This window comes from Aridibaculum aurantiacum, from assembly GCF_017355875.1.
GTDB classification, from domain to species: domain Bacteria; phylum Bacteroidota; class Bacteroidia; order Chitinophagales; family Chitinophagaceae; genus Segetibacter; species Segetibacter aurantiacus.
The window spans coordinates 293358-408700 of sequence record NZ_JAFEWC010000003.1 but is presented as its reverse complement, the minus strand read 5'-3'; the positions used below and the strand labels follow the sequence as shown (position 1 = coordinate 408700).

84 protein-coding genes and 2 tRNA genes (1 of these 86 only partly in view) are annotated in these 115343 nt (G+C 43.0%); 27 read left to right on the top strand and 59 right to left on the bottom strand.

Features of this window, described 5'->3' with window-relative positions; translation table 11 throughout:
* A protein-coding gene (locus J4N22_RS15370; protein ID WP_207496029.1) for an alpha-amylase family protein crosses the window boundary here: on the top strand, positions 1-1352 show its 3' portion. The gene continues 307 nt to the left of window position 1, outside the view; only the last 1352 of its 1659 coding nucleotides appear in the window; its start codon lies off the left edge, out of view; its stop codon occupies positions 1350-1352.
* A 4-nt stretch (positions 1353-1356) separates the two neighbouring features.
* Here the strand turns inward: J4N22_RS15370 and J4N22_RS15365 are convergent, their stop codons facing one another.
* Entirely contained in the window at positions 1357-2436 is a 1080-nt protein-coding gene (locus tag J4N22_RS15365; RefSeq protein WP_242692254.1) for a serine hydrolase domain-containing protein, read from the bottom strand.
* A gap of 227 nt (positions 2437-2663) precedes the next feature.
* Between J4N22_RS15365 and J4N22_RS15360 the strand changes: the two genes are divergently transcribed.
* Positions 2664-3116 carry a DUF6799 domain-containing protein gene (locus J4N22_RS15360; RefSeq protein WP_207496027.1) on the top strand — a complete coding sequence of 151 codons (453 nt, stop codon included), beginning with the start codon at positions 2664-2666 and terminating at the stop codon, positions 3114-3116.
* Between the two features lie 98 nt (positions 3117-3214).
* Here J4N22_RS15360 and J4N22_RS15355 read toward each other — a convergent pair whose 3' ends face one another.
* The 4 genes from J4N22_RS15355 to J4N22_RS15340 form a co-directional block, all read right to left on the bottom strand.
* Positions 3215-3691 carry a DUF2628 domain-containing protein gene (locus J4N22_RS15355; protein WP_207496025.1) on the bottom strand — a complete coding sequence of 159 codons (477 nt, stop codon included), beginning with the start codon at positions 3689-3691 and terminating at the stop codon, positions 3215-3217.
* A gap of 45 nt (positions 3692-3736) precedes the next feature.
* A complete protein-coding gene (locus tag J4N22_RS15350) occupies positions 3737-4672 on the bottom strand; it encodes a phospholipase D-like domain-containing protein (RefSeq protein WP_207496023.1) in 936 nt (311 codons plus the stop codon).
* 33 nt (positions 4673-4705) lie between these two features.
* Positions 4706-5134: a hypothetical protein gene (locus tag J4N22_RS15345; protein ID WP_207496021.1), complete on the bottom strand. Its 429-nt coding sequence runs from the start codon at positions 5132-5134 to the stop codon at positions 4706-4708.
* Between the two features lie 230 nt (positions 5135-5364).
* Positions 5365-5823, bottom strand: a complete 459-nt coding sequence (locus J4N22_RS15340; protein WP_207496019.1) for a Gmad2 immunoglobulin-like domain-containing protein — start codon at positions 5821-5823, stop codon at positions 5365-5367.
* A gap of 326 nt (positions 5824-6149) precedes the next feature.
* On the opposite strand from J4N22_RS15340, the gene J4N22_RS15335 reads away from it, so the two are divergent.
* Positions 6150-6611: a YqgE/AlgH family protein gene (locus J4N22_RS15335; RefSeq protein WP_207496017.1), complete on the top strand. Its 462-nt coding sequence runs from the start codon at positions 6150-6152 to the stop codon at positions 6609-6611.
* 511 nt (positions 6612-7122) lie between these two features.
* On the opposite strand, the gene J4N22_RS15330 is transcribed toward J4N22_RS15335, so the two are convergent.
* The 5 genes from J4N22_RS15330 to J4N22_RS15310 form a co-directional block, all read right to left on the bottom strand.
* Complete coding sequence (locus tag J4N22_RS15330; protein ID WP_207496015.1) at positions 7123-9189, bottom strand: alpha-ketoacid dehydrogenase subunit alpha/beta; 2067 nt, start codon at positions 9187-9189, stop codon at positions 7123-7125.
* Between the two features lie 233 nt (positions 9190-9422).
* Positions 9423-10034 carry a fumarylacetoacetate hydrolase family protein gene (locus J4N22_RS15325; protein ID WP_207496013.1) on the bottom strand — a complete coding sequence of 204 codons (612 nt, stop codon included), beginning with the start codon at positions 10032-10034 and terminating at the stop codon, positions 9423-9425.
* Positions 10035-10131: 97 nt separating this feature from the next.
* Complete coding sequence (pth, locus tag J4N22_RS15320) at positions 10132-10713, bottom strand: aminoacyl-tRNA hydrolase (RefSeq protein ID WP_207496011.1); 582 nt, start codon at positions 10711-10713, stop codon at positions 10132-10134.
* Between the two features lie 147 nt (positions 10714-10860).
* Positions 10861-11442 (bottom strand): 50S ribosomal protein L25, encoded by a 582-nt coding sequence (locus J4N22_RS15315; protein WP_207496009.1) that lies wholly within the window; start codon positions 11440-11442, stop codon positions 10861-10863.
* A 28-nt stretch (positions 11443-11470) separates the two neighbouring features.
* On the bottom strand, positions 11471-12436 hold the full coding sequence (locus tag J4N22_RS15310; protein ID WP_207496000.1) for a ribose-phosphate pyrophosphokinase: 966 nt from the start codon (positions 12434-12436) through the stop codon (positions 11471-11473).
* Between the two features lie 161 nt (positions 12437-12597).
* Between J4N22_RS15310 and radC the strand changes: the two genes are divergently transcribed.
* Complete coding sequence (gene radC, locus J4N22_RS15305; RefSeq protein WP_207495998.1) at positions 12598-13284, top strand: RadC family protein; 687 nt, start codon at positions 12598-12600, stop codon at positions 13282-13284.
* Positions 13285-13449: 165 nt separating this feature from the next.
* On the top strand, positions 13450-13824 hold the full coding sequence (locus J4N22_RS15300) for a four helix bundle protein (RefSeq protein WP_207495996.1): 375 nt from the start codon (positions 13450-13452) through the stop codon (positions 13822-13824).
* A 98-nt stretch (positions 13825-13922) separates the two neighbouring features.
* On the opposite strand, the gene J4N22_RS15295 is transcribed toward J4N22_RS15300, so the two are convergent.
* From J4N22_RS15295 to J4N22_RS15270, 6 genes are all read right to left on the bottom strand, one after another.
* Complete coding sequence (locus tag J4N22_RS15295; protein WP_207495994.1) at positions 13923-14237, bottom strand: DUF3467 domain-containing protein; 315 nt, start codon at positions 14235-14237, stop codon at positions 13923-13925.
* A gap of 102 nt (positions 14238-14339) precedes the next feature.
* Positions 14340-15293 (bottom strand): DUF1735 domain-containing protein, encoded by a 954-nt coding sequence (locus tag J4N22_RS15290; RefSeq protein WP_207495992.1) that lies wholly within the window; start codon positions 15291-15293, stop codon positions 14340-14342.
* Between the two features lie 37 nt (positions 15294-15330).
* The gene (locus J4N22_RS15285; RefSeq protein ID WP_207495990.1) at positions 15331-16782 is read right to left on the bottom strand and encodes a SusD/RagB family nutrient-binding outer membrane lipoprotein; all 1452 of its coding nucleotides are present in this window, start codon (positions 16780-16782) and stop codon (positions 15331-15333) included.
* Positions 16783-16805: 23 nt separating this feature from the next.
* Complete coding sequence (locus tag J4N22_RS15280) at positions 16806-20039, bottom strand: SusC/RagA family TonB-linked outer membrane protein (protein ID WP_207495987.1); 3234 nt, start codon at positions 20037-20039, stop codon at positions 16806-16808.
* Positions 20040-20205: 166 nt separating this feature from the next.
* Complete coding sequence (locus J4N22_RS15275) at positions 20206-22266, bottom strand: ComEA family DNA-binding protein (RefSeq protein ID WP_207495984.1); 2061 nt, start codon at positions 22264-22266, stop codon at positions 20206-20208.
* Positions 22263-23090, bottom strand: a complete 828-nt coding sequence (locus tag J4N22_RS15270) for a PorV/PorQ family protein (RefSeq protein ID WP_207495983.1) — start codon at positions 23088-23090, stop codon at positions 22263-22265. The genes J4N22_RS15275 and J4N22_RS15270 overlap by 4 nt, the downstream gene beginning before the upstream one ends.
* Positions 23091-23206: 116 nt before the next feature.
* On the opposite strand from J4N22_RS15270, the gene folD reads away from it, so the two are divergent.
* The 5 genes from folD to dprA all read left to right on the top strand — a co-directional run bounded on the left by folD (position 23207) and on the right by dprA (position 28658).
* Positions 23207-24085: a bifunctional methylenetetrahydrofolate dehydrogenase/methenyltetrahydrofolate cyclohydrolase FolD gene (gene folD / locus J4N22_RS15265; protein ID WP_207495982.1), complete on the top strand. Its 879-nt coding sequence runs from the start codon at positions 23207-23209 to the stop codon at positions 24083-24085.
* Positions 24086-24088: 3 nt separating this feature from the next.
* Positions 24089-24334, top strand: coding sequence for a hypothetical protein (locus J4N22_RS15260; RefSeq protein ID WP_207495980.1), 246 nt, complete (start codon positions 24089-24091; stop codon positions 24332-24334).
* A 169-nt stretch (positions 24335-24503) separates the two neighbouring features.
* Positions 24504-25124: a 7-carboxy-7-deazaguanine synthase QueE gene (locus J4N22_RS15255; RefSeq protein ID WP_242692253.1), complete on the top strand. Its 621-nt coding sequence runs from the start codon at positions 24504-24506 to the stop codon at positions 25122-25124.
* 297 nt (positions 25125-25421) lie between these two features.
* On the top strand, positions 25422-27335 hold the full coding sequence (locus tag J4N22_RS15250; protein ID WP_207495979.1) for an OmpA family protein: 1914 nt from the start codon (positions 25422-25424) through the stop codon (positions 27333-27335).
* A 210-nt stretch (positions 27336-27545) separates the two neighbouring features.
* Positions 27546-28658 (top strand): DNA-processing protein DprA, encoded by a 1113-nt coding sequence (dprA, locus tag J4N22_RS15245; protein WP_242692252.1) that lies wholly within the window; start codon positions 27546-27548, stop codon positions 28656-28658.
* Between the two features lie 91 nt (positions 28659-28749).
* Here the strand turns inward: dprA and hemL are convergent, their stop codons facing one another.
* The 12 genes from hemL to J4N22_RS15185 all read right to left on the bottom strand — a co-directional run bounded on the left by hemL (position 28750) and on the right by J4N22_RS15185 (position 48903).
* Positions 28750-30036 carry a glutamate-1-semialdehyde 2,1-aminomutase gene (hemL, locus tag J4N22_RS15240; protein WP_207495977.1) on the bottom strand — a complete coding sequence of 429 codons (1287 nt, stop codon included), beginning with the start codon at positions 30034-30036 and terminating at the stop codon, positions 28750-28752.
* Positions 30033-30425: a four helix bundle protein gene (locus J4N22_RS15235; protein WP_255551779.1), complete on the bottom strand. Its 393-nt coding sequence runs from the start codon at positions 30423-30425 to the stop codon at positions 30033-30035. Before J4N22_RS15235 ends, hemL begins: the two co-directional genes overlap by 4 nt.
* Positions 30426-30556: 131 nt before the next feature.
* Entirely contained in the window at positions 30557-31528 is a 972-nt protein-coding gene (hemB, locus tag J4N22_RS15230; RefSeq protein WP_207495976.1) for a porphobilinogen synthase, read from the bottom strand.
* Positions 31529-31532: 4 nt separating this feature from the next.
* Positions 31533-31931: a four helix bundle protein gene (locus J4N22_RS15225; RefSeq protein WP_207495975.1), complete on the bottom strand. Its 399-nt coding sequence runs from the start codon at positions 31929-31931 to the stop codon at positions 31533-31535.
* Between the two features lie 55 nt (positions 31932-31986).
* A complete protein-coding gene (hemF, locus tag J4N22_RS15220; protein WP_207495974.1) occupies positions 31987-32955 on the bottom strand; it encodes an oxygen-dependent coproporphyrinogen oxidase in 969 nt (322 codons plus the stop codon).
* Between the two features lie 57 nt (positions 32956-33012).
* Positions 33013-34050, bottom strand: a complete 1038-nt coding sequence (gene hemE / locus J4N22_RS15215) for a uroporphyrinogen decarboxylase (protein WP_207495973.1) — start codon at positions 34048-34050, stop codon at positions 33013-33015.
* A 40-nt stretch (positions 34051-34090) separates the two neighbouring features.
* Positions 34091-34807: a uroporphyrinogen-III synthase gene (locus J4N22_RS15210; RefSeq protein WP_207495972.1), complete on the bottom strand. Its 717-nt coding sequence runs from the start codon at positions 34805-34807 to the stop codon at positions 34091-34093.
* Positions 34794-35717 (bottom strand): hydroxymethylbilane synthase, encoded by a 924-nt coding sequence (gene hemC, locus J4N22_RS15205; RefSeq protein ID WP_207495971.1) that lies wholly within the window; start codon positions 35715-35717, stop codon positions 34794-34796. Before hemC ends, J4N22_RS15210 begins: the two co-directional genes overlap by 14 nt.
* Before the next feature lies 1 nt (position 35718).
* On the bottom strand, positions 35719-36966 hold the full coding sequence (hemA, locus tag J4N22_RS15200; protein ID WP_207495969.1) for a glutamyl-tRNA reductase: 1248 nt from the start codon (positions 36964-36966) through the stop codon (positions 35719-35721).
* Between the two features lie 293 nt (positions 36967-37259).
* Positions 37260-40670, bottom strand: coding sequence for a transcription-repair coupling factor (gene mfd, locus J4N22_RS15195; protein WP_207495968.1), 3411 nt, complete (start codon positions 40668-40670; stop codon positions 37260-37262).
* Positions 40671-40828: 158 nt separating this feature from the next.
* Positions 40829-46129 (bottom strand): S8 family serine peptidase, encoded by a 5301-nt coding sequence (locus J4N22_RS15190; RefSeq protein ID WP_207495966.1) that lies wholly within the window; start codon positions 46127-46129, stop codon positions 40829-40831.
* 89 nt (positions 46130-46218) lie between these two features.
* On the bottom strand, positions 46219-48903 hold the full coding sequence (locus J4N22_RS15185) for a T9SS type A sorting domain-containing protein (protein WP_207495963.1): 2685 nt from the start codon (positions 48901-48903) through the stop codon (positions 46219-46221).
* Positions 48904-49086: 183 nt separating this feature from the next.
* On the opposite strand from J4N22_RS15185, the gene J4N22_RS15180 reads away from it, so the two are divergent.
* Positions 49087-49815, top strand: coding sequence for a ferredoxin--NADP reductase (locus tag J4N22_RS15180; protein ID WP_207495961.1), 729 nt, complete (start codon positions 49087-49089; stop codon positions 49813-49815).
* A gap of 14 nt (positions 49816-49829) precedes the next feature.
* Positions 49830-50234 (top strand): hypothetical protein, encoded by a 405-nt coding sequence (locus J4N22_RS15175; RefSeq protein WP_207495960.1) that lies wholly within the window; start codon positions 49830-49832, stop codon positions 50232-50234.
* 43 nt (positions 50235-50277) lie between these two features.
* On the opposite strand, the gene J4N22_RS15170 is transcribed toward J4N22_RS15175, so the two are convergent.
* From J4N22_RS15170 to dtd, 4 genes are all read right to left on the bottom strand, one after another.
* On the bottom strand, positions 50278-51744 hold the full coding sequence (locus J4N22_RS15170) for a glycine--tRNA ligase (protein ID WP_207495958.1): 1467 nt from the start codon (positions 51742-51744) through the stop codon (positions 50278-50280).
* A gap of 185 nt (positions 51745-51929) precedes the next feature.
* Positions 51930-52175, bottom strand: a complete 246-nt coding sequence (locus J4N22_RS15165; protein ID WP_207495956.1) for a hypothetical protein — start codon at positions 52173-52175, stop codon at positions 51930-51932.
* A 118-nt stretch (positions 52176-52293) separates the two neighbouring features.
* Positions 52294-52656, bottom strand: a complete 363-nt coding sequence (locus tag J4N22_RS15160) for a nucleotide pyrophosphohydrolase (protein ID WP_242692251.1) — start codon at positions 52654-52656, stop codon at positions 52294-52296.
* Between the two features lie 14 nt (positions 52657-52670).
* Positions 52671-53123 (bottom strand): D-aminoacyl-tRNA deacylase, encoded by a 453-nt coding sequence (gene dtd / locus J4N22_RS15155; protein ID WP_207495954.1) that lies wholly within the window; start codon positions 53121-53123, stop codon positions 52671-52673.
* 45 nt (positions 53124-53168) lie between these two features.
* Between dtd and arfB the strand changes: the two genes are divergently transcribed.
* The 4 genes from arfB to J4N22_RS15135 all read left to right on the top strand — a co-directional run bounded on the left by arfB (position 53169) and on the right by J4N22_RS15135 (position 56955).
* On the top strand, positions 53169-53576 hold the full coding sequence (gene arfB, locus J4N22_RS15150) for an alternative ribosome rescue aminoacyl-tRNA hydrolase ArfB (protein ID WP_207495953.1): 408 nt from the start codon (positions 53169-53171) through the stop codon (positions 53574-53576).
* On the top strand, positions 53576-54322 hold the full coding sequence (locus J4N22_RS15145; protein WP_207495952.1) for an MbnP family protein: 747 nt from the start codon (positions 53576-53578) through the stop codon (positions 54320-54322). Before arfB ends, J4N22_RS15145 begins: the two co-directional genes overlap by 1 nt.
* Positions 54322-55359, top strand: coding sequence for a cytochrome-c peroxidase (locus tag J4N22_RS15140; protein ID WP_207495951.1), 1038 nt, complete (start codon positions 54322-54324; stop codon positions 55357-55359). Before J4N22_RS15145 ends, J4N22_RS15140 begins: the two co-directional genes overlap by 1 nt.
* 90 nt (positions 55360-55449) lie before the next feature.
* Positions 55450-56955 carry an oligosaccharide flippase family protein gene (locus J4N22_RS15135; RefSeq protein WP_242692250.1) on the top strand — a complete coding sequence of 502 codons (1506 nt, stop codon included), beginning with the start codon at positions 55450-55452 and terminating at the stop codon, positions 56953-56955.
* A 217-nt stretch (positions 56956-57172) separates the two neighbouring features.
* On the opposite strand, the gene J4N22_RS15130 is transcribed toward J4N22_RS15135, so the two are convergent.
* The gene (locus J4N22_RS15130) at positions 57173-60913 is read right to left on the bottom strand and encodes a S8 family serine peptidase (RefSeq protein WP_207495950.1); all 3741 of its coding nucleotides are present in this window, start codon (positions 60911-60913) and stop codon (positions 57173-57175) included.
* An 82-nt stretch (positions 60914-60995) separates the two neighbouring features.
* Here J4N22_RS15130 and J4N22_RS15125 point away from each other — a divergent pair, with 82 nt between their 5' ends.
* Positions 60996-61439: a hypothetical protein gene (locus tag J4N22_RS15125; protein ID WP_207495949.1), complete on the top strand. Its 444-nt coding sequence runs from the start codon at positions 60996-60998 to the stop codon at positions 61437-61439.
* A 53-nt stretch (positions 61440-61492) separates the two neighbouring features.
* Here J4N22_RS15125 and J4N22_RS15120 read toward each other — a convergent pair whose 3' ends face one another.
* The 4 genes from J4N22_RS15120 to dnaA form a co-directional block, all read right to left on the bottom strand.
* Positions 61493-62173: a hemerythrin domain-containing protein gene (locus tag J4N22_RS15120; protein WP_207495948.1), complete on the bottom strand. Its 681-nt coding sequence runs from the start codon at positions 62171-62173 to the stop codon at positions 61493-61495.
* A gap of 173 nt (positions 62174-62346) precedes the next feature.
* Positions 62347-62421 (bottom strand) — tRNA-Pro (locus J4N22_RS15115).
* A gap of 23 nt (positions 62422-62444) precedes the next feature.
* Positions 62445-62533: transfer RNA gene (locus tag J4N22_RS15110), tRNA-Ser, on the bottom strand.
* 254 nt (positions 62534-62787) lie between these two features.
* Positions 62788-64221 (bottom strand): chromosomal replication initiator protein DnaA, encoded by a 1434-nt coding sequence (gene dnaA, locus J4N22_RS15105; protein WP_207495946.1) that lies wholly within the window; start codon positions 64219-64221, stop codon positions 62788-62790.
* Between the two features lie 694 nt (positions 64222-64915).
* Here dnaA and J4N22_RS15100 point away from each other — a divergent pair.
* Positions 64916-65284, top strand: coding sequence for a DUF3127 domain-containing protein (locus J4N22_RS15100; RefSeq protein ID WP_207495945.1), 369 nt, complete (start codon positions 64916-64918; stop codon positions 65282-65284).
* A gap of 208 nt (positions 65285-65492) precedes the next feature.
* On the top strand, positions 65493-67091 hold the full coding sequence (locus tag J4N22_RS15095) for an NAD(P)/FAD-dependent oxidoreductase (protein ID WP_207495943.1): 1599 nt from the start codon (positions 65493-65495) through the stop codon (positions 67089-67091).
* Here J4N22_RS15095 and J4N22_RS15090 read toward each other — a convergent pair.
* Both J4N22_RS15090 and J4N22_RS15085 read right to left on the bottom strand, forming a co-directional pair.
* Entirely contained in the window at positions 67066-67575 is a 510-nt protein-coding gene (locus J4N22_RS15090; protein ID WP_207495941.1) for a threonine/serine exporter family protein, read from the bottom strand. The genes J4N22_RS15095 and J4N22_RS15090 overlap by 26 nt on opposite strands.
* 9 nt (positions 67576-67584) lie before the next feature.
* Positions 67585-68355, bottom strand: coding sequence for a threonine/serine exporter family protein (locus J4N22_RS15085; RefSeq protein WP_207495939.1), 771 nt, complete (start codon positions 68353-68355; stop codon positions 67585-67587).
* Between the two features lie 298 nt (positions 68356-68653).
* Between J4N22_RS15085 and pflB the strand changes: the two genes are divergently transcribed.
* The 3 genes from pflB to J4N22_RS15070 all read left to right on the top strand — a co-directional run bounded on the left by pflB (position 68654) and on the right by J4N22_RS15070 (position 72582).
* Positions 68654-70894 carry a formate C-acetyltransferase gene (gene pflB, locus J4N22_RS15080; RefSeq protein ID WP_207495937.1) on the top strand — a complete coding sequence of 747 codons (2241 nt, stop codon included), beginning with the start codon at positions 68654-68656 and terminating at the stop codon, positions 70892-70894.
* A 78-nt stretch (positions 70895-70972) separates the two neighbouring features.
* Positions 70973-71755 carry a pyruvate formate-lyase-activating protein gene (gene pflA / locus J4N22_RS15075; RefSeq protein WP_207495936.1) on the top strand — a complete coding sequence of 261 codons (783 nt, stop codon included), beginning with the start codon at positions 70973-70975 and terminating at the stop codon, positions 71753-71755.
* A 62-nt stretch (positions 71756-71817) separates the two neighbouring features.
* Complete coding sequence (locus tag J4N22_RS15070; protein ID WP_207495934.1) at positions 71818-72582, top strand: LuxR C-terminal-related transcriptional regulator; 765 nt, start codon at positions 71818-71820, stop codon at positions 72580-72582.
* Between the two features lie 50 nt (positions 72583-72632).
* On the opposite strand, the gene J4N22_RS15065 is transcribed toward J4N22_RS15070, so the two are convergent.
* Entirely contained in the window at positions 72633-73736 is a 1104-nt protein-coding gene (locus J4N22_RS15065) for an arabinan endo-1,5-alpha-L-arabinosidase (RefSeq protein WP_207495929.1), read from the bottom strand.
* A 436-nt stretch (positions 73737-74172) separates the two neighbouring features.
* On the opposite strand from J4N22_RS15065, the gene J4N22_RS15060 reads away from it, so the two are divergent.
* Positions 74173-75207: a GntR family transcriptional regulator gene (locus tag J4N22_RS15060; protein WP_207495928.1), complete on the top strand. Its 1035-nt coding sequence runs from the start codon at positions 74173-74175 to the stop codon at positions 75205-75207.
* A 216-nt stretch (positions 75208-75423) separates the two neighbouring features.
* Here the strand turns inward: J4N22_RS15060 and J4N22_RS15055 are convergent, their stop codons facing one another.
* Both J4N22_RS15055 and J4N22_RS15050 read right to left on the bottom strand, forming a co-directional pair.
* Complete coding sequence (locus J4N22_RS15055; RefSeq protein WP_207495927.1) at positions 75424-76344, bottom strand: alpha/beta hydrolase; 921 nt, start codon at positions 76342-76344, stop codon at positions 75424-75426.
* Positions 76345-76451: 107 nt separating this feature from the next.
* Entirely contained in the window at positions 76452-79514 is a 3063-nt protein-coding gene (locus J4N22_RS15050; protein ID WP_207495926.1) for a T9SS type A sorting domain-containing protein, read from the bottom strand.
* A gap of 206 nt (positions 79515-79720) precedes the next feature.
* Here J4N22_RS15050 and J4N22_RS15045 point away from each other — a divergent pair, with 206 nt between their 5' ends.
* From J4N22_RS15045 to rhaT, 3 genes are all read left to right on the top strand, one after another.
* Entirely contained in the window at positions 79721-82840 is a 3120-nt protein-coding gene (locus J4N22_RS15045) for a polysaccharide lyase family protein (protein ID WP_207495919.1), read from the top strand.
* Between the two features lie 123 nt (positions 82841-82963).
* Positions 82964-83278: an L-rhamnose mutarotase gene (rhaM, locus tag J4N22_RS15040; RefSeq protein ID WP_207495911.1), complete on the top strand. Its 315-nt coding sequence runs from the start codon at positions 82964-82966 to the stop codon at positions 83276-83278.
* Between the two features lie 98 nt (positions 83279-83376).
* Entirely contained in the window at positions 83377-84471 is a 1095-nt protein-coding gene (rhaT, locus tag J4N22_RS15035) for an L-rhamnose/proton symporter RhaT (RefSeq protein ID WP_207495909.1), read from the top strand.
* A gap of 258 nt (positions 84472-84729) precedes the next feature.
* Here the strand turns inward: rhaT and J4N22_RS15030 are convergent, their stop codons facing one another.
* The 5 genes from J4N22_RS15030 to J4N22_RS15010 all read right to left on the bottom strand — a co-directional run bounded on the left by J4N22_RS15030 (position 84730) and on the right by J4N22_RS15010 (position 93772).
* Positions 84730-87096: a glycoside hydrolase family 127 protein gene (locus J4N22_RS15030; protein WP_207495908.1), complete on the bottom strand. Its 2367-nt coding sequence runs from the start codon at positions 87094-87096 to the stop codon at positions 84730-84732.
* A 196-nt stretch (positions 87097-87292) separates the two neighbouring features.
* Entirely contained in the window at positions 87293-88423 is a 1131-nt protein-coding gene (locus J4N22_RS15025) for a glycoside hydrolase family 88/105 protein (RefSeq protein WP_207495906.1), read from the bottom strand.
* Between the two features lie 229 nt (positions 88424-88652).
* Entirely contained in the window at positions 88653-90827 is a 2175-nt protein-coding gene (locus J4N22_RS15020; RefSeq protein ID WP_207495905.1) for a hypothetical protein, read from the bottom strand.
* Positions 90828-90908: 81 nt separating this feature from the next.
* The gene (locus J4N22_RS15015) at positions 90909-91703 is read right to left on the bottom strand and encodes a rhamnogalacturonan acetylesterase (RefSeq protein WP_207495904.1); all 795 of its coding nucleotides are present in this window, start codon (positions 91701-91703) and stop codon (positions 90909-90911) included.
* A 179-nt stretch (positions 91704-91882) separates the two neighbouring features.
* Positions 91883-93772 carry a rhamnogalacturonan lyase gene (locus tag J4N22_RS15010; RefSeq protein WP_207495903.1) on the bottom strand — a complete coding sequence of 630 codons (1890 nt, stop codon included), beginning with the start codon at positions 93770-93772 and terminating at the stop codon, positions 91883-91885.
* Here J4N22_RS15010 and J4N22_RS15005 point away from each other — a divergent pair.
* Positions 93771-94175, top strand: a complete 405-nt coding sequence (locus tag J4N22_RS15005) for a hypothetical protein (protein ID WP_207495902.1) — start codon at positions 93771-93773, stop codon at positions 94173-94175. The genes J4N22_RS15010 and J4N22_RS15005 overlap by 2 nt on opposite strands.
* 154 nt (positions 94176-94329) lie before the next feature.
* On the opposite strand, the gene tnpA is transcribed toward J4N22_RS15005, so the two are convergent.
* From tnpA to J4N22_RS14945, 12 genes are all read right to left on the bottom strand, one after another.
* On the bottom strand, positions 94330-94770 hold the full coding sequence (tnpA, locus tag J4N22_RS15000) for an IS200/IS605 family transposase (RefSeq protein WP_242692248.1): 441 nt from the start codon (positions 94768-94770) through the stop codon (positions 94330-94332).
* Between the two features lie 320 nt (positions 94771-95090).
* A complete protein-coding gene (locus tag J4N22_RS14995; protein ID WP_342450937.1) occupies positions 95091-96527 on the bottom strand; it encodes a glycoside hydrolase family 28 protein in 1437 nt (478 codons plus the stop codon).
* Between the two features lie 65 nt (positions 96528-96592).
* Positions 96593-98125: a sialate O-acetylesterase gene (locus tag J4N22_RS14990; RefSeq protein WP_242692247.1), complete on the bottom strand. Its 1533-nt coding sequence runs from the start codon at positions 98123-98125 to the stop codon at positions 96593-96595.
* A 112-nt stretch (positions 98126-98237) separates the two neighbouring features.
* Positions 98238-99185, bottom strand: coding sequence for a glycoside hydrolase family 43 protein (locus J4N22_RS14985; RefSeq protein WP_207495901.1), 948 nt, complete (start codon positions 99183-99185; stop codon positions 98238-98240).
* Between the two features lie 189 nt (positions 99186-99374).
* Positions 99375-102221 (bottom strand): glycoside hydrolase family 2 protein, encoded by a 2847-nt coding sequence (locus J4N22_RS14980; RefSeq protein ID WP_242692246.1) that lies wholly within the window; start codon positions 102219-102221, stop codon positions 99375-99377.
* 186 nt (positions 102222-102407) lie between these two features.
* A complete protein-coding gene (locus J4N22_RS14975) occupies positions 102408-106076 on the bottom strand; it encodes a rhamnogalacturonan lyase family protein (protein WP_207495896.1) in 3669 nt (1222 codons plus the stop codon).
* Positions 106077-106305: 229 nt separating this feature from the next.
* Positions 106306-106782 carry a hypothetical protein gene (locus J4N22_RS14970; protein ID WP_207495888.1) on the bottom strand — a complete coding sequence of 159 codons (477 nt, stop codon included), beginning with the start codon at positions 106780-106782 and terminating at the stop codon, positions 106306-106308.
* Between the two features lie 73 nt (positions 106783-106855).
* On the bottom strand, positions 106856-107857 hold the full coding sequence (locus J4N22_RS14965) for a glycoside hydrolase family 43 protein (protein WP_207495886.1): 1002 nt from the start codon (positions 107855-107857) through the stop codon (positions 106856-106858).
* A gap of 9 nt (positions 107858-107866) precedes the next feature.
* Positions 107867-108892 (bottom strand): family 43 glycosylhydrolase, encoded by a 1026-nt coding sequence (locus J4N22_RS14960; protein WP_242692245.1) that lies wholly within the window; start codon positions 108890-108892, stop codon positions 107867-107869.
* A gap of 11 nt (positions 108893-108903) precedes the next feature.
* Positions 108904-110472 (bottom strand): alpha-N-arabinofuranosidase, encoded by a 1569-nt coding sequence (locus J4N22_RS14955; protein WP_207495885.1) that lies wholly within the window; start codon positions 110470-110472, stop codon positions 108904-108906.
* A 41-nt stretch (positions 110473-110513) separates the two neighbouring features.
* Complete coding sequence (locus J4N22_RS14950; RefSeq protein ID WP_207495884.1) at positions 110514-113300, bottom strand: glycosyl hydrolase; 2787 nt, start codon at positions 113298-113300, stop codon at positions 110514-110516.
* 562 nt (positions 113301-113862) lie between these two features.
* Positions 113863-115233 carry a rhamnogalacturonan acetylesterase gene (locus J4N22_RS14945; protein WP_207495883.1) on the bottom strand — a complete coding sequence of 457 codons (1371 nt, stop codon included), beginning with the start codon at positions 115231-115233 and terminating at the stop codon, positions 113863-113865.
* Positions 115234-115343: the final 110 nt, after the last annotated feature.

Sequence of the window (115343 nt, the reverse complement as noted above, 5' to 3'; positions counted from 1 at the left end):
ATCATACGTCGGATAAACATCCATGGTTCATCAATGCGTGCAGAAGCAAGGATGCGCGCTTCCGCAATTGGTATGTATGGTCTGATGAAAAGCCCGCCAATGCCGACGAAGGCATGGTGTTTCCCGGGGTGCAAGAGACGACGTGGACACTGGAGAAAAAAACCAACTCCTATTACTTTCACCGGTTTTTCCACTACCAGCCTGATCTGAATACAGACAATCCTGAAGTGCGTAAAGAAATTGAGCGGATCATGGGATACTGGCTGCAGTTGGGTGTAGATGGCTTCCGGGTAGATGCAGTTCCCTTTATACTGGAAGCACCGGCACCAGGCAAAAAGGCACAGATGCGTTTTGAATACCTGAAACAAATGCGTCGCTTTTTGCAATGGCGAAAAGGAGACGCTGTCTTTTTAGGCGAAGCAAATGTTTTACCTGAAGAAAGCAAGAACTACTTTGGCGAGAATGGTGACGGCATACACCTGATGTTCAATTTTTTTGTGAATCAATATGCTTTTTACACACTGGCAACAGCCGAAGTAAAACCACTGGTGGATGCGCTGATGAGGACAAAGGAGATCTTTCCATATAACCAGTGGGCGCAGTTTCTACGCAACCACGACGAACTGGACCTGGGGCGACTAACAGATGAAGAAAGAGAAAAGGTTTTTCAAAAATTTGGACCTGCTAAAAACATGCAGCTATACGACCGCGGTATTCGCCGAAGACTAGCTCCTATGCTTGGTAACCGTCAGCAGGTAGAGGTAGCTTATAGCCTGATGTTTTCTTTACCAGGTACACCAGTGATCAGGTACGGCGATGAAATAGGTATGGGCGAAAACCTGGAGCTTCCTGAACGGGAGGCCATACGCACACCTATGCAATGGTCTGCTGATGCGGGTGCAGGTTTTTCGAAGGCGTCCAAGCTTGTTCATCCCGTTGTTGAAGAAGGTTACTATTCTTATAAACATGTGAATGTAGAACATCAGCGTCGCGACCCGTCTTCGTTGCTCAACTGGATGACGGCGCTGATAAGGCTACGCAAAGAATGCCCGGAAATTGGACATGGTGATTGGGAAATAGTAGACACCGGTTTTGAACATGTACTGGGGATGAGGTACAACTGGAGGGAGAATTCGTTATTCATATTTCACAACTTTAAAGACGAGCCGCAGGAGATAGTAATAAAGAAGAAACAGTCGGGGCACAAAAAACTGATAGACCTGATGAACAATGAAGAAAGCATCGCATCGGAAAAACAGGAACATGCTATTATACTGGAAGCATACGGCTACCGCTGGTTCCGCGCAGACGATCTTGCCAGCCCTTACGAGCATCACAAGGTGAAGAGATAGCAGATCAATATTTCAGTAGTGTCTTCAATTTGCCCCAAAGCTCATTATCAAAAGTGGATGCTGCCAGCATACTGTTACCAGCACTTTCACCCATACGAATAATTACCAGTTGTTGAGATGGTACTACATAAAGCTTCTGGTCGTTCTTACCCAAAGCTGCATACATATCAGTTGGAGCATTGGGTACTAGATTTCCATTGAATGAGAACTGTAGCGTAGGCATCATATATGAGCCTTTGCCATTCAGCCAGGTGAGGTAACCGTAGGAAGGGTTGAGGGTTTGAGAAGAATTCACCAGGTTATTGAAGTAGGTTGTGTCGGAGAAGATGGAGGTGCTGTTCCACTTTCCTTTGTTGAGCATAAGCAAACCAAAGCGTGCCATGCTTCGTGGTGTACTAAAGTATACATTGTTGTTATCCACTTTTACCCACAGCCCATTCATCCCGATCCTGTCCCTGATCTTCTGTTGAAAGTAAGCGTTGTAAGAAGTTCCAGTGGCAGCCTCTACTACTTTTTCCAGCAAAGTATAAGGTGCATTGTGATAGGACCATCGAGTACCAGCGTCGGCTTTGTACTGCAGGCACGAAGGCAAGGTACAATCAGCACCAGTAGCGGCCATATCATCAAGGCCAGATGTCATAGAAAGCTGGTGCCTTACAGTGATGAGGTTTTCTTTAGCTAAAGGTGCAGCGGTCCAACCTGTACCTAAATATTGTGATGTACGCGCATCAATATTTATTTTTCCTTCCTGCTGGGCAATACCTACCAAAAATGCAGTGAGCGTTTTACCTGCCGAAGCCCAATACCAGCTACTGTCAGTAGTAAAGCTTCCAAAATATTTCTCCGATACAATGCGGCCATTTTTCAGAATGATGAAGGCTTTTGTTTTCTTCTGTTCCAATAAGCTATAGACATCATTAAGTGCTGCTTCACTCCATCCTAATGATGCAGGTGTTGTTGTTTCCCAACCTGCGTTTCCTATTGGAGGAAAATACATAGAAGCTGTACTGACAACTGCTGTTTCTTTTTTGCATTGCACAAACAAAAAAGGCAGCAGCAAAAGAAGGAGATTAAGTGAACGCATGTTAGTTGAGGGTTGTTTCAATTACAAATGTAGGTGCAGCAGCAGAGACAGTAAAAGCTTGATATAGTTTAATATAGAAGCTGCAATAGTTAATGGATTAGTATGCTTTGACTATAAAAACTATCTGCTTGTGCTTTGCCAATGGCATGGAAATTTATATGAATCTTGATCATGTGCAGGTATAAATAAGAACTATCATACCTGGAAAAACACTTGATAATGATCTTATGAAAAAATTATTTGTAATTGCTTTAGCAGCCATCACTTTTACGGCATGCAACACAGGTGAGGATAATACCACCACTACAGAAACAACTACAGAGAATACCACAATGGATCGCACTCCTTCAGATGGTGATGTTACCTACAGGGACAACAGGTTAAGAGTGTACCGCAACGGTAACTGGACAGATGCTGATAATGATGTGACTTTGGAGAATGGTACAGTTGTATCAAGAGATGGCCGCGTAAGAAGGGAAGATCGTGAAGTAAGGCTACAGGATGGAGAAGTAGTAAGCAGAACTGGTGACTTTTTTGACAGAACAGGCCGTGCTATAAATAATGCATGGGATGCCACTAAAGAAGGTGCACGCGATGCTGGTAATGCTGTAGAAAGAGCAGCTGATAAAGTTGGAGAAAAAACAAGAGACGTATTTGATGGCGATAGCACAAGGCGCTAAAAAAAGATGATCAAAGAAAACAAAGTGTCTGCCATTTCAGTGGCAGACACTTTTTTATTTAAAACCTTTGCAGTGAAATGAGCGCTGAATTTGCTAACTCAGTTGTTTAATGAGTAGAAATAAGCTACAACTGCAGCAATGACAACAACGATCAACAGTACGAAAGAATAGCTTGTTCCTCCCTTCTCCTGCAGGTATTGTAGCATGCTTTGCTCATCAGTATTTTCTTCTTTAGCCTTTGCTACTACCCTTTGCGCCTTCTTCATGTAAAGTGAGTTACCTATTACACCAAGTATAGACGCTATAACAATGGTAGATATAACATTCACACCTGATGAACCTGGTACACCTGCCGACTCCAAAAGCACCTCTTCTATTACTCCCTCAACAATGATCAGGAAGAGAATGATGAAGGCCTCTACATACATCTTTCTATACATGAACCATAGAACACCAAAAAAGAAGGCATAGCCGTTAAAGGACATCTTTCGGCCTTCGCGGTATTGCTGTAGCCTTGTAAGGTAGTAGTCGCTATCGCTCTTAAAATAGGCGGAATATAAAGTCGCGTTATCCATAAAAGTTTAGTTGATGAATAAGAAAAGTTTCAATTACTACATGCTCTAAAACCTGAATTCATTTAGTTCTTCCAGGTCTTTTGGAAACAGTATTGAAGTCTCTCCCATTGCTGTTTCTTGTATCAATCCTTTTGAACTACCTAATTGTGTAATATAACCGTTGTGAATTAAGCCGCGCCGCTGCATTAGGTTGTTGATGTCATTTGGTTGTACACCAAATGCTTTGCTCAGTTGCGCTGCTGAAAGATGGTTCTCTGTCCTCACTGGCTCTGCAGCTATTTCCTGCACTGAAGGCTCAGCTGCTACAGGAATTGGTTCAATAACAGGTTCAGCAGTAACAGTTGGTTCAAGATCATTTACCAGCACATCATATCCTTGCAATTTTTTTCCTCCAAACAATCCGTTCAAGCCACCTTTTTCTACCACCAATGGCCTGTTCTTGTATCTTAATTCTGAAGCTTCAAAAACCTGCTGAAACTTCTCTATCGGGCTAATATTTTTTTCCATGCCTATTACATCCTGCTTCACCTTATCTATGCCCTGCCCTATCAGGTCGCCTGTTACATTCAAAGCTTTACCCAGTATACCACGCGATGCATATTCTGATCGTATACCTACTTCTATATTACTTGTAGTAGAGAAGTTGTAGAGGTCCAAACTCGTCATGATATACTCAAAATCGCTGAGGTAAAACTTAGCCTGCAGCCTGCTGTTTACACGTAACTCTACATCAGGAAAATCTTTTAAAACAGTCAAACTTTTTGGTTCAATGTTTAACTGCCTGGTCTCCTGGTTTTGAGTACAAAGAACCAATAATTGGAAATTGTGAAGCGCCTTCTTTTCATATAATGCATCAACTATTCTTCCGTCAAGATCAATGGAAGGTGCTATAAGAAGCAGTTTTGTCTTTGCGCCTCTCACCAATTTTATTAATGCATTTACCAGTTGATCATCAAATAAAAATTCTACTTGTTCTATCATGGCCATTGGTTTAGGTTAGTTTTGTTGGGGAAATCATGAATACACGGGAGTACGTTTTCCTGCTACCAGTTTACCTGCTATATACGCCATAGGGATATAAGCAAACACAAGATCTACCACGATGAACCAGGTTGGTGCAGGTATCATAAATGTGCTTGAGATACCACCCACCAGGAACAGGAAACCTATTCCCAGCGCGATCTTCATTTTGCTGTTTCCAGCCAGTTTACCAGCAACCAATGCACCCACAAAAGTGCCTACTGCATGTGCTAAAAAGGGGAAGATAAAGTGCTTAGGCTCGAACAGGTGAATGGAAGCCTGCAGACCTTCGGTAGTAGTAACATCGGCACCGGCAGGAGGAGGAATAACAGATCCGCTGATCATTATCAGCCCTCCGTTAACAATGCTTCCAACAACAACGCCGGCAATAAAAGCAAGAACGTTCCGTAAAACAGGATTCATATTCAGGGGTTTTGGTGTCAATAATTAAGCAGCTACATCAGCAATCGAAACAACAATATAAGAATGAAAATAATGAGGAAGTGCACCAGCAACATCTTCTGAGACCTTTAGTGCTAAAAAGATTTCTGCACTGTTATCTCAGATAATAAAATGGGGATAACAATAACTACAACAAAGAAATGATGGCACCGTTTCTATAAAGCTAGATGATGATAAATCAGGGGATATTATCAGCGAAGCGGAATAGGCAGTAAATGCTGCCTGCTTCCATCTTTAGCACTTGCTTCATATAATATAAGATGCAGAACAGAATTCGATCTTTCCTTTTTGGCTTGAACTCTAAAAGAAAAATTTCCCCAGGCTGGTGCCCCGGCATCTGTCATTTCATGCCCCTGCTTTAGCTCATTATGGCCATCTTCTATCACCCAACTAAATGAGGCTTCAAATACCTGTGCCTGTCCCTTCACCAGGTATTCGTTCTCTCCTACTTTCTCAACCGTTACGTTCCTGAAGCGCTCGTTGCTGTAAGGCTTAGAAGCAGGTTTATCCACTTCCACTGTATCGCGCAGAGGTTCAGTATCTTTTTTAACGAATGTGTCTCTAGGAGAATTTTCCTGTTTTGGTTCATTGCTGTTGTTGCAACTGGTAAAAAAAACCATCATAAAGAGTAGGAAAAATAACTGCTTCATAGCTGCGCTTTATTTTTGGCTCTTCTACGGTTTCTTATATAATTCACTACAACAACATTCATCACCATAGTAGAAATGATGTTCAAAAAATTAAGGTTGAAAACCGGACCCTTGAAGGGATTTTTTGTGAACAGGTTTGTTTGAGCCAACATGCTACAGGTAATACCAAACAACCAAACAGAAAACACAACTATAGCCTGTTTTTTAGTAGGATTTTGTACAAAATTATTTTGTTCCATGTCCTGGTTTTTGAGTATTGAAAGTAGTGAAAATTTCTACCTTCATCTAAGTCACTGTCACCTTTGATTTCCCCTTATATTGCCAATATGAAACTAAAGGCAGGAACGATCATTAAAAGCACGCAAGCACTTGAAGCAACAGTATTTGAAGATGCTATTATATTAGTTACTGAACTCAATGATGATGGTGCCGTAGGTTTTATGCTAAACAAGCCATTTTCAAGAAACCTGAATGAGCTGGAGGAATATCAACATCTGCCACCTTTTCCATTGTATAGTGGTGGACCTGTAGACCAGGAACACGTGTTTTTTATTCACCAACGGCCAGACCTTGTGGAAGGCGGAGAACCGGTAGCAAATGGTCTCTTCATAGGTGGTAGCTTCAAACAAGTCATTGAAGGAATCAGCAGCAGAAGTATCAGCACAAAAGACATCAAGATCTTTATTGGCTATTGTGGTTGGGATACCGGCGAGCTACAAGCTGAGATAGATGAAGGCAGCTGGACAGTGGTGGAAGATGAAGGCTTTGTGTTCGATTTATTTACGTAGCAGCAAATAAGGAACAGTAAATAACTATGTGCCCTACTGTACCTATGATTCTATGTGTTATAAATCCTCATTCAACACATAGGATCATATAATGATGGATAAAATAGGAAGGATGATGAACGTTAAATGCCTTAAAAGTTTATAAGTATTCTATTTGCCCTACTGTACCTATGACACTATGTGTTACAACTCCTTTTTCAACACATAGGTTCATAGGATGATAGATAACATAGGAATGATGATGAACGTTAAATGCCTCAAAAGTTTATAAGTATCTATGTGCCCTACTGTACCTATGTCTCTATGTGTTATAGATCCTCATTCAACACATAGGATCAAGGATAATAGATAACATAGGAGATGATCAACGTTAACTGCCTCAAAAGATTATTAATACTATTCTATGTGCTCTACTGTACCTATGTCTCTATGTGTTAACAATCCTTATTCAACACATAGGGACATAATGTCATAGATAACATAGTTACGATACCGATCGGCTCTTTGTTTTTCAGGCCTTCAATAGTTCCACCAGCTTTTCATAAACTTTATCAGCAGTAGGCAGCATAGCTGCTTCGAGCACAAGGTTAATAGGTACAGCAGGAAGATCAAGTGCGCCCATGGTTTCGATGGGTGCATCAAGGTATTGCCAGCAGTTTTTTGTAACACGATGTGCAAGCGCTTGTATGAATGAATTTGTCAATTGCTCTTCTGTAAGTAACAAGCATTTGCCATGTCGCTTTACCGCTTCTTCTACCAGCTCTTCATCCAGTGGAGATAAGGTGCGCAGGTCTATTATCTCTACCTGCCCTGGCAGTTTAGCTGCGGCTGCTTTTGCCCAGTAAACACCCATACCGTAAGTAATAACACAAGCTGTTTCACCTGATGCCACCTTCTCTTCACTGGCGTGCAGCACAATATTTCCTTTACCTAATGGCAGCACATAATCGGCAGCAGGCTCTATGGTTTTGGCGTCTTCCGTTCCTGGAACTTTACTCCAATAAAGCCCTTTATGCTCCAGCATTACCACCGGATTAGGATCGTAATAAGCCGCCTTCAACAAACCTTTCATATCAGCAGCATTGGAAGGATAGCACACCTTAATGCCTTTGATGGTAAGCAAGGTGCTCTCTACGCTGCCACTATGATATGGACCACCACCACCATAAGCACCTATTGGCACACGCAGCACCATGCTTATTGGGTACTTGCCATTGCTCAGGTAGTTGGATTTTGATATCTCCGTCACCAGTTGATTGAGGCCGGGATAGATATAGTCAGCAAACTGAACTTCAACAAAAGGTTTTAATCCTAATGCTGATAAACCAATGGTGCTACCAATGATATAAGCCTCTTGAATAGCAGTATTGAATACACGATGATCACCAAATTTTTCAGCAAGTGTAGCAGCTTCCCTGAACACACCACCCAGTCTCCTGCCTACATCCTGGCCGTATAACAAGGCTTCTTCATGTTGCTGCATTAATTCTTCTATAGCATGAAGTGCAGCATCAACCATTATCACTTTTTCACCTTTAGCAGGTGTACGTTCACCACTCTCTTCTGTAACTGGCGTAGGAGCAAAAACATGATCTGAAACGGTAGAAGGTGAAGGATCGGCAGCAGCACATGCATCTTCAAAAGCCTGCTTAACTTCCGCTGCGGCATCTGCTTCAATTTGCTGCAGCTGCTCTTCTTTAATTCCTTCCTGCAATAGCCTATCACGAAGTTTTGGCAGCGGATCGTTTGCTGCATGTTTTTGGAGATCTTCGGAGCTACGGTAAAACTCACGCCGCACCCCACTTGTATGATGACCTAATAAAGGCACTTTAGCATGCACCAGTACCGGCTTTCTCTCAGCACGTACATATTGCACAGCCTCGTGCATCGCCTTGTAGCTGGCAGGAAAATCATTGCCATCGCAGGTGATGCGACCCATTCCTTTAAAACCAGCTGCATATTCATAGGCATCCATGGCACGAGCCTCTGCAGCGCTTACACTTATACCCCAATCATTGTCCTGCACCAGGTAAATGATGGGCAGTTGCTTCAAAACAGCAAATTGAAAAGCTTCACTTACTTCCCCTTCGGTCACGCTATTATCACCCAATGAGCATATAACCACTGGCGCTTCTCCACCACTACCTCGTTTCAGCAGCGGCGACTGCGTCTGCTCCAGGTATTGTATACCTTGTGCTATACCCGTAGTAGGTATAGCCTGCATTCCTGTAGCACTGCTTTGATGAATGATACGTGGCTTGTCATCAGCCTTACTGGATGGATGACAATAATAGGAACGACCACCACTGAAAAGATCATCGGCCTTTGCCAGCAACTGAAGCATTAGTTGATAAGGAGTAAATCCTACAGACAACATAATGCTGTCGTCGCGGTAGTACGGGCTTACAAAATCGCATGGCAGCAGTTGCATACCAGTGGCTATTTGTATTGCCTCGTGCCCGCGAGATGTAGAATGAACATATTTGCAAATGGAGCGGTTGGCTTCGTAAGTGTCTGCCATCGCTTTGGCAGTGACCATTCTTTTATAGGCAAGGAGTAGTATATCGGGAGTTAGCATGTAGTAGTAGTACAGTATTTAAGCAATCGCTGTAAAAATAGCGGTTAAAGAAGTATCTGCATGAAGTTGTACAACATCGCCTTGCATTTTACTGCAGCACTAGCTTTTTCATATTTACATAATTGCTTGGGCTTATTTTTAAACCATATAAGAAATGCTTCAAGTAAAATCTGGTATATAAAAAAAGTATGACCACAATGATGATCATACTTCATGTTATTTATCAAAAGCAATTATTTTATCTCTAGCTCAAACACTTTTTCCTGCTCGAAAAAACCTTCTAATATATCGCCTACTACACACTCGCCTACACCTGGAGGTGTACCGGTAAAAATAAGGTCACCAATATTTAATGAGAAGTAATTTGAGATGTGTGATATGATCTCATCGAACGGGAAGAGCATATCAGAGGAAAGACCTTTCTGAACATATTCACCATTACTCTTCATGCTAAAGTTGATGGGCTTTTTTTGCATGTCTGCAGTTACATCTTTCCATTGTCCTACAACGGCTGAATTGTCCCATGCTTTTGCTTTTTCCCAGGGAAGACCTTTCTTTTTTAGTTCTTGCTGTACATCACGGGCGGTGAAATCTATACCAACCGTTATAGCATTGTAATACTTGCTTGCCTGTCGCTGCGGAATGTATTTTCCATTCTTGCAGATACGTAACACAAGCTCCGCTTCATAATGCAATTCATTGCTAAACTCAGGATAATAGAACGGTGTATGTGATTGAAGCAACGCACTTTTCGGCTTCATAAATATTACAGGTTCTGTGGGTACATCATTACCTAACTCCTTGGCATGATCTACATAGTTTCTACCAACGCAGAAGATTTTCATAGTCTTGAAATTTTAAAACAATACACCAGATAATCATGGGAGGGGGTTGAGCGATTATGTTGATGATATTTTAATGTTGATATATAACGCAGGAATCTCAATTTATTGTGGCCTCCCAGGTATTTATAAGGTTCATTGTACGTGCTATTCCAACTGCTGCAAAACTTTCGATGGCTTCTATACTCTTGTCAATTTTCTTGTTAATGACAGGCAGCTCATCGTCGGACCATCTACCCAATACAAAATCTACCTGTGCTCCTTTCTTGTAATTGCTGCCTATTCCAAACCGCAACTTGGGATATTTATCTGTACCTACAGTAGCCTGTATATCCTTTAATCCATTGTGACCTGCATCGCTGCCACTTCCACGAAGCCTTAGTTTAGTAATAGGTAGCGCAAGGTCATCCACTACCGTAAGCGTTTGCTCAAGGTCTAGCTTTTCTTTATCAAAATGATATTTGAATGCCCGGCCACTCAGGTTCATATAGGTGGTAGGCTTAATGCAAATAAAGATCTTGCCCTTCCAGCGTACTTCTGCTACATGGGCATGGCGACTGTTGGCAAAGCTGCCTCCATGTTTCTGAACAAATGCATCCAGCACATCGAAGCCTATGTTGTGGCGTGTATGCGCGTATTCGCTACCAATATTTCCAAGGCCAACAATCAGGAATTTATTCATAGGTCGACAAAAATAGTTGATTAGCAAAAACTGTGGCATTCGCAAGTTCAACAAAATCAAAAGACTAGCTGAAAATTTACGACCTAAACAGCATATAAAACAAAAAAACCCGGCACTGGCCGGGTTCCTGTATAAGGTATAAAAGAATTATTTCTTCTTTCCTTCGCTGGCTTCTTCTTGCTTCAGCTGACGAGTCATTACTACAGAAGCAATAGGAATACGTGGGCTGTTCAGGATTTCCATGTTACCAGCATTCACGTCTTCTACACGAACGTTACCGTTCAATTCCAGGTTAGAGATATCAAGTGTGATAGCTTCAGTAAGGTCTTTAGGTAAAGCTTTTACTTTCAGCTGCTTCATTTTTACTACCAATCTACCACCAGCTTTAACACCTGTAGGTGTACCTGTAAGGTGAAGAGGCAATGTAGCGATCACTTTCTTATCTTCTACCAGTTCAAGAAAATCTATGTGCAAAAGTTGATCTGTAACCTTATCAAACTGCAGGTCTTTCAAAATGCAGGTATAAGAAGTTCCATCAACATTTACTTCAGCTTTCATGAATTCGCTGGTGTATACGATCGGCTTGAAAGCTTTGGCAGGAGCTGCAAAGCTCACTTCCTGGGCACCCCCGTAAATTACACCAGGCACAAGTTCCTGAGAGCGGAGTTGGCGGGTGTCTTTTTTGCCCTTGCCGGTCCTCAGTTGTCCTTCGATTGTAATTGTCTTCATTATTGTGTGTTTAAAAAAAATGACATTGTTAAATCTTTTCTCCGCGGCGCGCTTTCAGCTGGCTGTGGATGAAAAGACTGGTAATACTCCGGTTTTCGTATGCATTCCTGATTGCTATAGCAAAAAGGTCAGCAACAGAAAGAACTTTGATCTTCTTCGTTTCTCTTTTCACTGGAATGGTATCGCAAACCACGAGTTCTTCCAGTACACTATTCTCTATATTCTCGTAAGCGTTACCACTTAAAACCGGGTGTGTACAAAGTGCTCTTACACTCTTTGCGCCCTTGTCTTTCAACAGACTAGCTGCTTTTGCAAGGGTTCCGCCGGTATCACATATATCGTCTATAAGAATAATATCCTTGCCTGTCACATCACCAATTACCACCATGCTGGCTATCTCGTTGGCGCGTTTGCGATGCTTGTCGCAAATCACCATTTCACAATTGAAATAGCTGGCAATTTCCCTTACACGATTGGTACTACCCACGTCAGGGGCGGCAAAAGTAAGGTTTTGAAGCTTAAGTTTTTCTATATAAGGTATAAAAATGGCTGAAGAGTCAAGATGGTCTACAGGTATGTCGAAGAAGCCCTGTATCTGTGGTGCATGCAGGTCCATGGTTATCACCCTGTCGGCACCGGCGGCAACCAACAGGTTAGCTATCAGTTTGGAACCTATCGCCACACGTGGCCTGTCTTTCCTGTCCTGCCGCGCATAGCCGTAATACGGCATTACCACGATGATCTTGTAAGCACTAGCCCTGCGAGCTGCATCTATCATCAGCAACAACTCCATCAGGTTATCGGTAGGTGCACAGGTGCTTTGAATCAAAAAAACATAATCGCCACGGATGCTTTCCATGAACACCGGTTGAAACTCACCATCGCTGAATTTCTGGATGTTGATTTTTCCAAGAGGAGCCCCGAAGCGTTGCGCAATTTTAGTAGAAACCGATTGTGAACCTGTACCAGAGAAGATTTTTATAGAAGGATTCATAACTGGAAATGTGCCGCGAAGATAGGAAACCCTTTGTTGTTTCGGGGAAGGTTTCTTGAAGATGAGCCAATGTTTGGAGATAGAAATATGATTGGAAGGTATATAGACGCAGGTATAAAAGCATTGATTAATAAGTTCAAATTTCTATCTTAAAAGAAAAAATGTCTTCAACCATTAAGCAATGGGCCGAGGATGACCGGCCAAGAGAAAAACTGTTAGCCAAAGGAGCAGATGCACTCACCAATTCAGAATTGATAGCTATTCTACTTCAAAACGGTACGGTACAAAAAAGCGCAGTGGACCTGGCGAAAGAGTTACTGCAAGCTGCCGGTAATAATCTCCAGCGATTGGGTTCGCTTTCGGTAAAAGACATGGTAAATATGAAGATAAAAGGTCTGGGACCTGCCAAAGCAGTAAGTGTGGCTGCTGCACTTCAATTAGGCATCAGGCGGGCTATGGAAGAAAATAAAAAAGATTGCGTAACCTCCAGCCGCGATGTTGCAAACTTTCTAAAGGCACATATCGAATACAAAAAGCACGAGGTCTTCACGGTTCTGTACCTGAACAAAGCCAGCAAGATCAATCACTACGAAACCATCAGCGAAGGTGGCATCAGCGGCACTATTGCTGATCCGCGTATCATTCTAAAAAAGGCTTTGGAGCACAATGCCACCTCCATTATTCTTTGCCACAATCATCCCAGCGGCAGCCTGCGCCCCAGCCGGCAAGACGAAGAACTTACTTACAAAATAAAAACCGCCGCCACCTACTTCGACATCAAAGTCCTCGACCACATCATCGTAAGCGAAGAAGGATTTTACAGCTTTGCGGATGAGGGGATTCTTTAGGGTGCTGGATGGTGGATGATGGATACTGGATGCTGGATGAGTTAATGCTAGATGGTCCGATGGCGGATGCTGGATTGATGATAGTTAGTGTTGCTGATAAAGTGTCACCAGTTACTTCTATAGGTGCTAACTATTGAAGTTTGATGAACTTAAACCTATTATAAGATGAACTACAAAGATCTTGAAGTTTGGCGGCTGGCGAGGGAGGTTGTGATCGAGGTGCATGCAATGTCTTTGCAGCTTCCCAAGTTTGAACAATTTGAAGAAGCGCAGCAAATCAGAAGATCCAGCAAGACTACCAAGGCCTGTATCGTGGAAGGCTACGGACGAAGAAGGTATAAACAAGACTGGATAAAGTTCCTCGTATATGCAATCTCATCAAATGATGAAACTCTTGACCATCTTGAAAATCTATGGGATACGCATTCTTTGACAGACGAAGCCAAATACACAGCTATAGAACAGAACGTAAAACTGCTAGGAAAGAAACTAAATTCCTTCCTTCAAGCTGTAGAGCTCCAACATCAAAGCATCAAATAATCTCACAATTCATAACCTACGTGCTGAACTAACAGTTTCCGATCTAGTATCTACTATCCAGTATCCTCTTTCCTCAATCTAGCATCAAATCTACCCAACTACGCCTGCGCCGTCGGTCCTCCAAAATTCAGCGGTATCTCTACCTGCTCCAGGTCTTTGATTGGACCATTGGCGGCTTCGTAACGATTTACATTATCTTCTAAAGCTTTTAAAAAACGCTTGGCGTGCATAGGTGTAAAAATGATGCGGCTTTTTACTTTGCTCTTTGGAGTACCAGGCATTACGTTCACGAAGTCCATTACAAATTCTGCATGGCTATGGGTAATAATAGCAAGATTGGCATATGTACCTTCTGCTACTTCTTCTGTGATTTCTATATTCAGTTGGCTATTCGGTGCTTGTTGATCAGACATGTCTTAAAAATTGAGTGGCAAAGGTATAGGTAAATGTTTTTTACCAATAAAAAATGGCTGCAGGTAGCAGCCATTTTCATTATTATTTTCAGCTACAATCTGCTAGCGAGGGCCTAAGTAGGTCCATGTTTCGGTGAAAACAGAACGCACAGTAGTTGGTGTTGGCTGCAGCATGTTATACTTGATGTCGATCTTGGTGGGTGTCCATTTATTTATACCAGTAGGATCGAGTTGTGCATAGCGGTTGTTTGGAGATGGCTGACCGTAATAGTTAGTAACGCTTACAATATTGCCATTACCAGATGGATCAAAATTAACTTCCAGGCCAAAGTTGCCATAGTAGGTAGGCGAACCTGCAGCAAGAAAAACATATCCCGGGAAACCGAGCAGCTCATTGTCGTACACTATCACACTATGTTCACCCGAAGTCACCAGTTCCCACTCTAATGGATAAAAGGCGGTAAAGGTAGCATTGGTGTTGTCAACAAAAGTTCCTGTAACGGAATAACGACCATCATATTTATTTCTTGCACCAAACTCTACTACCAACCTGCTTTCAGGCCCTGCATTTATAGCTGCACCTTCTACCCTGTCTATTGCAATACCAATGGCATTAATAACATTCAGGTTCAGCAAAAGTGCATTCACCATAAATGGAACTGTTGCTTTTCGTTGACCCTTTTTTATGATGACAGGCTCACTAAAATCGAATTTAGCAGCTGCTGAAGAATTAGGCAGCGGCGTAAGCGACGTTCCAAAACGAGTATTGTAATCTGTAACCAGCGCATCTACTTTTTTCAGGTAGATTTTTATATCCTGCGATGCAGGCTCGGTGGTATTGGAAAGTTTGATTTCTATATTGGCACTGATGAAAGTATCCTTCAGTGCTATCTCAGCCTTTTTATATCCTGGCCTTCCTTCATTATCATAATAATTATTGAAGTTAACCATTGGCCCACCTTCGTAGTTTACCTCAGGCACAGTCCTGATGTCTTTTCTGCATGCTGTCATTGACAGCAACATCACTAATAATATGGGCAGCTTATTGAGTTTCATGTCTTGCATTTAGTTTGTAATGAATTTGTAGCTGTTATTATTTGTCCCACCAAACCGGTGTATCAGGCGTATCGCCACCTGGCATGGTAGCTACCTGTGAATTGTAATTAGCTCCGTTCAAAGTAGGCTCATTACCAGGATAACCCATTCTCAATGGTATTCTTCTACCAGATGGAGCATCACGTGCAGGCGATAAAGTAGGTACATGTAGGCGGCGCCATTCGCTCCAGGCTTCCTGGCCATTAGGATAAAGTGCTATCCACTTTTGCAACCCGATCTTGCGGAGTATTTCAGCAAAATTAGTGATACCCATACCGATGTTTACTCGTGGACTGGCTATATAAGCAGTATAAGCAGCCTGGTCAAAAACATTCCATTGCTGCCAGCTTAGTTGTATAGCAGTATAATATGCTGATATTTCACTAGCAGCTATCCAACCTCTTAAGGCAGCTTCAGCTTTTATCAAATGCATTTCTGCCGCCGTTATCATATAACCTGGTGCATCCATATTTGTGATAGCCGCACCAATACGTGAATATTGGTTGTTACTACCCCAGTTGGTAATGGCTGATTGGCTCCAACCATAAGGAGCGCCTACAAAAGTATTTGCTGGCGTAGGGTTAGCATATTTCGTAATGCGGCGATCGCCCATCGTGTTCAATGTATCTACAAAAACATTGCTCATCGCAAGGTCATCACGCTGGTCGATCTTAGCATTCCATGGATTGCGGAAGTTGCGGTTGTTCAAATAAGGGAAAGCAGCATTCTCCGTGTTTTCATCTATCCATCCATTTTGATCATTGTAAGCTGCAAGAAATTCAGTCCTTGCTTTAGCCGGATCTACAAGAGAAATGCGCATGGCCAGCCGCATACGCAGCGAATTGGCAAAGCGCTTCCACTTCACGGGGTCACCGCCAAAAAGCAATTCTCCCTGTATGCCCTGCGTGCCTTCAAACTGCGCTACAGCTTCTGTTAGTTCTTTGAAAAGATCAGCATAGATAGCAGACTGTTTATCATATTTTGGAGTGCTTATTCCTTTCAATGCTTCAAAATAAGGAACATCGCCCCAGCGGTCCGTCACTATAGAAAAAGTGTATGCTTTCATGATACGCGCTACAGCAATCTGCGTAACATTAGGGCCAAACTGGCGTGCAGTTGCTGCAGTATTAGCATTCGTGTTCTGTTCAATAATCTCCTGCATATCCTTTAGAATACCTGTATAGTAGGTGCTCCAGTCGCTACGGCTAAGGCTATACAGTGATGCACCAGGATACTGCGTTTCGGTAAAATACTGTACGTATAAACCTGGTACAGCATCAGAAATGGTAAGATCACCTGCAATCTGCCGGCTTATGTTGGTAAATAATTCAGCTGTGCTAGGCACCGCGTTTACCTGCGGGTTTGGGTTTATATTGATATCGCCAAAATCATATTTCTTACAAGAACCCAGTGCAAGAGTGATGGCTAATATGCTTGTTACTATTCTCATTGTGTCTTATTTGAAGATTAAGATTAGAAGCCCAGCTTCAGGTTGATACCAAGAGAACGAGTTCCTGGTAATTGTCCATTTTCACCATTCCTGTTACTAAGCTCAGATGGATCTACGGCAGGATTGTTCTTGTATATCAGCCATGGGTTACGCGCAACAGCCGAAATGAATGCACGCTTTATATACCTACTGTTACGTATGTTGAAAGTATATCCCAGTGACACCTCACGCAGTTTTACATATGTAGCATCGAACACTGACATATCAGCCACACCAGATGTATTATCTGCAAACTGCTTGAAGTAGGTCTTTCCATCTACATAATAATCTACTGGTTTGCCTTCTTCATTTACACCATATACATGTACACCACCGCCATTGGCTACCGGCTCACGTACGTTCACACCATTATCATTCAATTCTGCAGTACGAGCCATCAACCCGCTATAGGTACCAAACCAATCGCTAAGCGAGAAGAATTTACCACCTTGCTGGTAGTCGATAGAAGCAGTCAAACGCCAGCTCTTATAACTGAACTGATTGAAAATACCACCTGTATAGTTAGGCAGTACAGAACCAAAATTTACATTAGCCTCTTCTACAAACAAACCATTGTTATCCAGAACCGGCATACCGTTGATCTTTTTAATACCGAATCCTCTTAGTTGTCCCCACTCCTCGCCTTCGGTATGAACCACAGAAGGGAGAATAAGCGAAGGAGGATTTCCAAACTGCAGACCTTGTGTACGGAAACCAGGAGCAGTAAGATTGATGGTCTTTGTTTGATCAGAGATACGATCAACAAAAGAACGGATGCGTGAGTAGTTGAAAGAAACATCCCAGCTAAAGTTCCTGTTTTGTACAGGCTTCAGATCAAGAGTAAGTTCAATACCATTACGTGTTACTTGACCTACGTTGAATACTTTTTGCGTAAAACCACTTGCTGTAGAGATATCCGTGGTTACAATATCATCGCGTTTTACTTCATGGAAATATGTAGCGCTAAAACCAACCCTGTCCCTGAAGAAACGAAGGTCCATACCAGCTTCGTAAGCTGAATTGATAGTAGGACGCAGATCAGGGTCAACCAAAACATTTGGTACACCTGTATAATAGAACTGGTCGTTGTAACCAATGTTGCTGGTTGTATAAGCAAAGTTGATCCTGTATGGATCGATGTCGTCTGTACCTATCCTTGCCCAGCTTGCACGTAGCTTACCGAAAGAAAGTTGAGGCAAACGCTCCTTCACAAAATCGGAGAAAACAAAGCTAACACCTACTGAAGGTGTCAGGTAGCCATTGTTATTTGCAGGTAAAACTGAGCTATAATCCTGGCGTAAAGTAAGGTCAGCAAATAAGAAGTCTTTGTAACCAACAGTCGCCTTTCCAAAAAAGCTCAGAACTTCTTTATCGTAAAAACCTGCAGACAGCGTTGGTGGCTGTGTTACACTATTAGCAATGGTGAAAACATCAGGCGTTACCAGGCCACCATTGGTGCTGCGGCTTGAGTCGCGGCTATGTATTTTTAAGAAGTTTGCACCAGCATTCACTTCCAGGCTTACGTCGGTGAAAGTTCTCCTGTACGTAGAAAGCAGTTCAAAGTTTTGCTCAAGAAAACGGGAATCGAAAAGTGAATAGCCGGCATATATACCTGACTGCAACGCACCTTCCTGTATGATCTGCGGGATCTTGCTTTCAGCCTTGGTGGTACGGCGGTTGAAACGATAGGTTCCTGTTACATCCCAATTGTTCATTATCTGGTATTTCAAGCCTACATCTCCCAGCAATCTTTGCCTGTTGTTGGTCATAGTTACTGCATCCAGGTAAGAATATGGATTGTACCAATAGTTTCCTTTGTTCAAGCCTGGTGATGTAAAATTGCTGCTTGCACCAGGATCAGAGTGGTTCCATGATGCATATACACTTAATGGTGTTTTCAGGCCGCGCAATTCTTTCATCTTGCGCATATCAATGTCGCGATGAAACCACTGGTTGAAACTACCAGAAGTAAGATTGGAGTAATCATCATCAAAATCGCCCTGTAGCTTTTCAAAAGTGTAGGTAGCGTTGGTAGAAATGGTTAAACGCTTGGCGAGGTCGTAGCTAAGCTGGGTAGATATAAAATTCTTATCCTGTCTTGACCTTGGAATGATACCTGAGCGGCTCAGGTTGGTGAAGGAAACACGCGCTGAATATCTCTCGCCCCCTGAAGCAAGGCTTACGTTATTATTTACCGTTACACCGGTATTGAAGAACTGGCGTATGTTATTTGGCTGTGGCGTGTAAGCTTCTGTTTTAAAAGCACCCGCATGTCCAGGATACCATGCATACCATGGAATATATTGTCCGCCGTCCATACGCGGCCCCCAGCTTTCATCGGTTGAATAGTTATGATAACGCTGACCATTCAGCGGCGCATATTCCGCAGGATGTACACCAGCATTATAATTGAATGTTCTCCAGTTTTCAGTATTTCCACCACCATACACGTCCTGGTAATCTGGCAGCACATTCACTTGTTCTGCAGTGGTAGTATGATTGAAATCAACAACTAGCTTGCGATTACGTGCAGCCTTTTTGGTGGTAATCACTATTACACCACCTTCTGCACGCTGACCATATAAAGCAGTGGCATTAGGGCCTTTCAGCACCGATACATTCGCCACATCATCCATATTGATGTCGACCACGTTGGTAACGATGGTACCATCTACAACATAAATAGCATACTTATCTTTTATAGAAGCAGAACCTCTCAAACGAACATCTCCTGCACTACCCAGCTTAGCACCCGACTGCCCCAGCACCTGTACACCTGCTACTTTACCTGCAAGAGCAGAGGTTACATCGGTTTCTCTTGCCTGTGTAAGCCTGTCGGCAGTTACTTGTTGTGTAGCAAAAGTGGTAGACTTTACACTTCTCGTTATACCCAATGCTGTAACCACTACGGTTGTCAGTTCAGTGTTTTGTGCAGCGAGTGTTACATTGTACACATTCTGGTTGGGTGTCACTTTCACTTCACGTGAGCCACCGCCAACTGCACTTATTACCAGCGTAGCCCCGGGTGTCACTTCTATTTTGAAGTTGCCTTCAGCATCGGCTGCCACACCACCCGTGGCATCCTTTACTTTTACAGAGGCAAATGGAACAGGTTGACCTTTATCATCGACCACCTTTCCTGTAACTACCCTGGATTGAGCGAATGCCATCACTGCAGTAAGCAATAGCATACATAGGAGGGATAAAATTTTTCTCATGTGTTACTTTACGGTTTGTAAATATTGCCAGTAAATATACAGTAATTAACGAACTGTTAAAAATACCTTAACGGCACCGAAACACGTTCAATCACTGCATTTGTTGTGACAAATGGCAACAAGCTTCTGCTGCTTGATCTGAACAAGAAGATGTAATAAAGAAAAATCAGAAGTTGTACATAGCCTGAATCTTCACTTCCGAGCGGCGGTTACCGTCTATGCGATCCAATCCGCTGCCAATCGTATTCTGGTTAGAATAGATGGTCTGTGCCCAGCGAAACCACATGGTTAACTTCTTAGAGACATCATAATTTAGGTTTACATAATAGCGCATTCCCTTGCCAATAAATTGAGGTATTGAAAAGCTGTACAGCACATCATTTTCAAAAGCGTAGATCCTGCTATCGTACCCTTCTGTTTCAAAATATTGCAGGCGTGTAGTAATAGAAACAGGCTTGCCAAAAGGCCGATAGGCAACATCAAAATAAGTAAGGAATCCTTGTTGCCTTCTTTCTTCCACCTGTTGATCAAACCACATCAACTCTACACGATTGCGAAGAGTAACATCGCGGGAAGGTTTGTAAGCTATCTGTGTCCGCCAGTTTTGCCTTGGACGCGTTACTGTCTCCCGGGTAGGAAGGTTAAGACCTGATAGATTGATCGCTTTGTTTTCATTGCGATAGCGCGTATATACTTCTACCTGCTTGTTAGGCCTGTAAGTAACCTGGAACATATATTCAGAACCCGTAGAAGGCGCATCTACACGATAACGCAACCAGGGAAAGCTGAAAACATCAGCATACGCATCTACACGAAGCCAATAGTAAGGTTTAACACTCAAGCCTGCATACAATCCTTTTTCATTATTAGGATAGGTGCTTTCTGTAAATGCATTGCCATAAACAGCCTGGTAAGATTTCTCAATATTGCGGTAAACCAACGATGCATCTACACGCTGATCCAGGTTTACCATCATACCCGCCAGAAGAGCTTTCGAATTGTTTTTATCCATAGCAGCTTCGCCAAACAAGTGCATGTTGCGGTAGGTATAGCTGTAGTCAACACTATAGTTCAACCAGTCTTTACCGGTTATGGCAAATTGGTTGTAAGGCTGAAGGTTGCGCTGGAGCGGCGTAGAAAAGCGGTAGCCAACTCCATTAACCCCTAAATGAAAACCAGTAGAATTATAAGATATATTTCCACCCACCGTAGTTTGGGTAAATGAGTTGCGCTTTCCTACTTCATTGGGTGTGCGATGCAGACCATTATTTAAAATAGAAGAAATGAAATCTTCATTGGTAGTTGACGTATCAGAATTAAGTGTACCATCCATTTCTTTTACAGAGCCAAATGCGGTCACATTTAGTTTGTTGCTTCCTACCGTTACACCCACACCCCTATGAAAATTAAATTCACCGGCAGAATTGTAAGGGCGAAGTATATCCGCCTGCCGTTTTACTGCCATTACCTCTGCACTTTTTCTAAATGCAAGGCTCTGCCAATGGATCAAGCCCTGGCCCATATTTACCGTAAAATCACCTAACGCCAGCAGCCGTACCGGCCCTAGTTTACGTGCAAAAAGATGGAATGAATAAAAGTCGAAACCATATCGCTGGCTTCCGTTGAAAAATTGTTCACCTGCATCTTTATCGCCTACAATACCGTACTGCAGCAAGTTTCTATACGTATACTTATACCTAAAAAATAATCGCTGCGGGCTGCCTGGATAACGGTTCAAAACAGTATCTGGTCGTTTAAAACCTTCACTTCTTTCTAAAACCTGTTGCATACGCATCAACAGTGAGTGGTTGCCGTTAGCAAAACGTTCTCCTATATCTATACCAAAAGGCACTACTGTACCTACTGTTATAAATGGAAGGATACGCAAAATGGTTTCTACATCCCACGCCGGCACCGCCTGCAATTCGTATATGCTAACCAGGTTTCCCAGCAGCTGGCGATACCTTATCAGGTTGATGATCTGCAGATCCGTCAGCAGCTTTAATTCACGCAATTCATTTTGCTCTGCCGAATTTATATTAAGCTTATTCCTTCTAAACTGCACCAGCGATTGCAGGTAAGTATCATCTTCGGATTCACCTTCCTGCAAGTCTGCAAGGTTTTCCAGTTGTTGTTCGGTATTGCTACCAACGGTCACCGGGTTTTCGTCCTGCGAAAAAACGGTTAGCGAGAAAAAACAACATGCTATCAGTAATAACTTTCTCACTGTTGTTCTAGTTTCTTGAAGTTGATCAATAGCAATACACCTGGCGTAAAACCTAACTGCGGATGATAGGCAGTATTCACATCAACCCGTAAAGTTCCTAACCGGATACCTGCACCAACAAAGCTGTTATTGTTATGCGTTGAAATACCTGCACGAATAAAAATATTTGGCTGCACATTGTAATGCAATCCTGCATTCACACTGACAGGCATATCTTCCTGCTTCACTATTTCTGTACTTACCAGCACCCGGTCCGAAACTTCGTATCCTAAACCCACACGGTACATAGATCCCAAACGGCTATTGCCTTCCGTTCCTATTTTACTACTCAATGGATTATATACATGTACGCCCGTATGAAGCCTGTCTGTTAGATGAAACATAGTACCTACTTCAAAATTGATTGCGGTTGCGTTCCCATAACCCGCTATCCGCACCATGTGGTAATTGAACTTGGCGCCAATATCTACAGCCTTAGCAATTTTTCGTGCGTATGCCAATCCAACCTGGCTCTCGTTGAAATCGCTGAAACCAAAGTAATCACCCTGAACTGCAAAAGTGCCTGCATTGGTAGTGGGCAAGGCCACCACAGCTGAATATTGATTTAGCTCCTGCATCAAAAAACGACGTTCGCCGTATACACCAAAACCTCCTGATTTAAGCTGAGCCAGGGCCGCAGTATTGGATGTAATGGAAAAAGGATCGACGAAATTGTAGCTGTATGCACCAAGCCCGGCATACTTTACCGATAGCGGTTGCCGTACCATTTGTGCATGTGCTGATCCAACAATAAATACAGCCAGGACTAGTAGAAGTTGTTTCAAGCAGTCAGATTTATTAACGAAAAATACCACATCACTTCAAGCAATCAAAAATTAATTTTTCAAGAACAGCTATTGATAAGCCTTAACGAGCCAAACAACACAATACCTTTGCGGCCATGTTACTACTCGATGGCAAAGCTGCTTCTAAAGCTGTAAAAACAACACTTCAACAACAGACACAGCAACTTATAAGTGATGGCAAACGGCCGCCACACCTGGCAGCAGTTCTTATTGGTAATAATGGAGCCAGTGAAACGTATGTAGCAAGTAAGGTGAAAACATGCGAAGAAATCGGGTTCCACTCTACCCTGCTGCGTTTGGATGAAAGTATTACGGAAGCTGAATTATTAGAAAAGATAGACCAACTGAACAACGATGATTCTATAGATGGCATCCTCGTACAGCTACCACTGCCTAAGCAGATCAGCGAGTCAAAAGTGATCAATTCCATTAGCCCGGAAAAAGATGTAGATGGCTTTCACCCGGTAAGCGTGGGCAGGCTGGTGCAAGGGCTGGAAACTTTCATCCCAGCTACTCCTTATGGTATGATGCTTATGCTGGAACACTATAAAATTGAAACAAAAGGTAAACATGCCGTAGTTATAGGTCGGAGTAACATAGTAGGCAGACCTATGAGTGTGCTGCTAAGCAGCAACCTGCTTTACGGCAACTGCACAGTTACCATTACACATTCTCATACACCCAATCTTGCCGAAATAACAAGAAGTGCCGACATCATTGTAGCCGCTTTGGGAAGACCAGGATTTGTAAAAGCAGATATGGTGAAAGAAGGCGCGGTTATTTTAGATGTAGGAATAACAAGGGTTCCAGATCCAAATACTGCTAAAGGTTATCGCATACAGGGTGATGTAGATTTTGAAGCTGTATCTCAGAAAGCTTCGGCCATCACACCAGTTCCTGGTGGCGTAGGCCCCATGACCATAGCAGGATTGATGAAGAACACACTGGACGCATATACAAGAAGAAAAGGATAAACTATGGCTCAACGAGAAGTTACCGGCACCGACAACACCAAGTGGACATGTGTACAAGCTTTCTCAGGAAGTGGAAATGAAGAACTTGCTGAAAAGGCTAAAGAAAGAAATGGCACCGGAAAAGTAGACGTCGTATGTACTCCATCTGGCGGTGCACAGTCGGTACGGCTTCAGTTAGAGGATGATTGGGAACAACTGAGTGATGAAGTTTTGGTGAAACAAATAGAAGCTGGTTTAAGTCAAAAGTAAAAAAGCAAAAAGTAAAAGTTCCTTATAGCTGCTCTACCTCCTGTTTGAGTTTCCTTGGTGGTAGGTTTAGATTTCTAAAACCAAGCCTGCTAGATCATGCTCCATATCCGAATTCTTAAAAAAAGCTAATGCTATTGGCTTTCCCCCTGCCTCCACTACCTTTGCCGCTATGGCTTTGCAGGTAAAAGAGATGGTGACGCTTCCTGTGATGGAGGCATTTTATACAATACAAGGTGAAGGTTTTCACCAGGGGCGCGCTGCGTATTTCATTCGCCTCGGTGGCTGCAACGTTGGTTGCTTTTGGTGCGATGTAAAAGAAAGCTGGGATGCAGACAAACATCCCAAACTGGTAGTTGATGATATTGTACAACAAGCCGCTGCACAACCGGGTCGCTTGGCTGTTATAACAGGAGGTGAACCGCTGATGCACAACCTGGATGCACTTACTGATGAACTACATGCCGAAGGTTTTGAAACCAATATTGAAACTTCTGGCTCTTACCCGCTATCAGGTTCCTGGAACTGGATCTGTGTTTCCCCTAAAAAATTTCGTGCTCCACTGCCAGAGGTGCTCGCACACGCTAACGAGCTAAAGGTGATCATCTACAACAAAAATGATTTTGCCTGGGCCGAAACACATGCAGCCATGGTAAGTCCTGGTTGTAAGCTTTACCTGCAGCCTGAGTGGGACCGCAGCATGATCATGACCCCGCAGATCGTCGACTACATCAAACAACATCCACAATGGGAACTAAGCCTGCAGGTGCATAAGTATATTAACGTGCCGTAAGGGGATTGGGGATATGGGGATTTTGAGATTTGGAGATTTTGAGATTTGGTTTCTTGTTTATGATTTCTTGTTTCTGATTTCTGGTTCTTTGGCCCCTGCATAAATAACTTTAATTCTCATTACCTAAATGTTCTTCCCATCGATCTAGTATCATATATCAAGCATCAGCACTGATAAGGCCTAAATCCTCAGGACTAAAGTCTAACACCTCACGTCTAACACCTCCTCCCCCACGCTTCTGTTTTTAACAAGCCTATTCCTGATATTTCACGACCTTGAGCCCTATTCTTTTTTTCTATGAAATATTTGTTGGTACTACTATTAGCTTCTTTTTCTTTAGGAGCTTTTGCACAAGCCTATGACAGCGACAAAGTAAATAAACGAGCCATTGACGCCTACGAAAGAGCCATGCTCCGAATTCGTGATGGTGAACTAACGCAGGCGATCCCACTTTTTAAACGTGCTATTGATCTTGATAAAAATTATGCTGACGCCTATCTTTCGCTGGCTGGTGTATACGCCGAACTGAAGGATTATGCAATGTCTATTGAATACTACGACAAAGCACGCCAGGTAGACCCTATCTATTTCCAGTTTTACAATCTTTCGTACTCCATCAACCTTGCAGGCCTCGGTCGCTTCCAGGAAGCATTGGATGCCATCAATTCTTTTTTATCCATTCCAAAGTTGAGTGATCGCAGCCGTCTTAGTGGCGAGCATCGCAAACGCACCTACGAATTTGCAGTGCAGTACGCGCAGAAACATCCTGCAGGCACTTATGTTTTTGCTCCTAAAAATCTTGGAGACAATGTAAACTCGCCAACAGCAGAATATTACCCGTCTATCACCATCAACGATAGCCTGCTGGTGTTTACGCGCCGTGGCCAAGGCTTCAGGGAAGACTTTTTCCAATCCACCATACTTCCTGATCGCACTTACGACAGGGCAAAACCTATTGGAGGAGTCATCAACGAGCAGCCATCTAAAGGCGCTATCAACATTTCGCAAGATGGCGAATGGCTGCTATTTGCCGGGTACAACTTCCCGGGCGGCTATGGCGATTTTGACCTCTACATTTCCTACTATACGCCCGAAGGATGGAGCCTGCCTGAGAACCTTGGCAGAAATGTGAACAGCGAATTCTGGGAAAGCGCTCCTAGTTTAAGTCCTGATAAAAAAGCTTTGTATTTCAGCAGTACCCGCCCCGGCGGATATGGTGATGCCGATCTTTATGTTAGTTACCGCCAGCCAAATGGCCGCTGGGGACCAGCACAGAATATGGGACCAAACATCAATACAAAAGGTAAAGAACAGGCACCTTTCATTCATGCTGATAATGCTACTTTATACTTCACCAGCAATGGTCTTCCCGGCTATGGTGAAAACGATTTGTTCTTAACGCGCAAAGGCCCTAACAATGAGTGGAGCATTCCTGAAAACCTGGGCTACCCGATCAACACGATCGAGAATGAAGGCAGCCTGTTTGTTTCTGCCGATGGAAAAACTGCTATCTACTCCAGCGACCGCAGCGATACCCGTGGCGCATTAGATCTATATTCTTTCGAACTGCGTCCTAATGTTCGTCCAGCCAAAACGCTATATGTGCAAGGCAAGGTGTACGATATTAAAACTGGTAAAGGCTTGCCAAGTGGTATTGAACTGGTGGACAACAGCACACAACAAACCGTGAGCACAATCCAGACAGATGAGACCGGCCACTACTTCATCACATTGCCTGTAGGCAAGGATTATACTTTCACCGTGAATCGCAAAGGCTACTTATTCTTCAGCGAGCTGTACCCGCTTTCAGGCAATCCTCCTGACAGCACTTACCGCAAAGACATTCCGTTACAGCCGGTGGAACTGAATGCATCGGTCGTACTAAAGAATATTCTTTTTGAGACGAATTCTGCTAAGCTCGAACCGATCAGCATGATCGAAATCAACAAGCTGTTGCAGCTGATGAACGAGAACCCAACGCTGAAGGTGCAGATCAATGGTTACACCGACAACGTAGGTAAGCCTGCTGATAACTTGAAGCTTTCTGAAGCGCGTGCTAAGTCTGTGGTAGATTACCTTGTTAGTAAAGGCATAGATGCCAAGCGTCTTTCGTACAAAGGTTTTGGCGAGACCAAGCCAGTTGCCGATAATACAACTGAAGCAGGACGAGCCAGGAACAGGCGCACTGAGTTCGTGATCATTGGGCAGTAAATGCTTTAGAAGAGTTTACAGTACTCCAGCAGATACACTTGATGCATTGCATAAAAAAGATGATGTAACCAGCAGTTGAACCTTCTTCAACTGTGGTTGCGTCGCACACTTGTACCGCACCAGGTTATTGAGCACTTCACCTTCAGTAGCAAGATTAGTAGTGCATTCAAATTTTAAAATCAAAGACTTTCAGTATTTTAAAGGCAGCTGATGCTGCCTTTTTTTATGCACAACGACCTGCTTTACCAGATTGCTCTTACCATGGTGCCAAATGTGGGTGCTGTGCAGGCTAAGATCCTGGTGGAAGAATTTGGCGATGCAAATAGCATCTTTAAAGCAAAGCAGAAACACCTTGAAACTATTGAAGGAATTGGTGAAGTACGGGCTACTTCCATCAAATCGTTTGATGATTTTACCGCTGCTGAACATGAGATAGAATTCCTCCACAAGCATCATATACAACCACTTTTCCTGCAGGATGTAGATTATCCAAAGCGCCTGCTCAACTGCTACGACTCACCAACGCTGTTATATTACCGCGGCAATGCTGATCTTAATACATCACGTGTGGTAAGCATCATTGGTACACGAAACAATACTGAATATGGAAAGCAGCTTACTGAGCAACTGGTAGAAAAACTGCAGCCATACAATGTACTGGTGGTAAGCGGACTTGCCTATGGCATTGATGCTTTATCGCATAAAGCAGCAGTAGCTTGCAACCTGCCAACAGTCGGGGTGCTTGCTCATGGTCTTGATAAGATATACCCTCCGCAGCATAAACCACTGGCAAAACAAATGCTGCTGAATGGAGGATTACTTACCGAATTTCGAAAAGACACCTTACCTGATAAGCACAACTTTCCCAGAAGAAACCGTATAGTAGCCGGAATGGCAGATGCTGTGGTAGTAGTGGAAACTGCTAGTCGCGGTGGCAGCATGATCACTGCAGAGCTCGCCAACGGCTACAACAAAGACGTATTTGCTTTTCCTGGCAGAACTACAGACAGTAAGAGTGCAGGATGCAACGAGCTGATCCGCCAGAACAAGGCGATACTGCTAAACGATGCGGATGAAATGATAGAACTTCTGGGATGGAAAGAGAAGAAAGTGAAGCCACGGAGACAAGCGCAACTATTTGTAGATCTAAGCGAGGACGAACAAAAACTTCTGGATATTCTCCAGCACAAAGAGCAGATGCATATTGATGAAGTGTACATCGCCAGCGGACTAAACAGTAGCAGTGTGGCCGCCGCTATGCTTAACCTCGAATTTCAGAACATGGTGATCTCGCTGCCAGGGAAGATGTATAGGTTGGCGTAAAGAATAAGCTTTATACTACTGTAGTCTCTAAGACTACAGTAGTATAAAAAGAAACAACGATAGTCTTAGAGACTACCGTTGTTTAGACATTTTAATCTATCTCCTGCAGGCTTTCCTTAGCAGCTCTAATTGTTTCATCCAGGTCCTGTTGTGTAAGCGCGTTATTCAGGAACCATGCTTCAAAAGCTGATGGTGGCAAGTAGATGCCGCGCTTCAGCATAGCATGGAAGAACTGGTTGAAGCGTGCATTGTTGGCTGATGAAGCAGTAGCAAAATCAGTAACAGCATGGTCGCTAAAATGCACACTGATCATCGAGCCTAGTTGGTTGATAATATAAGGCTGTCCCCATGCTTGCAGCACTTCGTTCAAGCCAATCTTTAAGTAGTTGCACTTCTCATCCAATTCTGCGTAAATAGAAGGATTATCCTTCAAAGTCTTTAGTGTTGTATATCCGGCAATCATTGCAATCGGATTACCACTTAGCGTTCCTGCCTGGTACACACTACCCAGCGGCGCGATCTTCTCCATGATGTCTCTTCTTCCACCAAATGCGCCCACTGGCATACCGCCTCCTATCACTTTACCATAGGTAACAAGATCTGCTTTTATTCCCAACTTCTCTTGTGCACCGCCGGGAGCAAGACGAAAGCCTGTCATCACTTCATCCATGATGAAGACGATGCCTTCTGCATCGCACAGTGCACGTACACCTTCTAAGAAACCAGCCTCAGGAAGTATACAGCCCATGTTCCCTGCAACAGGCTCCATGATGATGGCAGCTACTTCTCCTTTGTTTTCCGCAACAAGTTGCTGTACCTGCTCAAGATTATTATATGCAGCAACCAAAGTATCAGCAGAAACACCGGCTGTTATACCGGGTACAGTTTGAATATTGAAAGTAGCCACACCACTTCCAGCTTTCACGAGGAAGCTATCAGCATGGCCATGGTAGTGACCTTCAAACTTGATCACCTTATTTCTACCGGTATATCCACGTGCAAGACGAAGCGCACTCATGCAGGCTTCTGTACCGCTGCTCACCATGCGTATCATATCCACGTTAGGCACCATGCTTAGTATCAGCTCGGCCATCTCTATCTCCAGTTCAGTAGGCGCGCCGTACGAAGTAGAATATTCAGCATATTCTTGTATCGCCTTCACCACCGGCTCATAAGCATGACCGAGTATCATTGGACCCCATGACGCGATGTAGTCGATGTACCTGTTATCATCTGCATCATACAGGTAAGCGCCTTGGGCTTTTTTGATAAATAATGGTGTACCACCTACGCTCTTAAATGCACGTACAGGTGAATTAACACCGCCGGGTATAGAGCGCTGAGCTCGTTCGAATAGTTGGATGCTGTTGTTAATCATTGTTGTGAATTGTCAATTGTCAATGGTGAATTAGTACAACTTTTTATTAAGCCGGTTAAGGTCTTAAAAGTTTTGATCATAGCATCACCGATTGACGTCGTGTATATTTTTTCTAAATATCCTAATGCTTTAGCAGCGTCTAATGCTGCATCTATTTCTATAAGAGATCCTCTCGCAATCTCGTAAAATCTTTTCCTTTCAGCCACCGTTCTTCTAGAAGCACCTTCGGCAATGTTCAAATGAACCGACAGTGCAGCCCTTCGCATTTGACTGATCATACCGAATCGCTCATCAGGCGGAAGTTGTTTAGTGACCTGGTAAACCAGAATAACTAGATGTTTCGAGAACTCGTAAAGATGAAGTTTCTGGTGATTTAGTTGAAGAAACAGATTGTTCGTTATTAGCTATACCTTCAAGATAACCTACCTGACTCTAACCTGCAACAGCTAACAACGTTTCACATGGCAACCTTAGCCACCATTTATAAATGTCACAGTCACCATTGACTATTCACCATTCACTAAAAAAGCTTCGCCGCGTCCTTAGCAAAATAGGTCGCTATCAAATCAGCACCTGCTCTTTTAAAAGAGGTAAGCGTTTCTAAGATGGCTCTTTCTTCATTGATCCAACCCATCTTGGCTGCTGCTTTTATCATCGCATATTCTCCGCTGATATTGTAAACGCTTACAGGTACATCTACTGCATTCTTTACTTCACGCAATATGTCCAGGTAAGGAAGACCCGGCTTAACCATCACTATGTCTGCACCTTCTTCTACGTCCATCAATGCTTCTTTGATTGCCTCTGTTCTGTTTGCAGGATCCATCTGGTATGTCTTCTTATCACCAAAGCCGGGCGCACTATCGAGAGCATCTCTGAAAGGACCATAAAAACAAGAAGCATATTTAGCACTGTATGCCATGATACCTGTTTTAGTGAAACCAGCTTTTTCAAACCCCTCACGTATGGCGCCAATGCGGCCATCCATCATATCGCTGGGTGCTACCATATCAGCACCCGCCTGCGCATGACTGATACTCATCTTTACCAATGCCTTTACCGTAGGATCATTTACTATCTCACCATTTTCCACTATCCCATCATGACCATAAGAAGAATAAGGATCAAGCGCAACATCCGTCATCACGTACATCTCCGGCACTGCATCTTTGATGGCTTTGATGCTGCGTTGCATTAATCCATCAGGGTTCCACGCTTCTTTACCCGTATTGTCCTTCAGTTCATCCCTACACTTAATGAACAACAGCACGCATTTAATACCAATACTCCACAATTCCTTCACCTCTTTTACAGTGTTATCAATGCTATTGCGATAGTAGCTCGGCATTGAAGCGATCTCCGTCTTTACATTCTCTCCTTCATCAATGAACAGCGGAGCAATAAAATCATTGGGTGTAACTATAGTTTCAGCAACCATTGCACGAATGGCAGGTGTTGCACGCAGTATACGGTTTCGTCTTTGTAAATACATCTCGTTATTTCTGATTTTGAGATTTAGTGATTTTGGGCTCTTTTTCAACCCTATTCTTTTTGGCAGTCAAATCCGTTGCGTTGAAGATCTTTACAAGCTCAGTAGCTTCATTAATAAGATTATCAACATCGCTATCAACAGGTACAAGCACAGCTTCTTTCGAAACCTGCAACCAATAAAGAGACTCATCCGCCTCTTCCAGCACTACTTCAATTTTATAAATAAAATCAGCACTTGATTTTCCTCTACAAGCTGCCCTATAGTTTGCTCCAACCGATCCGGCAGAACGAATAAGTTGTTTCGCTGTTTCAAATCCTGCAGCATTTTTCGGAAACAGGCTACAAAGTTTAGTCACATCTACATTAAACTTTTTTGTTCTAGCCTGCAATTCATATTTAGTCATTATATGAGTTTAGCCAGAATATACTGTCAAATCTCAAAATCTCTAAATATCGAAATCAACAAATATTTGTGCCTCTCTCCCAATCCAGCCTTTCTTCATCACTCACCGGCTGCGGTATCCATTGTCTTGGATGTAAACATACCTGCAGCAGTTTATCTTCTTCACTGTTAGGTTCTGGTTGGTAATTATATTCAAATCGAACTGTAGGTGGCAGGCTCATCAATATGCTTTCTGTTCTGCCGTTTGTTTTTAGTCCGAAGATGGTGCCCCTGTCGTGTACAAGATTGAACTCCACATAGCGACCTCTTCTTATCTCTTGCCAATGCTTATTAGCTTCTGTGAAAGGTGTTGATTTTCTCTTCTCCACTATCGGCACATAAGCATCCATAAAAGCATAGCCACACTCTTTGGCAAAGTTCATCCAGAAGTTGACATCCATGCCTGCATCAGGACGCTGGTGATCGTAGAAAATACCACCTATACCACGGCGTTCATTGTTGCGGTGGTAGTTTACAAAGTAGTCATCACACTCCAATTTAAAAGAGTAATAGAACTTTGAGTGAAACTTGTCGCAGGCATTTTTATATGCCTGGTGAAAGTGTATGGCATCTTCTTCAAAAAGATAATAAGGGGTAAGATCAGTACCCCCACCAAACCAACGGTCAATCACTTCACCTGTTTCATTGTACAACTCAAACATGCGGTAGTTGGCATGCACTGTAGGAACAAATGGATTGAATGGATGAATGACTAAGCTCAGTCCACAAGCAAACCATGAATGCCCGTTAATCTTGAGTTGTTTCCGCATTACATCCGTCACCTCACCAAAAACAATAGAAGTATTCACGCCTCCTTTTTCAAACACATCACCATTTGCTATCACGCGTGTTTTACCACCACCACCTTCTGCACGCTCCCATTTATCCTCTACGAACTTTGCCTTACCATCTGCCTGCTCCAATGCGGTACAGATGTCGTCCTGCAGTTGGTGGATGAATGAGATCCATTCTTCTTTAAATGACATAATGCAAAATGTAAAATGCAAAATGTAAAAGAGCAGCCCCTTTTACATTTTGCATTTTTAATTTTTAATTTGATATTCCTTCACCGCCTCTACAAATGCTTTAGCATGATCTACAGGCACATTTGGTGTAATGCCATGACCTAAGTTGGCAATGTAGCGCTGGGTGCCGAAGCCATCAAGCATTTCATTTACCCACTGCTTTATCTGGGGTATAGGTGCCAGTAGTTTTGCAGGATCAAAATTGCCTTGTAAGGCTACACGATCACCAGCAAATGCACGGGCTTGTTGAGGCGTGATAGTCCAATCTATACCAATACCAGATGCAGCTGTTTTACTTAGGTCTTCTATTGCATGCCATGTACCTTTTGGAAATAAAATAACTGGTGCATCGGTTGCCACAGCTTCTGCAATCTGTACCAGGTAAGGCTTAGAGAATGTACCAAAGTCAGCGGGACTAAGAGAACCAGCCCAACTGTCAAATACCTGGACTAAATCAGCGCCAGCTTTCACTTGTGCCTTCAGGTAGTTGATGGTAATGTCAGTTATCTTCTGCAGCAACTGGTGCGCAAGCTTTGGTTCGGTATAAGCGAACTGTTTTGCTTTATCCCATGTTTTGCTGCCCTTGCCTTCTACCATATAGCATAAAATGGTCCATGGCGCACCAGCAAAACCAATAAGCGGCACGCGTCCATTCAGTTCCTTCTTTGTTAGCGACAATGCATCTGTAACATATTTTAAACTTTCTTCTACACCTTCTGTCACCAGCGCATCAATATCTTGTTGGTTCTTTATCACGTTTGGCAGCGATGGTCCTTTGCCTTCTTCCATCAACACCTCTACACCCATTGCTTGTGGAATAACCAATATATCAGAGAAAATAATGGCAGCATCTACGCCTACCTGGTCTATGGGTTGCAAAGTGATCTCTGTTGCCAGTTCTGGCGTTTCTACACGCGTAAAGAAATCATATTTTGCTTTCAGCTTTAAATAATCGGGCAGATAGCGACCTGCCTGGCGCATCATCCATACCGGCACACGCTCAGTTTGTTCTCCTTTAAGAGCACGTAGTACAAGGTCGTTTTTTAGTTGTGTCATAGTTTACAGTTGCATTATTAGTTGCCTAGAGTTGTGTTCTTTAGCTGGCTGTTTTCCGTAAATGATCTATAGCCATCTTAGCCAGGTATTCTTTATTAGGATGATCACTCACCAGGATCTTATTACCCGATTGCTTCCTCAGTGCAGCAGCAGTAGTAGCGCCAATTGCAAACAATATTGCACTTTCACCTACTGTATTTACAGAGAAAAAACTCTTCACCGCACTTGGGCTAAAGAACAATATTCCATCGTAGGTTTTCTTCACTTTTACCGGTGTCTCTATTGTTTCATAAACTACCAGTTCTTCCACTTTAATATGCTTTTCTTGCAGCATAACAGGCAACTCATCCCGTCGTTGTTTGCCACAAAAGAAGAACACCTCCTCTTCTTCATTCAGAATAATATTCTCCGCTAGCTGTGTAGCATTGATAGCTTCTGAAAAGATTTCGCTGGCAGTAAAATATTGTTCAATAATGGTGCTGGTAACACCTCCTAATGTATAGATGATCCATTCCGGATCGGCACCCAAAACTTCCAAAGACCTTATTACTGCTTCGGCAGCATTCATGCTGGTAAAAACAACTGTTGCCTCTTTACTTGCAAGTTGTTTTATCCTACGTGCAGTGGGTTCATTTATATTTAGCTTTGTGTCGATGAATGACTTCACATCAATGGCTACACCTTGCTCCACTGCATACTCTACCAGTGGTTGTGCCAGTGGTCGTGTAGTTAATATGTTGATCTTATTTTCCTTCATTGCGAATAGCTTCTACTATGGCTTGGCCGCCATTTTCAAGCAATTCATTTGCTGCTTCATTACCTACATTGGCAGCAGCAACAAGTGGTACAACGCGTTTTACTTCTACTTTGTCTTTGCCATCTACAGATAGTATGTTGCCTTCAAAAACCAATGCACCATCTTTTACTTCAGCAAGCGCACTGATAGGCATTGAACATCCACCCATTAATGCACGCAAAAAATCTCTTTCTGCCTTTGTACAAGTAGCCGTTTCTTCATCGTGAAAATTGGCACAAGCCTTAATTGCTTCTGCATCTTCTTCTTTACAAACAACCATGATAGCACCTTGCGCCGGGGCAGGCAACATCCAATCCAGTTCTATGCTTTTTTCAGGGCGAAGATCGATGCGCTCTAATCCCGCAGCTGCGAAAATTGCTCCCTGCCAGTTGCTCTCATCCACCTTCCTCAGCCTCGTATTTACATTACCGCGCAAATTTTCAATGGTGTGATTAGGGAACTTGTGAAGCCACTGCGCCTGGCGCCTGATACTGCTCGTAGCAATAACAGCCGTAGCGGAAGGATCGTTCAGAAAATCAAGATCATTTTTATAAACAAAAAGGTCTTTATAAGAAGCACGCTTTAGTACTGCTGCCTGCACTATTCCTTTAGGAAGTTGAGTGGGTACATCTTTCATGCTGTGTACTGCAATGTCTATCCGACCTTCCAGCATGGCAATATCAAGGCTGCGGGTAAAAATACCTTGAACACCTATTTCATACAACGGTGTCTGCAGGTCTATATCACCTTCGCTTTTTATATAAACGAGTTCAGCAGCATATCCATGCTGCGACAATAGGTCCTTTACCAGGGTGGCCTGCCAAACGGCTAACTGGCTATCCCTGGTGCCAATTCTAAATACCTTCTGCATTTTAATTTCTGTGTGTGATGAAATCGTTGATGGCCTCGATGAATGTACAACCTGGTTGGTTGGTCTGGCGCATCTTCACAGCAGTAGTGCTAAGCACTTTTTTGATTGCATATTCCTGGCTGGCAACGATAGCAGTAGTGGTGGTAACCGCAGGATATGTATGATGACAAGATGTATACAATTCACAGTTCTGCATGTTGTTCAGCTTAAGCTTTAGTGCTTTAAGAGCAGGCGCATGTTTACGCATATCGCTCCAGTCAATAAACTCTTGCATATGTGCAGAAAGGATGTTCTTTGCTTTAGGCACTTCCTTCACTCTCTTCTTCAGTGTCTCATCCTTTAGTTTGCTAAGCTCATCTACATTTACCAGCGTTACATTCTTTAGTTCTTGGGCCGCCCTTTCCACGTTGTAAGGAATAGAAAGATCGATGATCAATTTTTCGCCTTGTCCTTCTACATGGGTTTTAAGAATAGTAGGCTCAGCTGCATTGGTAGCTACTAGTATAATATCCGCACTGTGCAGTTCCTGCGAAAGTTTCCAGAATGGTGCATGCTTCACACCTATTTCTGATGCAAGCAAAGCTGCCTTCTCTTCTGTTCTATTGATGAGGGTAACGTTGGTAGTATTTAGATAATCTACAATGTTCTTGCAGGTGTTGCGGCCAATCTTACCAATGCCCAGTAACACGATCTTTTTATTCTGGATGTCAGTTACGTGCTTCTTGATATACTGAACAGCAGCAAATGAAACAGAAACAGTTCCACCGCTTAATGCAGTCTGGTTCTTGATCTCCTTCGTAGAAGCAATCACAGAATTCACCAGTCGCTCAAGAAAAGCACCTACAAAACCATTCTGCTTTGCAAACTTTACCGCTTGCTTTATTTGCCCTATGATTTCATAATCACCTAAGATTTGCGATTCTAACCCTGCACCTACTTCAAACAGGTGTTGAACAGCATGCTGTCCTTGCTTGATATAACAAAGCTTGTTGAAGGTATCAAGGCTGCCTTCCGTTTCAGAGCATAAAAGTTCTACCAGTTTGGTAGCATCTTCCGCAAAGCCATAAATCTCGGTACGGTTACATGTAGAAAGAATGAAGAATTCAGCCATATTTCGCGAGGATGCAATGGCCAGTATTTTTTTGTACTGGTCGCTGTTGATGGCAAACTGTCCACGGATGGAGGCGTCTGTCTTTTTGTAATTGATCCCGGCGATAAAAAACTGTGATATGCTGTGTGCTGCTGACATTCTTCTGTTGAAATGATATTGCAAAGGTAGTTTTAGCGCCTGCTCATTCCCAATTTCTGTGTCATGCGAAAGTCATAAGTAAACATGACTTTACTCACCGGAAAAAAATGACAACTGTCATAGGAAAAAATTGATATGAATGGGAAGAAAATATGTGACACATGATTCTGTATGCAACATCACATGATGAAAATTTCTTAAATGCATGTACTAGTAGATCCTTCTGTAGCAAAGCTTATCTTAATCAACCTGATAAAGAAAGACTAACGTCTTCAACAAGATTTTAAATTTGCTTAAGCCTCCACCGTTTCTTTCTTTACTACTTCAGCATGCATGCGCTCCAGGAAGGTGTGCATCTCTTTCATGCTCTTGATCTGGTCTGCTACCAGTAAAAAGTTCTTACCAGTTTGTTTCAAGCGAGCCTTGTTGGTGCCTGTTTGCAGGTAATTAAGTATGTTCTTGAAAATTTCCGATTCAAAATATGGAGAGTCAGGTCGGTTGATGAAAAAGCAGCGTAAGGTATCATCTTTAAGCGTCATTTTTTCGAAGCCAAGTTCTACCGCCAACTTGCGGCAGCGAACAGTGATAAACAGATCTTCTACAGGCTGTGGTATAGGACCAAAACGATCCAGCATTTCTTGTTTGAAGTCTACCAGTTCTTCCTCTGTCTCGCAATTATCAAGTCGCGTGTATAACGATAATCTTTCAGTTATACTATCTACATATTCATCTGGGATGAGTATCTCAAGATCGGTATCAATGGTACAGTCTGTTACAAAATCATCCTGCTTCTGTATCTCCTCTTTAAATAGATCCTTGAACTTGCTGCGCTTCAGTTCGCGGATGGCTTCGTTCAAAATCTTCTGGTACATCTCGAATCCAATCTCGGCCATAAAACCACTTTGCTCGCCGCCGAGCATATTACCGGCACCACGTATATCAAGGTCGCGCATGGCTATCTGGAAACCGCTACCTAATTCGCTATGCTGCTCCAGTGTTTGCAGGCGCTTCCGGCTATCAGTAGGAAGTGTAGCAAGAGAAGGAGCCAATAAATAACAAAATGCTTTTTTGTTGCTCCGCCCTACCCGACCACGCAACTGGTGCAGGTCACTAAGTCCAAACTGGTGCGAGTTGTTGATGATAATAGTATTCACATTCGGTATATCCACTCCACTTTCTACTATGTTGGTACATACCAGCACATCATATTTCTTCTCTATAAAATCAAGGATACGCTCTTCCAGCTCGTGACCTTCCAGTTGGCCATGTGCATAGCCAATACTCAGGTCAGGACATAAGCCTTGAATCAGGCCGGCCATCTCACCTAAACCTTGTACACGATTATGAATGAAGAATACCTGCCCGCCGCGCTCTGTTTCGTAATAGATGGCATCGCGTATGAAGTCTTCATTGAAAACATGCAGCTCTGTTTGTATCGGCTGGCGATTAGGCGGCGGAGTATTTATTATGCTAAGGTCTCTTGCACCCATCAGGCTAAACTGCAGCGTACGTGGAATAGGAGTAGCGGTAAGTGTAAGTGCATCCACATTCGTCTTCAGCGTCTTCAGTTTCTCTTTTGCACCCACACCAAATTTCTGCTCTTCATCAATGATCATGATGCCGAGGTCTTTGAATTTTACTTCTTTACCCAGCAATGCATGTGTGCCAATGATGATATCTATTTTTCCTTCCTCCAGTTTCTTTAGTGTCTCTTTCTTCTCTTTGGCAGATTTAAAACGATTGACGAAATCAACGGTAACAGGGAATTCTTTCAAACGCTCACTAAATGTTTTGTAATGCTGGAAAGCAAGGATGGTGGTAGGAACCAATACTGCTGCCTGCTTGCCATCCACCACACTTTTGAATGCAGCGCGAACAGCAATCTCTGTTTTACCAAAGCCAACATCACCACAGACCAACCTGTCCATTGGAGCCGGAGATTCCATATCCTTCTTCACATCGGCTGTAGCCTTACTCTGATCTGGGGTGTCTTCATAAATGAAAGAAGCTTCCAACTCAGTGTTCATGTAGTTATCTGGTGAATGAGAAAAACCTTGCTGTGCCTTACGTTCAGCATACAGTTGAATAAGGTCAAAAGCAATCTCCTTAACCTTAGTTTTTGTTTTCTCTTTCAGCCGCTGCCATGCATCACTACCAATCTTATTGATCTTGGGAATGCTGCCTTCCTTACCTGTATACTTGCTAATCTTGTGCAGCGAGTTGATGTTGACATACAGGATATCGCCATCTTTATAGATGATGCGAACCGCTTCCTGCAGACGCCCATTCACTTCTAGTTTTTGCAGCCCGCTATAAGTTCCTACACCATGATCTATGTGTGTAACATAATCGCCCGGCTGTAGTTCGCGAAGCGTCTTTAGCGTAAGCGCTTTATTCTTGTTGTAAGCCTGCTTTACCTTGTACTTATGGTATCGCTGGAATATTTCATGATCTGTATAGCAAACTACCTTCAGATCCTCGTCGATAAATCCGTGGTGAATAGCAACAGGTATAGGTGTAAAATGGATCTCTGCTTTCAGGTCTTCAAATATGCTGTGCAGGCGCTCCAATTGCCTCGGGTTCTCAGCAAAGAGAAACAGTTCAAAACCTTTCTTCTCCCAATCGCGCAGGTCTTTTATCAGTAGCTCAAACTGCCTGTTAAAAGATGGCTGTGTACGGGTGCTGAATTGTATATCAAACCCATTGAAGTAGTTCTTATCAAACTCAATAATATGGCGCGATTGAAGTTGTTGTTCAATAACAACTGCATTTACAAAGTCTTCAAGCTTTACATCCTTCAGCACTTTGGTATCATCCTCTTCTTCATCAGGGTTTTTACTTCTCCCCTCGTTTTCTTTCATCACCCTGAAGAAAATCTCAAGGTCTTCTTCCTGTATCTCTATCCGTTCTTTTGCAAACTGCCAATCTTCTATCCACACCACTGTATTGTCAGGTAAAAATTCCATCAGTGAAACTTTATCACCTGTTTCAAACTGCGTTTCTACATTGGGTATGATGTTTACCTGCATCAGCTTGCGCTCACTTAGCTGCGTTTCAGGATCAAAAATGCGGATGCTGTCTACATCATTACCAAACAGCTCTATACGATACGGCTTTTCATTTCCATAAGAATACACATCGAGTATACCACCACGCAATGCAAATTGACCAGGCTCGTAAACAAAGTCTGTTCTTTCAAAACCATACATCACAAACAACTCCATAATGGAGTCGAGCTGGATGGTGTCGTTGGTTTTAATAGAGATGATATTCTGGGAAAGCGTTTTTGGCAGAACCACTTTTTCAAAAAGCGCTTCAGGATAGGTTACGATCAGCTTTTTATTTCCACCAACCGTAAGGCGCATCAGCATTTCGGTGCGCAGCATTACGTGGCTGCTGTTTAGCAGGCGGTAGTTCTTCCTGTTTTTAAAAGAAGAAGGAAAATAAAACAGGTCTAAAGCGCTGGTAAGACTTTCTAATGTGTTGTGGAAATAAGCAGCGTCTTCGGCATCATTCAATACTACAAGATGATTAAGATCTGCCGCATTGGGATGTTGGAAAACAGAAGCAACCGTAAATGCTTTGCTACTTCCCTGCAGGTTGGATAGGCGGAGCTTTTGAGGCTGCGACATAGTAAGCCTGTCCACCAGTGAAAAAAGGCGGGGGTTCTCGTGAAACTTCTGTGTTAAATGCTCAAGATTCATTCGCTCTCCTATACCTGCAACGGCTATACCAAATAGGTTTCCTCAACAGGGGTGCAAAGATATGCCTGCAGCTGCTTTTAAAAACAATCCCGGCTTGTTAATGTTTACAACAAGCCGGGATGCTATAGAAATTATCCATGGAGTTTGTTCTCCAGATCTTATTGCTTTATCACCTTTACCTGCTTTACTTCATCGCCGGCTGATAGTTTCAGAATGTAAACACCTGCAGCAATATTCCGGCTACTAAGATCCAGTTGTACCTTATCCTGCTGGCCTGTGGCTGTACTTGCCTGTTGCAGCACTACCTGTCCAGTAGCATTCAACAACTGCATTTCTACCTTAGCTCCCTGCTCTGCCTGCACTATTACCGTCAGCACATCTTTGACCGGGTTTGGATATACCACCCAGTTTTCTTTGTTAGAGAAAATGATCACCCGCACATCAGAATATTTGATGCTGCCATCCCTGTCGATCATCTTCAGGCGGTAATAGCGTGCACCAGTCTTTCTTGGTTCTTCATCAATCATTTCATAGGTGTTATTCATCCTGTTGTAGGCATTTACCTGGTAGATCTTTACAAAACTACCTGTAGACAATGCTTCATTTCCTCTTGCTACCTCTACTTCATACCGGTCAACGTTTGCTTCGTTTGTAGTTAACCATTTTACCAGAACATCTGTTGTTTGTTTGGCAACATAGAACGACTGCAGTTGCAATGGCAACAGGTGGTTGTTCTGTCCACCACCGCCATTCAGCCAGAACTCTGAAAGATCCTTCACCTTGAACTGGGCGTAATAGCCTTTATCATAAGGCACAATGGTAACATTGGCAGGCGCAATGAACGTATAGGTTCCGCTAACATTATCCGCTAGTGTACCGTTTTCTTTTGATGTATCTGCATCTGTGTATTTGGTAATTCCCAGCTCGTATGCATCCTGTGGTTTTGTACAAGTATTGCAAGCGTTGGCTCTTACCAGAGAGTCTGTTTCTATATCAGTAAAATAAAAACGTATAGAGATGCTGTCGGCAGTTGTGCGGTTGTCCGGCTTAAGGGTAAGGTTGCGATTGTGATAGTATTGGTTGTTGATACTGCGCACCGTTCCATTGTGGATGTATGTCCGAACCCTATTGTTACCTAGCTGATTTCCATGCGGGTTAACAGAGGCTATCAATCCACCATTAGCATCATTGTAGTTGATCCATGTATTGACACCTGCAGGTACATTGGTTACTATTTCAGCAGATGCAGGAGCGCCTTCGTATATAGGCGTTTCTCTATTATAAACATGAATATCATCTATGGCTATACCTTCCTTTATAACACCGGCATCGGCCTGCATCACAAACCGCAGTTGCAGACTGGCAGCAGCAGGCAGCGGAATAGAAGCCACATGCCAGCGGCGGAAGCCAGCACTATCCCATACATTATCACCTGCACGATTGTACCAGTTGGTGCCCTGGCCATTAGCACCCAGCTTCTGCCAATGCGTTCCATCCACTGAATATTCCATCCATGCTGCATCGCATAAGTATTGTGAACATTGTTCTATATCCATTGCCATGCTAAAACTTAAGTAAGGGCTGGTGAGACCTGAGGTATTGAAGCAAGGTGAATACAAATAGCTCCACTCGTTATCGTTGTAGCTGCCACGCAGCGATGTCTTCCATGCATTTACTCCACTAGCCGCTTTATTTATCTTGATGCTGGCAGGTGTTCCTAATTGCCAGCTTGATCTATATCCTTCTGTATACCAGTAGCCTGCTCCACTTTCAAAATTCTCGAGGTAAGGGAAAGAATTAACCACCGGCTGATTTACAATCTTGTAGCCAATGATGCTGTCGTTCGTCCTGCTATTATCCTGGTCGAAATCTACCCACACATCAACTGTATGAACACCAGGAGTAGAAAGATCAAGTTTGGTAGCAAAAGAATAAGTTCCTATTCCTCCAGTAAATGTTTCAGTGATGACAGGTCCTCCATTTAGCCTGTATTTTACCGGAACACCTGCAGGAATGGATCGGCTTCCTGTTGTTTCAATGGTCAATGTTTCCGCATTACCCAGCCCGCATCCTTTTTGTTTGGGTGAGAGAACCTGTACCATTCCAAAATCATTAGGATTTTCGAAGATGCGCAAGCTATCAATGGTCAACCCCTGGAAGTTCTCATTATCTGAAGTTCCGATAACACTATTCTGGCCAAACCTGATCTGTGTACTTGATGAAGCCTGTCCTATATATTTCCATAGGTAAATAACTCCTGAATATTTCCATTCGCCAGGCCACATGGCTGCAGCAGAGTCCAGGTTGTAAACTTCTACCCACGGATCAGTATCTGATTGGCGAGCCCACACACGGTTTTCAGGAGAAGGATGTTGCCCATGATGTTTGAACCAGAAGTCCATACTTAAACCACGATCAGCCGGAGTTTGTGCACTAAATAGATTAAGAGTTCCAACAAGGTAATTTGTGTTGCCACCTTGCAAGTACCGGCCTACATCAAGGGTGAGGGCACGGTTACCATTGAGAGCAAAGCCTGATTGTATAAAGCTTCTTACGCGGCCATCAGTAGTGGTTGAAACAAAATCCCATTGCGGCAGACCCGGCAAGCCCATCTTACTGCCATTTACTTCAAATACTGGTGCGGTCTCAAAATTTTCTACATGTCCATTCACTGGAGGATTTGGCAGGTGCTCCACTGTCTTGCGTGCAGTATCATTAGCAGCTACAGGATCACCGCTTCTGCTTACTACAGCTACTATATGGTAGGTGCCAGGGTTGGTAAAATTGAAGCCGGTAAATGTATGGTCGTAAGTGCCCTTCGCAGGTATAGTTGCTGTTACATTTTGCGAAACGAATGCACTGCCGTTGATAGAATATTTTACAACAAAACCAGTTACTGGCTCATCATCTAAATTCTTCACCCGCACTACCAGGTTATTATTGGTTATCTCAGTAGAAGTAAACTTCCTGCCGGTGTTGGGACTAACAATGCTATCGAGTAGCAGGTCATTGTTGCTTATGGCGCCAGTACATGTTCCATCTGTTGGCCTGCGGCTAACAGCTATTGCACGGCGGCCAGGATTGCCGTTGATACGTGGCCGCACACTTGCCCAGTAAGTACTTTCACGGTTAAGCCCGCTAAATGTGTAAGAGGTATTGGTGGTAGTAGCTACCGGCACCATCTCTGGACCTTGTTTCATAAATACTTCATAATCTGTAGCACCGGCTACTGCATTCCATTCTATGCTGAAATAGGTAGGGCATTGCACTGCTGCTAGCTGTACATTGGGTCGTGCAATGATCACAAAAGGAGAAGATAAGCCGGAGAGGCCGGTGCCATTTCTTGTAATGCGAATTCTTGCCTGGGCAGTCGTTACATTAGGAATATTCCAGTAGAAGTTGCGATAGTGCGCAGGAATATTTGAACTGACAACGCTCCATGTAGCGCCGTTGTCACTGGAAAATTCAAGCGTAAAATCATTGGAAGAAAGATCCCATGCATCCCAGTTCACCCAAGTTTCTTCACCCGGCAGCATCGGGTCATTTATAGAAGGAAAAGTGACTTGAATAGCAGCCGGCACGTAATCGTACACTACATAATACTGTTGGGTGGTATTCATGTTTACTGCTGTACCTTTTACACGTATGATATAGTTGCCAGCTGAAGGAGCAGTGATGGTCACTTGCTCTACATTGTTCAACCTGTCTACACCACGTGTGGCAACAGCTGTTACCATACCCGAATCCAATCTCCAAGGAAGAATGGTATTAGTAGCAGGGTCCACTACTTCAAGGTCAAGATCGTTTACCAAAGTCTTGGCAGCAAATACAGCGGCGGCAGGATCGTGCCAATAAAGCATCACTTTGAATTGAGTGGTGCCAGCAGGTACTGTTATCGCATGTTGATTATTGGCACCGTTAGCTACAGTACCATTAAAGAACCTGTTGTTCTTGATCATCTCCACGCTGCGTTGTAAGTTCATCCAGCCAAAGCCGCTTTTATAATCAGGACCGGGCGCTTCAATATCATCAGCTCCATTCATCAGCAGCGCCTTTACCAATGCACTGGGTGGATTAGCACCTGAATGCATCTGCCTGTATTTTTCTACCAGCAACGAAGCGCCACCGGCTACTGCAGGTGAAGCCATACTGCTTCCCCAATCGGTAAGGTAGGTATTGTCTGGGCCGGGACTTCTCACTTCACTTCCAGAAGCTGTTATCTCAGGTTTTATCCTGCCATCGTAGGTGGGCCCCCAGCTACCTGAATGACTTACCTGGCGGTTCTTATCGCCCCAGGCTACGGCTAAAATATTCTTGCTGCTCTGGTATCCACCGAGTGTAGTATGGTAGCCGCCATAGCCACAGTTTGTATTGTTAGGACCATCATTGCCCGCAGCAAAAACATGTAGCAATTCAGGCAGCTCAAAAGCCTGTTCATCGAGAACTGAGGAGTAGATATCGTAGGTGCCAGCATAATCACATTCGCCTGAAATGGAACCATAGGAGTTGTTGGTGATCACCATTCCAAAATCAGCAACATAAGAGGCTGCATTTTTAAAAACCCCACTAAACACTTGTGCTATTAGCGTAGTCAGCGGCGCTACTCCTTTGAATGTTGGATCAAGAATTCCACCGCCGGCAGCAGTACCAGCTACATGCACACCATGCCAGGAAGGCAAAAATGCAGCACGATCAATCACTCTATCCACCACATCGATGTGTGTAGATAAAATAGAATTATCTCCTATACCCAAAACCACTCCACGACCTGATAAACCCTCGCCACCGGTAGCGGTTGGAGCATTCAAAATATTAGCCCGGTGATTTGCACGTACATCATCATTTAAGGCTTTATCAGCCGGAGGAACTGGCTGTACATAATTCACAAATGCAAAAGCCGCCAGTTGTGCCAGTTGAGCTGGCGTTACCCGCGCTACCAGCACATGATAAGTTTCCAGGTCCTGGTTGATGATCTTTATCTTTTGCTTTTGCAGCTCGGCTACTACACCAGGCACAGCCACAGCTTTATTAATTTTTACTAAAACGTCTACAGTGCCAACCTCTTTTACAGCATAGGCTGGAAATTGACCTTGTTGTAGTGTCGCAGCCAGTTTTACATCTGCAGGTACAGGAATGATAGATCGAACATTTGCAGCTTGTAATACCTGTTTTGAAACAGGTTTAGAAATGGTAACAGTAAATGCATTACCAGGTACGAAATCTACCAATGATACTCCAGCTTGCTGCAGGATATTCTTTTCAGCTACACCCGGAGATCTATGAAATTGCAGCAGCGCATAATAAGAACCCTGGTAGCTTTTTTGCATAGCGACAAAATCATCCCATTTGAACATTGCTGCATTGGCTGGCGCCTGCAGCGTTTTCTGTTTGAACTGTATTTGGCCGAAAGAAACATTGGAAATAATATGTACAACAACCAGTAGTAGAATTACTCTCATAGGTGCATTGGTTTATACTTTTTATACCGAAAATAAAATACCCCCTGCAGCGGGTACAGAGGGTATAGCAATTTACAGATGTTTCAGCATTACTTTACTATTTGGCGGGTATATGTTTCTTTCTTGTCGCCATAGATCTTTACCACATACATCCCTGGAGCTAGTTTACCTATATCCAGTGTTTTTGGAGCATAATTCGTTCTTTCTGTCATCACCAATCTTCCTTTTGCATCCAGTACATTTATGGTGATATTTCTTACTCCTGTCAATGTTCCTGTTTTAATGAAAAGGTGCTGCTGGTTTGCAGAAACATAATCAACAAAACCTTTGGTATTGGCTACCGTATTTACCGAAGTAGGAATAGAAGGAATGTTGGTAGTAAACAATCCTCTTCCGTGGGTTGCTGCCGAAAGAAGGTTATCGAGCCTGCGGTACTTCAACATATCAACTCTTGTAAGCGGGAATAGCCTGTTGTTAGGCAACCAAATGGTACCAGGCCCGTTGGTTTGTGTGGTGGTCCACACGCCTAGTTCTGTTCCTACTATCAGTCCGCCGGTACCGCCAGATGGCCCGTTTAGCTGTGCATTATTTGGAGCAATGAGTACCCACCGCACAGGTACATCAGGAAGGTTTCCTTCCACGTTTGCCCATGTGGCACCACCATCCAAACTTTCCAATACACTTGGTACGCCATAATTGGAAATAGTAATTACTACGTGATCAGCATTTCCTGTTTCTACATCAATACAAGATATATACGACCCTTCAGGCAAGAACGCAGCTGAAAACGTTTGCCCATGTAAAACCGTAGGTGCAAGACTTTGTACAGCAGTAAGCTTTATCAAGTTAGGCGATGTAGCTGCACTGGCATTCGATGCTGTACTTCCGGCAATCCAAACCGTTCCTGTAGCGCCACCATTAGGATCTACTTTTACTGCAGAGATCTGCCGCCCATTGAGTGTAGGCATGGCTACCTGGTTTACCTGCGGGTTACCCGGACCTGCGATACCCGTTACTACAGCCATAGTATTGGCATTGTGCCCAGCTACCAGTATATCATTCTCATCATCGTAGTCAGAAGGATTTATAAATCTACCTGTAGCACTACTTCCGCCTTGCACCACCACATTGAAACTAGCTCCGCTGTTGCGCGATACACGGTAGTTATTACCGGTAGCTGATGCTACCTGCAAAACTCCATCGGTTTGATCAATATGAGCAAATCCTCCATCTCCACCAAACACCTCTGCTACTGTATTCACACTAGGCAATGTAAACCTGAGCGTTCCATTGTCCTGTGTACCGCCAAGTAAAAAGTTGGTCTGCTGTGGGTGATGATCTATAGAATAAAACTGGGTGATATTAAAGTTATTGTTCCGTGATGTCCAGCTTTGGCCGGCGGTACTGGAATAATAAATACCACCATCATTTGCAGCCAGTAATTCGGTGCTGCTATTGCCAAAGAACAATATCTCGTGCTGGTCGGCATGAACATTAGGCAGGCCGGAACAACCATTCGCCCATTGTGTTATTTGCTGCCAGCTGGTGCCACCATCCACAGTTTTCAAAATATCTACTCCGCCTATATAACACACCTGCGGGTTGTTAGGATCCACCTGCGCTATCAGGTCGAACCAGGCCTGCGTACGGGTAAAATCAGTAGAAGTTTGTCCCTGGTCGCACCAGGTAGGCAAAGGCAACGTAAACCAGGTGGCGCCGCCATCATCACTTCTTCTTAATCCACCGATTGCATTATTAGAACCTGCCTGCAGGAGAGCATAGATAACATTTGGATTGCTGGGCGCAACTGCTATTTCTATCCTACGCCATGTTCCGGCTGGTGTTATTTCTGTCCAGTTACCATCGGTGCCTTGTGCTGCACCGAGCGAAGCCGGCGATTTCCAGATACGACCAAGGTTGATGGTAGAACCGCTTTGAAAACCGGTGGTAGCATATAGGTCGCCATTGCTGGCAACCTCCAGGTCAGCACCACGATAGTTGGCCGCGTCTGCACATGTAGAGGCCATTGTTCCAATTGACCTGGTCCAGGTGTTGCCACCATCCACAGAACGTAACACGCCACCGTTGTTGCAAAATGTGATACTCCTGGTAGCTGCGTAAACCACACCAGTAGATGTAACTTCAATATCCTGCACATAATCGAAATTGCCTGAAACAGAATTACGCGTAGATGGAAGCTGGAACCATGTATTACCTCCATCGATAGTTTTTAAAATGCCATTACCGCGCATGGCATCTGCATTAAACCAACCTTCGCCAGTACCGGCATACATGATATTGGGATTGGATGGATCCTGTGCTATGCATCCTATGGCTACATTGGGTAAGCTGTCAGATATTAATGCCCATGTAGGATTGGTTTTGAAATTGGTACACTTCCACAAACCACCCGATACGCCGCCGGCGAAAATTGTATTACCAGATCCATCACGCCTATCAATCAGTACCGCTCTTACACGGCCAGCTATATTATTTGGTCCACGCTCCTGCCATACAAAGTTGTTGGTGCGGCTTGTGTTAAGTAATTGTAGTGTTTGCTGTGCGCCTTCAAACTTTCGCTCAATGGGTATATAACCAAGTGCAGGATCTTTTGTCATGTAAAACTCCTGGTGAAGCAATCCTTCAGCCTCCGATTTTGTCTCATGTTCGCCCAGGTGAGGTTTTGTATCAGAACAAGAAAACGTAAAAAACAAAAATGAAAAACTTACCAGTAATCCCAGCTTAGAAGTTAATAGCCTAGCAGACTTGTACATGTCAATTGTGTTATAATGTGCTTTCAAAAATATCGATATCTATTTTATTAGAACCAGATGTTTACGGTGCTGCTATAGTTACGGATTTCCCCTACTAATAACAACGAACTACCTCCTATAATAAGACATGAATTAATACAGGTGCAGTTGCTGTTATGTTGTACTTTAGAAAAAAAAACACAAATGCTGGAACCATGGCGCACAGGTAAAGTCATCAAAATATTGGATGAAACAGCTCATACCCGTCGGTTTTGGATCCAAATACCCGAAGTAGAGGTTTTTGATTTCAAGCCCGGCCAGTTTGTTACCCTTGACCTGCCCATCCACGAGAAGCGAAACAAACGCTGGAGAAGTTATTCTATAGCCTCGCCACCCAACGATACCAATATCATAGAATTGGTCATTGTTTTACTAGAAGGAGGAGCTGGCACTACATATCTTTTCAATGAAATATCTGAAGGTTCTGAGCTATTACTGCGCGGCCCGCAAGGCGTATTTGTTTTGCCAGAACATATTGACCGGGACCTGTTCTTAATATGCACCGGCACTGGTGTTGCGCCTTTCAGAAGCATGGTGCATCATATCAACCGGTTCAACATATCACATAAAAATATCTACCTGGTGTTTGGTTGCCGCCATGTTTCAGATTGCCTGTACGGCCAGGAGCTGAAGGGGCTGGAAGAAGATCTACAACATTATTATTATCTTCCTACTTTCTCACGTGAACCAGAAGAAAACTCGCTTGTTCGCCGTGGTTACGTGCATGCCATATACGAAGAGATCATCAAGGAACACCACCCGCAGGCATACTTCTACCTATGTGGCTGGAAGAACATGGTAGACGAAGCCAAAGAACGGATATTGGCAAATGGCTACGACAAAAAAGATATCCATCTTGAATTGTATGGCTAATAACTAACTGTGCTATGAAGAAAGAAAAACTAAAACAACTGGCTCACCTTTTTGCAGGATTTATACTGTTGTTACAAGGCTTCAACTGGTTTGAATCTGGCATCAGCATTTCCATTAGTTTATACCTGTTGCTTGCAGTTACTGTATTGCTGGTGGCAGGCATGCACAAGTGGGTTCAAAAACATTTTACCAGCGGCGACAGTGCGTTCTTTCTTTTTGAAGCCGCCGCATTTCTTTATGCAGCCGTCACCTTCCGCGAAGATGGTGGCAACCTGATGTGGGTTTTGTATGCGCTTTTTGCAGTTGCCTATGTAGCATTTGCCACCGTTGCACTTTTTGATAATAATGAAAGATGGAAACGCAGCCGCAACAGGAGGAGGAGAAGAAGACGGAGAAGTATGAGCTCTAGTTTGCAATAAGATTACTACAATAAAAAACCGGCTCAGTGGCCGGTTTTTCTTTTTATAAAGTTGCTGCTAACACTTTTTCTTTTACCTGTGCAAGTGGTATACGCTCTTGCTGCATCGTATCCCTGTAACGTATGGTCACTGTTTGATCTTCTTTGGTTTGATGATCGATGGTGATACAGAAAGGCGTACCGATAGCATCCATGCGCCTGTAGCGTTTTCCTATAGTATCTTTTTCTTCGTAAAAACAACGGAACGAACCTTTACAGTCATTCATTATCTCACGAGCTATTTCCGGTAGTCCATCTTTCTTCACCAATGGAAGAATGGCCAGCTTCAGAGGAGCGATCTTAGCAGGAATGCGAAGTACTACGCGGCTATCTTCCTTGCCATCTTCTTTTGTCCATTTCTCTTCGGCAAAGCTATGGCTGAGTATTAGCAAAAACATCCTGTCTAAACCTATAGATGTTTCTACTACGTAAGGAATGTAATTACCGTACGGCTTATTGGTAGCAGGATCAATATCATTGTCAAAGTACTGCATCTTCTTACCGCTTAGCAGCTGGTGGTTCTTCAGGTCGAAATCTGTACGAGAATGGATACCTTCTACTTCTTTAAAACCAAACGGAAATTCATATTCTATATCCAGTGCAGCATCGGCATAATGCGCCAGCTTTACGTGGTCGTGGTAGCGATACTTTTCAGCAGGTAAACCAAGGCTCAGGTGCCATTGCAGTCTTGCTTCTTTCCAGTATTCGTACCACTCTTTCTGTGTGCCAGGGCGAACAAAGAATTGCATTTCCATTTGCTCGAATTCGCGCATACGGAAAATGAACTGGCGGGCAACAATTTCATTTCTGAATGCCTTACCTGTTTGTGCAATTCCAAATGGGATCTTCATCCTTGCAGTCTTCTGCACATTTAAAAAGTTCACGAAGATACCCTGAGCTGTTTCCGGTCGCAGGTAAATGGTATTGGCTTCTTCTGCCACACTACCCATTTCGGTAGAGAACATCAGGTTGAACTGGCGAATGTCAGTCCAGTTAGCAGTGCCGCTGATAGCGCATTTTATGTTATTGGAAATAAGTAACTCTTTCAGTGCTATGAAATCTTCCGCAGCCAGTAGCTGGTCCATCTTATTGATGAGTGCAGTAGCCTCTTCTTTTTTGCCTTCTTCGCGAAGCGTATCGGCAAGGCCTTCTATTAAATGATCTACACGGTAGCGCTTGTTGCTATCCTTGTTATCAATCATCGGGTCGCTGAAGTTATCAACGTGGCCACTCGCTTTCCACGTAAGCGGGTGCATAAAAATGGCGGCATCAAGACCTACAATGTTCTCGTGCATCTGTGTCATCGACTTCCACCAGTAGTCGCGGATGTTTTTCTTCAGCTCGCTACCATAAGGACCGTAGTCATAAACAGCACTCAAGCCATCGTATATTTCGCTGCTTTGAAAAACAAAACCATATTCTTTTGCGTGGGATATGATCTCCTGGAATTTATTCTCGGTTGTCGTGCTCATAATGCCGGCAAACCTACAGGAAAAAAGGGAAAATGAGAGGAGGGTACAGCTAAACAATCAAGCAGAACACAAGCCAAAACTGGTTGGCTAAAAAGCAAAACAAATGTGAAAAAGAGAAGTGGGTTTAGGGCAGAAAAGAGCTATGTCATTATTTAATGACCTAAATGGAATTTAGTGGCAATTCACTAGCTCGCAATCGCTCTTTCGTTAGAAAAAGATTTCTCTGCGTTTTTAAGTTGCGACTCCAGCCGGTAATTCAGTGCTTCCAGTTCAAGTATTTTCGCATGGCTCTTCACGATCTCGCCCTGGTAGTTCTTTATTTTATTATGAACCTTGGATGCAAAATATGCTTTAAAGATCAAGCCCACAATTACACCTACCAAAACAGCTCCGGCATATTGCGATAAGATGTTCAGTAAAGGGGAAAACATAATTTTCTGATTTTTATTTGTTGATTACACAAATAATCTTGATGTATTAACGTTAGAAGTAGTTGCATATTTTCCGGAGCGGGAAAATTTTCCCAAAATGATGCTGAAAAGCCCGTCATTACTGGCTTTTTTTTGGGTCGTGCAACTTTTCGTTATTGATGTGACGCAGCTTATCGCGGCTTGTTTTCTTCTCAAAGTTCTTATGAATAGCAGCTGTCAGGTCTACCCCTGTTTGGTTGGCCAGGCATACCAGCACCCACAGCACATCCGCCATTTCATCAGCTATATCTTTAGATTCTTCGCTGCCTTTCATGCTTTGTTCGCCATACTTCCGCACCATCAGACGGCTCAACTCCCCTACTTCTTCCATCAATATCCCCAGGTTGGTTAGTTCACCAAAATATTTTACGCCAATCGTTTTTATCCATTCATCCACCTTTGCCTGCAGCTCAGCTATGGTCATACCAGTTTCAGTACTCATATTATTTTGTTTCGTTACTCTTTGTTTTTAGTATCCATCACTATCGTTACAGGACCATCATTTAGCAGGCGCACTTTCATATCTGCACCAAAAATGCCGGTTTCAATCTTTTTATTTGCTGAGGTTTCCAGCATTTTGATGAACTGCTCGTACAGAGGAATAGCTACCGGTGGTTTGGAAGCACGTATGTAAGAAGGACGGTTCCCTTTTCTTGTGCTTGCATGCAGGGTGAACTGGCTCACCAGTAAGATGTCGCCACCAACATCCAGCAGGCTCTTATTCATTACACCTTCTTCGTCATTAAAAATGCGCATCTGCACGATTTTACCTGCCAGCCATTCCAGGTCGTCTTTTGTATCTGCATCTTCAAAACCTGCCAGTACCAAAAGGCCATTGCCAATACTTCCTGTAACTGTTCCATCTACTGTAACCGATGCTTCTGATACTCTTTGTATAACTGCTCTCATGCGCTAAAACTTTCTAAAGTGTATTTCCGTAGTAACTTTAGGTGGATGAAGGTAAATTTAATAGAGGAAATCGTTTTCTCCACGGCACGAAGTGGCGGCAAAGGAGGCCAGAATGTAAACAAGGTAGAAACCATGGTGGAAGGACGCTGGGACATTATGGCTTCAACCAAGGTGAATGACGAGCAGAAACGCCAAATAATTGAGAAACTTGGAAACAAGATCACTTCTGATGGTCTTTTACTGGTAAAATCGCAAACGGAAAGAACGCAGCTAGGCAATAAGCAGCAGGTTGTAGAGAAAATGAATCATTTAGTAGAGCAGGCGCTTGTAAAGAAGAAGACACGCATTGCTACTAAACCATCGAAGGCTGCTAAAGAGCGCCGGGTGGAAAACAAAAAAGTGAAATCCGACATTAAAAACAACAGGCGTAAGATCCGCCTCTCTGATTTGTGATGAAGCAAATACTTTATTTATTACTGTTTGTAGTGATGTTGTGGAGCTGCAAACCCTCTGTAACCTCTCCTGAAGATACGTACCAGCTAAAGGTAACCTTCAGGCACAAAGTAGGCAGCCAGGATATGCAGCTAGGTAATACGTACCAAAACAGCTTTGGAGAGAACTATACATTATCAGCTTTTAAATATTATGTATCCAACATTGTTCTTCCTGAAGGTGCTGGCAGCACTGCAGCAGTAAATGAATATAGATTAGTTGACGAAGCCAATGCATCCACCAAATCGTTTACCATTAATCTGCCTCGCAATCATTTCAGCGGTTTCTCATTTTTATTGGGAGTAGACAGTGTTCGCAATGTAAGCGGCACACAATCCGGCGATCTTGATCCTGTAAAAGGCATGTTCTGGACATGGAACAGTGGCTATGTAATGGCGAAGCTGGAAGGAACATCACCTGTTTCTCCAGCACCTGCAAATAGCCTTAGCCTGCATATTGGGGGTTTTAGAACAGGTGAAAACGCTACAAGAAGAATTGATCTTGCTCTACCGGCAGGTAGCATGATCCATCTATCAAAAAATAAGGTGAGCGAAATAGTTATAGAAGCTGATGCCAGCACCTGGTTTCAAGGCGTACACGATCTACCGATCGCCAGCAACCCGCTTTGTCATTCACCCGGTACACTTGCCGTTAAATTTGCCGACAACTATAGCAGGATGTTTAAAATTGTAGCAGTAAACAATTAATGAAGAGAGCCATTTCCATATTGTTTTTTGCTTTTGTAGCTGCAGGCTTCTTTGCAATTGAGGCTTGTAAAAAAACTGATGCTACGCCTGCTGCTACTCCCATGGTTTTCAAAACACCAGCGGGATGGCCAGAACCTGCTTATAACTTCGGCGCAAATCCAATCACCAACCAGGGTTTTGAGTTAGGCAGGAAACTTTTTTACGATGGCAGATTAAGTAAAGATGGAAACTTCCCCTGCGCCAGTTGCCACCAGCAATTTGCAGCCTTTGCAACTTTCGATCACAACTTTAGCCACGGCTTTGACAATACGTTTACCACGCGCAACGCGCATGGATTGTACAACCTGGCATGGCGCAACAACTTCATGTACGATGGCGGCATTGTACACCTTGACCTGCAGCCACTGGCGCCAATTACCGCTACAAATGAAATGGCTGAAACCATAGAGAATGTTCTGAATAAACTACGGGCAGACGGTACTTACAGGTCCATGTTCAAAGCAGCTTTTGGCGACGAGACCATCAATACCGAAAGAATGACCAAGGCGCTCAGCCAGTTCATGCTGATGATGGTAAGCAGCAATAGCCGCTACGATAAAATGAAACGCGGTGAGTATACCTTCAACCTTGCAGAAGGTTTAGGGTATGACATCTTTAAAGCGAAATGTGTTAGCTGTCACAAAGAACCATTCTTTACTGATTTCAATTTTAGAAATACCGGCCTACCGGTAGATCCTACCATAAATGATTATGGCAGGATGATCATTACACGCAATCCTGCTGATTCGCTCAAGTTCCAGGTGCCAAGCCTGCGAAATGTGCAGCTTACCTTCCCGTATGGCCACGACGGCAGGTTTATAACACTTGATCATGTGATGGATCATTATCGTAATGGTGTAGTCAACGGACCTACAACCGACCCGCTGGTGAAGAATAAGATCCCGCTGAGCAACTTCGAGATTGGGCAGTTGAAAGCTTTCTTGTACACCCTCACCGACTCTACCTTTATTGCAGATCCGCGTTTTAAGCAGCCGTAAGAGGAAATATTCTGGCCATTTTACACTGGTAATCTGCAATCTAAAATCTTCAATCCCCAATCTGATTACTTTTGTTTGAAACAGGAACAATTGAGTGGAATTAAACAATTAGCGGGACAAACAATGTGGTATGGTGTCAGCTCTATAGCTGCGCGTTTTATCAACTACCTGCTTACGCCTTACCTCACCTATATCTTTTCTACACAAATAGCAAATTATGGAAAGCTCAGCCTGGTGTATGCAGCTATTCCACTCATCAACATCATATTTACCTACGGCTTCGAAACAGCTTATTTCCGCTTTTCAAAAACCAATGAAGATGAGAATAAGGTGTATAGTACTGCAAGCATATCCATGTTCCTTTCTACCATGCTTTTTGCCGGCGTATTGTACATCTTCAGAGATAGCTTTGCGGCCTTTGCTGGCCTCACAGAAGACCCGGTTCTGATAGAACTATCCATACTGATTATTGCTGTAGATGCCTTGTGTACGCTTCCTTTTGCCAAACTTCGCTACCAGGGCAAGCCTATAAAGTTTGCCGCCATCCGCATCTTTGGAATTTTTGTTAATATTGGTGCTACCGTCTTCTTCCTTTCCTATTGCTCACAGGCATTACAGGAAAATCCTGGTCATTGGGTTGGATTGATCTACGACCCAACTATCAACCCGGTGACCTATGTGATCATTGCAAACGTGCTGCAGTCTTCCATTACATTGCTGCTGCTTGCTAAGGAAGTGGGCGCTATCAAGATCCAGTTCAGCCCGCGCCTGTGGAAAACGATGATGCTATATTCTCTGCCGCTATTGGTGGCAGGATTAGGCGGAATGATAAATGAAACTTTTGACAGGCTGATGCTAAGATGGTGGGTACCTGGCGGCGATACTTTGGCCGAAGAACAGGTAGGTATCTATAGCGCCTGTTATAAACTAGCCATACTGATCAGCTTGTTTATCCAGGCTTTTCGCATGGGCGCCGAACCTTTCTTCTTCAAGCAGGCTGCAGGTGCTAACCCACAGCGTACTTATGCAAGAGTGCTGAAGTTTTTTGTCATCACTGTCACTTTCATGTTCCTGGTGGTTGCCTTGTTCCTACCCGTATGGAAACATTTCATTCACCCTAACTTCTGGGTAGGCCTGTCCGTGGTTCCGGTATTGCTACTGGCAAATATCTTCCTCGGCATTTATTACAACCTCAGCATCTGGTATAAGTTGGGCAACAAGACAATGGCGGGTGCATACATCACATTAGTAGGCGCTGCTGTTACTTTCCTTATCAACTACCTGTTCATTCCATCTTTTGGATATATGGCTTGCGCATGGGCTACTTTCCTCTGCTACGGCACCATGATGGTCATCAGTTTTGTTTGGGGCCAAAAGGAGTACCGCATTCCGTATGCTTGGAAAAAGCTGTTGGCTTATATTGTCATCGTAGTTGTATTGTACTTTATCTACCAGGGCATAGCATGGTTCATACCGAACGAATACTGGCAACTACCTGTGGGTGCAGTACTGCTGCTAACGTATGGCTGGTTCATTCTGCTGGTAGAAAGGCAGGAGTTTAAGAAGTTGCCGCTGGTGGGTAAGTATATCAGGTAATTTTTTAAACCAGCATAACTCCTCCATTCAACAGTCGTTGCGTCGCACACTGCAGCAGTATATCATGTATGAACTAAGATTTCATGATGCAGGCATACAAATGATATTTTAACCCGTTTAATTGCATAACCTCGTTGCAATCACATTGGATCACTTTTCTAGTCATTAACAGGCACAAAAAAAAGGAGCCTTTCGGCTCCTCTTAAGCATTTAGTCTCTATCGTTGTATCAACACCTTTTGCAGGTATTGCTTGTTATCTATAAACACCTTCAGCAGGTAAACACCCGGAGCAAGATGAGTAAGATCAAGATTATGTTGTACCGCACCGGCACGTGATGGAAGTTTTTCATTGGCTACAGCTTTACCATCGTACGACAGTACCTGCATAGCCACATTTTTAGCACCCAGCGGCACTGTATACTGCAGCACCATACGTCCTGCAGAAGGATTTGGTGTTACACGCATATCAATGGCTGAAGCATTAACAGTAGTAACCGAAGTAACCACATGTGCAAAAGCAGGCGATAAGAATACGCAACCATTCACTACGTGTTCCACTTTGTAATTACCTGCCTCCGTTGCTGTATAGGTAGCAGAAGTAGCATTTGCAACCAATGTGTCGTTTCTAAACCACCTGATGGTACCTGCAGTAGCACTTGATGACAATACATTACCATTGGCACTGATAACAGGAGTAAGTGGCTGGCTGGCTACCACTGCAGTTCGTGGCGCACCCGATGGACATGCCAGGGTTCTTATCTTCATGTCGTAGAAGTAGTAATAAGCCTCAGTTGTTGTTGCAGCTGCTTCATGCCCTGTTATAGACATGATACCCGGCACCGTCATTGGATATACATTTCCCAGTGGAATAAGATTGTTCCTAAAGAGTGTAGCACCTTTCTCAAAATTCACCCGCAGGATGTACTCACCGGCAGCAGGCACTTTTAGGTTAAGCGGCGCTACCATCCCTGCATCATCAGGTGTGTTCACATTGTAAGCACCCTGCTGAGGTACAGGCAGTGTAGCAGGTACATCCATGCTAACCGTTGAAACCAGGTTATATGTAGTAGCATCTAAAAGATGAAACGTAAGCCTTCCGCTATTACCGGTGTAGATGCGGGCACTTTCAATGATCAAAGGCGTACCTACACTTATAACCACACCAGGTGTAAATGCATTGTAACCTCCATCGTTGTAATGCATTTTATCAGGCACTCCTATTTTTCCTGCAAAGTCGTTGGCACCGGCAAACAAGGTAGAGTTAGCTGGCACCGGTGATTGTGTTGTGCTGTTTCCTGCAGCTACCGGAATAGTGGCGTTCTGCGCCGCGTACCATATCACGCTAGCCGCAGGTGCAGGATTTGCAAAGAAGTTGGCAGTAGTACCACCAGCACATATCTGCCCCGATGCAGACAAACTTCCTGCATAAGCCGGCCTGGTAGTAAAGCTTTTAGTAGCTGTATTATTTGCTGTGTTTCCTTCACCAACCATAGATACCGAAGTTTCTAAAGTATAAGTGGTATTAGGTAAAGTAGCAAAGCCTTGTTTATGCACCAGCGTACCAATTTCACCAGCTATCAGGTTAGTAGCAATTGTATCAAGTAGTGTAGCTACTATAGCATTGTTTTGTTTTACTACAGTCTGAACAAATATCCTGTTGCTGAATGCAGTAGCCGTACCTGCATTTTGTACACGTACCGATACATGCTGTACATCTACTCCACATACATTGTCAAGACCTGCTATATCAATGGGTGCTACATCGCTGCCTGCACGACCAAAGATGATGGTATAATCTTGCGTTTCACCACCACCTGCATAAGTACCGCAAGCTTGTATAGCTGTTGCGTCTTGTGTTTCCATGAGCACAACACGTATACGTGAACGAAGACCTGGCTTTATATTTCCAGGCACAATTACATTAGTAGAATAAGAAGCATTGCCAGATAATATTCCAGATGTAGCCACAGCTTCTCCTGCATCAGCAAAAGAACCATTGCCATTCCAGTCTATGAATACTTTCACCATTTTGTCTTTTCCGCCACCACAGGTACCCACTGCTACAGATAAAGGCACAGACTGCATAGGGACAACAGTGGTAGTCTGACTGGTAGCATCTGTATATTGGGTACAGCCAGCCGGAGCATTATTAAGAATGGAACCAAACGTAAAGCTTTGAATGCGGCTGTCTGCTGTAGTAGCAGGCTGGCTTGCACAATAAGCAGTTCCATTAACGCCACTCATCAGTAAAGAGTAATCCTGTAGTGCATTTCTCAGGTTTCCTTTGTGAGAAATTTTGATGGTATAAGTAGCACCCGCTACAGCATTAGGAATTTCTATCTTTTCTACATTATCTCTTATGTTATCTCCAGTAGTAGCGGCAGCTTCTGGGTCTTCCGGGTTCAGTCTCCAGGGTTGAAAAACATTGGTACCTGCAGTAACCCTCACATCAAGATCGTTCACAAGCTTAGGTGTCCTGTTGTTGTACCTGTTGGCAAAGTCAACCATACCCGGTGGATCTGTCCAGCAGATGGTAACTACCAATGGTCCATTACCCGAAGCAACAACAGTAAAAGTGGTATCAGCACCGTTTACAAGCCGGCGCTCTGCCAGCACATGATTGTTCTGGTGATTACGGATTACATCAGCTGCACCGGCAGTATTCAACAAGCCCCATCCATGTTTATAATCAGGACCTACTGTAGTTCCTGCTTCAAATGCGGTATGTATAGCCAAACCTCGTAGCGTAGCTGAACGAATAAAACGATTAGAATTTAGTTTACTGTACAACTCCTGCAACAACAGTAACGAACCTGTTACATTAGGCGCCGACATAGAGGTACCGCTCATGTTACTATAACTGTTATTGGCAGTGGCCACACTACTTGTAAGTCCTACACCATTACCTACTATATCGGGTTTTATACGCCCATCATCTGTAGGACCCCAACTACTAAAGCCGGAAATAACAACATCAGCTGGTTTCGTATATCCTGTTGCAATGGCATTCACAGCACCTACACAAAGATTATTTTTTGCTGTGCCATAGGTAGAAATGATATCATAACCATTATTGAATGAAATGCCTGGCTCTCTTGCTGGCACTTGCACCCATGCTCCGGCAGAACTTCGACGCCAATAGGCGGCACCTACAGCCGGCCCTCCCTGGCTCCTGTTGTTACCCGAAGATTTTACCATCAGGTAGTAAGGATTATTGAACGAGATTGAGTCCCACATTTGTGTTTGTGAACTGTAATAACCAAAGTTGTAATCTTCAAAAGCTTCCCACTCGCCATAAAACTCCCAGCGGTTGTTGTTATAATACCAGCCAGCTATAGTGCCATACGAGTGATTAGATAAAAGCAAGGAGTTACCATAGCTATTCATTTCAGCCTCTGCATTATTGAAGTCAAATGCATAGATGCCTGTGGCGCCATGTGCCATTCCACGAGCTGCAGCATTTACACCACGTCCTATCATGGTTCCTGCTACGTGTGTTGCGTGATCGCTTAATGTAGCAGCATTATCCATCATTGTAACTCTGCCAATTAATTCATCGTGTGTAGTTCTAACCACGCCACCATCCCATACGGCCATTTTGTTCATCAGGTTGCCGGCTGTACCAACTCCCGATAAATTCAATCCTGAGATACCACCTGTCCATAGTGCGCTGGTACCTGTAGTGTGGGCTGCATTCACGTTACTCTCTGTACTTACATATTCAGGCAGGCCATTTGGTGCAAGGCGAACTAAGCGAATTGTATTACCATTCTTATGCTGAACGATAGGCAAATTGTTCCTGCGGGCAAACTGGTAAGCTTTTGTTGTATCCTTTCGGAATTCACTTTGAAGATGATCGGTAAACAGTTTTGACTTGGTGGGTTGCTGGCTCTGAACTGAACTTGAAAAAGTTAACAGGCATGTAGCCAACAAACAGGGGCTTAGGTATTTAAACATGTGCTAGGTTATAAAGAAACGTGCGTAAGATAGAATTTAATTACCTTCCGCCGCCACACCTGTAACTATAAAATATTTTAATATGGATATGCTAAAACTGATGTTTGCTTGCTTCACAATTGCCTTTGCAGGGGCTTGCACTACTGCCCGCCAGGGTGTAGAAGGTAAGGTGGTAGAAGTATCTGGCAACATGATGCCGGGTCCCGGAGTAACACTTCCTAAAGGCACACCACTACAGACCTCTGTACTTATAACCATTGCGCTTGCTGAAAACGAAGTGAAAAGAAATCAACAGGGATTATATGAAAAGCCGCAAGAGAAACTTGTAGTAAAACAAGTGCGTACAGATGCTAATGGAAACTTCAAGGCTACGCTTTCGCCGGGAGTTTATTCTGTTTTTATAGAAACACCCGATGGCTGGTTTGCTAATGAAACAGATGGCAATAGCGTATTGAACAAGATCACTGTGGAGAATAAACAGATCATCCAGAAGAATATCACCGTCAACTATAGAGCAGCTTATTAGGAGCCTCTATTGCTAAAATGAAAACAGCCGCTGAAAAATCAGCGGCTGTTTTTTTATGCTACCAATACTTCTTCATCAATAGCATCCAATATTATTTCTAGCCGATCAACAGGAAGTTCATTGGCTGCCAGTTCTAGCATTGCACTGTATACTTCTACAGGTGCAGCAAATTTCAAAGCTTTCAACCAACCCACAGCATCTTCATTGCTGATGCCGCGCAGCATCCATTTTGCCGATACCATCATTTCAGCCGGCGGTATTTTGCTTACGATCTGCCGGCTGATGTCCATGATCTGTTCGTCAGTGTAATTTTGCCATAGCACCTGGTTTTGATCACTCTCTTCTTTTGCCATGTGCTGAAGGTTGAAGATCATAAAATCAACAAATGATTTGCTGATAGCCGAGCCACAGTTGATACGCTCTGCTGCAGTATGTAAAGAGCGATACATAGCTATCAAAGCTTTCAGCTGGTTGCCCAGCATTTCGTCTTCTTCGTGTTCAGCTTCAAATGCTGCTGCAAGTTGCGGATCGAATGCCGCCACTGCAGGTTGAATATAATTGTCCTCATGGTGCGCATGTTGTTCAAAATGATGAACTACATATTCCAGCCTTTCGAGAATATCGGCAGTTGCCGTAGCATCTGCAAAATCTGTTTGCTGCACTAGCAGTGCTGTATCATACAATAGGGCGCGCAGCGCTTTGTGCACCAACTTGAATGTGTTGTATCGTTGCATATAGTTTTAGTTTTCGTAAAACTGTTGAGAATGAACTGACGCCACAATCAAATATTTACCAAAAGCTATATACATGAGTAAGTGGTAAGGAAAGATGTGATGAGCCATCACATGCAGTAGTCTGAAACTGCAGGAAATAAAAAAACCTCTTCATTTCTGAAGAGGCTTTTAAGTCGGGGCGGCAAGATTCGAACTTGCGACCTCCTGCTCCCAAAGCAGGCGCGATAACCGGGCTACGCTACGCCCCGAACTGGTTACCGGTAAAGTGAAGCGGTGAGGGAGGGATTCGAACCCTCGGTACAGTTTAACCCGTACGACGGTTTAGCAAACCGTTCCTTTCGGCCACTCAGGCACCTCACCAACCCTGGTCCCTTTTTCAAGGGGTGGCAAAAATAAGAGGAAATGCTATTACTAACCAAATCGTTCTTAGTTTTTTCTAAAAAAATTTGAGATAGTTTTTTCAACCATACATAAAGTGGATTTCTTTACAATAACAATGCATGATAGCCGAATGAATAATTCAAGAATACCATCACCATGAGACAGAACTTCCTAAAACAAAAGATCCCGGCATATAGCCAGGATCAATATTTTATTTTTTCAGTAGGTTATGCTTACATAGCAGCGAGCTGAACTTTTTGCTGCAGCTCCATTACATTCTCTCTAAACAAACTATCAGTATCCATCAGGTCTTTTACGGTCTGGCAACTATGAATAACCGTAGTATGATCACGACCACCAAAATGCTCTCCTATTGTCTTTAAAGAATTTTTTGTGAACGCCTTAGCCAGGTACATCGTTATCTGCCTTGCTTGTACTATCTCACGCTTCCTTGTTTTTTGCAACAGCTTATCGTAAGGCACATCAAAGTATTCGCAAACCATTTTCTGGATGGTCTCAATAGTTATCTCTTTACTGCTTGTCTTCACAAAGTTTCTCAACACCTTCTTTGCAAGCTCAAGATCAATATCACGCTTGTTGAGCGAAGACTGTGCAAGCAAAGAGATCAACGCACCCTCCAGTTCGCGGATGTTGCTATTGATGTTATATGACACATACTTCACTACTTCACGAGGCATATCCAAACCATCATTGCGCATCTTACGATCGAGAATCTCTATTCTTGTTTCGTAATCCGGCATCTGCAGGTCAGCACTCAATCCCCAGCGGAAACGGCTTAGCAATCTTTCCTGCAAACCATCAAGGTCTTTAGGTGGCTTATCAGATGATAACACCAACTGCTTTCCACTTTGATGCAAGTGATTGAAGATGGCGAAAAATGCGTCCTGGCTTTTTTCAGCACGATTGAAGAACTGAACGTCATCAATTATTAAAACATCTATCAGTTGATAGAAATGTATAAAGTCGTTGATAGCATTGTTACGGCTGTGATCCTGGAACTGGTTGATGAACTTCTCCGAACTCACATACAGTACAACCTTGTTAGGATGCAGGCGCTTTACCTCGTTACCTATAGCTTGTGCAAGATGCGTTTTACCAAGGCCTACTCCACCATAAACTACCAGTGGATTAAAAGAGTTGGCACCTGGCTTCTCAGCTACAGTTTTACCTGCCCTGCGTGCTACCCTGTTACAATCACCTTCTATATACGATTCAAATGTATAAATAGGATTCAGCTGCGGATCTATCTGCATCTTCTTCAGACCAGGTATCACAAAAGGATTCTTCACCGGGTTGTTTATCACCAGCGGAAAGTCCATTTCGTTGTTGCTATAGGTCTTCAGGTTATTAGCAGGAACATCCATAGTAAGTGGCTTATTGCTGTTGTTGCCACTATCCACCATTATGCGGTACTCAAGCCTGGCTTCTTTGCCTAATTCACGTTTAAGGGTCTTTGCTAATAAGTTTACATAATGCTCTTCAAGGTATTCGTAAAAAAACTGGCTAGGCACCTGTATCAGTAAAACATTCCCTTTCAGTTCTACAGGCCTTATCGGTTCAAACCAAGTTTTGTAATGCTGCCATTCTACTATGTCCTTTATAATTTTCAAGCAATTACTCCAAACAATATCAGCAGTTTTGGCCATGTTAATCACTACAGTTTTTTTATATAAGTTATGAATGTTAGAACTGGATTATCTGCCCTTTTAGTTCTTCACATCTGTGAACAAAAAAATTTGGCGGGACGGCGAATATCAAACTTTATCCTCTAAAAAAAAATTTTTTAAATGCTTGGTTTTTACCTCGCACTTACAGTATAATGATGCGCAGGATTAAAAAAATTTAAGCCCTACAACCATTCGCTGAAACCCACGCCAGTACTGCATTTCAGCCAAATTAGCGCACAAGATTCCAGTTGAAAAACGGCTCATCGAACATTAAATTTTTTTGCTAAAATTTAATCCCTTACGAGTGCAACTTTTCGTGCAAAAAGCTGTACCCTTTACCAGTGCTGCAATACACATTACTACTTCTCCTAAACCCTCTTTTCCACATCCTTCACTTCTTCTCACGTTTGTTCTATTGCCGCCACCCGGACCATTCAATCAGCAGTTATTGTACCGCATGTTGGCATCTAAAAAAACTACTATCTACCCCCGCTGAAAACCAAACAACAACACATTCAATACAGCAACTTGGGCTTTCTTCCAGCATCCTCATCACAACATTCTATTCCCCCATTTGGTCATAATATTCCATAAAGAAGTGTGGCCTTTACTGTAACGCCTTTTTAAGTTTTACTGATACCCGAAAACAATACTTTTGCCGCAAATAATTATAATGTCGTACGAAATAACAGGGAAGCTGGTTGCCAGGTTTGATACCGTTCAGCGAAGCGAAAATTTTAAAACAAGAGAATTTGTAATTGAGAAAACAGACAGTGGCAATGGAAAAACATTCACCAGTTTCATAAAGTTCCAGTGTGTGCAAGATAAAACGACGATGCCCGATAGGTTCAATATAGGCGATGAAGTGAAAATCCAGTTCAACATCAAAGGAAGCAAATGGGAGAAAGATGGCAGAACCAACTACATCACCAACCTGGATGCATGGCGCATGGAAAGCATTAAACTTGGACAGGACAATGGACATGAAGTGAACTATAACGATATTCCACCTGCTGATGTAGTGGACGATCTTCCATTTTAATTCTTCTTAAAAAAAGTATAGCAACAGGTAAGGCTCTTACCTGTTGTTTTAATTTTATAATAAGCTGTACATCGCTTGTTGAACATTGTTGCGACGCTCCGTTCATCTTGTATATCACTGGTTGAGGCGTAGGTTGCAATTTCTAGGAAGCGCTGGTACATTTCTTACAGCTTTATAGCATGTTCTTTTAGGATAAAAACCTAACATTATGCAACAACAACTTTCTCTTAAACTGCTACCACACGAAGCAGCCGACGATGCCACTATTACACATTATATTGCCAGTTCTACCGGCAAAAAAACATCTGACGTAACAGGCTTCCATTTACTGAAGCGCAGCATAGATGCACGTGGCAGGCAGGTATGGATAAACCTTACCGTACAAGCTTTCATCAATGAACCTTTTATCAATCGCGCATATCACCAGGTAGCGTTCCCTGATGTTAGTAAAGCTGCTAATAAAGCCATAGTAATAGGTGCCGGACCTGCAGGAATATTTGCAGCTTTACGATTGATAGAACTTGGTATACAACCCATCGTTTTAGAACGAGGAAAAGATGTTCGTTCTCGCCGCCGCGACCTGGCTGCATTGAATAAAGAAGGTGAAGTAAACCCTGAGAGCAACTACTGCTTTGGCGAAGGCGGTGCCGGTACATACAGCGATGGCAAGTTGTATACCCGCAGCAACAAGCGCGGCGATATCAACCGCATCCTCAACTTATTTGTGCAGTTCGGTGCTGATGAAAAGATCTTAATAGAAGCACATCCTCATATTGGCACTAACAAACTACCGCAGATCATAACAGCCATGCGACAGCAGGTAATAGATAGCGGCGGCCAGTTCTTGTTCGAGAAGAAGGTGGTAGATCTTGTATTAGATAACACAACTATTAAAGGAGTGGTAACTGCTGACGGTGATAGCATACATGCTGATGCAGTTATACTAGCTACCGGTCATTCAGCCCGCGATATTTTTGAACTGTTAGATAACAAGCAGGTACTAATAGAAGCCAAGCCTTTTGCTTTGGGTGTACGCATAGAACATCCGCAGGCTATCATTGATAGTATACAATACCACTGCAGCAGCCGCGGCGAATATTTACCACCTGCATCGTATAGCCTGGTGCAACAGGTAGAAGGCCGCGGTGTCTTTAGTTTTTGCATGTGCCCCGGCGGCATCATTGCACCTGCAGCTACCAATCCGAGAGAGTTGGTGGTAAATGGCTGGAGCCCCAGCAAACGCAACAACCCCTATGCTAACAGTGGTATGGTGGTAAGCATAGAGCACAAAGACCTGGAACAATCAAAAGATTTCAAAGCTTATCTGAAAGAAAAAGAAGCCTCCACTACCTCGCCACTTGCCATGATGTATTTCCAGGAAATGGTAGAGCGTGCATGCTTTACTACAGGCGGTGGAAAATTTGTTGCGCCTGCACAACGCCTCGTTGATTTTTGTACAAATAAAGTATCTGCCTCTCTGCCAGATTGCAGTTATCTACCCGGTGTACATTCAGCCGATCTTAAAGAACCTCTACCCTCTTTAGTACATAAAAGCTTGCAGGAAGGTTTTAAAGCCTTTGGCAAAAAAATGCGTGGCTATTATACAAACGAAGCATTGGTGGTAGCCACAGAAAGCCGCACATCTTCACCTGTACGCATTCCACGTGACAATGCTACTTTACAACACCCACAGGTAAAAAATCTATACCCATGCGGCGAAGGCGCCGGTTATGCTGGTGGAATAGTTAGCGCAGCCATGGATGGTGAGCGTGTTGCTATGGCTATTCACCAGTTACTGCAGAAGTAAATGGCTTCTTACGTAGTCTTACATGCTTTACAGAATCTTTGCGTGTAAGCAACATTGGCAATGCCACACCGGCAGCAAGGCTCAGCAATACAAACATCACCTTTAAACCATTGCTTACAGTAGTTGATAATATAGCTGCATAAGAAGCTGCTTCCATATCTCCAGACAATTGTATTATACCTACCATCATCCTGAAAGCAAGCACACCAGGCACCAAAGGGATAACCGATGGTATAGAAAAAACAAGTGGAGGTGCATGCTGTAAATGCGCAATAGGTATACAAACAAATCCTATAAAAAGTGATGCAGAGAACGTAGCAACTACCAGGTTGTAGCCGTGCTGTATCATCATCATTTTTATAAGACCTGCAAAGGCTGCTATAAAAAATATAGTAGGCAAAGTGCGTTTAGGAACATTGAATAGGATAGCAAAACCAGTAGCGGCTATTCCAAAACTTAAGAACATCTGTATGTAATAAAACACATCCATAGGTTAATGATATAAGAACATAGCGGTTAGCAAACCCAGTGCTATAGTAAATGATATAATCAACCCGTGGAACCCGCGAATGATGGCATTTTGCAGGTTGCCATCTATCACATCAGAAAATGAATTGATAAGCGGAACGCCCGGCACCAGGAATAGGATTGCAGTTACAAAAGCATATTCCTTATTGGCTACTATGCCTGTTTTTAAAAAAATGCCTGTGACCAACGATGCAGCCAAGGCAGCAAAATAAAAGCATAGGTAAGGGTTGAAGTTCATAGCCATTGCTTTGCGGCGCGTAAGCAATCCAATACAAGTAGCCAGGAATACAATGACCATATCTGTTACTCCACCACCGGCTATACTACAGAAGGCCGCACCAGCACTACCTACTACCAATACCGTTATCCATGCAGGGTAATGTGATTTATTTTGTATCCTTTGTAACTCTTCCTGTATATGCTCTATGGTCCAATCTTCTTCCACCACCTGCCAGCTCATTTTGCTGATAGCAGATACCACTTTAAAATTCACTCCATGAGGTGTAGTGCGTTTCACACTACTGAAGATCTTATCCTGGTCGCCGTTGGTTAGTGTAAGGGTAATTGCCCTGAAGGTGATCATGACATCGCAGTTGATGTAATATGCATTGGCAATTCGTGAAATGGTAATGCGGACCCTTTCTGTGTTGGCACCAGCACTCATTAATAGTGCTCCTACCTCTAACAACAACGGTCCTAGCTTGTGAACTATACCTCTCTCCTTTTCTTTTTTCATCAACATGCTGTTACTAGTGCCGCAAATTTCAGCATGAAGTAGTTACTGGTAGCTAATAAGCGTCAACCGAAAACATGATCGTCTTCAGTTTCTTATTCATGATTGCTCATCTAACAGTTTTCAAAAATCCACTGCAGTTACACTCATCCATTTGAACTTTTTGAAGCAGGTGCAGTTCCTATTCAAAATCATAAAACCAGTTGACACTTGTCAGCTTTCTCGCATGTGAGCAGGTGTAGGTTTGCATTACCCCCAACGATTGCTTGCCAGCTTAATTTTCTACTTTAAAAAAATCATCATGTTCACAACTGAAGAAAATGTACTTATTGAATTCAATGAAGGCAGATGGACCACAACTATTGATGTAAAAGATTTCGTAAAGAGAAACGTTACGCCTTACTACGGCGACGCCAGCTTTTTAGAAGGACCTACAGACAGAACCAAGGCGCTATGGCAAATATGCCTGGATGCCATGAAAGAAGAGCGTGAAAGAAATGGTTGCAGAGCCATTGATACAGAAAAGATATCTACTATCACCAGCCACGCAGCGGGGTATATACATAAAGAACTGGAAGTGATAGTAGGGCTTCAGACAGATGAACTGCTAAAGCGTGCCATGAAGCCTTATGGAGGCATACGCGTAGTGGAAGGTGCGGTAGAAGAAAAAGGATTGAAAGTAGCAGAGAGTGTACGTGAAGTTTTCAAATATGCTAAAGATCATAACAGCGCTGTATTCTCTGCTTACGATAGCGAGATATTGAAATGCCGCAGCAAAGGTATCCTCACAGGTTTACCTGATAATTATGCCCGCGGCCGCATCATTGGTGACTATCGCAGGTTAGCCTTGTATGGCATCAATAAATTGATTGCTGCTAAACAAGCAGACAAAGCAGCTATTGATGGCGAAATGACGGAACACAAAATAAAACTGCGTGAAGAAGTTAATGATCAAATAAAAGCGCTGAATGACATCAAAGAACTAGGCAACATTTATGGCCTTGACCTGAGCCGCCCGGCTGAAAATGCACAAGAAGCTGTACAATGGGTGTACATGGCATATTTAGCTGCTGTAAAAGAGCAGGATGGTGCTGCTATGTCACTAGGAAATGTTTCCGGCTTCCTTGATATCTATATTCAAAAAGATTTGGAAGAAGGAGTAATAATAGAAGCAGAAGCACAGGAACTGATAGACCAATTTGTAATGAAGCTGCGCATGATACGCCACTTGCGTCCTGCAGCTTACGATGAAATATTTGGTGGTGACCCTACATGGGTGACTGAAGCTATAGGTGGACAATTTAAAGATGGAAGAACAAAGGTTACCAAGACATCTTTCCGCTTCTTGCAAACCCTGTACAACCTCGGTCCTTCACCTGAACCCAATCTTACAGTACTATGGAGTGTAGACCTGCCTGAAGGTTTTAAAGAGTTCTGTGCTAAAGTATCCATCGATACATCATCCATTCAATATGAAAATGATGATGTGATGCGCCCTGTTCGTGGTTCTGATGATTATGGTATTGCATGTTGCGTATCATACCAGGAACTAGGAAAACGTATCCAGTTCTTTGGTGCACGAACCAACCTTCCTAAAACATTGTTACTGGCGCTAAACGCAGGTAAAGAAGAAGAAGGAGGTGTTCAACTTATAAAAGGCATTGCTCCATTAGAGACTGACAACCTGCAGTACGATGAAGTAATGAACAGGTTCAAGCTTGCCATGAAAGAGATCGCCAGGATCTATGTAAAAAGCATGAACATCATTCACTACATGCACGACAAGTATTATTATGAAAAAGCACAGTTAGCATTTATAGATACAGATCCAGGTATTGATATAGCTTATGGCGCTGCAGGTATCTCTATCATTGCTGACTCTCTATCAGCGATCAAATATGCTAAAGTAAAAGCAGTACGTAATGAACAAGGCCTTACTGTAGATTTTGAAACTGAAGGAGATTATCCTAAGTATGGCAACGATGATGATCGTGTAGACAGCATAGCACAGGAAGTAGCTAAGTTCTTCTTTGATGAACTGAACAGCCACAAGTGCTATAAAAATGCAGTGCCTACCTTGTCTCTTCTTACCATTACATCTAATGTTATGTATGGTAAAAAAACAGGCGCAACACCTGACGGCAGAAAAGCCGGTGAGGCATTTGCTCCGGGTGCAAATCCAATGCACGGAAGAGATGTAAATGGTGCTATCGCCTCTTTAAATTCTGTTGCTAAGATTGATTATTGTTATGCACAGGATGGTGTATCTAATACCTTCTCTATGGTGCCAAAATCATTGGGAAGTACAAGGGAAGAACAGGTAGAGAATCTTGTATCGCTACTGGATGGATACTTTAGCAAACGTGCACAACACCTGAATGTAAACGTGCTGAACAGGGAAACGCTGGAGGATGCATTCAATAACCCTGAGAAGTACCCACAGCTTACCATTAGGGTTTCTGGATACGCAGTCAACTTCACACGTTTATCTAAAGCACATCAACTGGAAGTAATAGCAAGAACCTTCCACGAAAGAATGTAAAACTTGTAGAAGAAGGAGCTGCGAGGCTCCTTCTTCATTATAAACAATCTCTCATCACTCACTACACACACCTATACCATGACCACCACATTAGTAGAAAGAATAAAAGTCGATCCCATTATAAAAGATACAGACACACTTAGAATACACTCCATTGAATCATTCGGCACGCACGATGGACCCGGCATAAGGCTGGTGGTCTTCACGCAGGGTTGCCAGTTCAGGTGCCTGTTCTGCGCCAACCCAGATACTTTCGATCTGAAAGGTGGACGCATAGCCAACATTGAAGAGATAGTAAAACTGGCTGTAGATGAGAAACCATATTTCGGCAAACGTGGCGGCGTAACAGTTTCAGGCGGTGAGCCATCTATACAGGCAAAACATGTAAAAGCACTTTTTGAAAGGCTGCACCAGGAAGGAATTACTACAGCATTGGATTCTAATGGAACCATTTTTAATAACGATGTAAAAGAGATGCTTGATGAGACAGACCTTCTTTTGCTTGACGTAAAGCATATAGATGATGCATGGCATCACATCATTACTTTACACAGCAATAGAACCACGCTGCGTGTAGCCCAACATCGCGAAGCCAGCGGCAAACCAATGTGGCTTAGGTATGTGCTTGTACCAGGCTACAGCGACCAGGAAGAACACCTGCACCAGTTGGGAAGATATTTCAAGGATTACAAGACCATCCAGAAAATTGAAATTCAGCCTTACCATACATTAGGCGTTCATAAATGGCAGGCACTAGGGATGAAATATGGTTTAGAAGGTGTAAATCCACCTACACAAGCACAAATAGAAAAAACCGCTTCTATATTCCAACAATATTTTAAAGAGGTAAAAGTGAATTAGTACTACCTGTAAGGGTAATTGATTTGTTTGTTATTTTTAATGTTACAACCAAATCAATTGTAATGGATCTTGCCATATTTAATGAAGCTGATAAAATATGGAAACGGCTGGATTATAAAGGAAAAGAAGAAGAGTTGAACTTCCAGCTAGAAGTTCAAAAAAAGCTTTTACAATTTTTTCATGTAGGAGAATATTATTACTACATATTTAGTGTTTCTAAAGGATGCTTTGAATATATAAGTCCTGAAATGGAAAATGTACTTGGATATGATCCAGCCACCATGACCATTCACCAATTTCTTTCACTCATACATCCCGACGACCAGGCTCATTTTCTGAATTTTGAAAATGAAACAACGGAATTTCTGCAATCACAACCAGAAGATATGGTGCCTCATTACAAAGTGCGCCACGACTACAGGGTAAAGAAAAAGAACGGCGAGTATATCCGCATTTTACAGCAGATAGTAACCATACAGTACAACAGGAAAGAGGGTATTGCGCGGACCTTTGGAGTGCATACAGATATTTCTCATTTAAAACAAGAAGGCACACCGGTTCTTTCTTTTATAGGGCTTAATGGAGCTCCTTCGTATATAGATGTAAAACCAAAGGAAATTTATGCAACGCAGAAACTGCAACTAAGTAAAAGGGAAAGGCAAATACTGCTAATGCTGGTAGAAGGAATGAATACAGCACAGATCAGCAATATCTTATTTATAAGCGAACTTACTGTAAAGACACACCGCAAAAACCTGTTACGAAAAACAAGCTCGCCTAATACCGCTACACTCGTTACAAATGCAATAAAAAAAGGATGGGTTTAATGTTTAATTTACTTGCAATAAAAAGAGCAACTAATTAAACCATTAAAATATTATTGAGCAACATTAGAAGATGCTGCATTTGTAATTGAAGCTTGTTTTTTATTGACGAATGGCCATCCATTACTCCAGGCTAATTCATCAATTTTTAATTTCGATTTTCCTTCATCCTTAGCATCATATCCATGATAAACCAGGTAATCCTTACCATCGAAAGTATATACAGAATTATGACCTACTCCATACCAATCAGCATCACCTTCCAATACTATTGTACCTCCTCTTCTATCCATCCTGTTTCCATCCTTATCTAAATAAGGGCCTTCCACATCTTTAGACCGGCCAACAATCATTTTATAAGTACTCTTAATTCCTTTACAGCAATAATCGATGGATGCAAATAGATAGTAATAGCCTCCCTTCTTAAAGATGAAAGGAGCTTCAATGGCATTGCCACCTGCATCAACCGGGTTATCATCTACAGCCGATGGATTTGCTGTTGCAGGGCTACTTTTCCTGCTGGCAATCGTGATCATTTTACTTGTATCCACGGCCACCGATTTACGATCTGCTGTTAGTGGTACTAGCTGAAGTCCACCCCAAAAAGAACCGAAGGACATATAAGGTCTTCCTTTTTTACCTGTGATAATATTTGGATCAATCGCATTCCAGTTGCTTACTCCAGGATAAGATTGAATAACTTTTCCATGATCTATCCATTTATAATCGGCAGAGGTAGTGTCCAACGTTCTATTCACTACCAAACCAATGCATGAAGTGTTTTTACCAAAAGCCGAAACTGAATAATACAGGTAGTACAACCCATTGTGATAGCTGATGTCTGGCGCCCAGATATGGCCCCGAAAAGTTGGTACTGCTTCCACCGTCCATTGTGGTGGCTGGCTAAATACAGGCTTCTCCTTGCGCCAGTTCTGCATGTCTTTAGAAGACCAAACTGAAATTCCAAAGCCGGTGGCAAAAAGGTAATAAGTGTCTCCTTCTTTGGCCATCACCGGGTCATGCACCGGAACATCTTTTGTGGGCACTATGGCACCAAGCTTTGATGGCTGCGCTACCAAATTAGCAGATACAAAAAAGGAACTGATCAAAAATGTAACAAGAACAACTTTGGAAACAATCGAATTGTTGTACAACATATTTAGAAGGATATAGAGTAAAATGTTATCGACAAAAGTCGAACATTGGAAATCAGTAAAAAGATGATGTCTGTTCGGCTAACTAGCTTTTACATTAATGAATGCTCAATGTACGTTATTCATAAATTGTATTGATATACAGCAATTACAATTTTTGCTAATTGCATATAAAGTTAATGATGACCAGCTTGGTAACTGCTGGGGCTGCAATATGTACAGGAAAAATGGCACACAAGCATTACCGAAACAACCTCCATCATTGCCTGTTGTATAACTTTTAAAATCTGCGGTTCAAACAGGTTTCGGCCAAAACAGCCTCAAAACCCTCAAAACATGCCATTTTTTGCCTGCACGACCCTGATATCTAATTTTTTTTTAAGCACTATACCTTCTTTGTGCCTGCATCACTTACATTAGAGGCACTAAAGATTGCACTATGATGGTTGCCTCGCCTGTTTTCAAGCACATCTACTTCGACGATTTTTCTGCTACACCGAAGTATCAACAGCTTGCCAATTGCATTTTAAAGGCAATTGAAAAAGGAAAACTTCAAACAGAAGATGTACTGCCTTCTATCAACGAAGTCAGTTTTCACTTCGAGATTTCACGTGACACCGTAGAGAAAGGCTACAAGCTTTTGAAACGCAGTGGGGTGCTAGGGTCGGTGCCCGGCAAAGGTTACTACATCATGAATGCAGAGGTAGATAAGAAGCTAAAGATCTTCCTGCTTTTCAACAAACTGAGTGCCCACAAAAAGATCATTTACGATGCATTGGTTGGAACATTAGGTGATTATGCAGCAGTAGATTTTTATATCTACAACAATGATATGACGCTCTTTAAAAAAATGCTGACCAACTGCAACGAAGACTATGACTACTATGTTATCATGCCGCACTTTTGGGAAGTACCTGAGATGGCTAATAAGCTATTGAATACACTGCCAAAAGAAAAGCTGATACTGCTCGATAAAATTATTCCAGGCATTACCGGAACTTATGGAGCCATTTACGAAGACTTTGAAACTGATATTTACCATGCGCTGGAAGAAGCTCTTCCGCAGTTAAAAAAATACCACACGCTTCATCTTGTATTTCCTACATGTACTTATTATCCAAAAGAAATACAAAATGGATTTTTCAAATTTTGTCAAAACTATGCCTTCAACCAGAGCATCATTGATAATATTAAAAAACATCCCTTGCAAAAAGGAGAGGTTTATATAACGCTGCTGGAGGATGACCTGGTAACGCTTGTAGAAACCATTGTTGATAATGGCTTTGAAATAGGTTCGGATATAGGCGTGATCTCTTATAACGAGGTACCGCTAAAGAAGATCATCATGAAAGGTATTACCACCATTTCAACTGATTTTAATATGATGGGTGAAAAGGCTGCAGAAATGATTTTAAACAAATCAAAAGAACATATTAAAGTAAATTTCTACCTCACTTTGAGAAACTCTTTATAAAAAGAAAATGCCGCTTACAAACCATCACGGTACAGGATGGTTGGACTAAGCAAATACTACACTTTTACAACAACAGCATACGTGCTGTCTTAAAAGTTTTATGGCAAGCAATCTTAGGGCCGCTGTTTCTACAGGGGTCTTTTTTTTATGCAATACACCTGCACAAAAAAACCTGGTACAATTACCAGGTTTTATAAAAAGCACAGCGGTATAAAATTATTTGTTTATTTCTTTCAGCCAGTCAGTACACCTGTCCGTCCACGTTTCTAAATAACCCCTGCCTAAAGCCAAACCAAAGCCATGTCCACCTTTTGGATAAATATGCATTTCTGCTGGCACAGCATTGTCTTTTAAAGCCTGGAAAAACAACAGGCTGTTTTCTACAGGAACAGTTTTATCATCGGTAGCATGAATAAGAAAAGTAGGAGGCGTTTGCTTTGTCACCTGCAATTCATTTGAATATTCTTTTGCCAGTTCTGCTGTGGGATTACTGCCAATTAAATTGGTTTTTGATCCTGCATGCATGATGCTTTTGCTCATGGAAATAACAGGATAAACCAACACCATAAAATCAGGACGCGAAGTATAACGCTCAACAGAATCTGCAGCACTTGCATTACCTGCATCAAAATGAGTTCCTAATGTAGAAGCTAAGTGTCCTCCTGCAGAAAAGCCCATGATACCAATTTTATCAACCTTCACATTCCATCGTGCAGCATTGGCACGTACCATTCGTAGAGCTCTTTTTGCATCAGATAATGGCGACAAATGAGGCACAACATTACTTTTAGAATTGGGCAACCTGTATTTTAAAACAACGGCAGCAAAGCCTTTTGAATTAAGCCATTTTGCTACATCCAGTCCCTCCCAATCGTACGATAAGTTACTATAGCCTCCACCTGGGCATACCACCACAGCCATACCATTTGCATTGCGCTTTGCAGGAAGAAAAACAGCAATGTCTGGCTCCTGTACATTCCTTATATGAATGGTAGAACCTGTATCTCTCTTCTCCACTTCATTGACTTGTTGGTAATTGGGCACGTTTCCTGCCGGCCATAATGGAATGATCATTTGCTGGGCATTTGTAGAAAACTGCAATAGCAGGCAAACAATAAAAAAACGGATCTTATTCATAGATAACTTTTTCAGAAAAATAAAAATACACCAGTAGCATGTAGTACTATAAAAAAGGTTGACTGAATTGATCAGTCAACCTTTGATAACAGGGGTATTATTGTAAACTACTGTATAACAACAGAAGTTTTTTGAGCATTTGTTCCATCGGAAATAACAAGTTGGTAAATACCTTTTGCTACTCTTGATGAAAGATTGATCAGCTGGTTGTCGTTGCTTCCATTATGATCCACCAGTTGATCCATTACCAGTTGTCCATTGTTGTTAAACAATCTTACAGATACTTTTCCTGCTTTCAGGTTTTTGAAGCCAACAGTAAAGTAACCATTTGAAATTGGATTTGGAGAAACACTTAGTGAGTTAACCATTAAGCTAAAGTCAACAAGAACTACTTTACTTACAATAGAGCTATTGTCCCTGTTGTACGATCTTAACCTGTACAGGTTCTTTCCGTTAGCCGGCATTGCATCATTGAATGAATAAGCAGCACTACCGGTAGCACTTACAGATCCTATTGGAGAGAAGTTAAATCCATCAACGGATCTTTCTACTACATATTTATCCAGGTTCACTTCATTCATTACTTTCCATGTTACTACTACTTTACCATTTGATTTTGCAGCAGAAACATTGGTGATACTTACAGGTAATGTACCGTTCAAGAAAACCTCAACCCTGAATGGGCTAAACTCAGAGAATACTCCTTGTGCAAAATTAATGGTGTTATCACCACCGCCTCTTGGAGCCTCCCATGTGGTGCCATTGAAACGAGCTACACCAAGCTGCTCATTTTGAATTCCGGCAAATCCACTACCCTTAAGGCTTGCAGGGAAACCAAGACGCAATACTGCATCACCAGCACCAGCCAAGCGGTTAACGATGTAGTTCGCATCTACCACGTTCGCCTTTTCAGAAGTAGTAAGCGGTGTACCATTAGGCATACCATTGTTTGTAGCACCTTGTTTTACACTTACTGCAAAAGTATTAATAGAAGAAGGCGTGATTGTTACAGGAAGGTAGCTGCCATTGTTACCTACAGGAATTGTCCTGGTTGTATTTATTGTATCAACTACAACATAAGCGGCATTACCATTGGTTTCATTCACCATAGTATTGATGTGTGCAGAAGCACCCAGTGTACCAGTAACAGCATTTGAGGTACTCAATCTCAGAGTATCGGTAGCACTTACTGTAAGAATGTTAGAATTAAGAGCAAGTGTACCACGAACCTGGGTAACTGCTTTGTTCAAAGTAACATTCGCATTCAAAGTAAGATTACCTACTGAAACTGGTGACGCCACCGCTGTAGGGAAAGGCGTTGTAGTAGGTGAATTGAAAGTATAGTTAGCTGTAGATCCCAAAGTGAAAGTTCCGAAAGATTGTAATGCACCTTCAAGTCCGGCAGTATTAGATACAACCACTGTACCTGCATCATGCGCTATTGCAAGAGACAAAACAGGAGAACTGCTACTGTCTGCAGTTATAGTAGCTGGCCTTGAGATGGTAAAGTTTCCTGATCCGGAATAACCGGTGATAAAAGTACCCGGCTGGATAGCAGTAGGATGACTTGTGCTGGTGATCTTACTACCAATGATATTTGAATTGGTATTGTTCATGTTCCTCAAGTGGATCGTGGTGCTACCTGCAGTGATTGCTGCTCCACCTATATCATTGTTACTTCCGGCAGGAGAATTGAAAACCCTGCTATAAGTAGAGTAGTTGTTGAAGTTAGTTGCTGCACCACTACCAATGATCCTGTAGTTGTTCATATTTAAAGTTCCCAATACGTTCAAACCGGTAGTTACTTCCTGGTTCCTTTCCAACACCACATTTGCAGAGTCAAGAATGAACAGGTTAGCAATCTTTGTTGTGGTATTGGTACCGGCAATCCTTTGCTGTACCCCATTACCAGCAAAATACATGTTTGGTATAGTGATGGTACTTGCACTGTTGTTTACGTAATCACCATAGATTGGAATTCTTGTAGCAGCACTTGCACCTGTAGGAGATCCCAGGTTTAGGAACGTTAGTGTATCTACACGCACAGGGTTCATGTAAAACGTAGTCGTTGTAGTTCCAGGGAAACCACCGTTATTCCAAACAATGTTTGCATACGATGCACCATTAGAATAGAAATAGGGTAAATAACCATTGCCATAGGTCTGCAGGTAAGTACTTCCTGTTTGGAAAGTAATTGCTTGTGCAAAAGTTAATGAAGTTGTTCCCGTGATAGATGTTGCTGTACCAAGTGGTGAATTCTGCTGTGCTGCATGAGAATAAGTACTACCTCTTTCGAATACAACACGTCCTCCATCATTGATAAAATTTAAAGTACCACCTGCACTTGACCCGGTTACAAAAGTATTTCCAAAATGGAAGCCTCTTGAGCCACCTGTACTACCTGTTGCACCAGCTGTAGCAGTGCTTCCTGCTTTAAAAGCTAATGCCATTGGACTTACTGCAGAAACCCTGGCATTTAAGCCACGGCTTTGAAAAGATATTCTTCCTGAAACTGATCCTGTAGCGCCGGCAGAAAGAACAAGTGCAAAAGAAGTTAATGTGGTAGTGCTTGATGCGCCCATATTCAGCACCGAAGTACCATCAATGGTTAATCCAGGATTTCCCTTGATGTACAATGTAGGCACCCTGAAGATATTGAAGCTTGAATTGACACTACCTTCATTAGATACATACATAGTGTCCGCTCCACTAAAGCCCAACACTTGTGAAGGTGCACCACCGGCACCAGAAGTAATGTAATCGCCAAGCCTGAAGTTAGCTGCAAGGTTTGGAGCAATAACAGGTATTACAGCACCGCCGTATACCGCACCATAGTCTACACTTTCAGCTGCATCTACCGTGTTTCCGTTTGTGGTAGTTACAGTAACGGTTACACCGTTGATCAATCTTAACTCTGCTGCAGAGTCTTTAGGAACACTTCCTACCCAAAGGGTTTTTACGGCAAGGGAGTTTCCATCAAATACAAGGATATCTGTTCCTGAGGAAGCAGTACGCGGGTTACCAGAACCATCAGCAGCAGTGTTCCATCCGGAAGACCATGCTGTGGGTGCTCCTGCACTTCCGGGAGCACCTACCCAGTAGTAGGTGGTTTGAGCTTGTGTAATAAATGCTGTGGCAGAAAGTGCCAGTAAGAGTAGCAATTTTTTCATATGACGTTTTTGATGATGAAAGTCAAACAATTTCCAGAAGTTATAAATCCAAAGCATCCTGTACTATCCTGAATTATTCAATATTCTTTTTTACCTGCAGACCAACACAGGATAGAACAGGATGAAGGATGAAGGTTTTAAATGCAACTTTCAACCTGATCTATTATCACCTATTTCAAAAATTGATCAAAAACGAACTGCTTGCTATGAGGAAAAACTTCTCCCTGATTATTCTTACGTGCATTAGCCTATTACTTTCTTTTCATGAAACCAATGCACAGGTTACCAACTGGATCGGTGGCGTTAGCAGCGACTACTTCAACAAACATAACTGGAGCGATACCAACCTGAATTTTACCAGCCTCAACTCTTGGCGACTACGGATAGGTGCAGGCAATCCCAATACCTGTACATTGAACGGTGGTAACTCGAGCAACGTAAGCTACCGACCTGACCGCATCAATACATTGGGAGGCGGAACTTTTATTTGCAACGGCGCAGTTTATCCTTACAACAACGACTCCCTCAATGGAACTGTTATTCTTAATGCTCCCGCAGATTTCAACATCCGCAACATTGCTTACATAGGAAACAGGGAGGCCGCCAATGTAACCATCAATGGTGGCTCGCTTACAACACGCCATGGAATGGTACTGGCAGCAAATGGCGGAAGCGCAGTAGTAACGGTGGCTGGAGGTTCGTTGACTGCCGGTTCTGGCGGTTCCAACATGGATCTTTCAATAGCCAATGGTGCAGGTCTTTCAGCACAACTGAATATCACCGGAGGATCAGTGAAAGTTTCACGCAACCTCGTAATAGGCACAGGCGGCAGCATCTTTATCTCCGGCATTGGCCAGTTGGTAATAGCAGGAGATAAAGTGGCGCAGCTGAATGCATTGGTAGCAGATGGCAGGCTTACATGTACACCTGGTAAAGTATTATCCATCACATATAATGGCACCAATACAACAGCACTCATATCTCAAAATCCAAACAGTATGATCAGGGAGTTTCCTGATTCTGTCGTACTCAGCAATGGCATCATTACAGCCAACATAGCAAAGCGTTCAGGTAATATAAACTCACTTAGATACAATGGTATAGAGCAGTTAAATCAATTAGGTTCATCAAGAAAAGGTGCCTACCACGATTTTCAAACCTCGTACGGTTTTGAAACAATGAACAACTGTGTGTACACCATCAAAACAGAAACAGATACAATTGTAGACATTTCATTAAAACGTTTATATAACCCTACCACTGGGCAGGTAACACCTGCAGATGCAGACATGCATTATGTGCTTATAAAAGGTGACACTGCGCTTTATACTTATTCTATTTTAGAACACAAAGCGGATTATCCTGCATTCGATCTTGGCTCGTGGAGGCTGGTAGAATGGATAGCACAAGATGGCACTAACTACCTGTGCGAAAAGATCTATGTTGATTCGCTTCGCAAATGGCAAATGCCTTCTGTTTATGATTTCAACAATGCATCAGCTACTTCTATTGCAGAAATAGTAAAACTGAACACAGGTGTGCGTGCAGGTAAATTTGATGGCAAATACCAATACAGTGCACCCTTTTGGGATGTACCGGTTTGGGGTCATGCCAGTGATGTAAATCACATTGGAACATGGGTTGTGCTCAACACCCCGGAATATGTAAATGGCGGGCCTTTGCACCAGGATCTTGTTGCTGCAGCGGGCATCAATCATGTATTGCTAAATGGATTGCATTATGGTGATAAAGCGTTCGTGATACCTCAAGGCGAAAGCTGGAAGAAGGTTTATGGACCTTACCTACTTTACACTACTTCTAAACCAACTGCAGATGAGAATTGGGCCGCTGCTAAGGTTCGTGGTGAAGCAGAGAAAGCTAAATGGCCTTACAAATGGCTGACCAATACACCTGAATATCCACTGGCACATGAAAGAGGAAGTGTATCTGGTAAGTTTATCGTATCGGATGTAGCTAAGCCTACTGTAACAGGAGCCAATGCCTGGGTAGGTTTAACCATCATCAGCAATGCAGACAACCAGTGGCAGCACGAAGGCAAGAACTATCACTATTGGGTTAAGACTGATGCAGCCGGAAATTTTACCATTCCTAATATTCGCCCGGGCACGTATAGCTTCTTTGCCTATACCGATGGAGAAGTAGGTGATTATCGATTGAATAATATTTCTGTAACTGCAGGGCAGAACAACAATATTGGAAATGTGACATGGACAATACCAAGAAACTTCGGTAACCTGTTGTGGGAGATTGGTATTCCTAATAAAAAAGCGAACGAGTTCAGGCTTGGTAAGTTTGACTATTGCGAAGGATTCGTTGAGCGTAAGTTCAGGGATACATTTCCTGCAATCATAGAATACGATGTGGCGCAAAATGATTGGGCAACCAAGATTCCTTATGCGCATACTAAATATCCTGATGTAAATGGAGCCCCTGGTGACACATGGAAATGGCGTATCAACTTCACACTTCCACAAGGCATCCCTACAACAGGAAATGCACGCCTTACCATTGCCTATGCAAGTACAGATCATGCGCAGCAGTGGATCTATGTAAACAGTGAGTCAAGCACCTTCACTACCTACTTCCCTGAGAATGGCGATGGCAATGCCTTTATCCGCCAGGCTAATTATGGCAAGTATAGTCACAAAGAAATCTCCATCCCTATGAGCAGGCTTCGTAGTGGTAGCAACACCATTACTTTGGTGATGCCATCTAACTCGCTATGGGTTAGCCATCATATGTACGACTACATAAGCCTGGAAGCTCCGGTTAGCGGTGCACTTCCTGTATCATTGCTTTCATTTACTGCACGTGCTATTAACACCAAAGAAGTAGCAACTAACTGGACCACTACTTCAGAAATTAATACAAGAAATTTTGTAGTAGAAAGAAGTATAGATGGAAATAGTTTTTCGCCTATCGGCACTATACAGGCAAGAGGTACAGCAGTTACTAATACTACTTATTCTTTTACCGATAAGAACCCGTTGATACGTACAGGCTACTACCGGTTAAAGATGGTGGACGTAGATGGAAGCTTTACCTATTCAGCAATAAGGCAGGTAAAGCTGGCAAATGAAAAGATAACGTTGTATCCTAATCCCGTGGTGAAAGACCTTGTAGTGAAAGCTACTGAGCCTATCATTTCTGTAAGAGTAATAGATACTGACGGAAGAACACAATTGATAAAGGCTGCAGCCGGAAACCAGGTTGCACTTGATCTTTCTACTTTGGTAAGAGGAGTATACATGGTAGAGGTCACTACAGCAAATAATGTTGTTACAGAAAAAGTTTGGAAGCAATAGGTAATGTTTAAGGTTTAGTTTAAGTAAAGCATCTCGTTTGATGCTTTACTTTTTTCTTTTCAAAAACTAATTGCTAGCCATCCAGCTATATAATAATATAACCAATAACGAAAGCTATAGACAATGAAACGAGTTGCTTTTAAGATGAAGCTCTTTCCAGGCAAAGAAGCAGAATACAAGAAAAGGCATGATGAGATATGGCCTGAACTACAGGCGCTGCTCAAGCAAACGGGCATCAGCGAATATTCTATTTTTCTCGACGCTACAACCAATGATTTGATCGGGATTTTAAAAATAGATGACCCTGCTGCACTGGATCAATTGCCACAACACCCGGTGATGCAAAAATGGTGGAAGTATATGGCTGACATCATGGAAACTAATGAAGATAGCTCGCCTGTAAGTATACCATTACAAGAAGTTTTTTACATGCCTTAAAAATGAAGCATCTTGTGTAACTAGCTTAATCGTAAGTTGCTTTACTTACACGATGCTTACTTATATTCACTAACTCATTCACATTTCAAGAAGAAAAAATGCAAGTTATTCTCGGAGTTCTATTTCATTTTATTGGCGGCTTTGCCTCTGGAAGTTTTTACATCCCTTTTAAAAAAGTAAAAGGTTGGGCATGGGAAAGTTATTGGTTGGTAGGTGGACTTTTCTCATGGCTTGTCATCCCACCACTTGCAGCCTATCTTACTATTCCTAATTTTTCTGAAATAATAGCACGTACGGATACTAGCACGCTTACTGCTACCTATGTATTTGGTCTGCTTTGGGGTATAGGCGGCTTGACCTACGGACTTGGTGTAAGGTATCTTGGCGTGGCGTTGGGTAGTTCTGTTATACTTGGCCTATGCTCTGTTTTTGGATCTATCATTCCATCTATTTATTACGACTTCTTCCCTGAAGAAGGAAAAGATACTATGACGCTACTGCTTAACACAAGCTGGGGACAACTGGTGCTGATAGGTCTTGCTGTTTGTGTTATCGGCATTATCATATGCGGCAAGGCCGGCATCATGAAAGAGCGCGATCTTACTGCCAAAGCCGCTTCTATTGAAAAGACCAATGTTACTGGCAACAATGAATTTAAGATTGGGCTGGGCTTGTTTGTTGCCATTGTATCAGGTGTACTTAGCGCCTGCTTTAGCTTTGGCTTGGAAGCCGGTTCTCCTATGGCTATGGTGGCCAACGATGCATGGAAACACATGAACCCAGGACCTGTAGAATTCCTTTACAGGAACAACGTGGTTTATGTTGTACTGCTATGGGGTGGATTGACCACTAACCTTATCTGGTGTCTTATTTTGAATGCACGCAACAAAACGTTCAAAGACTATACTAACAAACAAACACCTATCCTAAGAAACGTATTGTTTTGTGCTCTTGCTGGCACTACATGGTTCCTACAGTTCTTCTTTTACGGTATGGGAGAAAGTAAACTTGGTAATGGTGCAAGCTCATGGATATTGCACATGGCGTTCATCATTCTTATTGCCAATGCGTGGGGTTTGATATTGAACGAGTGGAAAGGAGTTACCAGCAAAACACGCACTACAATCGTGGTAGGAATATTTACCATCATTGCATCTGTACTTATAGTTGGATATGGTAACTCACTGAAGTAGCCAGCACTACTTGTAGCGAAACAAAAGGAGCTTCTAGCATATGCCGAAGCTCCTTTTTTCTTCCGTTCTATATCTATTTTAAGTTCCTGATTACTGGTCTCTGGTTGCTGGTCTCTGGTCTCTGGTTCCTGGTTCCTGGTTCCTGGCATTGTAGATCCATTCACCAATCACTGGTCTCTGATCTCCAAGACTACAGTTCTTACTTTATGTGGATTATTTAATACAATCAAGCAACATAAACACTGCCTCCCTCCTTGCCTACTTCAGCAGTTTTATATCGTATACAGCACCTGCCAGTGAATTATCAACTGCTGCAAATTTCACTACTAAACTTCCTTTGCCACCAGCCACAACTTCGGCTGGCAGAGGATAATCTACAGTATAAAAATCTTCGCCATTTTCTCCTTTCAATTCAACCTGCGCAATCAATGTATCATTCACCAGTATGTTGAACTTACGGTTCCTGTCCATTCCCCAATAGGTAATGCGTAGCTTCTTTGCTTGTAGCTGTTGGTCTTTCAGTACATAACTAAACCATCCGCCTCTTGCTTCCCTGAAATGCCTGTCGCTAAACACGCCGGTCGTCGACTTTTCGGATTGCATGAAGTGATCTGATTCTGGCTGTTGTTCACCCGGCTTTACCTGGTCAATGGTAATTGCTGCTAACTGTGCAGCCGCTATTTCATCAGCAGCCAGCTTTTCCTGTATTGCCTGCAGGCTTGCAGGTGTTTCCTTTTGCCAATAGATCACATACCGCGCATCATGTATTTTATAAAAAGGCACTAGCTCCAGTTTATCATATTTAGCAGGATGAATAATATTAGGCGCTTTAAATGTCAAAGGTTTACCCGGAACAGGTTTGATGGCAGCAGCAATATCCTGTTGTTCGGTAACAAACATTGGCATCTCGTGCAGTGGATACTTAGGTCCTTTTGCCACATGGCCCATCCTGCTATCATCAGCATATAAACCAGGCATTGCATCGTTACCTATTTTAGCAGCCAGCACAACAGGGCCATGAAAAACGGCTACATAATTGAACCCTGCAGGCATTGGCTCCACGGCAGTGCGCATAGGAAGCTGCACCACTACTTTATCACCCGCCTTCCAAAGCCTATCTACAATCAAATAAGATGATGGAGATGCTTTGGTTGCTACCGCTTTTCCATTGATTGAAATTTTCATAGCGCCAGCCGTAACCCATGATGGATAACGTATGTGTAAACGAAATGCTTTTGAATGCTTTGTGCTGATGGTGAAAGAAGTTCTTTCTTCTTCAGGAAATTTTGTTTCCTGTGTTATGGTTACTCCCTGCTCCTTCCACTGAAGCTTTGAGGGAATAAAAAGATTTACATACAGATCTATGCCCGAATGAGCATAGATCATCTCGTTGTACTTAGCATGGTTCTCTATTCCTGAACCAACACAACACCACATGCTGGTATGTGGCTGCGAATACACCCGGTAATGCCCGGGACGCATAGGGGTGAAATACACAAAGCCCCCCTTCTCCGGGTGTTGTGTAGATAGAATATGATTATATAGAGCCCGCTCATAATAGTCAACATACTTCACCAGCGCCTCCGATTGGTACACCTGTTTAGTAAGCTTGAGCATGTTGTACGTATTGCATGTCTCGGGCCCTTCTTCACTTTGTATCATCGAAGTGAAATTCGTAGCAGGATTGAAATGTTCACGCACACTATTACCACCTATAGCCACTGTTCTATTATTGACAACGGTGTTCCAAAAGAAAGTAGCAGCAGCATTGTAGGCAGTGTCGTTATTAACATCAGCAATACGTTTAAAGCCTATTACTTTTGGTATCTGTGTATTTGCATGCAGGTGGTTTAATTTATCCTGCTTTGCCTTTAGCGGATCAAGAATGGCTTTATGAGAGAATTTATACGCAGCATCTAAATATTTCCGATCGCCCGTTAAAGCATAAACATCAGCCAATACTTCGTTCACACCTCCGTGCTCTATCCGCAGCACTTCCTGCATTTGCTTATCAGAAAGAGAAGATGCAAGTTGCACAAACCAGTCGCTGAATTTTATCAGCATTGCTTTTGCCTTTTCATTACCTGCATACAAATAGGCATCGCGCAATCCAGCCTGCATCTTATGAATGTTGTAAAAAGGCACCCACTTTTTTTGCAGAGCTTGTACATCACCTTTCATTACAGATTGCCACAACTGGTTGCTACCAGGCACGCCACCTACATATCCATTGCCATTTTTTTGTTGGCATTTTTCCAGTTCATCTATTACGTACAGCAAACGGTCGTGTACCTGCATGTTACTTGTATTGGCATACATCATAGCAAGTGCAGAAACATAATGCCCTGCTATGTGACCATCAAGCCCTGAGTTCTCCCAGTTGGAATAGCTTTCTGTTTTAGCAGGCAGACCTGCTTCACGTAAATAAGGAGCTAACAATTTATCGGCATCAAGAGCCAGAATATATTTCAGATCTGTTTGTTCAGCTGATTTGAAAATGCCTGGCAACAATTGCACATCACTGGCTGCAAAATATTCAAGCTTATTTTTTACCTGGGCATCGGATGCAAAGGGCAAGCATGTAATACAGCTAAATAACAAGAATGGGAAAAGGGGCTTAATCATATGTGGCAAAGGAAAGGTGTTAGGTAATTTACTTCAACTTAAACTATTATGGAGAATGCTTTCCGAATAACAAGAATATGCTTGAATGAACAACGCCATAATCAAGATGAGGGATGAACACCTTCTGATTATGGCGCAGGTATATGAACTTTATTTTACCGTCCGTTCATGTGTTAATGCAAAGCAGGAATGCCTGTTACTTCATCTTATACATTTCAGTACCAGCAAGTAAAAAACATCCTAGACCATAATCTTCGAAATCAGGCATGCTGGTATAACTAACAGGTTGGCCATCCTTAGGTTCTTTTCCTGTGCCTTGTACATATCCAAGAAATCCATTAGGATGTACGCTCTCTTTCACCATAGCATTCCATGCTTTTATGGCTGGAGCCAGGTATGTCTTCTTAGGCAAAATACCATTGTTCATGCCCCATGCAAACCCATAAACAAACAAGGCTGTACCGGTTGTTTCTTTACCACCAAAATGAGTAAGATCGTGCAGGCTTACGTTCCAAAAACCATCAGCACGTTGAATAGGAAGCAAAGCGCTACACATGTCTTTGAAGTCTTGTAAGTATTCATTGTAATGCGGGTCTGACTTTGGCAACATTTCCAAAGTGCGTGCAAGGGCAGCTACTACCCAGCCATTACCACGGCTCCAGTAGCAATCTTCACCATTTGGCTCTTTATATGGTGGAACAAAATCTTTATCTCTCCACCAAAGTTTGTCAGCAGGATTGTACAATCCTTTGCCGCCGTGCTTGTACTTGGTGAAGGCGTACAGCTCATACATCTTGTTGAAGTAGCTGGTATCATTATACAGTACGCCCAGCCTCACATATACAGGCATAGCCATCTGCAGCGCATCTATCCAAAACCAGTCATCACTCTTCTCACTCTTCACCATGCGGTCTATAGAAGTTTTGATATCCTTAATACGCTCTGGCTTTTTGTCCATCATGTACAGGTCTATGTAAGTCTGGCCAGCCGCCTGGTCATCTGCATCGCGAGTGTTGACACCATTGCGTAATCCCCATTTATGTTTTTCGCCCCACTGCACAGCATAGTCATAGTATGCTTGCTGCTTATCAATTGCGTATAAAGCCATCAGGCCTTCATAGTACACAGCACGCGTCCATAGATTACTTGGCCGTTGTTTGTTGGTGACAATTGGCTTACCTGCATCCGGCCACTTGTTCATAAAGTACTGGTTGGTGAGACGCATAGGTGCCATCACCTGGTCTTTTGCAGGCACCCTTGTGGCTCGGCAACTGCTGAATAAAACTGCTATTAAAACGCAAATAAATTGTAGATATCTGTTTAACATATGCAAGCCTTGAGTGAGTTACGAATGTATGTGCTTTAGGATGAAAATGGTGATGTTACCCATCCTGTAGTATCCTGTAGTTGAATGTAGAAATTGATGAACCACGAATGACCACTTCTTCATTTTTGTGCCTGCCTGGCAGCAAGTAATAGCTTGATAAACGTTCGTATAGTATTGCAAGCAGTGAAGCAGTAAAACATGTTTATTTTGCTGTTTTATTGCACAGCGGTTAAGGCAACCTCTGCAGCCCTTCCCACTTTACTTTCCATTTACCATTTTTAGGTATACCCGGATTTTTTTCTTTGCTGCCATCCCATCCTGCACACATTAATGCTACTGCAGTCAACAAGCCGCCATTGCCTGGCAGGTATATTCTCAATCGCTCATCCTGGTAATTGTGCCCGTTGTTCAAATAGGTGTTTGTGCGAATATTCATCAGCAGTGCATCCATTGCTTTTCCAGGCATGCCTAAGCGTGTTGCCGTCATTGCAAACATTGGAAAATCCCAACCCCAGGTATGATCCCATTCCCAGTTCTTCCATATCCAGTTGAACGTGTTTTTCATGATAACCGGGCTTATCTGCCCTGTCGCAGGCATTACACCCAAAGCTGCAACAACCGAGGGATGATCCGTTCTGTACCGTGGGTTGGTATAGCTGTCGGTGGCACTTTCTGTAGCCAGGTACATTCCATCTTTTACCGCAGGCTTTGCTAACTTTCTTAAAACTTCATCCCACTTCGGGTTGCGCGGCATTCCCAGGCGCTCTCGCCATTGCTGCGCCATGTTCAGGCCCCAGTTCCAATAAACCAACTCGTATGTCGGGTTGAAGGTTTCTTCAGCCTTAAATCGTTCCTGTGCCGGGATCAATCCTTTGCCTAGGATGTAACGATCTTTTTCTTCTTCATAAAAAGGAAAGGAAGCCATAAAATCTGCAGTGCCAAATACAAGATCTTTGTACTTTTTCAGAACTGAAGTATCCTTTTTTTGCCTGTAAATACTTTCAGCGAAATAGATCAGATGAGGTTGTTGCCAGATAAGAAAAGCACCAACAGATGAAGGAGTTTCATCACCATTATTATCTGTCATCTTCTGCCAGCGGATACCATCAAAACCTTGCCTTTTGGCTATAGCCCTGCCTTTATCTGCCGCCCTGAAGTACCAGTCCATATTCCTTTCCAGTAAATCTTTATGACCCCAATACGGATAGTGTGCAAGATGCCAGTAAGGCATTTCCATATGAGGTTTGCCAAACCAACTGTTATAAGTAAGGCCTGTCTCTTGCGGAGGATTGGATCCTGTTTCCTGTATCTTGATCAGGTATTGCGAAAGGATGATCCTTCGCTCAAGTTCCTTCGCCCTTATATCTGTACTTCCACTAAAATCAATTGCCGCACCCTTGGTCCAATGATCCCTCCACTCCCTCATGCTACTCGTCCTGGTTTCATCATATGAAGCCTTAGTTGAAAGATTAGTTATCGTTGCAGCAAAGCGGCAGGTAAATTGAAAAGCGTCATTCGTTGCGGAAGGCGTTACTACAAATTGATGAGGTCCAGAGTTGGAAGCCGTTGCCGGAGAATGAGACAAGCTAACAAAGTATGAAGTAGTATCGAGCTGGTGCAGTATGGAAGTTTCCGCAGTATTACTCGCAATTAATTTTGAAGTATGTTTTTCATGATGATCATAATTTGTTCCATCATCACTCCAATCTCCTGTGGGATATGGAAAACGCAATCTTACTTTCAGTCTTCCCTCTTTGATTAAACCTGACTGGACATTTACACCTATCATATCCTGTTGCTGGTGACAAAAAGTAGAAACAGTAACAGGGATGCCTTCTATTGTGAAACTGCTGGTGATCTCTCCCGTCCAAAGGTTTAGCTGCTGCCTGATGTTTTTTACATCATCAATAGTAGCAATTGTACCATTAGCCTTCTGTATTTCAAAACCAACATTACCTAACTGCAACCGGTGAGGATTTTGCCGAAACCAGTTGGATGCCGCCTTATTGCGTTCCGGATCATTCCATTGCACCGTGTAAGCAATATCTCTCCCGTTTAACCGGTACGGCTTCATTGCTTCTTCGCGCTTGTAACCGTTCGTATCAATGAAGCTATGCCACCCCCACTCGGATTGTGTTCCTAAAGAAACGCCTTTGGCATAAGCCTCAGGAAAAGATTGAAGGCCTGTTACATCAACAGTGAATGCAAACCTGCCATTACCAACAGACAATGATGACAAAGGATCAACTTTGGTATTGATAACATTGTGTCGCGATACAAGCTCCTGGCGGTTTATCTTAGTTTGACCAGCAACAATCTGAACAGCCAATAAATAACATAAGATGACTGAACAGCCTTTGATGTAAACCTGTAGCAAGCCCTTTTTTTCTTTTGTAGAATGCATAATAACACAATTGATTACCGGGAACTAAACGCTTATGATTCGAAAATCGTGAGGAAAAGCTTGAGAAAATAGCGATGATCCTTATTGCTTATTCAAGTACTTGCTCAGTCCCTTCGGCTTTATTTGCTTTAATGCAGCTACTACTATTTCAGCATTTAGCTGTGCACCTTCTTTATTGGTATGCGTATGGTCTACAGGAAAAAAGGGTTTTACATTGTCAGCACCCATTGCTTCGTATCGTTGTGATACCAGCTCATTCAGATCAATAAAATGAACGCCTTCAGCCTGCGCTACTTCCCTGGCCCATTTGCTATAGCTATCCGTGGAGCGAATAACCTTTCCATCCTTCCATTGGTTGCGTGGAATGGGTGAACAAACGATTGGTATAGCACCTTTAGATTTTGCATCGTTGATGTACTTGCGCATATACCATCCATAGGTGTGCACCACCTCCTGCTTCTTCATTATCGGGTTGTATATCTCCTTCGACTCTTCGCCTATGCCCCTGATGGTACCACGTGCACGTGCTGTATCATCCAAAGCACCACCATCATTATGTCCAAACTGCATGATGACATAATCACCTGCTTTTAGCGTAGCCATGATCTTGTCCCACCTGCCTTCGGTGATAAACGTGCGGCTGCTCCTACCACCAACTGCAAGATTTTGAACATCGATCTTTGTTGTATCGAAGTAGTTGGCTATAAAACTTCCCCAACCCATTTGGTTGTTCCTGCCACTGCCATCACCATTGCGTACTGTTGAATCACCTATGATGTAAAAGGTTGGTTTCTTTTCATCGGATAATACTTTAGCAGCAGTGCAGGAAGCAAGTACTACCAGGAAAAAGTAGATCCATTTGTTTGTCTTATTCATAAATATGTTATTAGTTCTAGTAGATTTTTAGTGGCAAGGGTTGTTGTAAAATCATAAACTACCTGCATATGAAACTGAAGCTACCTACCTGCACTGCCGACGAACGTATTGCGACGCAACGATGATGCTATGGAATACAGATGTTGGTATCAAAGATCATTCATCAATACAAGCAGCACTTACTTTTTTATTGGGAAAACAATATTTGGCTTTGGCGGATTCTTCATGCCTTCACCAATATGAAAACTTGTATGCGGTGGTTGATTGTAACCTACATTTTGCCATGCAATGCTCAAGCGGTACTGCGGGTCGTGCATGAGCGTATAAAACTTTCTATCAGTAGGAATACTGGTTGAAAAAATGCGTAGCTCTTTGCTGTCAGCTGTTCTGTAGATCACCTCTTCTCTCCAGTCGCCCATAATATCTGCTGATAAAACAGGATTTGATTTTGTTCCATTGTTCCGTACGCAGTTATACTTAGATGCATCCAGCATGCGTTCAACTGCTTCGCTTTCATACTTCCACTTAAAGATGTTGGTGCCATCAAGGAGCTCACGCAGCACATCGCCATCCCAAAAAATACCAAAGTTGCAAGTGGGTGGCGTTCTATCAGATATCTTGTTGCCTTTGGCATCGTACAATCCTCTTATGCCTGCACCAAATACCCAGCATTCACTACCTGGATAACGTGGATCAATATCAATGGCCAATCCCCTACCGGGACCTTCACCATCATCACCTGCTTTTACTGATGGCAACTTCCACAACACTTCACCTGTACGTGCATCACGAAAGTTGGCACCTGCATCATCAAATCGTTCTTGTATATTGAAGACTTCCAAACCCGGGCGAGAGGGATCATGATCGGTAACATGCAGTGCATCACCATGACCAAGCCCTGTTGAATACAATCCTTTTCCATCATTATCTATAGTCATTGCACCAAATACAATTTCATCTTTACCATCACCATCCACATCAGCTATACTTAGGCTATGATCACCTTGTCCTGCATATTTTCTATTGCCTGGATAAGCAGGATCATGACTATCAAAAATCCATTGATGTGTAATTTTTCCATTGCTGTATTTAAAGGCAGCCAGCACCGATCTTGTATAATATCCGCGTGTAAAAATGAGGCTGGGCGTTTTTCCATCAAGATATGCAACAGCAGCCAGGAAGCGATCCATCCTATTGCCATAACCATCGCCCCACACCTGCTTCAGTTCATCCACTGAAGGTTCCAGTTTAGCATGACGCGGCGGTATATATGCTGTGGTAGCAAGCGCCGCACCAGTCAGCCCATCAAACACCGTCAGGTATTCAGGACCTGCAAGTACATAGCCTCTTGCATTGCGCCAGTCTTTGGTAGAGTCGCCAATCACATTGCCTTTTCCATCAATTGACCCATCTGCGGTTTTCATGGCCACTTCTGCCCTGCCGTCACCATCCAGGTCGTACACCATAAACTGTGTGTAGTGCGCGCCTTCCCTGATGTTCTTACCAAGGTTGATGGACCACAACAAAGTTCCATCCATTTTATACGCATGAAAGATAGCCGGATCAGTAAACCCAGCATGGCTGTTATCGCGCCCCCTGCCGGTCATATGTATCACTATCTCGTACTGTCCATCGCCATCCAGGTCACCCACAGAACCATCATTAGCACTATATCCTTTTGGCGTTTGCAGCGGGATTGAGAAATAAGGAACGTTACCACCATTCAGGATAAAGGGCTTGCAGTCCTCCTGTTCTTTACCTTTTACAGTTGCCTTCACCACGTAGGCCCGTTGTGCTAATGTATCAGTCAGCTCATCTAAAAAGCTGGTGGTCGTTGTCACCGGCTGCTTATTCAGTTTCTCGCATTTTTCGCCAATTGTTCTATAAACGTTGAAGCCAAGATCATCCGCTTCATTGCCCAGCAACCGCCAGCTGACAAATACTTTGCCTTCAGCATTTCTTACTGCCACCACTCCACGATCCAGCCGCTCCATCATGCGCTGCGCGTTTGCATCTAACACAAGCAAAGTCAGCAGCAGGCAAAGGGAAATATGAAATCTTCGAATCATGAAATTTTACTTTTTTGTAACCAGCATTGATAATTCTATGAAGCATCGTTGCGTCGCACACTTGCACTCTTTTATATTTAATCGGCTACCCACCCAACGTTCCTACGGAACGATGAACAACTATTCATTTCTTCTACTACCAACCCAACGTTCCTACGGAACGATAAAACATGTATTCTATTCTACCAACCAGACGTTCCTAAGAAACGATAAACAATTTTTTTCTATTTGCTACCCACCAAACGTTCCTTATGGAACGATGAACAACTATTCATTTCTTCTACCCATCGAACGTTACTTATGGAACAATGAACAACTATTGATTTCATCTACTAACCAAACATTCCTACGGAACGATGAACCACTATTCATTTCTTCTACCAACCAAACGTTCTTTATGTAAAGAAGAAACATTCTACATGTATGCTACCATGTTCCCTAGGAACATCTGGTCGGTAGCAATATCTAACGGTCATATCCACGTTCCATAGGAACGTTAGGTGCTGAACCATCTAAAGACAAAGAATTAAAGTACATTCTTTAAATACTTCATCCTTTTACTGCAGCTCCTTGAAAATATACCTCTCATCCCAATCAACTTCGAATGCATTTAAGAACTTCCTGTACTCATCTAAAAATGTTTCCTTCCTATGATGCACCTGCTGATTCTGGATGTACCTCACAACATCCGCAACCTGGCTTTTGGCGTAAGAGAATGCTCCATATCCTTCCTGCCATGCAAATGGATGATTACACAACCTTTGCTCTTTAATCCATTTGCTTGTTTCACCCTTCACGAGCTGCATCAAAGCTGAAACAGATTGATGGGGACGCATTCCTATAAAAACATGAACATGGTCAGGCATACTGTTTATCTGCAACAACTTATGTTCATTCTTTTGAAAAATCCCTGTCATGTATTGATGCAATCTTTCTCTCCATTCATCACTTATCAATGCAGCACGATATTTAACAGCAAAAACAAATTGTATGTGCATTGTGTGTATGTGTTAGGCATGTTGGTTTATTTTATCCTAACCTAACACAATTTCTTTGTCCTCAATAGCGTCTTTTTCTATATGTTAAATTTCCACCAGGCGTTCTAAAAAAAGATGAATGCGTTCTCAATGAATTGTTACCCGCCAAACGTTCCTACGGAACGTGATTGTTTACGATCATCTTTTTCTACCGACATATCGTTCCTACGGAACGTTTTCCCTATCAATTGAGCACCAGATATCCCTGTGGAGCTATAATAGTTTATCTAATTGCTATCGACCAGCCCTACTTTATTAAAAGAAACCTTCCACCAATAATCTTACAACTTCATCTCTTTGGAATCCTTCACCTTTACCTTGCTGTTGTCTTTCGCCTTTATCTCTACGTTCTTAAATGTCCAATCTACTGCATGATTTATTTCACCGGCATTTGCTGTGTTGATATTAACATCTGTGAAATTGAAATTATCAAGTGATGATTGCTCCAGTCCGCTTGCACTAATGGCTTTCTTTGATTGCTTCACCTCAACGTTGTTCACGAAGATGTTCTTGAACTTTGGGATACCTTTTTCCGCAGGCTCTACTTTTTGCAGCATCGTTTTCCAATGTGCCGGCAGGCTGTCGTAGTTGTAACCTGCAGGCAATGAAGAATAACTATATGTAGGATTCCAGTTCATGGTATACATGAATGCATTGCCAACACTATCCATCACCACGTTCCTAAAATGTATGTCTTCTACTACGCCACCACGTGTGGTTGCAGATTTGATATGAAAGCCATTACCCGTTCCTTTGGCTACTAGGTTTTCAGCCAATACGTGTCTTATACCACCTGACGTTTCACTACCTAAAGTTAGAAGGCCTCCACCTTTACGAGCTATGCAATTGCGTATCACCACGTACTCTGTAGGACGGTTAACACGAAGCCCATCCCAATCACGACCAGCTTTCAAACAGAAGTCATCATCGTTGCAGTCAATATCACAATTCTCCACCAGCACCCAAGATGAGGAGTCTACATCTATCCCATCTGTACTGGGTCCATGTCCATCTTCATTGTTACGGATGGTAACACCATCTACAGTAAGATATTTTGAATACAACAGCTGCACTGTCCAGAAGCCTGCATTGGAAAATGTCAATCCTTTCAGCGTTACATCTTCTGAAGATTGCACAAGGAATGTACGTACACGCTTGGCATCATAATCTACTATCCAGCGCAAGCCTTTGGGTTCATATTCGCGGCGCATAGCCCAGTATTTGTCCCAGCAGAACTTGCCTTGGGCATCTACTTTTCCTTCACCTGTTACGGCTACATTTTTTTGGTCTAGTACATTAATCAGTGCTGCAGGCCACTTCATTTCTATTCCTGCAATGCGTGTATCTATTTCAGGATAATCATCAAAATTGGTACTGCCGCGCAGCAATACACCTTTATCGATCCGCAAGTGAACATTACTCTTCAGGAAAAGCGAACCAGTGAGATAAGCACCTGTTTTAAAAGCAACAGTACCTCCTCCATTTTTCGCACATTCATCAATAGCTCGTTGGATGAAAGGCGTTGCGAGTGTCTTGCCATCGTTTGTTGCTCCATAGGTATTTACCCAGTAAACAGTTTGCTTCTTAGGTGTTTTTCTTGCACCTACTTTCTTCGTCCAACTAAGGTTGTCATTTGCCGTGCTTTTAGCAGTACCTATGCAGCTGCTAAGCGCAAAACCACAAAAGCAAATCATCAAAAACGTAATAATATTCTTCACTAAAACTTTTTTAGCTATTTATAAATATCCTTCTAATCACTGATCAACTAGTCACTGATCAACTACTAGTTCCGCCCCTCCGTCATGCCCTTCCAATTATCAGTTCTGAAAGGTGAAGCTGGCAATCCTGCTTTGTTATAGAAATTAGGATCAGGTATGTTGCGCCATGCAAAACGAACAGCCACAGGCTTGCTCACAGCATCGCTCCACACTATTACTTTATCACCTTCTATCACAGCTTTGGCAGGAACAAATTTTTGATCTTCACCTGCTATGGTAAATTCTGCAAGCTCTTTTCCATCTTTTGCTACCAGGCCACCACCTGTAAAGTCAAAGCTGATCTTGATTTTATTATCATCCACCTTCATTGACTTGTACAGCGGACCAGAAACAACAATGTTCTTCTTACCATACTCATTGCGCAGCGCCCATAGAGACAGGCGTTCGCCTACCAATTTTTTGTTACGTGGATGGATGTCAAGCGAATCTCCGTTATCTGTTGTTACTACCATACCTGTGTTGGGGACAGACCGGTATGTCATGAGTTGCGCTTCTCTTATCTCCGGGTTCTGGCTGCGGTGCGGCGATATCTGCACGAAGTAAAAAGGCAACTTTTCATTTCTAAAATCACTTCTCCAGTTAGCAATCATAGCCGGGAACAGCTTGCGATACTGGTAAGCCTTTTGTGCATTATTTTCTCCCTGGTACCATATCACTCCTTTCAACGTATAAGGGATCAACGGTGCGATCATCGCATTGTACAGGCGGAATGGAGCTTTATCATTATTAGGCCTGGCAGGTGCAGTAGGTTGGCGCTGCGTAGTATCTTGTTTCCACTGTTCAAGTGCTTTATTGAATTTGTCTAATGCAGCCGGGTAATCTCTTACCTGTTGATCATAATTTTTTACAGTGACAGCAAGATCCGGATCTGCTTCCAGTACATCTTTCCTTGTCCAAGACTCTGCGGCTGTACCACCCCATGTAGCGTTGATGATACCAACAGGAAAGCCTGTAGCCAAATGAACTTCTTTTGCAAAATAAAAAGCCACTGCAGAAAATGTATCTGCGGTTTGTGGTGAACACACTTTCCAATCGCCTTTAAAATCTTGTTGTGGTTCAGCAGCATTTTTATTGGCAACATCTATCTGCCTGATGGCAGGATAATTGGCTGCTTTTATCTCTTGCTCATAATTCAACACACCAGTATATGAAGAGCTTCTTGTTTTGGTCATAAAGAACTCCATGTTCGACTGACCCGATGCCAGCCACACTTCGCCCAACAGCACATCTTCTACTTTTACTTCATTGCTTGCTTTGAATGTGATAGTATATGGACCTCCTGCTTTCGAAGTGCTTACATACGTTATCCATTTACCTGAAGCATCAGCAGTTACTGTATATGCTTTGTTGTTCCAACTGGTATTGATGGTTACCTTTTCACCTGCATTTGCCCAACCCCATAATGCCACTTTGCTCCGTTGCTGCAGCACCATGTGATCGCTAATGATAGAAGGGAGTTTTACGGCAGCGTCGCTTAACAACGTTGCCATCACCGCAATCAACGATAAAAAGAATTTAAAAGAAGTTGAATTTGTCATACGCCAAAGCAATTAATGCAAATTGTAAGGTAATAGTAGCATTTAGCCATCCATCCTGTAGCATCCTGAAATAGGGTAAACAGCCATAAATAACAGGTGAATGATAATGTCTTTATAGTTTTGCCTGTAGCAGCTTATTTAATTCTTCGCGTGTAATAGTAAATGCAGTACCATGCCTGATGCCTTTTGGCATCTTTAGTTTAGCAGAAACATCTTTCCAACTTACCAGGTCGGTGGAAGTAACTGCACCATACACATGATCACGGTACTTGTCGAAAAAAACGATCCACTCGTTGTTTATCCTTAAAGCAGTTGGCCCTTCTGCCCAATACTTACCGGTGAAGGCAGGACCTGCTGCTGTGTATGGACCTGTCAATTTTTTACCATAGGCTACCCGCAGGTTCTTTTCTACAGGATAGCGTGTTTCATTTTTTAAGAACATTACCCAGCGCTTTCCATCCTTTAGTATAGTAGCATCTATTACACTAAAATTAGGATCGTACAGCAGCTTTGTCTTGCTGTACTTCTTGAAATCTTTTGTAGTAACATAGTACATCCTATGGTTGTAGCCTGCTTCTGCAGCCGTGTCAGTTGTTGGAAAACGTCCTCTAATAGAGGTTGCCCAATAGATCATGTATTGCTTCTTCTTTGGGTCGTATGTTATCTCTGGTGCCCATGTATTGCGTGCAGAATCTTCATGCATCATTACCGGCAGAAACTGTTGTTCGCTCCAGTTTACAAGATCAGGTGATGAAGCATAACCAATGCCACGGTCGTTCCAGCTAACTGTCCATACCATGTGGTATTTGCCATCGCCACCTTTGATGATGCACGGGTCGCGCATCAGCTTGTCTTTACTTACCGTTGGTTTTAAAATAATGCTGTCGTTAAATAGTGCAGTCCATTTATAGCCATCCTCGCTGTACGCCAAGTGCAGGCCGTCTCCACTTCCTTTGAAGTAAGAGAACATATATACAGTATCTGAAGGTGCCTGCGCCCGTACATGTGTAGAAGCAAACATTGCTGTTAGCAATAGAACAGTATTCAAAATTTTTTTCATTATCATCATTTAGAAGCTGTCTAAGTGTTGTTGGTGTTATCTGTTTATAAACCTAAAGATCATGAATGCGATGCGGATAAAGTGATTGCGACCCCGCATTACTTACGCTGACGGGGCAGGCGCAACGATGACCCTATGAAAAACCAATGCTGGTATATAAAATACCAGCGTGATAAATAGTTATTGCTTTTAAAAAACATTATCAATTTCTGGCCTGCTGTATTGTTCTTTGCTATTGGTGGTTTTAGGCAAACCAAAATAGAAAAACAGTGTACGCTTCTTTCGTCCACTCAAGTGGTTGGGCTCGCTCTGCGGACCTAACTGGCGTGTATTGGTGCTAACGTTCAGCGCCAGCTTTGTACCAATAGGCGGTATAGCATCCAGGAAAGAAATGTTGCCTACAGGCAGTACAGGATGCGGTCTTTCAGATGCAGATAATGCATAAAAATCAAACAGCCTTACATATAAACCTGTGTCCCTGCTTGCTACATAAAATTTACCTTCCACTGTACTGAACTCCATCCAGCTAATGTCGCCATAGTAGCCTTTAAACTCTGGATAAACAACAGGTGAATAGCCGGTGTGTGTATTGTTGTAAAGGTTCTGCCAAACATTTACAGGCGTTCCTGCAGTACGGTTCTTCCACTGGCGGTAAGGCCCCTTGCCCAGCCACTTGGCACTCAGAATATAATTTTCAGGATAGCTGAAACTAACACCTGCAAAAGGAAAACTACCTTCCAACTCATACTCATACTCCAGGCTCACCCAGCCGGTGCCGTACATCTTCCAGCGTGTGCTTTTCATGGCACCATCATAGGTAAACTCCACAACATGGCTGTTGCCTTCTTTGTAGGTTTTGTGGCCGGTAAGGTTTGATGTACCATGTGTTAAAACAGGACCTTTAGCAAAAGACAAGTTGTCCATCATTGCATGCTTCGTTCCTGCCAGCATACCTGTTCTTTTGTTCAAGAAAACAGATACATCTGCACCTCTTAAGGTATAAGTTGTATCGGTTTCAGCAACAGAAGTAGTGCTGTCATTCAGAGTCAGTATACCTGAAAGCAATTGCTCATAGCTCTTTACTTTCCACGTCCACTTATAAATTTCTTTACCTGTAGGATCGAGTGCAACAAACACCAGTGCATCATAATTCTTATAATCAGCAGGCAGAGCGAAAGAAATGGCACCTGTAGCACCAGGCGCAATAGATGCTGCGGTGGCATTGCCTTTCTTCATCACCGAATAACCTGCCAGCGGCTCAGCCGGTTTTCTAAAATTAACCAGCGCCCATTGAAAGCTACATTGGTTTAGGTTGGTGAAATAATATCGGTTCTCCGCTTCCAATGTCCCATTGAAAGATGCAGGCAGCTCCTTCATCCAGATCTTCACCGGCGAGAATATTTCGCGCAGCGCAAAAAAGCTTCCTTCCTTCTCACGATACGGACCCACAATACCATCATTGGCATTGAGGCCATTTGCATCCAGCACATTGTTGAAGTCAGTTCTTACAATGGCTTCGTCTACCAAAGCCCATATAAAGCCGCCACCGCTCTTTTTACTCTTATAATGAAGCTCCCAGAAATCATGCATAGCAGTTCCTGCGCCACCATCATCCTGTGCATGCAGAAATTCAGTAGGCATATAAATCAGGCTGTCGTTTAGTTTCCTTACAGTGCTGTAGTAGTCTTCGTAGTGGTCGGTATCTATACCGCTGAAAGCGTTGCCCGGCCTGTGGTGCGGGTGAATAACAGGTCGCTTACTGAAGTCCCACTTATGAAAATCATCATCCAATTCTTTGTTGGTACCGCCTTCGTTACCATTGTTCCAAAAGATAATGCTTGGATGATTTACATCTCGTATCACCAGCTCTTTTACCAGTGGCTCACCGGCTTTGGTGCTGTATGCCGTTTGCCAGCCAGCCAGTTCATTCAGCACATACAATCCTAATGAATCGCACAGGTTCAAAAAGCTTTTATCTGGTGGATAATGCGAACAGCGAACAGCGTTCATGTTCATTTCCTTTATCAGGTTCACGTCCATTAGGTCTATTTCACGATTTACAGCCCTGCCTGATGTAGGCCACCACACATGCCTGTTAACACCCTTAAACTTTACCTGCGTACCGTTGATGTAAATACCTTCTCCTGGTCTTATTTCTATAGTTCTAAATCCAAATTTATCTGAGGTAGTAAATATGCTTTTGGTAGCATCCCGCAGGTGAACATTCACCTTGTACAAGTGTGGTGTTTCGCTGGTCCACTGCAGCGGGTTATTTACTTTAGCATTTAGTAAAACAACAGAGTCTCCTTTGGCAACCTTGGCTGTTGTAGATGCTACACGTTTACCTGTAGCATCTATTATGTCGGCTACTATTGTTCTACCAGCCGTTATTCCTTTTGTGAAAACCTGCATGGCAAAACTGCCGTCGGCTTTAGCATCTATAGCTGTGTAATCTATGTGCTCCTTTGGAACTGCTTCTAAATATACCGGCCTGAATATGCCACCAAACACCCAGTAATCAGCAAGGCGCTCAGCATTGTTCACCGTTGCATCTGCACTCATTTTGCTTACAGTTGCTTCCAGTGTATTCGCTGCACCAAACTTCAGCTTGTTGGTTATGTTGTACTTAAAACGATAGAAAGCACCCTGGTGTACAGCACCTGCAGATTGCCCGTTGATCTTCACATCGGTATCCGTCATCGATCCTTCAAATACAATAAAAACTTCTTTTCCTTTCCACGCTGCAGGCACATTGAAGCTATGCTTGTACATGCCTTTCTCATCTGCAAAGCGCGCATTCTTGCCATTGGTTTTGTAATCGCGGCCATAGTTATAGCTGCCAAATCCGTGCTGCTCCCAATGCGCAGGCACAGGTATTTTGGTCCAGTAACCACTGTTGCGGCCACCGGTACAAAAGAAATCCCATTGCACTGTGTTCTTACTATCGGTGCCCGACAAGTACCGTATCTCTTTTTGTTGTGCAAACAATGGCCCTGCAAAAGCAAGCAGAAGCACCAGTAAAAAAATTTTCTTCATTAGTATGTTCATCTCCTTGTTTCTTGTTAGGTAGCAACTGTATTTTTTCTTGTAGTAACTCCGGTTCATTTTATGTTACTACTTCTCAGCCTGCTATAGTGTTTCATTAAAAACATCAATCCCCATCAGCATGTAAGCCAACAGGGAGTTGATGGATTGCTTTATTTACCCTTGTCGTTTATCAATTTATTGCTTCACCATTTTTGTGTTGTAAACTTCATTACCATCAGAAAGCTGCAGCATGTATACGCCTGTATTCAGTGTGCTTAGCTTGTTGTTTAGTGTATTGTTCAATACCTGCAGGTTTCCTTCCTGTATCATCAGCACCTTACCTTCGGCAGATGTAACTACCAGCCGCAGGTGTGCTGCTGCATTGGTGAAATTTAGTTTAACAGCATTGGTAACTGGATTAGGCAAAATACTGAAGTGGTTCTTTGCTCCTGCAATGCTCACTCTTCTTATTACTGAATAAACATGTTTTCCATCTATATCAGTTTGTTTCAACCTGTAAAAATTATAACCAGCCAAAGGCGTTAAGTCTACTGCATAATAAGATTTTTCAGAGGTACTGTTGCCGGCTGCATTTGTTGTATAAATGGGTGTGAATGTGTTACCATCAACAGATCTCTCTACGGTAAAAGTAGCAGTGTTAATCTCTGTTGCTGTCTTCCAATACAAGTTCACTTTGCCATTGTTTTCTTTGGCCCTGAAGTCCATAAGCACTACAGGTAACGACGGATCATTGGCGATGTAAATATTCGGTGCACTGATTGGGGCCATGCCTTCACCTAAATAATAGCTTGGGTGCGGTGGCTGGTTGTAAGCAGAGTTCTGCCATGCAACAGCAGTACGGTACTGCGGGTCGTGCATCAATGTATAAAAACGGCTTTCAGCAAAAGTGGTAGCAGTGTAAATACGCAGGTTCAGGTTGTCAGTTGTTCTGAACATAACCTCTTCTCTCCAATCGCCAAAAAGATCGGCAGTAAGCGCAGGTGTTGATTTAGTGCCATTATTTGAAGAACAATTGGCTGCAGAAAATATTCCAGTGCTGCTGTTGGTTAAATGGTTCCATTTGGTAATAGTGGTACCGTCCAGCAGTTCTCTTGTACTGTCGGCATCCCACCATATGGCAAAGTTCATGGATGGCCTTGAAGTGGTTAACTGTACACCTTTAGCTGTAAACAACCCACCTCTTGAAGCCCATACCTCGTTGCCTTTGTGACGTGGATCTATGTTAGCAGAAAGTGCACGACCTACATCCTCGGCAGCAGCTAATTGAACAGTAAAAATGCGTGCGCCTGTTTTTGCATCAATGAGTGCTGCACCTACCAATCCATTGTTTGCCGGATCTTCATATGGCATCCATATCTCCTGTCCTGGCCTGTCAGGATCGATGTTCGTCATGTGCAATGCATCGCCATGACCCATGCCATTAGCCCATAAACTTTTACCGTTATCATTGATGGCACTTGAGCCATTGAACACTTCATCTTTACCGTCACCATCTACATCACCAATGGTCATCTGGTGATTGCCCTGGCCATAATGCGCAGAGTTACCCGGTGTGTTGCTATCGAACACCCAGCGGCTTGTAAGTTGTCCATTCCTCCAATCCCACGCTGCACGCACAAGACGTGTATAATACCCACGCCCCATAATAAGGCTTGGACGTGCACCATCTAAATAAGCTACTGCCGCTATAAAGCGATCTACACGGTTACCATAACTATCGCCCCAGCTACTTACCGTACCTCTTGCAGGTAAGTAATTGGTAGTAGCCATTGCAGCACCCGTTAAACCATTGAAAACAGTCAGGAACTCAGGACCAGAAAGAATGTAGCCGCTGCTGTTTCTATAATCTGCATTGGCATTACCAATCACGTTACCCAGTCCATCTATGGTAGCATCAGCAGTCTTACATGCTACTTCAGCCTTGCCATCTCCATCCAGGTCGTATACAATGAACTGCGTGTAGTGGGCACCTGCACGTATGTTTCTGCCAAGGTCAATGCGCCACAATCTTGTTCCGTTCAGTTTATATGCATCCAGGTAAACGTTTCCTGTATAACCAGATTGAGAATTGTCTTTAGCATTGGATGGATCCCACTTCAGGACCACTTCATATTCTCCATCACCATCAAGGTCGCCTACACTTGCATCATTCGCACTATAAGTATATGCTTCACCTGTTGGTGTAACGCCGCCTGCAGGTCGTTGCAATGGTATGTTCAAATAATTCTGCGCCCATACAGCACCAGATGTATCAGTGTTGGCTTGCTCCACACCATTGATCACAGGCTTCACTGAATATTTTCCATTTACAGCAGTCAGATCAATGAAGTTGGTAGAATTGGTAACGGGTGAAGGAGTGATCAAAGTTCCATCGCGGTACACGTTGAAACCAACATTTGAAGAATCTGTTCCTAATAACCTCCAGCCAATATACACCTGCGAAGAACTGGTGCGTACGGCTACTACCGACCTGTTCAAACGTTCCATTTGTTTAGGCGTAGTAACTACTGAATCAACTGCAGGTGGCGGAGGTGGCGGTGGCGGAAGTGTTGAGAATCTTCTAACCACCGGTGTCACTACCGAGTTGCTGTTGGTCTTTGTATAAACAATGAATGGTCTTGTAGAATCCTCTGGCGCAAATGCAATTTGCACATTACCCACAGGCTCGTCAATACCATCTGTTACATTCGGATCTTTGAGCTCCACCCAATTAGTTGTTCCTGCACGTTGGCGCATAACACGGGCTACGGAGCGGCCTGAGCCATTTGAGTAGGCATCAGTGAAAGTGTTATAGAGGTTGCCGGCAAAATCGCGCACCAGCGAGTTGTTGGAAATATCTCTTGCAGAAACAGTTCCTTCATAGCTCCAGCTGCTGGTGCTCTTGTTGTATATGATGATAGTAGAACGGTTGCTATTATTAGCATTGAAATAACTTACAACAGGATTCCATTGGTAGTTGAAAGTGATAACTGTATGACGTACTCCTGTAGTGGAACCCGTAGTAGAACTGCCGGGTAAAACAGGACTGGGAACAGGGATATTTTCCCATGCATTATTGATAAAGCGATAGGCCATCACCGTACCAGTAGTAGAAGTGGCAGTAGCCAGTTGTGCATACACAACATATGGTGCGTTTGTGGTGCTGTCTATAGCTATACCCACACCTACTGCCCTGTCTGACGATACAGGCGCGCCTCCTACTGTTTCCCAAGCAGTACCGTTATATCGCTTTACAGTTGGCACAAGACCTGAACCCTCACCAAATATTACATACAGCCTATTGGCAGTATCCAATGCAAACGTGCTACGGGGTGTGCTGCTATACTGGCTGATGCTATAGGTAACAGAACCTGCTGAAAGGTGCAGATTGTTGGGATCGTTGTTAAGTGGCTGCCAGCTAGCAGAAGAAGTATCGTATGTTTTTACGGCCAGCCTGTTGCTGTTGGTACCATCCACATATGAAACATACAGGCGGTTGTTGTTATCAGCAATTATCCTGGTATAACTTGCACTGCCGGTAGAAAGATTATTACCCACCTGCTCCCACGCACCGGCAACCAGTTTTTTTACTTTAGGCACACCAGACTCAATAAAGGCAACATAAGGAACAGTGGTGGTGCCTTCATCTCCTTCTAATAATACTGCAATAGAAGTATGATTGGATGTAGCCGAGGCTACCTGGCTTTCGTTGCCAAGGATCGTCCAATGTTGCGCTTGCAGTAAAGAACTAACGCCCAATGCTGTTGTCAGCAACAACAGCCTGAACAAAATAGCTTTAGAAGAAACAACCTGTAGTGGAAGAACCAGCCGCTGCAGAGCATTACATTGTAGATCTTTTTTCAAGCACATCGTTTTAGAGGAACAGTCAAATAATGCCCAAGTTTACCTCTTAAAATTTTTTTAAGTGTCCTGCGGCATCCTGTGTTCCTCCCACGAAACATCTTATTAAAAGAATATGCTTACATGATTGCTGAAGAATAAGCTTCTTTTCTTTTCCAACTGAACACTCATTGAAGCAATTGGAATAATCAAAACAAGAAGTTTCTGCACCTGGCTTTACCTGTTATACTCCTTATTTTCTAACCTCTGCTGTCCAGTTCAGTTTGTAGGTGTCGCAGCCAAGGTTATTGATGTTCATTCTAAAAGTGCCGCTTGCTGATGTTGGATTTATGTCGGCTTCGAGGTCAAACCTCCATGCAGTTGAGCCTCCATCGGGTGGTTCTGATATATGATCATTCACTTTGCCGTTGTTGATATTGAAAGCCCCATCAGGCCCAACCGTTGTTTGTTCTAATTTACCACTACAGCGCCAGTAACCTTTAAATGTCAGGTTCTCCAGTGTTTTACCATCTGCAGACACATCAAAAAATATGGAGTCTCCTTTCATACCATTGGAAAAAGCACCTGCATAATGACGGGCAGCTGCAGTTTCTGAAGTAGTAGAAACTGTAGTACCGTTTGTTTCTGCAGCGGCAGAAGGTTTTGTTTCACCGGTAGTGCCAGAACAGGCAGTATTCATCATTACCAGGAGGAAAAAGGTGTTTTTCATATATAGGTTTGAATGCAAGATAAACTGGTAGAAAAGCAGTAAGGCTTATCAATTTGTATTAGAAGGCTTCCAATCACTTCACCGGCTTCACTCCTTCCGAGGTCATAACTATTTTCTTGATTGTACCATCTTTATTGTAGTGCAGGTAATCTATGCATACTGAGCGGTGAAAGCTGCCTGCGTCTGCAGCCAATGCGCCATTATGGTAAATAAAATACGACTTGCCTTTAAAGTCAATGATCGCCTGGTGATTGGTGTTGCTGTTGCCTGCAATCTCATTGATGATGCCTTTGTACACCCACGGCCCATCGATGCTGCGGCTCATGGCATAAGCTATCTTTTCAGGAAACTCGTAAGCGTATGAAAGATAGTACCAGCCATTCCTTTTGTGTATCCAGGGCGCTTCGGTAAAATGCGGCAACTTGATCGTCTTCATCGGGCCATCCATCTCTATCATATTCTCCTTCAGCTTTACATAGTGCAGCGTAGTGTTGCCCCAAAACAAGTAAGCTTGTCCATCATCGTCTATCATAACAGAAGGATCAATATCATCCCACGTGATCTTCGTCTCGATGGTCATATCGTTGGTGATTAGTGCTTTGCCAAGAGCATCTTTAAAAGGACCTGTAGGACTATCAGACACAGCCACTCCAATGGCTTTACCATTGATGGTTTTATGTTCAATGGAAACAAACCAGTAGAACTTTCCGTTGCGCTCTATCACCTGCGATGCCCATGCATCACCTTTAGCCCAGGTAAAATCTTTTACCGTAAGTGGTACAGGGTGCTCTTTCCAGTTCACCATATCGGTAGATGAAAAGACCAGCCAGTCATGCATTACATACCGCTGCTCTCTTCTCGGCGCCTCATCATGACCAGTGTACAGGTACACCGTATCATTGTGCACCAAAGCCGCAGGATCAGCAGTGTATTTATGTTGTATAATGGGATTGCCACCTACACGTGTAGTGTCGCGGGTGGTATAAGGTTTCACTTCTGCAGAACGCTGTGCTGTACATCCATTAAGAATGCCAGCCAATAGAATAGCAGCTATACAAGTTGACTTCAAATTCATGTTGTAGTTCTAGTTGTGTTGTAGTTGAATGTATACAGGCTTATCCCTGTCGCATGTTATTACACCATCGGCATACTCTAGTTCTGCCACCTGTATAAGGCTGCGCTTAGCATCTACTGAATTATTTGGTGCAGGATTGGCTTTTGATCTTCCGGGGTGTGTAAAATAGTATATGTATGCACGGTCACCACTCACCACCACATCAGGATGACCACCTATGGCTGCGTCCTCTGCTCCTTCGCCCGGCTCTTCGAGTATACGTGTGGTTTGCTTCTTCCATTTCAGCAGGTCATTAGATTGATAGATCTCCAATCCCTTCCATGCGTCTACTATCATCCAGTAGGTATTCTTCCACCAGAAGACTTTAGCTCCTTCGCCACGGGCAGCTATGGCCTTGCCTTTGTCTTCCCAGTTGTACAGGTCTTTGCTGTCAGCATACCAGATCGACTTGCCATCTCTCTCGTTGTTGTACCACATGCGCCAGCCACCTTCGGGTAGCTTTACCACACCTGCATCTATCACTTTATCATTAGCCAGTTTTAGCGTTGACTGGTACTGCCAGTTGAGCAGGTCATTGCTGGTAAGATGAATAATATTGCGTGGATGATTCCAATCATTAAAAATGCCTGGTACATAAGTAAGGTACATGTGGTATACACCTTCGTGTTCTATCACATCGGGTGCCCAGTGCGTATAATCTGCTACAGGACGATAATTGATATTGGCCGTATCTACATACTTCCAGTTTGCACCATCTTTCGATTCTGCTATGCCTATGCGTGTACCATGCACCCACCTGACACCGGTAGAGTCACTATGAGTTGCCCGCCTGTTGGTGTACAACATATACCACCGCTTCCGTTGCTTGTTCCAGATGATAACAGGATCGGCAGCGCCATCATAAATAGGATCGCGGTACAGTGGCTTAGGAGCAGGAACACCTTTCGCAGATCTTGAAGACACAGCGCATGCAGTACCTGCTATCACCATCAAAAACAGCAGGTACATTATCCCTGGCAAAGACAATCTTTTCATATTTGTTTTGCTTACTTGAGCCTTAAAACAACTACTGATTTTGACGGAAGATCAACCACAAGGTCATTGCCTTCTTTTCTTGCACCGATGAAAGAAGTAAGCTGAATGTTGTTCGGCTTTTCAAAAGTGTTGATGTCATTCACTTTTCCGGAAGTCAACATTTTACCTGTTACAGTATTCCATGTTATTCCATTAAGTGCTAAACGCACAGGAGTAGACTGGTTAGGATTAAGATTTACAAAAGAGATATGTACAGCACCTGTAGAGTCTTGCGAAGCAGAAACATTTACGGCAGGTATACTTTTACCTTCCATGGTGTAGTCAGGAGATTTCAATTGTACAGGTAGATACTTTGCATCGTGGTGAACCGTATAAAGATCGAACACATGGTAAGTAGGCGTAAGCAACATCTGCCTGCCTTTGGTAAGGATCACCGCCTGCAATACGTTAACCGTTTGAGCAAGATTTGCCATCCGAACACGGTCGCTGTGGTTATTAAAAGTATTCAAAGTAGTACCTGCTATCAATGCATCACGTAAGCTGTTTTGTTGGTAAAGGAAACCAGGATTGGTACCGGGTTCTACGTCTGTCCATATGCCCCACTCATCTACCACCAGCGCTACTCTTTTTTCTTTATCGTATTTATCCATAATAGCCGAGTGACGTGCTACCAATGTATCCATGAACAAGGCATTCTTCATGGTTTGGAAGTATTGCTTTTCTTCAAAATTAGTTGCTGAGCCTTTGCTGCCACTCCAGCTACCTGTAGGCAGTGTGTAGTAGTGCAGTGTAATACCCCACATCTGGTTGCGTGGTATCTTTTGCATGCACACTTCTGTCCAACGATAGTCGCTGGCATTGGCGCCGCTTACGATCTTCTTTAATGGTGCACCAGGATAATTGCGCGCATAAGTTGCATAGCGCTTGTACAGGTCAGCATAATACTCAGGAGACATGTTTCCGCCGCAGCCCCAGCTTTCGTTGCCCACACCCCAGTAGGTTACTTTCCATGGTGTAGCACGACCATTCTCTTTGCGCAATTTGGCCATAGGACTTTCGCCTGCTGCATTAAAGTATTCTACCCACTTCGCCATTTCTTCTACTGTGCCACTGCCTACGTTACCAGCTATGTAAGGCTCAGTGCCCAGCAGCGTACACAGCTCCATGAATTCGTGTGTACCAAAGCTGTTGTCTTCTGTTACGCCACCCCAGTTGGTGTTCACCATCTTTGGGCGGTCCTTGCGCGGACCAACACCATCTCTCCAGTGGTATTCATCGGCAAAGCAGCCACCGGGCCAGCGTAGGTTCGGCACTTTTATATTCTTTAAAGCCTCCACAACATCTAAACGTATGCGATCTTTTTTAGGCACTTTCATGGTATCAGCTACCCAAAAGCCATCGTAGATACACCTGCCAAGATGCTCGGCAAAATGGCCATAGATATGCCTGCTGATGGTATGTGTGGGTGCACCTGCACCAGCATTAATGGTTACTTCGGCTTGTTGCGCAAAAGATTGAAGCTGTAAGGTGGATAATGCCAATACAGCAAATGACAACTTAGTGATTCGTGAAAGCAGCATATATAAAAGTTATATGTTAGGTTTTTTAATCGTGGTTGAAATTATTTCTTCGCACTTCCTTTTGGATTAGCAATAAAAGGACTTATGGTTACAGGTCCTTCTAACCCTGAAGGTTGCACTTTCCATTTAGAGGCATCAAAACTCTTGTAATCTATATTAACGAAATTGATCTCGTGATACTTCCTCCATTCCATTCCCATCCTGTCCATATACCTAATGCGATTCGCCATCAGATTAGCAACTTCAATGGTGATGGTGTTCTGGCCTGTCTTCAAGTATTTACCAATGCGTGTTTCATAAGGAATGCTCCATAATATGCCCACCTCTTTTCCATTGATGGTAACACGTGCAGATTCATTGACTTTTCCCAATTGCAGTAAATATTCATCGGCTCGTTTTGCAGGTAAATTAAAAGTGGTGGTGTATACGCCTGTTCCTGAAAAATTTTGCGTAGCAGTATCATCAGTAAGATCAGTCCAGTTTTGCAGCTGTTGTAATGTCCTGGCAGCTGGCAAAGATGGACCACCTTCCTTAAAGCTTAGCTGCCACTTGCCTTCAAGATTAAAGGGCAGGTGCAGTGTCTCAAGGTATTTCCATTTAGGAGTTGTAGCAGGCTTTGCTGTAGTTGCTTTTAGATTCAAAGCTTCGCCTGGTTTAATCTGAAGTCTTACATCTGTTGTGTTTCCTTTTTTAGTGAACGCAGCCATGCCTGCATCCCCTGATTGAGGATCCATTATAACTACCGAATTAGCAGCGAACTGTATTGGAAGGTTTGCGTTGATGGTATTGGGTGTATGATTAACGAGGTAATAATATTTACCACCATTCACACTGCGCCTGATGAATTTCAAACCGCTATCCACCAGCACCTCCCTTTTCACACCTGCATACTCCAGCGCCTTCATAACATCTTTGGAAAGAATGATCTTTCCTTTACCCACTACCACTTCACTTAAATCTTTTCCTTTTTGCTGAAAGTTTAAAGTAGCTATTAATGCAGCTAAAGAAGCCCGTTGTTGTTCGTAATGATCCAAACCCGGAACATCAGCAGGCATCTCTTCCAATACTATTATTGCACCTGCATTGGCAAGACGAATGATGTTTTGTAAAGTAGCCACAGGCATCATTTTGCATTTAGAAACCAGCAATACTTTATGAGCCGCACCATTTTTTGAAACCTTTACAATGCCATTAGTAACTGATGCTTCAGACAACATTTTATCAGAAACAAAATCCATGGAATAACCTCGCTCCTGTAACTGCACAAGGTTCTTATAAAAAGGAGTTGGATGCAACCAGTGGTCAATATCATGCACCTTCAGTGGCATGTCTGTTCCCTTGGCATTGTGCCATGCATCATACACAGGCCAGTAAGCCATTATCTCGTTATCAGGTTCACCACTCTGCAGCACACTCTGGCAGCGGGCAATGTAGTTATTCAATCCCTGCAGGTGTGGCCACAAACTATTGTTCGGAACAAAATTCACAGAAGCATAAAACAACCAACCGGGCCATTGTACGTAGTCAGGTGAGTAAGTAGTACCGTGATAAAACACATGATTTACGCCCGATAAAAACACCTGCTCTACCTCTGGCTTACACTGCGCCCAGGATGTTTTAAAATGCTCAGTTAACCAGGTAAATGTTTCTGAAGAAGTGAGTTTATTACCCATAGCATGCGCAGCCGAAGAAGCAAACTTCAGCATGTTAGGATCAGGATCTACATTGCGCACATCTGCACTATCTCTTCGCAAACCAGGGATAGGAAAATAGCTGGAGCCGAAAGTTTCTGTCTCCGGAATATCAAATGCAGCATACAAGTCTAGCAGGTTACCAGGTGAACCATGCGCCTGGTTCAGCGACTTCGTCTTCTTATCATGCGCATACTTCGTGAAGGTTTTTGAGAAATTCTCCAGCATCAGGTCACTCATGGTTTGACGGTAATCACTCTTCACTCTTGCCACTTCCTCACTCGCCACAGTTGATGCCATTTCCCGTAAAAAATATCTTAAGTCATACCCTCTTCTCCTTTTGAATTCATCAAAAAAAGCAGGTGTCCAATCTGCATTATAAACTTCATAACTATCGTTGTAAAAAGCTTTAACACCACGGGCTGTATTGCCAAAAGCAGTATCCCATTTTTTGAAATAGTTTGTCAGCGATGCTTTAGAGAAATGATCAAGCGTATAGCCTTCACCACCAGGTGCAGCACGCTTTACAGCCTGCTTGGTTTTGGAAGAAAAAGCTGCAAACAACTTCCATTCACCTGCAGCAGGTGTCCAATTGAGCGTCCCGTCAGCTTGTACTTTATCAGTAATGTCCAACTTTTCATCCTTGCCATAGGCCATTAGTGCGGTGAGTTTAGCCACATCCTTCTGCCTTGCGTCATTGATGAGTACTTTATCTTTCAATGGCTCACCGGCCTTTACCGTATACTGCTGAATAACCAAGCGCGTAGCTGCATCCTCTGTGGTGACCTGCGGACCACCAATAGGCCAACCCGTACCTACTGAAATATATACACCCATACCTAAACCCGTTGATTGCTTCACCGTATGATCGAGCATCTTCATCCACTGCGGTGACAGGTAGGGTATATACTTGCTCTCGTGGCCTTTAGCACCATAGATTGGCACCACTTCCACGCCTCCAAAACCAGCCTTTTGATAAGTAGACAGTTGAGAACTTATGTTCTTTTCATCCACTGCACTACCCATCCACCACCAGCGCGTCCATGGCTTAGCGGTCTGTGTAATAGCAGGCCATATTTGTGCATGCCCTTGCAGTACCAACACTGATAAAACAAAGGCTATAATTATCTTCTTCATATTTCATTTTTATGTTCCGTACAGTAGTACTTTCATCTACCTCGTTGCAGCCTGCCCCGTCAGTCTTGCGGGGTCGCACACTTTTACGGAATATCTTTATTCAACTTCAGCTTCCATTTTTTTAACCGTCCAAATTTTTTCAAGCACCAATATAATCCACCGTTTGCTTCAATAAAGCTGCAGTTAATTTATCTATACCAGCTTCGCATTCTTGTACCTACCGTGTGGACATATCTTATTGTTTCGATGTTTCATGTTCCATCGGAACATTTAGTGAGTAGAAGAAGTATGAAATATTATTTCCTATCGTTCCGTAGGAACGTCTGGTACTTAAATTCTAGTTACCCTGCACCAGACGTTCCTACGGAACGTCAGATCCAATCAATTGTTCGGTTCCCTACCAACCAAATGTCCCTACAGGACATGCAAAAGATGTGTCTACACGGTAGCTCTTGTACGATATTCCCTTGATTCAAAAGAAAAACAAAAAAAGGATCGAAAATATTTTATCATCGTATTGACTAATCAATTTGTCTTGATTTAATCAATCATTCTAAACCATCTAATTACCATCCGGCTTCATTGTATTTTTTACAGGGCTATCAGGCCAATAAAAAGAATCAAACGCATCTGGTTTTGCAGGATCGAAATCAGGAACACCAGGTTGTAAATATTTAGCTAAACCTAGTTTATTTTCTCTTATGCCCCTGATGATAAGCTTACTGATCTGGTATGCACCAAAAGGAGTGAAATGTGTATTATCTGCCAGGGCTGTTTTTTGTCCAGGATAAGTGTTAGCAGGAAAATGCACGAATGCCTTGATAGATTCGTCAGGCCCCCATGCTTCATACATCGTTTTGCTCATTGCGTTCAGGTCTATCAGGGCAACATTTTCTTCCTTAGCAGTAAGCCTTACTGCAGCCGGATAATCACCTAATGTTTCTGTTATCTTACCATCTTTATCAAAACTTCTTCTTTGCATGGAAGTTACAAGAACAGGTGTTGCTCCTTTCTTTCGCACCTCGTCGATAAAAAATTTCAAATCTTTTTTATAGCTGGTAAATGCACCAATGCCTTCACCTTTTTGCTTCATGTCATTATGGCCAAATTCTACAAAAGCATAATCACCCTTTTTCATCATCGACAACATTTTTTCGAAACGCCTTGCACTGATAAAACTGCTAAGGGATTCACCAGATTCAGCATAATTGGCTACTGCTATTTTGCGTGCTTCAAACGACGCAGGAATGATCTGTCCCCATGCTGCATAAGGTTCTGATGCCTGGTCTACAACGGTAGAATTTCCTGCGAGAAAAACATTGATTACATCACTGGCAGAAGGTGTAATTTCTATAGCTGCCACTTTAGGTGCTTCACCGTTGAACTCTAGCGTAAGCTTATTATCCCAATGATAATAATCCCTTTCACGTGGCTTTATCCTTACCCTGCTATTGTTGGTTTTAATGATGGTATCGCGGAGATTGACCGTGAACTCCAGCGCTCTTACTTCCCCTTGCAGAGTCTGGATTCTATTTACCATCATCCGCCTGCTTTCAGCACGTATTGCTGCATCTGATGTTCCTTCTTTATCACCCAACACCACTTTTACATCATAATTACCTTCAGGTAGTTTTACAGAAAAAAGAAATGGCGTGTCATTGGTAACAAATCCATCTTCTAAAGCATTATTTGATCTACGCTCCACACTCTTCACCGATGATCCATATTCAAATCCATAACCTCTTTCATCAGTGTAAGTGTCACTGGGAATCACCTTAGTGTAGCCAGTCTTTGCCGAAGCGCTAAAGTCGTAGTTATGGTAATTACTGCTTAGCTGTGGAAACTTTTTTGCAGCACAAGCTGAAAAAAGAATTGACAGAACGAGTATATGGGTAAGCTTTACTTTCGTGTTTTTGTCTCTAATCTGATACATCCCTAACTGCTTGCTTTTTTAGTCATTACCGGAAAATTTCTAATCTCAATTTGCAACAAAGCTTACATGCTGTGAAAAGGAAAGAAGGAATTGCAATGATGAGCTTCATA

Coding starts and splice junctions, on each gene's coding strand:
- J4N22_RS15365 (WP_242692254.1), bottom strand. CDS start 2,436: ATGCGTTCACTTAATCTCCTTCTTTTGCTGCTGCCTTTTTTGTTTGTG.
- J4N22_RS15360 (WP_207496027.1), top strand. CDS start 2,664: ATGAAAAAATTATTTGTAATTGCTTTAGCAGCCATCACTTTTACGGCA.
- J4N22_RS15355 (WP_207496025.1), bottom strand. CDS start 3,691: ATGGATAACGCGACTTTATATTCCGCCTATTTTAAGAGCGATAGCGAC.
- J4N22_RS15350 (WP_207496023.1), bottom strand. CDS start 4,672: ATGATAGAACAAGTAGAATTTTTATTTGATGATCAACTGGTAAATGCA.
- J4N22_RS15345 (WP_207496021.1), bottom strand. CDS start 5,134: ATGAATCCTGTTTTACGGAACGTTCTTGCTTTTATTGCCGGCGTTGTT.
- J4N22_RS15340 (WP_207496019.1), bottom strand. CDS start 5,823: ATGAAGCAGTTATTTTTCCTACTCTTTATGATGGTTTTTTTTACCAGT.
- J4N22_RS15335 (WP_207496017.1), top strand. CDS start 6,150: ATGAAACTAAAGGCAGGAACGATCATTAAAAGCACGCAAGCACTTGAA.
- J4N22_RS15330 (WP_207496015.1), bottom strand. CDS start 9,189: ATGCTAACTCCCGATATACTACTCCTTGCCTATAAAAGAATGGTCACT.
- J4N22_RS15325 (WP_207496013.1), bottom strand. CDS start 10,034: ATGAAAATCTTCTGCGTTGGTAGAAACTATGTAGATCATGCCAAGGAG.
- pth (WP_207496011.1), bottom strand. CDS start 10,713: ATGAATAAATTCCTGATTGTTGGCCTTGGAAATATTGGTAGCGAATAC.
- J4N22_RS15315 (WP_207496009.1), bottom strand. CDS start 11,442: ATGAAGACAATTACAATCGAAGGACAACTGAGGACCGGCAAGGGCAAA.
- J4N22_RS15310 (WP_207496000.1), bottom strand. CDS start 12,436: ATGAATCCTTCTATAAAAATCTTCTCTGGTACAGGTTCACAATCGGTT.
- radC (WP_207495998.1), top strand. CDS start 12,598: ATGTCTTCAACCATTAAGCAATGGGCCGAGGATGACCGGCCAAGAGAA.
- J4N22_RS15300 (WP_207495996.1), top strand. CDS start 13,450: ATGAACTACAAAGATCTTGAAGTTTGGCGGCTGGCGAGGGAGGTTGTG.
- J4N22_RS15295 (WP_207495994.1), bottom strand. CDS start 14,237: ATGTCTGATCAACAAGCACCGAATAGCCAACTGAATATAGAAATCACA.
- J4N22_RS15290 (WP_207495992.1), bottom strand. CDS start 15,293: ATGAAACTCAATAAGCTGCCCATATTATTAGTGATGTTGCTGTCAATG.
- J4N22_RS15285 (WP_207495990.1), bottom strand. CDS start 16,782: ATGAGAATAGTAACAAGCATATTAGCCATCACTCTTGCACTGGGTTCT.
- J4N22_RS15280 (WP_207495987.1), bottom strand. CDS start 20,039: ATGAGAAAAATTTTATCCCTCCTATGTATGCTATTGCTTACTGCAGTG.
- folD (WP_207495982.1), top strand. CDS start 23,207: ATGTTACTACTCGATGGCAAAGCTGCTTCTAAAGCTGTAAAAACAACA.
- J4N22_RS15260 (WP_207495980.1), top strand. CDS start 24,089: ATGGCTCAACGAGAAGTTACCGGCACCGACAACACCAAGTGGACATGT.
- J4N22_RS15255 (WP_242692253.1), top strand. CDS start 24,504: ATGGCTTTGCAGGTAAAAGAGATGGTGACGCTTCCTGTGATGGAGGCA.
- J4N22_RS15250 (WP_207495979.1), top strand. CDS start 25,422: ATGAAATATTTGTTGGTACTACTATTAGCTTCTTTTTCTTTAGGAGCT.
- dprA (WP_242692252.1), top strand. CDS start 27,546: ATGCTGCCTTTTTTTATGCACAACGACCTGCTTTACCAGATTGCTCTT.
- hemL (WP_207495977.1), bottom strand. CDS start 30,036: ATGATTAACAACAGCATCCAACTATTCGAACGAGCTCAGCGCTCTATA.
- hemB (WP_207495976.1), bottom strand. CDS start 31,528: ATGTATTTACAAAGACGAAACCGTATACTGCGTGCAACACCTGCCATT.
- J4N22_RS15225 (WP_207495975.1), bottom strand. CDS start 31,931: ATGACTAAATATGAATTGCAGGCTAGAACAAAAAAGTTTAATGTAGAT.
- hemF (WP_207495974.1), bottom strand. CDS start 32,955: ATGTCATTTAAAGAAGAATGGATCTCATTCATCCACCAACTGCAGGAC.
- hemE (WP_207495973.1), bottom strand. CDS start 34,050: ATGACACAACTAAAAAACGACCTTGTACTACGTGCTCTTAAAGGAGAA.
- J4N22_RS15210 (WP_207495972.1), bottom strand. CDS start 34,807: ATGAAGGAAAATAAGATCAACATATTAACTACACGACCACTGGCACAA.
- hemC (WP_207495971.1), bottom strand. CDS start 35,717: ATGCAGAAGGTATTTAGAATTGGCACCAGGGATAGCCAGTTAGCCGTT.
- hemA (WP_207495969.1), bottom strand. CDS start 36,966: ATGTCAGCAGCACACAGCATATCACAGTTTTTTATCGCCGGGATCAAT.
- mfd (WP_207495968.1), bottom strand. CDS start 40,670: ATGAATCTTGAGCATTTAACACAGAAGTTTCACGAGAACCCCCGCCTT.
- J4N22_RS15190 (WP_207495966.1), bottom strand. CDS start 46,129: ATGAGAGTAATTCTACTACTGGTTGTTGTACATATTATTTCCAATGTT.
- J4N22_RS15185 (WP_207495963.1), bottom strand. CDS start 48,903: ATGTACAAGTCTGCTAGGCTATTAACTTCTAAGCTGGGATTACTGGTA.
- J4N22_RS15180 (WP_207495961.1), top strand. CDS start 49,087: ATGCTGGAACCATGGCGCACAGGTAAAGTCATCAAAATATTGGATGAA.
- J4N22_RS15175 (WP_207495960.1), top strand. CDS start 49,830: ATGAAGAAAGAAAAACTAAAACAACTGGCTCACCTTTTTGCAGGATTT.
- J4N22_RS15170 (WP_207495958.1), bottom strand. CDS start 51,744: ATGAGCACGACAACCGAGAATAAATTCCAGGAGATCATATCCCACGCA.
- J4N22_RS15165 (WP_207495956.1), bottom strand. CDS start 52,175: ATGTTTTCCCCTTTACTGAACATCTTATCGCAATATGCCGGAGCTGTT.
- J4N22_RS15160 (WP_242692251.1), bottom strand. CDS start 52,656: ATGAGTACTGAAACTGGTATGACCATAGCTGAGCTGCAGGCAAAGGTG.
- dtd (WP_207495954.1), bottom strand. CDS start 53,123: ATGAGAGCAGTTATACAAAGAGTATCAGAAGCATCGGTTACAGTAGAT.
- arfB (WP_207495953.1), top strand. CDS start 53,169: ATGAAGGTAAATTTAATAGAGGAAATCGTTTTCTCCACGGCACGAAGT.
- J4N22_RS15145 (WP_207495952.1), top strand. CDS start 53,576: ATGAAGCAAATACTTTATTTATTACTGTTTGTAGTGATGTTGTGGAGC.
- J4N22_RS15140 (WP_207495951.1), top strand. CDS start 54,322: ATGAAGAGAGCCATTTCCATATTGTTTTTTGCTTTTGTAGCTGCAGGC.
- J4N22_RS15130 (WP_207495950.1), bottom strand. CDS start 60,913: ATGTTTAAATACCTAAGCCCCTGTTTGTTGGCTACATGCCTGTTAACT.
- J4N22_RS15125 (WP_207495949.1), top strand. CDS start 60,996: ATGGATATGCTAAAACTGATGTTTGCTTGCTTCACAATTGCCTTTGCA.
- J4N22_RS15120 (WP_207495948.1), bottom strand. CDS start 62,173: ATGCAACGATACAACACATTCAAGTTGGTGCACAAAGCGCTGCGCGCC.
- dnaA (WP_207495946.1), bottom strand. CDS start 64,221: ATGGCCAAAACTGCTGATATTGTTTGGAGTAATTGCTTGAAAATTATA.
- J4N22_RS15100 (WP_207495945.1), top strand. CDS start 64,916: ATGTCGTACGAAATAACAGGGAAGCTGGTTGCCAGGTTTGATACCGTT.
- J4N22_RS15095 (WP_207495943.1), top strand. CDS start 65,493: ATGCAACAACAACTTTCTCTTAAACTGCTACCACACGAAGCAGCCGAC.
- J4N22_RS15085 (WP_207495939.1), bottom strand. CDS start 68,355: ATGAAAAAAGAAAAGGAGAGAGGTATAGTTCACAAGCTAGGACCGTTG.
- pflB (WP_207495937.1), top strand. CDS start 68,654: ATGTTCACAACTGAAGAAAATGTACTTATTGAATTCAATGAAGGCAGA.
- pflA (WP_207495936.1), top strand. CDS start 70,973: ATGACCACCACATTAGTAGAAAGAATAAAAGTCGATCCCATTATAAAA.
- J4N22_RS15070 (WP_207495934.1), top strand. CDS start 71,818: ATGGATCTTGCCATATTTAATGAAGCTGATAAAATATGGAAACGGCTG.
- J4N22_RS15065 (WP_207495929.1), bottom strand. CDS start 73,736: ATGTTGTACAACAATTCGATTGTTTCCAAAGTTGTTCTTGTTACATTT.
- J4N22_RS15060 (WP_207495928.1), top strand. CDS start 74,173: ATGATGGTTGCCTCGCCTGTTTTCAAGCACATCTACTTCGACGATTTT.
- J4N22_RS15055 (WP_207495927.1), bottom strand. CDS start 76,344: ATGAATAAGATCCGTTTTTTTATTGTTTGCCTGCTATTGCAGTTTTCT.
- J4N22_RS15050 (WP_207495926.1), bottom strand. CDS start 79,514: ATGAAAAAATTGCTACTCTTACTGGCACTTTCTGCCACAGCATTTATT.
- J4N22_RS15045 (WP_207495919.1), top strand. CDS start 79,721: ATGAGGAAAAACTTCTCCCTGATTATTCTTACGTGCATTAGCCTATTA.
- rhaM (WP_207495911.1), top strand. CDS start 82,964: ATGAAACGAGTTGCTTTTAAGATGAAGCTCTTTCCAGGCAAAGAAGCA.
- rhaT (WP_207495909.1), top strand. CDS start 83,377: ATGCAAGTTATTCTCGGAGTTCTATTTCATTTTATTGGCGGCTTTGCC.
- J4N22_RS15030 (WP_207495908.1), bottom strand. CDS start 87,096: ATGATTAAGCCCCTTTTCCCATTCTTGTTATTTAGCTGTATTACATGC.
- J4N22_RS15025 (WP_207495906.1), bottom strand. CDS start 88,423: ATGTTAAACAGATATCTACAATTTATTTGCGTTTTAATAGCAGTTTTA.
- J4N22_RS15020 (WP_207495905.1), bottom strand. CDS start 90,827: ATGCATTCTACAAAAGAAAAAAAGGGCTTGCTACAGGTTTACATCAAA.
- J4N22_RS15015 (WP_207495904.1), bottom strand. CDS start 91,703: ATGAATAAGACAAACAAATGGATCTACTTTTTCCTGGTAGTACTTGCT.
- J4N22_RS15005 (WP_207495902.1), top strand. CDS start 93,771: ATGAAATTTTACTTTTTTGTAACCAGCATTGATAATTCTATGAAGCAT.
- J4N22_RS15010 (WP_207495903.1), bottom strand. CDS start 93,772: ATGATTCGAAGATTTCATATTTCCCTTTGCCTGCTGCTGACTTTGCTT.
- tnpA (WP_242692248.1), bottom strand. CDS start 94,770: ATGCACATACAATTTGTTTTTGCTGTTAAATATCGTGCTGCATTGATA.
- J4N22_RS14990 (WP_242692247.1), bottom strand. CDS start 98,125: ATGACAAATTCAACTTCTTTTAAATTCTTTTTATCGTTGATTGCGGTG.
- J4N22_RS14985 (WP_207495901.1), bottom strand. CDS start 99,185: ATGAAAAAAATTTTGAATACTGTTCTATTGCTAACAGCAATGTTTGCT.
- J4N22_RS14980 (WP_242692246.1), bottom strand. CDS start 102,221: ATGAAGAAAATTTTTTTACTGGTGCTTCTGCTTGCTTTTGCAGGGCCA.
- J4N22_RS14970 (WP_207495888.1), bottom strand. CDS start 106,782: ATGAAAAACACCTTTTTCCTCCTGGTAATGATGAATACTGCCTGTTCT.
- J4N22_RS14965 (WP_207495886.1), bottom strand. CDS start 107,857: ATGAATTTGAAGTCAACTTGTATAGCTGCTATTCTATTGGCTGGCATT.
- J4N22_RS14960 (WP_242692245.1), bottom strand. CDS start 108,892: ATGAAAAGATTGTCTTTGCCAGGGATAATGTACCTGCTGTTTTTGATG.
- J4N22_RS14955 (WP_207495885.1), bottom strand. CDS start 110,472: ATGCTGCTTTCACGAATCACTAAGTTGTCATTTGCTGTATTGGCATTA.
- J4N22_RS14950 (WP_207495884.1), bottom strand. CDS start 113,300: ATGAAGAAGATAATTATAGCCTTTGTTTTATCAGTGTTGGTACTGCAA.
- J4N22_RS14945 (WP_207495883.1), bottom strand. CDS start 115,233: ATGTATCAGATTAGAGACAAAAACACGAAAGTAAAGCTTACCCATATA.